Here is a 101,001-nt window from a genome sequence, read left to right as displayed (position 1 = left end):
CGGGGCGCGCACTCAGCAGCGGGCCGAGGGTTTCGAGAACCTCGTGCACCGCCTGGTGGAATTCGCTCTCGCCCTGATTGCGGCGCAGCACCTCGCCGTACAGGCGGCCGATGGCATGGGTTGCGGTGACGCTGTTCACGTGGGGCTCCTGGGTGTAGGCGTGCCGGAACAGTGGTGGCACGGCGGGTGGGGGCGGGTTGCCCCGGTGCGCGTCAAGGGGCCGCGTCAGCGGGGGAGTTCGGGGGCCGTGGCGGCCCGCGGTTCACTCCCGGGGGCAGCTTCGCGCGGCGGCTTCGGGAGGGTCGGAGAAGAGGCCGACGAAGTAGAGGCGCTCGCGGGCCAGGCCCGTGGTGAGGTTGAGGGTGGCGGTGGTGTCGATGGCACGTTTGGCGGCGCGCAGCGCGTGCGGGGGAGCCTGGGAGAGTCGTGTGGCCCAAGCGAGTGCGGCCGGGTAGAGCTCGGCGGCGGGTACGACCTCGTCGACCAGTCCGATGCGGCGGGCCTCGGTGGCGCGGACGTGGCGGCCGGTGTAGATGAGGTCTTTGGCGAGGGCGGGACCGACGAGGGCGGTAAGGCGTTGGGTGCCGCCCGCACCGGGAATGAGGCCGTGGCGGATTTCCGGCTGGCCCAGGACGGCGTTGTGGGCGGCGATGCGGTGATCGGCGCACAGGGCGAGTTCGCACCCGGCGCCCAGGGCGTATCCGCCGACGGCCGCCACGATGGGCTGGGGGAGGCGGGCGACGGCGGTCAGGGCTGCCTGGAGGTCGCAGATGTGGCGCAGCAGGTCGGCCGGGCCGAGGCGGAGCAGTTCGTCGATGTCCGCCCCCGCCGACAGGTGCCGGTCGCCGCGCACGACGACGGTATGAATGTCCTCGCGGCGGGCGAGGTGGTCGGTGTGGTCCCGGAGTTGGTCGTGGTGGTTGCGGTCGAGGATGTTGTGCGGGGGATGGTCCAGCCGCAGGATCGCGACCCGGCCGTGCACGTCGAGGCACACCGTCATGGTGAGTCCGGTCCCTCCTCGCGGATCGAGTGGACGGGGCGGAAGGCGACGACGGCGTTCTGCCCGCCGAAGCCGAAGGAGTTGCTCAGGGCGAGGCCGATCGGCAGGGAGCGCGCGGCTCCGGTGACCGGGCGCACGCCCAGTGCGGGGTCGGGAGTGTGGAGGCCTGCGGTGGGGGGCACGGTCTGGCGGTGTACGGACAGGGCGGTGCAGGCCGCTTCCACTGCTCCGGCGGCACCGATGAGGTGGCCGAGGGTGCCCTTGACGGAGGTCACGGCGGTGCGGGCGGGGAACAGCCGGTGCAGCAGGCGGCCTTCGGCGAGGTCGCCGAGCGGGGTGCTGGTGGCGTGCGCGTTGACGTGGTCGACCTCGTCGTGGGTGGCACCGGCATCGGCGAGGGCCGCCTGGACGGCACGGGCCGCGCCGTCTCCGTACGGGTGGGGGGTGACGGGGTCGTGGGCGTCGCAGGAGGCGCCGTACCCGGCGAGCAGGGCGTAGCCTTCCCGGCCGCGGGCTCGGGCGTGTTCTGCGCGTTCGAGGACGAGGACGGCGGCGCCCTCGCCCATGACGAAGCCGTCCCGGCGGGTGTCGAAGGGGCGGGAGGCGGTGACCGGGTCGGGATTGGCGGTCAGCGCACCGGCCGCGGCCAGGGAGGTGACGGTGAGCGGAGTGATCATGGCTTCGGTGCCGCCCGCTACGGCGATGTCGCAGGTGCCGCTGCGCAGGAGCTGGAGGGCGGTGCCCAGGGCGGTGGTGCCCGAAGCGCAGGCGGTGGCGGTGACGAGGCTGGGACCTGCTGCGTTCAGCTCGATGGACAGCTGGGCGGCGACCATGTTCGCCAGGAAGAGGGGCAGCAGCAGGGGCGAGACGCGAGCATGGGCGCCGTCGAGTTTGCGGTGCTGGGTCTCGTAGCTCGTGAGGCCCCCTGAGCAGTTCCCGATGACGACGGCGACGCGGGCGGACGGCCAGGTGCCGCAGTCGAGCCGGGCGTCGGCGACGGCTTCGCGTGCGGCGGTGAGGGCGAACTGGGCGAAGGGGTCGAGTCGTTGGGGGACGCGCCGGGGCCGGTGCGCGCGGGGATCGTAGTCGGGTACGCGGCAGCTGAGGGGGATGGGCGTGTCGGCGAGAGCGGGGTCGGGCGCGGCGGTGGGGGTGCCGGAGAGCACCCGCTGCCAGGTGATCTCCCGGCCGATCCCGGCCGGAGTGACCATGCCGATGCCCGTGACGGCGACCGCCGGCCGGGCGGCAGCCGTGGTCATGGCCGCTCCGGGTGGTGGGGGGTGTGGCGGCTGGCTTCGACGAGCGCGGCGACCGGGTCCGCCGCGGCCAGCGGGGCGGTGGTACGGGCACGGGGCGGGGCGAGGAGCTCGACGAGGTCGGGGATGCAGGGGTGGACCGCGTCCAGTGCGGCGTCCAGGTCGCCGCGCAGCCGGTCGGCGTCGGCCGCGGTGAGGGTGCCGTGCTCCAGGTGCCAGCCCACGTGCCGTTCCAGGTGGGTGAGCGCGTAGAGACGGCGCAGGGCGCGCAGCGCGCGGGCCTGGGCGCTGCGGTCGGTGGACGGCAGGGGGAGCTGGTCGCGGCACGTGCGCAGCATCAGGACGCTGGTGTGGCAGCGGGCCAGGACGACGAGTCGGGGCAGTACCGGGTCCCAGGCGTCCAGGGCGGGAGTTCCGGGGCCGCAGGGGCGTGGGGCGCGGCTGAGGGTGTCGTGGGTGAGGACGCGCAGGCGGTACGTCTCGTGCCGCAGGACGGCCGGCAGGTCCCACGAGGGCAGCGCGGCGGGAACGGGACCCGGGCGCAGGGCGGCGCGGGAGGCCTGGACGCGGGCCCGGTCGGTGAGGAGCTTTCCCGCGTCCAGCTGGATGAGCAGGTTGTCGCCCGCAGCGGACTGGAAGATGTGGGCGAGCGTCTCGCATCCGGCGAGGTGGTTGACGGCCAGCAGGCCCTGTGCACCGCTGCGGCGGCGGGCGGTGGCACTGACCTGTTCGAGGGTCTCGGTGGCGTGGGCCTTGATCAGGGCGAGGTCGAGGTGGACGCCGCTCCACGGGGCCCAGGTGACGGTCGCCTGGTGAGCCTGTTCCTCGCTTCCTTCGGGGGTGTGCTCGCGCGGCGTGGCGGACAGGTGCAGGTCCCGGAGCAGTTGCTGGGCGTGCCGGGTGGCCAGGGTCAGGGCGTGGCTCTCGGCGAGTGCCGTGTACAGGGCCTGTCGCTGGGTGCGGTAGGCCAGGACGTTCTCGCCCGGGGCGAGCCGGCCGGTCGTGGTGCGGGTGGTGGCGTAGCGCAGGGCGCTGGTGGCGGCGGCGCGGGCGGCGGCGGCCTGGGCGACGACTGCTCCGGCGGAGGCGTGCGAGGAGATCGCCAGCGAATGAAGGAGGCGGCGGTCGGGGGTGAGGGGATCGGTCAGGGTGCCGTCGGGGGCGAGGGAGGCGCTGTCGTGCAGCCAGGCGTCGTACGGCAGGACGGTGCCCTCGAAGCGCACCAGGGCGTTGTCCAGCGGCCAGGCCGGGTTGGGCGGCAGGGGGTCGATGCGCACGTCCGTCAACGGGTGGGCGGGGTGGTGCAGGGGCAGGACGAACGGGTGCGGTCCGTGGTCCTGTCCGCCGCTCAGGAGCCGCGCGAAGAGCAGGGCCGTCCGGGGGACGCCGGGGTGGGCGACGTTGGACATGAACTTCAGGGCGCCGTCGTGCGGCGTGGTCAGGGTGAAGGTGCGGGCCTCGGGGTCGTAGCGGGCCTCGGTCTCGGGGGACAAGTGGCTGCCGCCGCGGCCCAGTTCGGTGATGAGGATCGCGCCGATGCTCTCCCCCTGCCGCATCTCGGCCAGCAGTCCTGCGGCGTACGGGTTGGTCGCGGACGCGGGCAGCAGGCCCTGGAGGCAGACGGCGTAGTGCACATGGGCGGCGAGGGTGAGGGCCGGGTCGTGGGCGGCCGTCCACTCCAGGATCGTGTGGATGGTGGTGGGGTCCTCGCCGAGCTGGTCCAGGTCGCCGGCGGCGGCGTTGATCGCGCGCAGCCGCGCGTAGGTGCGCAGGGGGTCGTCGGCCGAGGTGGCGGCAGGGGTGCGGAACAGGGGGGTGTCCAGCAGCCGGTCCAGCCGCTCCAGCCGTTGCGAGGCACCGTGGCCGTGCAGGATCCGGCGGTGGCGTTCGGCGGGCGGCACGGTGCTCGACGGGGAGGCGGGCGGGGGAGGCCCGGTGAGTGCGGAGGTCATGTCAGCCTTCCCGTGACCGCCTGCTCGTGCAGGAGACGCAGCGTGGTGACGGCCTGATGGCTCTCCACGTCGAATACGTGCTCGGGGTAGAAGGCGTGCAGATGAAGCGTCAGGCGGGAGCAGACGCGGCCCGCCTGGTGGACGGTGACGTCCGCGCGGAGCGGGATCTTCTCCGGCTCGGGCGGGCCGGTCGGCGTGAAGGTCGCGGTGAGCTGGGCGGGTACGGGAAAGACGAAGCGCCGGAAGGAGAAGTCGCACCCGTGCATCACCCCGTAGCGGGAGGGCAGGTGCGGCGGCGCCGGCTGGTGATGTGTCACGGCCCAGGTGACCAGTTGAATGGCGGCCTCGATCAGCACCATTCCCGGTACGTGCTGCTGGTCGGCGGTGTGGTCCAGCAGCAGTTCGGTCTGGTTGGGCACCACCAGTTCGGCGCCGAAGCCGTTCCGGTCGAAGTGGGCGTCCGCGATGACGACGTTGGCGGGGTTCTGCTTGAGGACGAGATGACGGGCGACGGGGCGTGGGGGCTCGCCCTCCAGACGTACCGGATGACCGGCTTTGGCCACCTCCTCGCCCAACTGCTCCCAGGTACTGACGTCGACGCCCAGCCCGGGGCGCAGACGCAGGGGGCTGTCGGCCGGGGGCGGTGCGGAGCGCAGGGTCGCCATGAGGGAGGCGAGCGTCAGGAGTTCGGGGTTGCACGCGGCCCGGTGGAAGCTCTCACCGATCAGCCAGTGCACGGATGAGGGGTTGGGGCCCGCGCCGGGGCCGGTGGCCGCCGGGATCGGTCGGGCTGGGTGCGCGAGAGGCATGTGGTCTCCTCGGGAGGGTGGTTCGTCCGGTGGGGCAGGCGGGGGCTAGAGGGCCTGCAAGTGGGGCAGCCGGGCGGGCGCCAGGCGCACCGAAGAGGCCCCGGTCCATTCGAGGAGGGCGGTGCCCCAGGTGACGCCGCCGCCGAAGGCGACGGCGAGAACCAGATCGCCCTCGTGGAGGCGGCCTTGACCGGCCGCGGTGGCCAGTGCGTACGGAATGCTGCCGGCGCCGATGTTGCCGACCTCGTCGCCCACGATGACGAGTTGGGCGTCGGTGATGCCCGCGTTGTGGGCCACGTTGGTCAGCAGGACGGGATTGGGCTGGTGCGTCACGATGGTGGTCAGGTCGCTCAGGGCGATGCGATTGCGGGACAGGGACTCGTCGACGATCCGGGGGAAGACGTCTTCGATGAACTTGCGTACTCCGGGGCCGTTCATGCTGATCTTCTGGCGGCGGTCCGCGGGGGCGCCGGGGCCGTTCGGCAGCCGACTGCCGCCTTGGGGGATCAACGCGTAGTCGGCGAACCGTCCGTCCGATCCCAGGGCGAAGTCCAGGAAGCCGCCGCGTTCCGTGGGGCCGAAGATCGTGGCGGCGGCGCCGTCGGCGAACAGTGAGGCGGTGGCGCGGTCGGTGGTGTCGAGGAACTTGGAGTACGCCTCCACTCCGACGACTGCCGCATAGCGGGCCTGCGGCGTGCAGACGAGCCAGTCGTGTGCGACTTTGGCCGCGAAGAGCCAGCCGGAACAGGCGGCGGTCACATCGAGGGCCACCGCGTGCCGGGCTCCGGTGCGTTCCTGTACGCGGCAGGCGGTCGCGGGACCGAGCTCGTCGGGGGTGGAGGTGGCCACGATGATCACGTCGAGCTGGTCGAGGTCGATGCCGGCCGCCGCACAGGCCGCCTTCACCGCGGCGGCGGCGAGGTCGGAAGCGGCTTCTTCCGGCGACGCGATGTGCCGTGAGTGCACGCCGGTGCGCCGCAGGATCCATTCCGCGCTGACGCCTGCCGAGGTGGCCACCGTCTCGTTGTCACGGCGTTGACTGGGGAGGTAGGAGCCCACCCCGATCACACCGAAGGGAGTGTGGGCGAAGCGGTTGCGGGGGGTGGGGGACATGGGGGCACCTTCCAACTGGCTGAGGGGGGACGGGAGTCCGCGGGAGGAGCTCTGTCGGAGGGGGCGCTCGCGGGACCGGGCCGGCGGCGCGGTCGTTCTGTCTGCCGTACGGGGCAGGGAGCGAGCGGATGTGACGGACCGTGGGAGTGGACGACGCTGCCCGACGGGAGGTCGTCCGTACGGTGCCGGCGGATCACCCCCACTGTTCTGGCACACATCCCGAGGGCATGCGAGGGCGCTGGGGCAGCAGTGCGGCGCACAGCGCAGGACGCCGTGCACCAGGAACGCGCGCCCCACCCCGCTCCCGCGCCCGGCGCGTCGTCCGGGTGCGCCGGATGCGCCGCAGTGCGCCGCCGACCCCCTTTACAGGGCGTCACGGACGAGCGCTTAGTTGATGGAGTCGGACAGAGCCGGATGAAGGCGAACGGACCCCAACAGGTGCGAACGCCGTCGAAGACCGCTGTGTCTCCCGCAGTTCCGCGGACGGTCCCCAGCCGGGCACCGCGGCATCGGGCCGGACCTCATGAGGCACCGCGGCATCGGACCGGCCCTCATGCGGCACCGCTGGAGCAGCCTCCGCGTACGCGGTCCCGCTGACCGCTCCTGCGGTTCCGGCCGCCCGGCCACCCCCGCTGACACACCACACACCACGTGAAGGAGCACTGCCATGTCGATCGAAGGCACCATCAAGGGCATCCTCGTCGAGGACCTCAACGTCGACCACGCCCCCCAGGACATCACCGGGACGCTCAGCATCCGTGACGACCTGGGCGTGGACTCCCTGGGGTTCGAGGAACTGCGCGCACGCTGCGAGGAGGAGTTCAAGGTGAACATCTCCGAGGAGGACTACGGATCGGACGCGTTCGCCACGGTCCAGGCGCTCACCGCCCTCATCCTGCGACTCACCAGCACCGCCGCCGCCTCCGGAGGGCAGGCGTGATGGCCGACACCGAGCCCCGGCAGATGGGCTTCACCGAGATCAAGGAATGGGTCCGCCACCGCTACCCGGTCAACTACCTCGACCGCATCACCGACTGGACCCCCGGCGAGTCACTGACCGCGCTCTTCAACGTCTCCGGGTCGTTGCCCTGCCTCGTCGGGCACTTCCCCGAACGCGCGATCCTTCCCAGTTCGTCCACCATGATGGCCTTCGCGCAGTGCGGGATCGTCCTCTACCAGCTCAGTACGCGCAAACTGCGGGACGACGAGATCACGCTGATGGGCAACAGCACCATCAGCTCCCGCCGGATCCTCGTCCCCGGCGACCAGCTCACCCTGCACATCTCCTGCGACCGGCTGCGCGACAACTACCTGCGCTTCACCGGTACCGCCTACGTGGACGGGGAGGTGGCGAGCCGCGTCCGTACGTCCCTCATCCGCAAGAAGGTCGCCGACCTGGGGCCACAGCTGTGGTGAGCCCCCGCCCCGTGGCCCCCACCCATGCCTGCGTGACAGGCATGGCCTGGTCCACGGCCCTGGGCGACGACCTGACCGGCACCTGGAGCGCGCTGCGCGCGGGACGGGACGGCTTCCGCGAAGTGCCCTTCGACCGGCCGCTGCGCAACCGGCTGGCCGCCGACATCCCGGGCCTCCCGCACACCCTGACCGCAGCCCGGCGTATGCACCTGCTGACCGTGCGCACCGTGGAGGCGTCCCTCAAGGACGCCGGGGCGGCGGCGGCCGACTGCCGCCTCGTCGCGGGCACCAGCTTCGGCGCCCTCCTCGACACCTCCGACGACGGAGACCCGGCTCACCCCGGCGCCGAAGGTTCCGGCGACATCGCCACGGGCGGCGTCGGTCCGGGCCCCGTTGACCCGGTCCCCGTCGACCCGGGCGGCGGCCCGCCACCGTACACCTGGCCGCGGTCCGTGGCGGAGGAACTGGGCCTGCGCACCCCCGTGCTACCGGTCAGCAGCGCCTGTTCGACCGCCTCCGACGCACTCTCCGCCGCCCTGACCCTGCTGGCCCGAGACCCCGACACCCCCGTCGTGTGCGGCGCGGCCGACGTGCTCACCCCGGCGAAACGGCTCGGCCACACCGCGCTCGCCACCATGAGCCCGGACCATATCCGCCCCTTCGACCGACGCCGCGACGGCATGCTCCTGGGCGAAGGAGCGGGTTTCCTCGTCCTGGAGTCCCCCCAAGCGGCACGCCGCCGCTCCGCCCGCGTCCACGGCCGGTTGCTCGGGGCCGGGGCGAGCAACGACGGAGCCGGTCTGACCACCCCCGACACCACGGGCGCGGGAGTGGCCCGCGCCATCCGCGCCGCACTGCGGGAGGCCGGCGTCACGCCCGACGAGGTGGGTGCGGTCGCCGCCCACGGCACCGGCACCGCCCTCAACGACCTCACGGAAGCACGCGCCCTGAACGACGTGTTCGACGGCGTGAGCGGGCCTCCCGTCGTCTTCGCGCTCAAGAGCCAGCTCGGCCACACCCTGGGCGCGACCGGAGTCCTCCAGACGATCGCCCTGCTGCTGGCCCTGCGGGACCGGGCAGCGCCACCCGTCGCCCACCTCACCGAGCCCGATCCCGCACTGCACCTCCCGTTGGCGCTGTCCGGCTCCGACGCCTCCCCCCTTCCCGGCGGGGAGAAGCCCTGCGGTCTCGTCCTCACGCTCGGCTTCGGCGGGTTCAACACCTGCCTGGTCGTGGACAGCCGCAGCACGTGACCCGGCACGGACGCGCTCGCCCCCCGGCGCGATCCGCCCCCGCTCTCTCCCACTGGAAGCCGCCATGTCCCCACCGGAATCCGCCACGAGCCGCGCCCCACGCCCCGCCGGCCCGACAGCGCCCCTCTTCACCTTCCGCGACCCGACCCGCACCACGGAAGGAGTCCGCATCCCTCCGGCCGCCGAAGTGCTGGAGCAGAACAACACCCCCCGCCTGTACGGGGATCCGGCCGCCTGGGCCGTGGTCCAGGGGATCCGCCGCACCCTGCCGGGCTGGTTCGAGAGGGACGTCGCCGACGCCCCGCTCACCGAGACAGGTGTACTGGTCTGCAGTGCGACGACAACGCGGCCCACCCGTCGGGCGGTTGCCGCCCAAGGCGGCCAAGGGCGCATCCGGCCACGCCACTTCGCTGCCTCGGGGCCCGGCCTGCTCGCCGGTCTCCCCTGCATCGTGCTGGGCTTCCGCGGGCCCACCCTCACCCTGACCGCGCCGTACGCCGACATCGCCGCGGACGCCGACGCCCTCGCACGGACCTGGCTGACCCGGGTGAACTGCCGCGCCGTGCTCCTGGTCGAGCACGCGCAACCGGCCGACCACCTCCACACCGTGCGCTGTCACCTGCTCACCCCCGACGAGAACGCTTTCGCCGGGGCCGTCGGGGCCGTCGGGGCCGCCGATTCGGCCGCGACCGCCAGGGCCGACTGACCGCGCTCGGCCGGACACTTCGGGCGCTCGGCTCCACCCCCGGGCCGCTCGGTACCACGGGCCCGCGCGGGCCAGCGCCGCCACGGGCCCGCCCGGGCCGCTCGGTACCACGGGCCCGCCCGGGCCAGCGCCGCCACGGGCCCGCCCGGGCCGCTCGGTACCACGGGCCCGCCCGGACCAGCGCCGCCACGGCCCGCGCGCCCCCTCCGGCGGCCCCCGGCCCGCGCGGCCCCGCCGCTCTCCGGCCGACCCCCACCTCCCACCGCACGCGAAGGACCGCCATGGTCACCGCAGAAACCCTGCCCGACGTCCCCTCCGCCGCGTACGCCGCCCACCACCTGAACCACCTCACGACCTCCGACCTCGCCCCCGGTCACACCCGGCGTCCCACCTTCGACGAAGCCCGGAAGATCCTCGACCACAGCGGCATCAGGGACCGCGGACGCCTGGTCGTCATCGCCGTGCCCGACGCCGTCACCCAGCTGACCCTCTTCCTCGCGGCGCACCACCAAGGGCTGGTGCCCGTCCTGCTGCCGCGCGCCAGCAGCATCCGCCGCACCCGGCTCATCGCCGACAGCCTCGGTGCCGCCGCGCTGGTCGTTCCCACCCCGCACGACGCCGACACCCGCAGCCCCGGCCTCCCCAGGGCGGTCGCCCACCACCCCCCGTACCCTCAGCACTATCCCCCCGACCACGCCATCGTGATGACCTCGGGCACCTCCGGACTGGCCAGCGGATGCCTGCACCGGATCTCCTCGCTGTACGCCAACGCCCGGCGGCACGCGCAAGCCGTCGGGCTGCGCGAGGACGACACGGTCTTCGTGAACATGCCCCTGCACTTCTCCTACGCCCTGGTCGCCCAGGCACTGGCCGCCCTCATCACCGGAGCCCGTCTGGTCCTGGGCGGACCGCCCTTCACCCCGACGCGCTACATCGACTCGCTGCGCCGGCACGACGTCACGGTCTCCTCCCTGTCCCCTTCACTGGTCCGTACGTTCCTGGCAGGCGACCACCAACTCCCCTCCGTACTAAGGGTGTTGACCGTGGGCGGCGACGCACTGGAAGAGGTGCACACCCGCTCGCTCCTGCAACGCCAGCCCGCCACCGAGCTCTATCTCACCTACGGCCTGACCGAAGCGGGACCCAGGGTCGCGACCCTGGCCGCCCACCGGGAACCCGACCCCCGTCTGCGCTCGGTCGGCCTGCCGCTGCCCGGCGTACACGTCGGCATCCGCCCGCAGGACCCCGCCCCCGGCCGCGCCCCGGACCGTACGGTGGGCGAACTCGTCGTCACCACCCCCACCGCTCTCGTACGCCATGTCGGCCCGCACGCCGACGCGCGGCGCGGACTGATCGCGCCGCGCACCATCGCCACCGGCGACATCTTCGCCGTCGAGGACGGATACCTCTACTTCCGCGGCCGGGCACGCGACTTCATCATCGTGAACGGCGACAAACTCTCGCTGCGCTGGATCCGCGAGCTCGTCGGAGCGCTCCCCGGCGTCCTGCACGTGCGCACGACCCCGCGCCCCGGGCCCGGCACGGACAGCGGTCAGCGGTACGACCTCGACATCACCGCCTCCGAAACGACGCCCCAGCTCAAGCATCAGGTCCACCGCGCGCTCAAGGAGATCCTGCTGCGCGCCGAGTGGCCCGAGACGATCCGCTACGCCGAGTCCTCCACCTCAGGGTTCACCAAATGACGCACCAGCCCCGCCCCGAGTCCTCCGCCGCCGCGACTGCCCGCTCCGCGGCGGCCGTCCCCCGGCCGCTCGCCGGAAAGACGGCCCTCGTCGTCGGCGGCACCAGCGGAATGGGGGCGGCCACCGCACGCGCCCTGGCCGCTGCCGGCGCCACCGTCACCGTCGCGGGCCGCCGCGTGCACACCGGCCGCGACGTCGCCGACCGCATCACCGCGTCCGGCGGCACGGCCCACGCCCTGACGGTGGACGTCACCGACGAAATCTCCGTACGCCACATGTTCGACCAACTGGACACCCTCTACGAGCATCTCGACATCGCCGTCAACTGCGCGGGCACCATCGGATCAGGACCCACCCCACTGCACCGCATCGGGGAACCCGCCTGGCACACCCTCATCGGCACCAACCTCACCGGCTGCTGGCGCGTCCTGTCCCACGAAGCCCGCCGCATGCTGCGCCGACGCAGCGGCTCCATCGTCAACTTCTCGTCCGTGCTGGGCCTCACCGACGGAGGGGCCTATCCCGGCATGGCGGCGTACGCCGCCGCGAAACACGGCATCGTCGGCCTCACGAAGGCGGCCGCGGCCGAGTACGGAGCACGCGGCCTGCGCGTCAACGCCGTCTGCCCCTCCTTCGTACGCAGCGACATGCTCGATTCCCTCGTCACCGCCGACCAGGCGGAACAGGTCGCGCGCAGCTACCCCCTGCGCCGGATCGGAGAGCCCGAGGAGATCGCGGCGACCGTGGTCTTCCTCGCGTCCGACGCAGCCGCGTACCTCACCGGACAGGCCATCGCCGTCGACGGCGGCTACACCGTCCGCTGACCTGCACGCCCCATCCAGCCGTCCGCTGACCTGCACGCCCCATCCAGCCGTCCGCTGACCCGCAGGGCCCCACCCAGCCCTCACCACCTCACCGCACAAGGAGACCCGCCATGAGCCTGCTCACCGGCAAGCGCATCGTCATTTCCGGGCTGCTCGACGAGCAGTCCATCGCCCACGCCGTCGCCGCTTCCGTACAGCGGCACGGTGCCGACGTCATCCTGACCAACGTTCCCGGGCACCGGTTCGCGATGATGCGGCGCGCCGCCAAGAGCCTGCCCGCCCCGCCCGTCGCCATGATCCCCGCGGACTTCGGCTCCGCAGCCGACCTCGACAGGTTCAGTACGGACGTGGCCGGGCACTGGGACCACGTCGACGGCGTCCTGCACTCCGTGGCCCATGCGCCACGGGGCGCCCTGGACTCGTTCCTCGACACCAGCTGGGACGACGCGGCACGCGCCCTGCACGTCTCGGCGTTCTCCCTGAAGGACCTCGTCCGCGCCCTGCACCCGCTCCTCACCCGCGCCCCCGGCGGCGCCTCCGTCGTCTCCCTCGACTTCGACGGCACGCAGGCCTGGCCGGGATACAACTGGATGGGCGTCTCCAAGTCGGCCCTCGAAGCCATCTCCCGCTACCTGGCCCGCGAGCTCGGCCCCGACAACATCCGCGTCAACACGGTTGCCGCGGGTCCCGTACACAGCCGCGCCGCCGGTGGCGTGCCCAGCTTCACCGACTTCGAACGCGAGTGGTCGGCCCGCGCACCCCTGTCCTGGGACGCCGACGACGCCGACGCCGTCGCAGGCCCCGTCACCTTCCTCTTCTCCGTCCTCGCCCAGGCCGTCACCGGCACGGTCCTGCATGCCGACGGCGGCTTCCACGCCATGGGCATGGCGGGTCCCCAACCTCTGGAGGCCGTGGCCGAGAACGCCGTGCAGGCCGTCGCGGAAGGACAGGGTGCCGCCGTCGTCGTGCACTAGCGGATACGTGTCGCGGGCCGGGCCACGCTTCTCCGGGAGGGGGACGGGGCCCGTCCCCCTGCGGCAGATGTGTGGAGACTCGCCCTGCCCCCGATCGCGGTGTCGACCGGGGGCAGGGCGCTTCTGCTGCGGATGCGCGGGCCGAGCTCCGCCACCCGCCCGGCGGCAGGGGCGCCGACGAGGTCCGTGACGTGCTCGCCCACGCATTCGGTGGCCCTGCGGCCGGCTCTGACCGCCCAAGTGGCGTCGACGGCGAGCGGGTCGGCCGTCGCGCGGGGCACGCTGGGGGCGGGATCCGGGCGTGCGGCAATGAGCGGTGGCTCAACTGGCGTACGGGCTCGGGCGCGAGGTGGCGTTCGGGTTCTGCCGTGAGAGTGGCCCGCAGGGGCGCTGAATCCTCCGGTTGCTGGGGGTGCCGGACCAGCGGCGACGATCCGCCGCGGCACCCCGCCGTCCCCGGGGCGGGCCATCACCGTGCTCGCCGACCTCCGTCACGGACCGGCCCGGCCGAGAGCCGTCGAACGGGGCAACTGTGCCGACCCCGGCCGCGCCATGACCGAGGCCATCGCCCGAGCAGTCCGCTCAGGCGATGGCCTCGGTCGCGGGAGGGTCAGGCCGCAGCGAAGGGGGACGGCGGTTTCGGGTGTCCCGACAGACCTACGTCGTTGGTCGACAGCCCACCGTCGATCATGAGCGTGTGACCGGTCACGAAGGAGGCCGCGGGGGAAGCCAGATAGACCACGCTGGGCGCGACCTCGGCGGCCTCCGCCCACCGTCCCATCGGTACGTGCGCTGTCAGCCAGTCGGAGACGGCGGGCACGGTGTGGACCTCGGCTGTCATGTCGGTGCGTACCCAGCCCGGGCACACCGCGTTGACCCGCACTCCTTCACGCGCCCACGCGACGGCCAGGCTCCGCGTGAGGGAGATCTGCGCCGCCTTGGTCATGGCGTAGAAGTCCATGCCGGGTGCGGCGACCGATCCGGCAGCGGAGGACACCAGGATCAGGCTCGCGCGGGCTGAACGGGCCAGGTGCGGATGGGCCGCGCGGCACAGGGCGACCGTGGCATCGAGGTTGACGGTTCGTACGCGAGTCCAGTCCTCGGGCGGTGCGACGGAGAAGGGAAGCACCTTGGTGCGGCCCTGCTCGTCCGTGGGCACGACCCCGGCACAGTGCACCACGGTGTCCAACCCGCCGAGCATCTCGGCCGCCTCGTCGACGATCCGGGCTGCCTCCTCGGGCTGGGAGAAGTCGGCGGCCAGCAGGGCGGATTTGCCCCCCAGGCCGGCGATCTCCTGTGCCGTGGCGTCGAGGGCGGCGGTGGTACGAGCGCTCAGGGCGACTTCGGCGCCGGCTGCGGCACAGGCGACTGCGATCGCGCGGCCGATGCCGCGCGAGGCCCCGGTCACGAGGACCCGATGGCCGGCAAGGGTGAAGGGAGGGGTGGCGTTTGCGGTGAATGCGGTCACGGCGACTCTCCTTGGCGCGGATGCGGAAGGTGCTGGAGGGAGGGGCACGGCGGGGCAGGCGGGCAGTGGGCCGGTCGGTCGGGTTGCTCCACGGCGAGTGCCGCAGGCGTCCGGCCGGAGACTGCCGGAGGGCGCTCGACAGCGCCTGCCGGGGCGGGAAGCGTGAGGGCGCGCTGGTCGTTCCGTCCGCGTCCCGTACCGGCCGTCCTCGACGCCCCCGGCCGGGTTTCGAGCCCTCCTGGGCCCGTGTCCTCCTTTGTCGCATACCGCCTGCCCCAACGCACCTCCTGACAAGGCGCGTTGGGGCAGGTGTGAACCCAGCGCATGCGCTACCGGCGCGCACCGGCGCGTGCTGACCGCGCGTCAGGGGCCGCGCTGTGCCATCCCTCTTTGGGGGGACGCCAAGTTCTCGGTGATTGACCCACGGGCACTCTCCAGTCGTTACCAAGATCGGATCATTGCGGTGCAAAAATCCGCAAGAAGGGAAACATCGTGTTAAGCAACGATCTTCCGTACGGGGTCTCGACCGTCTGCGCGAGGGGCCCTCGCGACAAGGGTTCGGCAGCAAGCGGACCCCACCCCCCCAAGAGGGATGCCGCCTCTCTCCGGCGGAAGCGGCATGAGCGCGGACGGGCTTCGACGAGATCACATACGCGGTTCGTCGGGGTACTGAAGGCGCTGAGCGGAAGCCGACTGGCCACGCGGAAGCCGACGGGCCACGCGGAAGCCGACGGGCCACGCGGAAGCCGACGGGCCACGGGGAAGCCGACGGGCCACGGGGAAGCCGACGGGCCACGGGGAAGCCGACGGGCCACGCGGAAGCCGACGGGCCACGCCGTGCCGTGCCGAACGTGCCTGTGACAAGGCCGACCGCTTCTCCCTGATGAAGCTGACCGCGTAACCGTGCGGAGGTATGCGGGGACGGCCCCGCCGCCCGCCCAGGGCATCCGCCTCCAGGCACGTGCGCAGCGCCGATCCGTACGAACCGGGGGCACCAACCAGCCCGCCGGACCGCTCTGCCGCAAGGCCGGCACCCGTGCACCGTCCCTCGCCGGTCCGGCCCAACTGCGCTGCCCCACCCCCACCGACTCCGTCCTGCCACCGCAGGCCGCGCGCCGGCCGATCCAGCGTGGTCCGGGCCTCATCCCCACCCCTCGTCACCGAACGGCAGGAGTCCCCATGCACATGCCCGCCGCAGCCACCCGGCCGCTGACCGCGGCCCACGCCGCCCGCTACCTGGCCACGCGCGTCACCAGCACGATGCGCGCCGGCTCGGTTCCGGTCACCTACGAATCCGCCCACGAGGCACTGGAACAGAGCAAGCTTCCCGCCGGATCGGTCGTCGTGATCTCCGTGTCCAGTCCCACGGCCCAACTGAACCTCTTCTGGGCCGCCCACCACCTTGGCCTCGTCCCCGTCCTGACTCCCCGCAGCAGCGCGCGCCACCGCATCCGGGAGACCGCCAACGCGCTGGGCGCCGCCGCGCTCGTCACCCTGACCCCCGGCGCCGCACCGCTCCACGGGTCGCCCCTCGCCGTCACCCGCTGGCACCCGGCATCCCCTCAACGCCACCACCGCGGCACCGTGATCCTCATGACGTCCGGAACCTCCGGGCCCCCGTCCGGATGCCTGCACCACATCGATTCCCTCTACACCAACGCACGCCTGCACGCCCGGGCCATCGGACTGCGGTCCACCGACACCATGCTGATCAATCTCCCGCTGCACTACTCCTTCACCCTCGTCTCCCAGGCCCTGGCCGCCATGGCATGCGACGCCCAACTGGTTCTGAGCGAGCAGGCGTTCACTCCCGAGGGGTACCGCAGCACACTTCAACGCCACCACATCACCGTCTCCTCGCTCCTGCCCACCCTCGCCCGCAGCCTCTTGTACGACGACGGCCGCCTGCCCGGCAGCCTGCGTACGCTCACCGTCGGCGGTGATGCCCTCGAAGCGGTCCACGTCCGTGAGCTGCTGCGCCGCCACCCCCAGGGCGAGCTCTACCTCACCTACGGACTCACCGAGGCCGGGCCCCGGGTGGCGACGCTTGCCGCCCATCAGGAACCGTCCGAGAGACACACCTCTGCCGGGAAACCGCTGCCCGGCATCACCACCCGCATCGGCGGCACCTCCGGACCCGGAATCCGGCAGGGAGCGGGCGAACTCATCGTCACCACTCCCACGGCGATACTCCGCCGGATCGGGGAACCCACGGGCCGGTGCCCGGGACAAGTCGCACCGAACACCGTCGCCACCGGAGACATCTTCGAGACCGATGGCGAGGGGTACCTCTACTTCCGCGGCCGCCAGTCCGACTTCCTCCGGCTCAACGGAGAGGAAGTCTCGCTGCGTTGGGTGCGCGAGGTGGTCGGTTCCCTCCCCGGTGTCCTGCACGTACGCGCCGAGACCTTCAGCACCTCACCGGCCCGCGCAGCCGTCCCCGTCCGGCACTACCGGCTGCATGTCCGTGCCGTCGAAGCCACCTACGAACTCCGCGCACAGATCGAACGGCGGCTGCGGGAAGTTCTCATGCGTACCGAATGCCCCCGTGAACTGGTACTGACCGATTAACCCGGACGAAGCCAGCACACGCGCGGCCCGCCGCACCCCGCATGAGCCCTTGTCACCGCGTTGTCGCCGCATTTCTCCAGCGCGCCACCCCGGCGTTGCCTACGTCTGCGGCCCAGCCCCGTTCGTCGCGAGGCCGAAGAATTCTCTGGTGCAGCCTGCCCCCCCCCACGTCGGCCGGGGACCAGACGAGGAAGCGCCGGTGCACCGTCGACTCCGACGCGCCGAAGCACGGCGGTAAGGCCCGCCACGCGCAGCCGCCGACCAGCGCATCTACGACGGCAGCAAACACGGCTTCGTCATCGCTCCCCACGAGCCCGCCGCCCTGCGGGCGTACCCGTACAGGCGGCAGCAACGGCTTCGCCACTGATCGTCATCCCGACGTTCCTGACCAACCTGGCCCAGGCGGTCCGGGGCGGCCACGGCCGGAGAATCTCCGGCTCACCTGGCCGTTCCTCCTGGCCGCCACCGTGTTCACCCTGTCGGGGGCCCTGACGCTGAGATACTTCCGGGCGAAGGTGATGTCCGCCCTGCTCGGCGTCGGGCTCGCCGTCTACGGAATTCTCGGCCCTTTCCGACTGCGGCTGAACATCGGGGGAAATGGTGGAATCCTCCGGCCGACGTCCTTCTCGGAGTGATCAACGGATTCCTTACCGGAATGACCGGATCGTCGGCCGTACCGGGTGTTTTCTTCCTCCAGTCGATCGGTCTGCTGCGGGACCAACTGATTCAGAGCATGCGGATCCTGTTCGCACTGTCGGCGACTTCCCTGGCGTGGTCGCTGCGCACCCAGGACCTCCTGGAAGTGAACCTCCTCCTCATGTCGGCGGCGGCCCCGGTACCGGCATTTCTGGGAATGTCGCTCGGAAACAACATCCGCCACAACATTCCCGAGGAAAATTCCACACGGTACTCTGTACCGCTCTGGTGTTGCTGGGCCTCTGCATCACGGTCCAGAATCCTGCCACATGACACCGGACCAGTTCATTGACGAGGAGACACACATCATGGAACAGGCCTTCACCGAGTTACTGCGCGAGCTGGAGGAATTCGGCGAGGCCAACGACTCGTCCACGGACGAGCGCAGTCGGAAGATGCTCAACATCACGCACGACACCGGCGCGTTCCTCGCGGTGCTCATCAAGGCGTGCAAGGCGCGCAACGTCCTGGAGATCGGCACCTCCAACGGCTACTCGACGCTCTGGCTCGCCGACGCCGTGGGCGAGGGCGGCACGGTCACCACGGTCGAACTGGCCGAGGAAAAGGCCGAGATGGCCGGAGACAACTTCAGGCGCGCCGGACTCGATTCCCGCATCCGGCAGATCACCGACGACGCGGGCCGTTTCATCGCCGGGCGCGACGCCGGCGAGTACGACTTCCTCTTCCTGGACAGCAACCGCGCGCAGTACGTCGGCTGGTGGGACTCGCTGCGGCGGATCCTCGCGGACGGCTGCCTGCTCGTGATCGACAACGCCATCTCGCACGCCCACCAGCTGGAGGAGTTCAACAAGCTGGTCGAGGCGTCGGACGACTTCTCCGGAGTCCTGGTGCCCGTGGGCAAGGGCGAACTGGTGCTCCTCAAGGAGTCCGGGGACGCGAACTAGCCGTACTCGTACCCGATTTCGTATCGGGCCGGTATCCGCAGCCTCATCCGTACCCGGATTCGTACTCAGGAGTACCCGCCTTGGACGTCATGACGGCCAATCTGACGCGCCGCAGCATCCACGAACTCGCCGGTCCGGCACCCTGCGACCAGGAGTTCGCCTACCTGCTCAAGGGGGCTGTCGCCGCCCCCGACCGCAGCGGACTGCGCCCGTGGCGCTGGATCCTGCTCCGGGACGCGGAACTCGCGGCGGTGGGCGACCGGCTCGGCGCCGACGCGGAGTACTGCGGGGACTCGGCGGAAGGAGCCCCGGCCGGGGAGGAGTTCGTACGGGCACCCCTGAAGCCGGTGCTCGCCTTCTCGCCGAGTGCGGGGTGCGGGGTGCGGGGTGCGGGGTGCCCGAGTGGGAGCAGCTCGCCGCGGCGAGCAACGTCGCCTACGGCCTGATGCTGCTGCACGCCCGCGGCTTCGGCAGCGTCTGGCGCAACGGGCGGTGGTGCCGGAGCGAGCGGAGAGCCGGGAGCTGCCGGGCATCGGCCCGGACGAACGGCTGCTGGGCTCCCAGGCCATCGGGACGCCCGGTGTCCGGGTGCGGCCTGACCACCGGAGAGTCGAGGACGTCACGGACCGTATGTGCGTCCTGCGCACCTGACGCCTGGGCGTCCCGCTTCCGTGCCACCGGGACGGGGGGGGGGGGGGGGGGGGGGCCCGCGCCCCCCCCCCCCCCCCCCCCGCCCCGTCCCGGTCACTCCTCTTCCTCCTTCCGCGGCGGCCTCGGCCGACGTGCTCCTCCTGGGGTCCGGCCGCATGGCGACGACCAGCTTCTTCAGGTGGGGCGACCTGGTCCTCCTCCTTCCGGACGGACACCTCCCCTGGTCACGGTGCCTGCGGCCTCGCCTCACACGCCGTAACCACCGTCTCGGCCGATACCCCTCCGCCGTCATGCCCAAGGGCCATCACCGACTACGCGTGGTCGCTGGGCCGGAGGTGTACTTCGGGGAGCACTGCCAGTGCTCCGCCGTCCACAGGCAGGCAGACTCCGTTGACGTACGAGGACGAGGGCCCTGCGAGGAAGGCGACCACCTCGGCCACCTCCTGGGGGGAGCACAGGCGCTCCAGCGGATAGGCGGCCTGGATCCGTGCCTGTTCCTCGGGGTCCCGCCAGCGGTGGGCATTGCGTTCCACGGCGACGAAGCCCGGTTCGACCACGTTGGTACGTACGCCCAGGTGCCCCCATTCGGTTGCCGCGGCGCGGGCCAGCGCACCGAGGCCTGCCTTGGCCACGGCGTACGGGGCGAAACCGGGGGCGGCTGCGTGGGCGTGCACCGAGCCGATCAGGACGACGGAGGCGGGCCGGCCCGCGGGATGGCGGCGGACGAGTGCGGCTGCTGCCTGCCACGCTGAAACGAGCCCGACATCGAGGACGCGGTGCCAGTGTTCCGGTGCCAAGTCCTGCAGCGGGGCGCGGTGTTCGCTCAGCAGTGCGTGCACGAGGATCGAGGGGGGCTCGGGTGCGGCGTCCACAGCGCGGGCGAGTAGGCCCGTGTCGGTGGCGTCGCCGTCGAACGCAGCGGTCACCCCCGGTAGTTGGTGCACGATCGGATCCTGGTCGAGGGCGATGACGGCAGTGCCCTCGGCGAGCAGACGGGCGACCACGGCCCGGCCGATCCCTCCTGCGGCGCCGAGAACGAGTGCATTGCTCACAACGGTCACCTTTCGGTGGTACGAGGGTTGGTCGAGGGCGCCCGAGCCCTGCCGCCGCCGAGCACGGAAGGGCCTCGGACCGGACGCGTGCGAGGCCACGGACGGGCTGTGCCGAGCAGACCCGGGGACGGGTCACCGGCTCGCCACTCGCCTACTCCCGGCCGCTGTTGATTTCCTCAAGCTCCTTGCCCGTGGTGGCGAGGAAGGGGGAGAGGGCCACGACAGCCGCAGCGAGCACGTAGGCGGACGCGTACAGGGCGACGGATCGCAGTCCGAACCGTTCCAGGAGGTGCGGTGCCAGGACCACGTTCAGCGCGATCATGAGACGGGTGACGGCCTGCGCGACACCGCTTCCGATCCCGCGCAGGTGCGTCGGGAACGCCTCCGACGACCACACCCAGGACAGCACGCCGGGCCCGAACCAGGTGAGCAGTGAGTAGAGGACGAAGAAGGCCAGCAGGAGCGCCGGGGCCTTCGGGCCGAGGAAGGCGATTCCCAGGCCTGCGACGAAGACGCCGACGCAGGTCCAGATGCCCAGCGTTCTGCGGTTGACCCGGTCGATCAGCTGGGCACCGGCGACAACGGCGCACAGGCCCGCGACGAACCCGGCCAACGAGAACCACAGCGAGTGCTGCGCGCCGATACCACTGGCCGCCATGACGAGGGGGCCCGCGATGGTGGCGACCGCGCCGCCGAAGGCCTGGATGGCGAAGAAGCCGGTGACCGCCGCGAGGCGCAGCCCTGCCCCGGCGGCGAAGAGTTCACGTACCCGCCGCTTCCTCCCGGCGGATTCGACAGGGGCGGACGGCGGCTCCTCGACACCCAGGATCGCGAAGACCTCCCTGGCCTCTTCGTGGCGCCCCTGCGCCCGCAGCCAGCGGGGCGACTCCGGCAGGAACTGCCGGGCGACCAGTACGGCGAGCGCGGGGATCGCGGCGAGCCCGAACAGCCAGCGCCAGGTGTTCTCCCCCGCCACGTCGCGCAGCGCGAGCGCGACGAGCACACTGGTGATCGCACCGCCCAGCCACATCATGTTGGGCAGCGATCCGGCGACCCGGCCGCGCCTCGCTCGTGGCGCGATCTCTGTGAGGAAGGCGTGCGAGGTCGGGATGTCCATCCCGACGGCGACGCCGATGAAGAACCGGGCCAGCATGAGTTGCCACACCTCGGTCACGAACGCGGCGACGAGGGAGGCGACGACGAAGAAGACCAGGTTGATGACGAAGATGACCTTGCGCCCGAACCGGTCGGACAGGTCACCGAATACGACGAGGCCGACTGCCGCGCCGATGAACGCGATGGCGCCGAGCCAGCCCACTTGGGTGGGCGTGAGGTCGAAGGCCGGTTTGAGGAAGAGCAGCGCCGACCCCATGACGAGCAGGTCGTAGCCGTCGATGAATTCACCGAAGGCGACCAGACGCGGTGTCCACCGCTTGGTGAAGCGCGCCCTTGCCGGGCTGAGTCGCCCGGTGGCTGGGGTGGTCGTACGGGGCGGGGCGGCCATGGGGGGTGTCAGGTCCCTTCGCGAGGACGGACGACAAGGTGGTGGGCGTGGCTCCACACTGGTGCACGAGTGACACCTGCGGTAGATGTCCACTACACGTTGCCCACTACTCGCCCTTGCCTGGCCGAAACGGAACGGCACGGAAGTCACGTTCGCATGTCTGCTCTTGGGTGTCCGCACCGCGATGCGGACTCGATCGCCGCACCGCTGCCCGCGAGATCCTGCCGCTTCGATGAAGCCGACCCCACCGCCGCACCCGCCTTCCGCAAGGAGCCAACTGGAGGACTGTCACGCAGCCCCAGGCCGTCGATGATCGGCTGGGACCCGCCGGTCAGTCGAACTCACGACGCGCGTTCTCGATGTGCCCGAGGTAGGTGTGGGTCCACGCGCACATGGCGTCGACGGTCGCCCGCAGGGCCCGGCCGGGTTCGGTGAGGGTGTACTCGACCCGCGGCGGCACGGTCGGGAACACCTTCCGCTCGACCAAACCGTTGCGTTCCATCATGCGCAGGTTCTGGGTGAGCATCTTGTGGCTGATGCCCTCGACCTCGTTCCGCAACTCCGTGAAGCGCAGGGTGCTTTCGCCGATCGCCTCGATGATCAGGAGCGCCCACTTGTTGGCGACGTCCGAGAAGATCTCCCGCGCCAGCGAGTCCGCGCGCCGGAGATCCGCCTCGTCGGCCGAGCCGTTGAGCTGCTTGGTCACCATGGGGTTCCTCCGTCACCGAAAAGTGCGTTCTTCCACGTCGCCGGGCACTCTTCTACGGTTTCCCAGTAACCACAAGAGAGCACGGTGTGCGGCTGCTGGGCAGCCGTGCAACAGGCATGAGGAAGAGGCGGACAGCGCATGGCCATCACGTTGGTGAATCCCCCCGGACTGCCGGAGACCGATGTCTACCGGCAGGTGTCGATCGCGTCCGGGTCGAAGCTGGTGTTCGTCGCGGGGCAGGTCGCCTGGGACGCCGACGGGGACACCGTCGGAGTCGGAGACCTCGCCGCCCAGGTCGAGCGGTGCTACCTCAATATCGCCACCGCGCTCGCGGGCATCGGCGGCTCCTTCGACGACGTGGCGAAGCTGACCGTCTACGTCGTCGACTGGACCCCCGACAAGATGCCCCTGTTCCTGGAGGGCGTCGCCAGGGCTGCCGAGAAGCTGGGGAAGACCCCAGTGCCGCCGGGGACTCTCCTGGGTGTCGCGGCACTGGACGTACCCGAGCATCTGGTCGAAGTCGAGGCCACGGCCGTTGTCGACTGAACCGGGTTCACAGCCGAGGGCGTCCCGAGACGGTGCGGCAGTACGACGTTCGCGTCGCCGGTGACGTCCAGGACGGCAGCACCGCGGCACTGGCACGGTCCAGCCATGGAGATCGCCCACGGTGGCCAGCGGCGGGCGCGCCACGGCCGGGTGGGCGAGCGGGGCCGGTGCCGCGTTCGACACCAGTGGCTGGGCGGGCGGTGCACCGCGGTCCAGGTCCAAGGCGGACCTCGGCGCCGTGCGGTGGGCGTCGGGCAGGTGTGCAAGCCCGTACAGAAGCGGGTGGAGCAACGGGTGGAGGCTCGCGGAAGCCGACCATGCTCTCGAACTCGACTACGGCGGCGCGCGGGCCCCGTACGCCTGTGCCGTGGGCGTGCCGGCCGGCTGCCCGACGGAATCCGCGGGTAGCGGCCCCTCGTTGCCGATGTGCGCCCCTCTCGCGGAGGTGAGTGGGTGGGATTCGGCGAGGTACGGGGCTTCCTGCTGCACCGTCACCCGTGGACACCTCTGTGCCAGTACGGTCGCGTAGCGCCCGTGTGTGGTGGCCAGGGCGTCCAGCCCGTCGGGGGCCGACAGCACGAGGCCGAGATCGCGTCGGCATCCTCGAAGAGCACGGCCGGTTGCCGGTGCAAGGCCTTTCGGGGCCGTACCCGCCGTTCAGGGCGAAGGCCGCCGACGGTCGCTGGTCGCTGGAGCGGCGTCGGGTCACGTGCCGTTCCGGGCGGAGGGAACGTCAGCGCCCCAACTGGGCGTCCAGCCAGGTGCGGACCTCGGGCGTGACGGGGTCGGTGATGTCGGCGAACTCCCCGTGCTGGGTGAGGAACTTGGCGACGTAGGGGCAGACAGGCACGATCCGCTTCCCGGAGGCACGGACGTGGGTGAGGGCCTGCTCCACGAGGATCGCGGCGAGTCCCCGGCCGGCGTGGGCGTCGCCGATCTCGGTGTGGAAGAAGACCCGCTGGTCGTCGCGGTCGCGGTAGGCGGTCAGACCCGCGCGGTGGCCGTCGACGAGGATCTCGTAGCGGTGGCGGTCGTCGACCTGGCGGACGACGGGGGCGGTGGTGGTCTGCTCGCTCATGGCGGAGGTCCCTTCGGGGTGGTGACGGGTGGGGTTCTTGCGGGGTGCGATGACGCTGGTCGGGAGGGCGGGGCGGGTGGTCGTTCGCCGGAGCAGCCGTCGACGGGGCCGAAGCGGTCGGAGGCGCGTTTCTGTTCCTGGCGTGCCTCAACGATGTCCTGGTGGCGGCTGATGACGTTCCGCCACGTCACGATCTCCTCCTCGGAGCGCGGACCGACCCGGAGGGGAGCCTCCGGGCCGGGCGGGCGGAATCGTTGGTGAGGGAGCGGGCGAGGGTGAGGCCGGTGCGGCCGGGGTCGGCGTACCCGAGTTCCGTGGGACACAGGGCAGTTCCGCCGAGGCGGGCCTCGCCCTCGTCGACGAGCAGTCCGTGTTCGTCGGCGAAGCGAAGCACCGGGCCCCGGTGAGCGTGCGGACTCGCTGGGGCGGGGTGCGCCGTACGGACGTCGTGCACGCTCCGCCCAGGCGGACGTCCCGTACGGTGAGGACCTCGGCCTCGGTCCCGATCCCCGTGTGATCCATCTCCCGGCCCCTCCCTCACCAAAGTAGTTTCGCTTTCAACAACTATGGGTGATCATAGTCCCGAAGACAACCCCCGACGACAAGCGAAGGAGTGCAGGGTGATCGATACGGCGCAGGGTACGGAAGCCCACCGGACCCGCAGGCGGATCTACCTCGACAAGCAGAGCCCCGCCGCCTATCAGGCCCTGGTCAAGACCGCCGACGCCGTCCGCGCGACGGCCTCCGAGGCGGGACTCGACCGCATCCTGGTCGAGTTGGTCAACCTCCGCGTGTCCCAGCTCAACGGCTGCGCCTCCTGCCTCGACGTCCACACCCGGGCCGCCCTGCGCGCCGGGGAGACGGCCCGCCGCCTCGGCGTGCTCGCGGCCTGGCGGGACACCGAACTCTTCACCGCCCGCGAACGCGCCGCCCTCGCCCTGGCCGAGGCCACCACCCACCCCGCCGACGCCCTCGCCCAGGACCGGGCGTACACGGAGGCGAGGCAGGTGCTGGACGACGACGAGCTCTCCGCCGTGATCTGGGTGGCGATCACCATCAACGCCTTCAATCGGGTCTCGATCCTGAGTAAACACCCGGTACGGGAGACTCCCGCCCGCTGAACCCCCACGGTGCCGCCACTCGGCCCCCGCCAGGGACCGAGAGCCAACGTGCCCGAGGTGAGCTGTGCCGGTGCGCGGTGAGCCGGGGGCCGTTGCCCTGTGCGCAACCGCACCCCGGACGGGCGTTGCGCCCCACGCCGGGCACGAGGCCTGGAACACGCCTCGGGATCGCCGATCATGGCCGGTCCCGGGCGGGGTGGCTGAAATGGGCGTCGGGGCGGGCGGTCCAACTGAGACCAACGGCCGACCGCGCCCGCAGGCCGACGACACTCAGGCCGGGACCGGCTGCGTCACCGACGAACGAGTCCGATGCACCTTCACCGCCCTGCCCTCCGGGAGTCCGACGCACCCGAGGGACACGCCCTGCCCGACGCGCCCGTCTCCGGCCCCTATCCCCCCTCACCGGCATCGTCCTCCCGGGCACGCTGACCAACAAAGGCCGACCGCCCCTACAGGAAGCCCCGTTCCTGACGGGCCGGCACCCGGGGCGCACGAAGGGCCCGGCCCCGGAACACCTCCGCGACCGGGCCTCGTCGTCCGGCCGGTCAGGGTCCCTCCCGTGACCACCGGCTCAAGGACCTCAGCCGAGATGCGCCTTGACCTCTTCGTAGACCTTCGGGTCGGCGAGCAGTCCGCTGTGGTCCAGACAGCCTGTGGTGTGGTTGGCGGCCCCGGCCAGGGTGACGCTGTCCTGCGGGTTGATCACGTAGTCGCACGGAGAGGACCAGGTGGCGTACCGGACGGAACCCGGCGTCTCGTCGCCGGAGTTGAGAGCCGCCAGGAACGTGGAGCCGGGTCGCATCTCCACGCAGGAGGCGCCTCCGCACCAGTGCGCGGTCGCGGTCCCGTGGTTGGGGCCGGCGAGGGAGACCCAGGCGTCCACCTTCCCGGCGCCCTCGAGGTTCTTCAGGTAGTAACGGGAGGAGAGGCTTCCCATGGAGTGGGCGACGATGTCCACCTTGGTGGCGCCGGTGCGGTCCAGGACGCGCTGAACCTCCGTGGCGAGCTGTGCGGCGGTCACGGCGTTGGACTGGGTGGTGTCGTACGTCCAGGCGTCGAGGCGGTCGGCGGGCCGGCCGTCGGCCGCGAACCGCCCTGCCATGGTCTGCCAGGTCGAGCCGTCGGAGTTCCAGCCGTGGACAAAGACGACCGGATCCGGCTGTGCGGGCACGGCAGCGGAGGCGGGGGCGGGGAGGAGAGGGGCGAGCGCGAGGAGAAGCAGACAGGCGCCCCTCGAAAGGTTGCTGATCATCCAGGATGTGTAGCGCGCACACACGGAGAGTGACAGGCCCCGACCGGCTCATTCACCCGTACGCCGGAGGGAATTCATCAGGGAGCGTGCCGTCCGGCGGGCCTCGGGGGCTGCTCCGGTCACGGGACTTCCCGTGACCGGTGAGGCCGTATTCGGCGCGAATGGGGGTAGCCGGTGCGTGGACCGGCACCGGCCTCCCCCCGGGGGCGACCGACACATGGCGCCGGGCGACCGAAGCAGGGAGCACGACATGACGACCTCCGACCCGGCGGACCGGCTGCGCACCGCCGCCCGCGAGACGTTCGGCTGGGACGCGCTGCGTCCCGCGCAACTGACCGCGATGACCTCCGTGATGGAGGGCCGCGACACGCTCGTGGTGATGCCGACCGGAGCCGGCAAGTCGGCCGTCTACCAGGTCCCCGGCGTCCTGCAGCAAGGCCCCACCGTGGTGGTTTCCCCCCTCATCGCCCTGCAGCGCGACCAGGTGGAGGGGCTGCTCGGCCGAGGGGGCCCGGCCGCCGCCGCGGTCAACTCCTCCCAGCGCGCGGCCGAGAACCGCAACGCGTGGGACCGGGTGAGCACCGGAGGGATCGATTTCCTGTTCCTCGCCCCCGAACAGCTCGCGCGCGAGGAGACCCTGGAGCAACTGGCCGAGGCGCGGCCCGCCCTGCTCGTCGTGGACGAGGCGCAGTGCGTCTCCTCCTGGGGCCACGACTTCCGCCCCGAATACCTGCGCATACGTCACGCGCTCGACCGGCTGGGCCGGCCCCCGGTACTCGCCCTCACGGCGAACGCCGCCGCGCCCGTACGGGCGGACATCGTCGAGCAGCTGGGCATGAAGGACGTGCGCGAGATCGTCGCGGGCTTCGACCGGCCCAACATCTCTCTGGAGGCGACCACCTTCCAGGACGAGACCGTGAAGCGCCGCGCGGTGGTCGAGCGGGCGGCCGCAGAACCCAAGCCGGGCATCGTGTACGCCGCGACCCGCAAGGACGCCGACGCCTACGCCGCCGACCTCGCCGGACTCGGCCTCGACTGCGCCGCGTACCACGCGGGACTGTCCGGCGACGACCGGACGGCGGTCCACGACCGCTTCCGCGCGGGAGATCTCGACGTCGTCGTCGCCACGTCCGCGTTCGGCATGGGCATCGACAAGGCCGACATCCGCTTTGTGCTGCACGCGTCGGTCCCGGGCTCCTTGGACGCGTACTACCAGGAGATGGGCAGGGCCGGCCGGGACGGTGAGCCCGCCCGGGCGATCCTGGCCTACCGTCCGCAGGACCTGGGCCTCCAGCGTTTCCTGGCCTCGGGCCGGCCGGATCCCGACACGCTCGTCCAGGTCCTGCGCGCGCTGCGCCGTCGGCGCAGGCCCGTCGGCGCGGGCGAACTGCGCGAACTGACCGGGCTCTCGGCCAGTCGGCTCAGCGCGGTACTCAACCTCCTGGAGAGCTGCGGCGCCGTCAGCACGAGTACGGACGGCGCCTCGCAGGCGGTGCGGGGAGTGACCGAGCGGAAGATGGTCGACTCCGCCATGCGGCTGGGGGACTCGCAGCAGCAACTGGAGCAGTCCCGGGTCGAGATGATGCGCGGATACGCGGAGACCACCTCCTGCCGACGCCAGTTCCTGCTCGGCTACTTCGGGGACCGGCCCGAGGAGCCGTGCGGGAACTGCGACGTCTGCGCTGCCGCCGCACTGCACCGGGAGGGCGGCGAGGAGCGCGGCGTGCCCGTCCTCGCCGGCACGGGACCGGACCTCGGCGAGGAGCCGGACGAGCCCCGGACCCACCCGTTCCCGGCGGGCACACGCGTGCGGCACGGCACGTGGGGAGAGGGCGAGGCCATGAGCGAGGAGGCAGGGAAGCTGACCGTGCTCTTCGACTCCGTGGGCTACCGGACGCTCTCCCTGCCCACGGTGCTGGAGGGAGAACTGCTGGAGCCCATCGCGTGACATCCCGCGGACGAGGAGCTCCACCGGGCACCGTACAGCCCCCGCTGTGGGCCGAGACCTGACATGCCCATGAGTCCGAGGAACTGCAGTCCGGCGAACCCGCCCACCCTCAGGGCCTCCAGCACGATCCAGCCCGGGCCCTACTGATCACAGGGCACTCACTGCCCAACCGCGCTGTACCACGCAACTATGCAGCCATCGAACTGAGTTGGGTCAGCAGCACGCTGTGGTGCGGAGCAATGGAAGCCCTGATCAGCAGATGGTCGTCGTCAGCTGGACGACAGCCGCCACCCGTGCCCGCAGCAGGAGCTCTTCACCTCCGGCTCCAGCGAGCCGCAGGTGGCTCACGAGCGTCACCCCTCGGACGCCGCCGGAACTCGGTTCTGGCACAGAAAGTGGGGAGCCGTCGCGGAGCGTGACGGATCTGTTCGATCGCATTCCGCAGGGCTCGAATGAGGCTGCGTACGCCTTGCGGTGGGTTCGACCACGTGCTCAGTGAAGAAGGTGTCAGCAAAGACGACGTTCATCGGAGGACGAAGGCCGGCAGTTGCCGCTCCTCCACGTCGCAGGGCAAGGAGAGACCGAACCGGGCCTCAAGAAGCGTCAGCGTGTCACGTTCGGCGTCGCGGAAGGGCTCGTTGTCGGGGCGGGCGTTGGTGCCGTCCGGGAAGAGCACGCCGTTCTGCACCAGTTCGTTCAGGAGGAAGTCCGGCAGCCGGCCCCATCGCCAGGCCTCTTCACCGATACCGAAGGAACAGACCTCCACCCCGTCCCTGGCATAGGCGAACTGCTTCGGAGGATGGTCCGGCTGAGGGTCCAGATGGACGACCTCCACGCTGTCCCGCGCGATCTCCGCCAGTCGGTCCACCCCCGTGGGGAACCCGTACTTCAGAGCAAAAGACCATCCCCCGCTCACGCCGACACGGACCACATGCTCATCATCCGTGTCGAAGTCCGTGGCCAGGTCCCATGCCTCCATGCCCGTGATCGGCGACAGGACAGAATCCGGCACACCGCCCATGCGCAGGGCGAGTTCTTCCGGCGTGATGCCACGGGCGAAGAGAACGCTGTACGCCCAGTCATCGCGTCCTATCAGCCACTGAATACTGCCACCCACGATGCACACCGATCCCTTGAGCGCAGATCATGATCTCCCGCGCATGTCAGTGGTCACCCTAGACAGAGGCACTGACAACCAACCTGGATCTGGAAGAGCGTGGTCACGAGATTCGGCAAAGCCGGTCATACTCCTCCGACACAACTCATCAGTGGTCAAACTCGCTTGGGGTCGATCAAAGGCCAACGGGACGAGTCAGTGGCGGTGACGGTACTGCTCATGCAGGCCGACGTATCGTTCTGGGAATCGAGCGGGAGCCGGAACGGGGCCAAGTGCACCGAAGCCCTGCGTGCGGCGGCCAGCGATACGCCGAACGCACCGCACGCACCGCACGTCCTGCAATTCCCGGCGAAGCGCTCGGGCTACCTCCACCACCGGGTCGGCGGGATCGCGGCGGCCTTGGCTCACAGCGGACAACGGGTGCTGCCCCTTGAGGAAGCCGAGGACTGCTGGCACTGGACCATGCGGCCCGGCACCCGATTCTGCACGTGGTGCAGCGTGACCGCAGCGGGCAGCCGGTGCACAACTCGCGGAAGAACGCCTTGCGTTGCAGGTAGTGCCCGGCTGGGTTGCCGAGCGGACAGAGCAGCCGCCCCAGCAGGTCCTGGGCGGTGGCGGTGTCGATGGGACGGCACACGGAATTTTCGTACAAGACAGGACTCCCGAAGTCGGCGACGGTGGAGGCATGCGCAGACAAGAAGTGGGAGCCACCTCCACGGATCGCGATGCCGAGGGCGGATGGGAGGTCGCCCGCCCCCTCGGCGGCACATCCCTCGACGGCGTCCGGATGGCCGGGTTCCGTGACCGCATCACCGCCGGGCTGGATATGCGAGTGTTCCCCCAGCCTTCCGTGATCGTCATCATCGGGCTCGGAGGCGACCCGCTCACGGTGGAGAGTGCCACGGGGCACCGGTCCATGAGCAGCTTCGTGGCCGCGTTGTCGCACGGCCCGGCGCGCGTCCGTAGCGAGCGCTTCGAAGGCGTCGAAGTGTGCTTGTCGCCCCGGGCCGCCTATGGGCTGCTGGGCGTCTCTCCGTGCGAACTGGACGGCGCTGTCATCGGACTTGATGACCTGTGGGGGCGGCACGAAAGCCGTCTTCGGCAGCAGTTGACCGACACCACGGCGTGGCAGAAGCGTCTCGCGCTGACGGACGAGTTCCTCACGAAGCGGGCTGTGGAGGGACCGTCGATGTCGCCCGAGGTCGCCGCCACCTGGGACACCATCGTGGCCCGTCGAGGCCGGACAAGGGTCGGTGACCTCGCCGAGTCCTGCGGATGGAGCCGCAAGCGGCTGTGGTCCAGGTTCAGTGCCCAGGTCGGCCTCACGCCCAAGCGTGCCGCCATGCTGGTCCGTTTCGACCATGCCGTCCGAGCACTCTGCGCGGGCGAGAGTGCCGGCAACGTCGCCCTGGCGTGCGGATACGCCGACCAGTCCCATCTCCATCGCGACGTGCTGGCCCTCGCCGGGTGTACGCCGGGCGCTCTGGCCGGCCGGGCGACGTCGGCCGACTGACCCTTGCCCACACCGAAGCGATCGACCACGCACACGAGAGCCCGCGCCGGTTCATGCACGTACCACCACACGAAGACACGTACCACCACACGAAGACACCTACCACCACGCGAAGATGGGAAGGCACCTGTGACGAACACCGATGTCCGAGTAGCAGCAGGCACGGCCGACCGCGATCTGATCGTCCGGCTCGCGTTCGGGAGCATGGCCGCGCAAACCCTGCGCGCGGCGGTCCGGTTGAGGGTGGTGGAGCTGGTGGGTGGTACGTCCCGACGGGCCGCCGATGTGGCTGTCGACGCCGGAGCCGAACCCCAGCCCATGACGCGGCTACTGCGCGCCCTGACCGGTCTCGGCCTGATGCGAGAAGACACCCCCGATTCCTTCTCGGTGACCCCGGCGGGCGCCCTCCTGGACCCCGGCCGCCCCGACTCGCTCACGTCGTTCGTGGGGATGTTCACCGAGCCGGTGGTATTACGCGCCTGGGAACATCTGGACGACAGTGTCCGTACCGGCGAGGTCGCGTTCGACACCGTCTTCGGCACGGACTTCTTCCACCACCTCGCCCAACACCCGGAATTGTCGGCCGAGTTCAACGTCGCGATGAGCCAAGCGGTCTCGGAGGCCGCTGCCGCGCTGCCGTACGCCTTCGACTTCGGCCGGTTCACCAGGGTCACGGACGTCGGCGGGGGCGGGGGAACCCTTCTGGCCGGTGTGCTCGCTGCGCATCCGGGCCTCACCGGGGTGGTCTTCGACACGGTGGAGGGGCTGGCCGGGACGCCGAGGACGATGGAGCGGCACGGACTGGAGGAACGCTGCTCGCTGATCGCCGGGGACTTCTTCCGTTCGGTTCCCGGGGGCTCGGACCTCTATCTGATGAAGAGCGTCCTGCACGACTGGACGGACGACCAGGCGGTCACGATCCTGAGCCACTGCCGCGAGGTGCTGCCACCCGGCGGCCTCGTCCTGATCGTGGAACCCGTGCTTCCCGAAATCGTCGACACCGACACCGACACCGACGCGGAAGCCGACGCCACCGACGGCGGAGTCACCTACCTGAGCGACCTCAACATGCTGGTGAACGTGGGCGGCAGGGAACGCACCCGAAGGGAGTTCGAGGAAGTCTGCCGCCGTGCGGGCCTGTCCCTCAGCTCGGTCACTCCGCTCACGGAAGCCGCACCGTACTCCCTCATCGAGGCCGTGGCCGGCGAGACCGGCTGACGGCAGGCCATGTGCCGTGGGGTTACTTGGAGATGGGCAAGGTGAGCTCGCCGGGGGGCCTCCAGCCCGGCTCGGCCCCGGTGCAGCGTGGCTCGGTCCCCCTGATGACCCAGGAGTTCCGGGCCGCCCTCGCCCACACCGGCACCTGAGCGGATTCCCCGACCCAAGGATCCCGAGTGCGGTGTCGGGGCGGCACGCAGTACATGGCTGCTCGGCTGCGGTGAGCGCCACCGGTGTCCGGGCGAGAGTGAGGACGGCCTACGTCTCCAGGACCTTCAGCCGTTCGACGTCCGACGTCCGACGTCCGACGTCCGCCGTCCGACGGCAGATCGTCCCCGCCCGGTACCTGCTGCCGCAGTCCTGCCACGCCGCCTCTGCGAGATCGGCCGCGAGGGCGGGGGCCGCAGCAGGCAGGTGCTGGGAGCGGGCGTCGGCGAGGTTGCCCGCGTAGACGGACCTCCCGTGCGGGTGGGTGTTCACGTCGACGGACAGCTCCATGATCCGGACCCGGAGCGCGGCGACCTCTTTGATCTGCTTGTCGGTCCAGCCGGGGAGGCGGGGAGGACATGGTGGTGCAGTTCCCCGGTTTCGCGGCCAATGATGCGGTGCTGGCTGGTGTGTCCGTCCGCCGGTTTCACGGACCAGGGGAGTACGTCGTACAGGTCGGCGAGTGCTGCGTGCGCCTGGTGGAGCTGCCGCCGTGCAGTGAACACATGTGACTGGTCGCCGTAGTTGTCACCAGCCCCGTTTGGTCGCGCTGATGGTCACCGGCCAAGGCAGAGAACTGGCTGCTCAGAGCGAATGCGCTCGCTCGGGTGTGACTGAGCTCTTCGTCTGGCGGGCCCCGCCAGACGAAGAGCTCATGGAGGGCATGCCAGGTACAAGCCGGCTTCCGGGAAGCTCCCAACTCTGCGGCAGCACACGGCATTTGGATACCGGCAGCGAACATCTCTGCGGCCTGCATCCGCACCCGTTCCCACCGATCTCGCTGCTTCGGCATCACGACAGCGGTCGTGCAATGCGGTCTTGCCGCAGTCGTGATCATCCACTCAGAATGGTGCCGGCCGGAGATGATCACTCCGGCCCAACGTGTTTATCAGGAGGGCCATTTCGCTATGAAGACCTTGTACGCCAACGCCGACGGCGGCGGCCGGACCCCGATGCCGCACCTCGGCTACGACCCGGGGAAGCACGATCTGATCGTCGCCGCGGTGCACTCGAAGCTGAACATGTTCACCCGCGACGAGGGCGACTCGTTAAAGATCTGGGGCTGGGACGCGAAAGCCCTTGGCGACGAGGAGCGTTTCCGAATAGAGCAGTTGATCAAGGTGTTCCTCTACCAGGAGGGCCGGATCCTCAGCGCGCTCCGGCGGCTGGACGGGGAAACCGAGGCGATCATCAACGCCGACCAGGAGGCCGCCGCCGCCAAGCCGGCCCCCGCCAAGGGCGGCTCGTCCGAGGACGAGGATGAGGACGACGCCGGCGGATGGTCCCGCCTGCCCCCCGGCCGTATCGGCGACTTCCTCCACACGTTGAACGTCCGCGCCGCCCGCCCTGTCCTCGACGCCTGGCTGTCCGCACAAGCCGCCCTCATCGAGAAGCAGCTCGGCCGCTCCCTGACCGACGAGGAACAGGCGGAGATCGCCGAGAGCGCGGCGCAGTCGTGGGAGCGCACCAGGGAGTCCCCGCCCTCGGTGGACGAGGCGCTCACCTGGTACGTCGTCGCGAAGATGATCGAGGCGGGCAAGGAGCTCGCCCTCGACGACGACGGCTTCGGCGAGGGCTCCCTGCCGGTGAACCTCCCCTCCCGGCGGGACGAACGCAGCCGTACCCCCTTGAGCCTGATCGACTTCACCGACCCCGACGTCGCCCGGAACATCGGCACGGTCCGCTCCCTGTCCCAGGCCGGCATCACCTTCTCCGGCGAACACTGGCGCCTGGAGGACAAGGCATACGGCCCCGACGTCGTACCGGACGCCGAGGTCCGCGACCTGGTCGATCTCGTCCTCGCCGTGCAGGCCGAGTTCCAGCTCCAGGCGCTGCTGCTGGACCGCGAGTTCACGCGGGTCATCGACACCCGCGGCCAGGAGTTCGAGTACCTGAAGGCGGTGGCCGCCGCCGAGGCCGCGAAGGAGAAGGAGGGCGGCTTCTGGGGGATCCTCGGCGACGTCCTGGGCATCATCTCGGCCGTGTCGGGTGTGCTCGCGCTGATTCCGGTGCTCACCCCGATCATGGGGCCGATCGCGATGATCTCCTCCGTCGCCGCACTCGGTGCGCACACCGTGGACGCGGCCCTCAAGGGCGACTGGGACGTGACGACCTTCGCCGAACTCGGTGCGGACGCCCTCGGTGCGCTGCCCTTCGTCGGCGCGGTCGCCAAGGGCGTACGCGCCGGAACGACGGCGATGAAGACGGTGGGCAAGGCCGGCGCCGCGATGCGGGCCGGAAGCAAGGCGTTCATGGCCGCGGCAGGCGGAGTCGCCGCCTCCCACGCCTCCGCTCCGTTCAAGTACCTGGGTTCCCAGGGTGCCAAGCTGGTGGGCACCACGACGAAGTCCGGCAGGGTCGCGGGCAAGGTGATCCAGGGCGCGGTGGAGCTGACCACGCAGGTGCCGACGGTGATCGAGTTGGCCGCGGGCGCCGACATGGACACCTCGAAGAAGGTCGGGACGGCGGGTGAAATCCTCACCGGCAGCGCCAACGCCGGCGGTGCCCGCGTCGGGGAATGGATCGAGGTGGGCCTCCGGGCCCGGAGGGGCGGAACCACCTCCCTGGCCCGCTTCGCGCGCGCCTGGGCCTGATCTCCGCCCACCTCCCCGCCCCAACCGCCGCCGCTTTCAAGGGAGTTCCGCCGTCATGCCCGAAGCCACCATCGACCTGCCGCTCAGCTTCCAGGTGCCCGAGGTGTTCCGCGACATCAACCTGGGCATCTCCGCCGAGGAGAACACCAACAAGCTCATCGACGACCTGAAGACCCTCACCCCCAGGCCGTCCGACGAGGACATAGCCCGCGCCGCCGTCTCCCAGCAGTCCATGTACGAGATGCTGAGCGCGGCCGGAGCCGTCTACGCCGGCATCCTGCTGACCGGACCTTCCCAGGACGCGCCCGAGCAGACGCTCAGCTCGCTGCTGCTGACGGTCACCGCGCGCCCGAGCGAGCTGTCCAACGACCGCACCGTCCACCGCCTGGCCCGCACCATGGGCGCCATCTACCCGGAGGCGGAGGTCGGCGTGGTCAATCTCCACACCGGCCCGGCCGTCGTCCTCACCGAGGAGACCAAGGTGGAGCGCCCGGTGAACCTGCTCGCGGACGACACCAGCCCGACGTTCGTCCGCCAGATGCACATCTTCGTTCCCGTTCCCGGACGCACCGCCATGGCCGACTTCTCCATCGCCACCGAGAACATCGCGGCATGGGACGACTACGTGGACATCATCGGCGGCGTCTGCAAGACGATCACCTTCACGAACTGACGCCCCGGCTGTCGCCGACCCGGTCGCACTCGGCGAGCGGGCCGGCGACAGCGGAGACGCATGCGTGGGTGGCGCCCGCCCCCCCCCGAGATTCCGAACCCTGGCCGCGGGGGTGCGCGATCCGGCCAGGACGAGCGCATCGTCTACAGAAGGGGCATCTCCATGACACCCGGGTCTCACCGACCGCCCCGGTCTCGCCGGACTCCGCGAACGTCTCGATCCGCCGCTCGCACGGCGCTGCTCAAGGCGGGCGTCGCAGGTGTGGGCGCGGGCTTCTTCGTCATTGCCGTCGCCCTTGATGCGACGTGGGCGTACGCCGTCGGCGCCCTGGTCGTTGGGGCTTCGGTCCTCGTCGGTCGCCGGAACGGGCAGGGCTCACGCCGGGCAGGCAACAGCCCGCGGGGGAAAGGTGGCGGCTGAAGTTTCCCCGTGGTGGAACAACGGAGCCAGCTCGCACGCGGACTCGCGTAGCAACTTCATGAACATTGGCATGAACGGCTCGTACACGCTGGGAGGCATCAAGAAGGCGAACTTCTGGGTCCGGATCGACGCCTGGCCGGGTGGCGGGGTCAGCCTGCGGAACGGTCGTTGATCGGTGATCCTGCCGGAAGCCGTCGTTCTCGGCAGCGATGGGCAAGGGGCGTTTCTAGGCGGCCTTGGTGAAGTTCACTGCGGCTTGGGGCCGCCTGACGGGAACTCGCCGCGCTGCGTTCCCCGCTGGCTGGACGGAGGAGAACTGGCCCGGGATTTCAAGCCGGTAGGCCGAGCCCGGAATCGTTCTCGAAGCAAGTGGGTACGGCGTGCGTGCGCTGTGACCGGGGCGGGTGCCCTCCGACGTACGGGCGGCGTTCGGGTGAAGTAGGACGGCTCATGCCCCGGTCACGGGCGTGGCGCGGCCGCAGGCGGCAGACTGCGGCCGTCCCGCGTTCCCCTTCTGTTGAGACGAGCCCCGTCATGCGACGAACCCTCCTTTTCGGCCTGACCACCGCCTTGCTCGGCGTGGTCGGCGCATCCGCGAGCTACGCGGCCCCCGCTCTGCCGCTCAGCGCGCCCACGGGCGCATCGGCCGAACGGCACTGTGGTGGCACCACCAAGTTCCCGGGCATCGAGGGGGCCAAGGCCAACGTCAACTCCTGTGTCCGGACCAACGGTCAGTTCATGACGGTCTCCGCCCCCGCTGACTGCTTCTTGCCCGTCATCGGCGGCTACACCAAGCAGAAAATCTGTTCCACTTACGGTTCGTGGAAGATGTACCGGAACGGCAACGAGGTGGCGACCGGAGAGATCGACACCCCGGTGCCGTACGTCGGACCCGGCACCTACAAAGTGATCAGCTCGGTCACTGCCGTGGGCAGTGGCGACCACATCGGCAACAGCACACAGGCCGGTACGACCGAGAAGACCTTCACCCTCACCACCGCCCGCGTCCGGATGCCGTTCAGCGTCGCCCTCACCCCCGGCCACCTGACACCCGGACAGGACACCGACCTCACCGTCACCGTGACCCGAGCCCAGGGCAGCACCATCGACAGGGCCCAGTTGCAACTCTTCACCGGCGCCGCTCGCACGAAGGACCCTCGCTGCAAGCGATTCAACGTCTACGGCGGGACCTACGTCACGGCCTGCGACGTGAGGATCGGCCCGGGCGAGTCCACCGGGTTCAAGTTCACCGTGGAGCGAAGTCTGCAGGGATGCGAGCCGTTCGAGTGGCGTCTGAAGTGGGGCAGCACGGAGCTGCGCAGCACCGTCCCCTGCCCGAAGTCCGCGAGCTGAACTCCCGACGAGCGCCTGCCCAACACAACCAACTTCACCCGGGCCGCTAGTAGGACTCCGTTAGGTCTTCTCGTTCGTGCTGTTCGTGCTGTTCGGGAGCATGTTGGATGGGTGGACATGCGGTGAGTGGATGATCTGCGATGTGAGTTGGCGGAGTTCGTGGCTGACGTCTTCTCCTCGGTGCCCCGTCGGGATCAGCGGGGCAAAGGTGACTGCTATCTGCGTGGGCTGATGCTGGACGGGCGCCGGAAGTCGATCCAGGCCATGGCGGGGGGCTGGCGGACGGCAACGAGCAGAACTTGCAGCAGTTCGTGAACCAGTCGCCGTGGGACCCGTTGCCGGTGCAGCACCGGCTCGCCGTACGCATGTCGGAACTGATTGGGCCCGCTGCCTGAGCGATCGACGACGTGTCGTTCCCCAAGGACGGCCGGATGTCGGTCGCAGTCGCGCCGCAGTACTGTGGCGCGCTGGGCAAGCGGGCCAACTGCCAGGTGGCGGTCAGCGTCCACACCGTCACCGATGCTGCTTCCTGCCTGTTGCAGTGGCGGCTGTTCCTGGCTGCGGTATGGGCACACGATGACAGGCGAAGGGCAAAAACACAGGTGCCGGCAGGAGTCGGCCACCGGGAGAAGTGGCTGCTGGCCCTGGACATCCTCGACGAACTCGCCGGGTGGGGCCTCTGGGCCCGCAGGTCGTCGTCGCCGATGCCGCCTACGGCACCAACGCCCGCTTCCGCTCCGCACTCACCGCACGGGGCCTGCACTATGTGCTGGCGATCCGCTCCGACGTGACAGCCCACGCCTTCGACACCCTGCCCCTGACACCACCCCGCAAGGGAACAATCGGGTGCTGGCCGCAGCCCCGCTACCGGCAACCCGCGCTCTCCGCGGCCACACTCGCCACAGGGCAGGGACGCCCAGCATTTGCCGAGGTGACCTGGCGGCAGGGCTCCCGCGGCCCGTTGCGCTCGAAGTTCGCGGCCTTGCGAGTCCGCCCGGCCGGCAAGGCCGTCGAGCGCCCCATCCAGGCGCGGGCCTCCTCCGAACAGGGCTGGTGGGAAGGCGTACTGCCGGATCTGTGGCTGCTGGCCGAGTGGCCCGACGGAGCAGAAGCACCCACCGAGTACTGGCTCTCCAACCTCCCCGCCGACAATCCCGTCACGGACCTGGTGCGCTGGGCGAAACGACGCTGGCGCATCGAGAACGACTACCGCGAGCTCAAGCACGGCCTGGGCCTGGACCACTTCGAGGGACGCTCCTGGCCCGGATGGCACCACCACGTCACCCTCGTCACTGCAGCCCACGCCTTCCTCACCGAACAACGGCTCCGCCCAAAAGCAGCCGGGCCGGACTCACTCTCTCTACCAAATCCTTGACACCATCCAGGACTTACTGAGGTGCTGGACCGGCATCTGCACCACCTACCACGCGCATTGCCGTTGTCCCCGGGCAGGAGCCTCGTCTACGAGTACTCGACGAGCAGACCCGGCCGGTACTCATCGCGGTAACGGTCGAGCTGAAGCTGAAGCTCTCGGCCACCCTCCGGAACCTGGTCCAGCAGCTCGGACCAGCCGGTGAAGCGCAGATGGTCGGGAACTCTGACCAGACCGGTGATGGCATCCCAGAACGCGCTCCAGTTCCTGCCGCAGAAGTTCGGGAAACCGAGCTCCTGCTTCAGCAGGTCATGCAACTCCCTCTCCGTGGAGACGGAGGAAACATCGATCGTCACCATGATCCGACATCGTACGGAGGCCATCCATCGAGCCAAGATCCGCAAACCTAACGGAGTCCTACTCGTACACGTCGTACTTGGGAATGGTCGAGCTGCGACCGTGGGCCCGTTACCGTGCACCTCGACCACCACAGGCGTGACCCTTGTACGACCGGGCACATACGCTGTCGCCACGGAACACGGAGCCAAAGGATGGAGGCGGCATGTCGTTGACGTGGCTGGATACGGAGGGCGGCCCCTTCATTGTGGTTCCGCGCACTGCACTGCCGCACTGGTCGGGACCGGAGGACGACTACGACCGGGCCTGCGAGGTGATGGATTTCGTCGGGGTCCTCGAACTGCCTGACGGAGCTGAGGCACTCGTCCTCGGGGACGAACCCCTCTCCACCTCCTACCTTCCCGAGCATCGCGTGCTCGTCCGCTGGCATTACGCGGAGAGCGAGGAAGGTGTCGTCGACATCATCCGGACTGGTCTTTCCACCGCCGAGTGGAAGGAAGGCCCCGTACTCAGCACCACTGGCGAGCTTGTCATGTTCGACGCCGCCTACTTTGGCACCGAGGTCGGGACTCTTACAGGCAGCACCTCCCTCGACCTGGCCGCCGGCCGCTACCGAGTGGATTCGGCAAGCATCGAACCGAACAGCCTGACGTCTTTTCGCGTCCATCGTTTTGTCGAGCTGGACTGATACGACGTTCGTAAAGATCCTGGGGAGTTGCTGCCGAGCGTCACTGAAGCAGGATCATTTTGCGTAGGAGTTCGAATCCGGCTCGACCGTAGAGCTGTCTCTTGATCTTTTTGATGCGGGTCACGGCGCCCTCGATGCTGCCCGGTTCACCGGCCGCCAGTGCGTGCCCCTGGAGACTGCGGTAGGGGAGGGATTCCCAGAGCGCTTCGGCCAGTTCGGGGTTGCGGTCGCGAGTTCGGCGGTGACGTGATGCCCAGGCCGGGCCAGGCGATCTCGATGTTCCGTGGAGCCGAGGTCTCGGACGAGGTCTTCTCCCGTTACGTGCTGACGCAGGTGCAGGTGCACACGTGGGTGCGCATGCGTGCGTACGTGTGCCGAAGTGCTGTGTGGGGACGTGTCGCGTGAGGAAGGCGTGGCCGGCGACGCCGAAGCGAGAGTGAGGGCCGGGAATGCCTGCGGGCCGCCCCGGGGTCGGCGGCTGTGGAGCGGTCCTTCGTAGGCTCGTACAGTCTCCGCGGCGCTCAGCTGAGTGACCGTCAGTAATCAGGTGCGAAGCGCCCCGTGCTCCTGTCCCGGCGAGCCTGCGAAGTGATCGCGCACGGCGTCGGTCTGCTTCTCCTGCCCCAGCCGGAGGTCCCACTGGGCGTCCGCGTCCTCGTGAAGGCGCGCGACCGATTCGCCCTGCGGGCCGAGCAGGGTGTCCTGCCGCTCGACCACGGTGACGGCGGTGCCAGCGGAGTGGAACACGTGGGCCGGCTCGGCGGTGAGAGGTGTTCGGTCCCCCGTTCCGTGACCACCGTCAGCTCCCGCTCGCCCGTGAAGCACGCCCGTCCCCGCAGGACGGTGACCCAGTCGCTGTCGCGGCGTCCTTGACCTCCGGCGCGGGTGTCGGCGTCGAGCCGCCCGAAGAGCCGTTCCCGCGCCTGCGGCCAGTCGATGACCCCGAGGCGGGCCGCAACGTCGTGGCGGTCGCTCTCCCGTACGGCGTCGGCCACCTCGGCGGTGACGGCGAGCATCTTGCTCGGGATGCGGCCCACGGGCTTTGCCGGTGCCCGCGCCGAGACCGACAAGATCGTAGTGCGTGATGAACCACGGGTGGCCCGCGCGGCCGTTCTCACTCCCTCCTTCCTCCACCCGGGCGCACGGCGAACGGGGGCCGGGCACGACCCCCTGCCTCCGCCGGGTCCGGGCCGCCCGTGGCAGGGCGTGCGGGTCTCATGCCGCCCGCCCCCACTGGTGGGTGCCCGGTCGGCCCGCGCGGCGACCGTTCACGGACGGTGTGGCCGCGTGCGCGGGAGTGGCGAACCGCGCGCGGCCCCCGTGCTTGCCCTCGTACATCGCCGCGTCGGCGGCCCTCTGCAGGGCTGACAGGTCACGGGTGCCCATGGTGTCCGCGGTCGCTGCGCCCACGGAGGCCGAGACGTCGACCGTACGGCCGTCGTCCAGACGTACCGGCATGCACAGCATGCGCACCAACTGCTCCAGGCGCTGATGCCGACGGGCGGCGGCCAGCGGAAGGACGACGGCGAACTCGTCGCCCCCGAGCCTGCCCGCCGAGGCGTGCGGGCCCGCCCACGCGGTGATCCGGGCCCCGAAGGCGGCGAGCACGGTGTCCCCGCCGTTGTGTCCGAAACGGTCGTTGACGGCCTTGAAGTGGTCGGCGTCGATCAGGACCACTGCGGTGTCGTCGCCGTGACGGCGCAGGATCCGGTGGGCGCGGGCGGTGTAGGCGTCACGGCGCAGCAGTCCCGTGAGCGGGTCGCGCTGACAGGAGACGAGCCGCCTGTGCAGTACGACGGCGTGCACGGTCCAGCCGGTCAACGGCACGGCCGCGGTGGTCAGCAGGAGGGCGCGCTGCCCAAGGGGGCTCAGCGGGCGCAGAGTTGAGGCCATGGTGGTCCTCCGTAGTGGTGTTCGTACGGGATGGCTGCCCGCATCGGCCGACGGTTCTCGGCCGGGTACGGCCTTCCGGGCGAACGCGGAGTTCCTGGCTCTCGTGCCCCGTGTCCCTTGTGGTCAAGAGCGCTGGGGAGCCGCGTGCCGTCCTGCCGTACTTCGGCGTGTATGCGGCCCGGCTCCCGAGGGAGACAGGCCACCGCAGGCGTTCACCAGGTCGTACAGGAGGCGGCCGTAGCAGTCCAGTTCGGCGGGCCGGACGGTCCGGGGCCGGCGGGGCCGTGCCGCGGAGGAGCGACCGTCGTTCCGGCGGGAGCGGGAGTCGGGGGTCACCCGCCAGGAATGCATCACGTGCGGGCCTGCGTCAGCGCCCTCACCCCCTCACGGGTCGCGGTACCGCTCTGCCGGACCCCTCCAGCGGAGCACCCAGGGCACCCACGCTTCAAGGAGAGTCCCGGAGCGGGATCGACGCAGGTCACCTCTCCTCGGCGGGCCCCGGCAGACTCCGGAAGGAACTGGCTCCCCTCAGTCGCGGAAGTGTTCCGGGCGACCCCCGAAAGAGGCGGGTCGGGTGCGGGGGAGACCCGCGGCACCTGCCCCGAAGCGGCCCGACGAGGGCTTCCACGTCCTCTCGGGCACCGTGCTTCACCGTGGGGGAGACGGACCACGACGCTTCCCGCAGCAGGTTCCTGCGGACACCGCCCGGCACTCCGCGCTTGCGCGCACGTGACCGACGGACCCGCCACTGGCCGGGCCTGACGCCGACGCGTCTCGGCCCGGCCCCGGCCGGATCTCTCATGAGCGGCTCCGGCCTGGGCAGACGCAGGAACAGGGGGCTCTGTCCGAGTCACCGCGACACATCTGACCGGAGGGAGAGCTCATGCTCGAAGTGGAGAACATCCGCGACTGGCTGGGACACGACGTCGTCGACAGCGAAGGCAGCAAGATCGGTGTCCTGGAGTCCGTGTACGTCGACACCGCCACCGACCTGCCTGCCTTCGCCGCGCTCACAGTGGGGCTGCCCACCCGCAAACGCATCACCTTCGTGCCGCTGACGGGCGCCTCCGTCTCCCCCTCGCACCTGCGCGTGGCCTGGCCGAAGCAGGTGGTGAAGGACGCCCCTTCCATCGACACCGACGGCGAGCTGGCGGCCGACGAGGAGCTCCCGCTGTTCGCCCACTACAAGCTCGACTACGGAACGGGCGGCGCACGGCGCCTGGCCCGGCGCTGACCGGAACCGGGCCGGGCCTTCGGCGCAGCGTCCGGGACCCGGGCCCCGCTGCGCCGGGCCCCGCTGCGCCGGGCCCGGCGCGGCTCCCCTCAGGTGTAGAGCCCCCAACGCGCCTTCACCGTACGGAAGTCGGTGAACAACAGCCGCGTGGAACAGCGGGTGGAGCGGTAGGTGCAGGAGGCCGGCCTGGCGGGGTCGCCGCCGATGATCACGCCCGCCGCCAGGACCTGGCTGCCGTCCCCGGTCAGGGTGAACACGGGGCCGCCGCTGTCGCCGCTGCCGGAGGCCAGGAGCTTCTGGAGCTGGTCGCCGGTGGACACTCCCCGGGACGTGTGGGTGCCCCAGTCGAGGGTGCTGTTGGTCTTGGTGATCTTGATGTCGCAGTGCACACCGCTGAACGCTCCCGAGGTGCACACCAGCGAACCGTTGCGGGGCGCGGACGTGCCCGCGATGACCTTCGTGTACTCGGTGCCGTCCTCGACCCCGCCGTCCCACATGCGGTTGGTGACGTCGCCGTTGTCGACCGCGATCAGCGCGGTGTCCAGCCCGTCGTCCACGGCCTGGACCGTCCCGATCACCTGGGACGGGCCGCCCGGGACATTGGTGCGCACCTGGTCGCCGGGGCGGAAGCAGTGCGCCGCGCTGATGAGCTTGCGCGTGATGCGGCCGTCGTCCTCCCGCGCGTACCCAGGGAAGGCGACGCTGCAGCTGTTGATCTGGATGCCTGCCTCCCAGGGCGCGTCACCTCCCCAACGGCTTGCGTAGGGCGTGGGCATGGCCTCCGTCTCGGTCCGCACCACCAGCGGGTCCGCGGGCTGCGGTACCGCCGTCCGCTTCCCCTGTCCGGCGACGACGCCCACTTCGATGCCGGTGCCGTCGGGCAGCGGGGTGACCCGGTGTACGGATCCGCCGACGCCCACTCCGTGGGTACGCAGGACGGACCGGGCGTGCTGGTCGAGTTCGGCGGCGGAGTGCTTCGCCGGGTGTGTGCGCACCCGGAACCCGGCATGCCGCTTCCCGGCCTCGCGCGCCACCGCCGCGGGCGGTGTTCCCTTCCAGTACAGGTCGACGAAACCGCCGGGAACGTCCAGGGTGATGCCCGCGAAACCGGCTGCCCCACTGTGCTCCCCGGCCCGCTCCAGTGCGTCGGCCACGGCCAGCATGGGAGCCTGCGCACGGGCGAGCCGGGCGTCCCCGCCAGAGGCCGCGGAGCTGTTCTGGCTCTCCGCGACCGCGACCGACGGGCAGGACGCGGCGAGTGCGGCGCCGATCAGGGCGGGCGCCAGGACGCGCACCCGCAGTGACCTCGGTGTCCTGGTCCCGGCCCTTCCTTCGTGCCGTGGTGCCGTCGAGGCGATGCCGGTCCGTCCCAGGCTGCTCGTCGTTCTTGATCGATCCATCGTGTGCTGCCTTCCCCCGTGATGGTGTGACGGCCGCTCGGGTCCGCCGGTCGTCGGTGCCGCGGCGGCCGGAACGGACCCCGGTCTACGCGCGGTGACGACGTGCGGTCACGCTAGCGGCGGTAGGCGGGATTCCGGTGGTCGTGACGGACCGCGGACGAATTGCGGGCCGTGCTGTGACACCGCTCGGTACTGGACGGGACTGCCGGGGCACGTGTTGCGCCGGTGTCGTCTGCCCGGCTCAACCGCCAGTGTCGCGGCGCAGTGCGACAGGTACGCGGCGGACGCGTTGGACTGATGCGGGGCCTCCGAAAATCGCGTGAGGACGAACCCCGCGCCGAGCTGTCCGCCGCTCTGGCCGGTGAGGACGAGTTCTGCGCCGCTCTGGCCGGTGGGGGTGTGGCCGTATTCCGGCGCGGCGTCCGCGCCGACCCTCGCGGCGCGTTCCTCCGCGGAGTACCGCGTGACGTCTTTGCAGGGCGAGGCGTGTGTGACGGTCAACCCGCGTCGTGCCGTCCGCATCCGATGGCACCCAGCTCTGTGACGTCGGCGGCCAGGCCGTCCAGCTCAACGGGATGAGCACCCACGGCACCCAGTGGTCGCCCACACCCTCCCGGGCCGTGACAGCCGGTGCAGCTGGGTGACCCCGGCCGTCGGCACCGGCACGCCACGGCTCACGGTGACGGGCGGCTCCTCGTCGAGCGCGGTGCGCTGAGCGGGACACCTCTCCCACCGCCGCGTCCGGGCAGTGGGAGAGGGGGCACCGTCAGCCGCGCCCCGGGGTCGGCGGCGGCCCCGCGGTGGTGACCGGGCGGGCCGACACGGTGACGTGGTCGACCCGCATCGCGTGGCCCGGCCTGGTTGTCGCACCGGGCGACACCCCGTCCTGGCGCGGGAGTTCACCGCCGATCGCCACGTTGAGGATCAGGAAGAGACCGTGGTCCACGGCCCGCTGCCACGTCCCGGAGTCCATCCGGCGGGCCGGCACCCGGTGGTAAACCCGCCCGTCCAGATACCAGCGCACCTCCTCGGCGCCGGCGCTGCGGTCGATCTCCACGGCGTACGAGTGGAACGCCGTACGGCATCCGGCGCACTTCTGCGGGGCCGAGCTCAGACCCGCCGGCTCCCCGCACGGGCCGCCTCGCAGGACCCCGCAGTGCATCGTGCCGAAGACGGTGTCCTGGCCGTTGACCGACTCCATGACGTCCAGCTCGCCGACGCCCGGCCAGCCGGTGTACCCGTCGCGCAGCGGTGCGCCCAGGGTCCAGAACGCGGGCCAGTAGCCCGCCGCAGCAGGCCCCGTCACGTCCGGCAGGGCGATCGACGCCTCGATGCGCAGCGCCCCGCCGGGCGGGGCGGCGAAGTCGGAGCGCCGGGTTTCGATCCGGCCCGACGTCCACCGTCCGTCCTTGCGCAGGGGGACGATCTCCAACGCCCCCTTGCCGTCGAGGCGGACGTTGTCGGTCGAGTCCGTCATCGTCTCGATCTCGCCGGTGCCCCACCGCGGGGCGGGACAGCCGGGGTAGCAGGTACCCACGTCATGCATCCAGTGGGCGGCCGACGGGGGGCTTCCCGCGGGGCCGTCGAAGTCGTCGCGCAGCAGCCGCACCCAGCCGCCGGTCGCCGACGGCCGCCCCGTGCCGTTCCCGTCCGCACCTGCGGCGGGCAGCGCGCCCGCCTGTGTGAGCAGGCGCTCCAGCCGGGCGGCGAGGACCACGGCCGCGGCGTTCGTCAGGTGGGCGTCGTCGCGGTAGAGCAGCACCCGGTCCAGCACGGCCGGGCAGGTCGGCCCGTCCTCCGGGCAGAGCACCTCGTTCACACCGATGCTGCGTACGCCGGGCAGCGCGCCCGACGCGATCCTGTGCGCCAGCGGATCGGGCCGCCACGACTCGCGGCGGTCGAACGCGCAGGCGTCCGGCGACTGAAGGTGACCCGACACGCAGGCCGGGACGTCCGTGCCGGGCACCGGGGTGTCCTCGACGTAGACGATGGGCACCCCCAACTCCCGCAGTGGGGCGAGGGTTTCCTCCCATCCCTTCAGCAGCAGCTTCTCGTCGGCGGTGTACCGGTTCAGCGAGGAGATCACCACCAGGCGCGGCCTCGGCTGCTGCCGGAGCCGGTCCAGGGCGTGCGACCGCCAGGTGTCGCACTCCCGGTAGGCGCGGCCGAGCTGGGGGCTGTGCACCGTGATCCGCGGCAGTGGGCATCCCTGCTTGACGAGTTCCTGGAGTGCCCAGCCGCGTTCGGCGGCGATGCCGAGCAGCGGTGAGAACCACTGCCCGGCGTGCGAGTCGCCGAGCAGCACGATCCGGTCGGGACTGGCCACCGCGCCGAACAGGCAGTCCGGGCTGCGGGTCGCGGCCGGGGAGACCTGGCACGCGCCGTCCGGCGGGAAGTCGCCCCGTGCCTGGGCGGGGGCGGGCAGTACCGGCCCGTCGGCGGGGGGCACACCGGGCTGACGGAGCAGCAGATGCGGACCCGAAGCGGCTCCCGCGGGCAGTCCCTTCGGGTCGGGCGGAGCGGTGTCGCCCAGCAGGTGGAGCGTGGTCGTGCCGATCGTCAGGGCGAGGGCGACCGGCAGGACGATCGCCGTGACGCCCACCGAGAGACCGCGCCGGGTGTGCGCGGACACGGTGCGGCTGCGGCGCAGGGGGCGCTCCACCCCGTACGCCGTGGCGAGGGCGGGCAGGACGGCGGCCAGCGTCAGCGCGCTCTTCGCGGGCCAGTCGAGCGTCCCGAGCCGGGCCTCGGCGAGCACCAGGACCGGCCAGTGCCACAGGTACAGCGTGTACGACAGCCTCCCCACCGCCCGCGGAGCCCGCATCGCCAGCAACCGGCCCACCCCGTGGGCACCTTGTGCGTCGCGCTCGCCGCGGCCCGGTATCGCCGCCAGGATGACGGCTGCGGTCGCCAGGGTCGGCACGAGGGCCGCGTAACCGGGGTACGGCGTGGTGTGGTCGTACGCGAGGACGCACCAACCGATGGCCGCCGCCCCCGCCCACCCGCACAGCAGCCGCAACGGGCGGGGCCCGCGCATCAGGTGCCACGGCAGCAGCGCGAGCAGCGCCCCCGCCCCGAACTGCCAGACCCGCGCAGGTGTGGCGAGGTAGGCGAGCGAGGCCGACTCCTGCGTCCAGTACAAGGACAGTGCGAAGGAGGCGAGGACGAGCGGGACCACGGCGACGGCCACGGCCGCGCGCACCGCGCGTCCCCTGCGCACCGCGCGCGCGACGCACAGTCCGGCGATCGCCAGCAGCGGTGCCCAGAAGAAGTAGAACTGTTCCTCGACGGCCAGGGACCAGAAGTGCAGCAGCGCGCTCTGGTCGTGACCGGCGGCGAGGTAGTCGGTCTGCTGGGCGGTGAACCGCCAGTTGGCGACGGACAGCGCCGCCGCGAGGACGTCGTGCTCCAGGCCCGCACGCCGCAGCGGTACGGTCAGCCAGGCGCCCACCGCCGCCACCGCGACCAGCACCACGGCGGCGGACGGCAGCAGACGGCGCGCCCGGCGGGAGAAGAAGTCCCCGAGCCGGATGCGGCCGGTGGTGATGGCCTCGCGCACCAGGAGGCCGGTGATCAGGTAGCCGGAGATGACGAAGAAGACGTCCACGCCGACGAAGCCGCCCTGGAGGCCGGGGACTTGGGCATGGAAGGCGAGGACCGCGAGCACGGCGACGGCGCGCAGCCCCTCGATGTCGGGCCGGAAGGCCGAGCGGTGCGGACTGGGCCCCGACTCGGAGTCCGGGGTGGTGGAGGGTGGCACGGGCGGAGAAGCGGTGGACCGCTGCCCGCGGGGTGTGACGGAGGCGGCGGACGGCCGGTGGGCGGGGGCCGCGGAGGACGACATGGCAGGAGGGCCTTTCGGATCGTTCAACTCGCCCAGGGGAGCATCGGGTTGACCCACCCGGATGCCACCAGGCCGATGAGCAGCAGGAGGGCGGTGGCGGCCAGGGTCTCGGGCCAGCGGCGGGGCAGCATGGCGGCGCGCGACGCGGGCAGCGCCCGGCGGGCACGCCCCAGCAGGGTTCGTACGCGGCCGGCCGGGACGTTCCCGGTGCTCGTGGGCCCGGGGCCGGCCGGGCGCAGTTCCCCGTACAGGTGTCGTATCAGCGGCACATGGAGCTGGCACTGCACCGTGACGTACAGGAGCAGCCCCCAGCCCTGTGTCCAGCCGTTGCGCGCCACGACCAGCGCCAGCCCCGCGACGGCCGCCGCATGCGAGACGAGCAGCCAGCCGAGCGAGACGGCCACCACCCGCCGTGCCATGCCGCCCGACGCGGCCGGGCCCTTGGCGCCGGTGGGCACCCAGGCGGCGCTACGACCGCGCAGCGTGTGCCAGAAGGCCACCGCCGCGGCCACGCTGGTCAGCACGTTCGCGCGGATCACCTCCACCCGCCATCGGGTGCGGCTGACCCGGGGGAGCAGCACGTGCCACAGCCACAGCGGGGCCAGCAGCGGCAGGACGTGCCAGGGGCGCACGTCGTCGGGGTAGCAGAACATCATCACCAGCGGTGGCAGTGGTGCGACGAAGGTGTTCACCGCGGTCGTGAGGTAGCCGACGATGCCCTCGGCGAAGCACAGCCGCATCCGCCAGGGCGCCCCCATCTCCGTGAGGACGGGCGTGCTCAGCAGGTGGAGGTTGCCCATGGCCCAGCGGTACTGCTGGTTGACGAAGGAGGTGACCGACTCGGGGGACGTGCCCTTGGCGACGAGCACCGGCACGTAGAGGGTGCGGAAGCCCCGTGCGTGGAGGGCGAGTCCGGTGTAGAGGTCCTCGCTGTGGTCGAGCCGGGCGAACCCGCCGGCCAGGTCGAGGGCGCTGCGCCGGTAGACGGCGTTGCTGCCGCAGCAGATGGCGGCGTCGCTCACGTCGCGCGAGGGCTGTATCCAGCGGAAGAACCACTCCTGGGCAGATCCGGCGGCGCGCTGGATCCAGTCCATGGACGCGTCCGTGTCGAACCACTGGGGGCTCTGCACGATGCCGACCGCCGGATCGGCCAGATACGGGATGAGGTGCCGCAGGAAGTCGGGCCGGGGCGCGAAGTCGGCGTCCAGGATGGCGACGACCTCGGCGCTGCTGAGGGTCAGGGCGTGGTTGAGGTTCCCGGCCTTCTTCAGGTGTCCGCGGTCGGGCCGTACGACGTACTCGTAGCCGTACGAGGCGGCGAGCGCGGCGACTTCGGGCCGGTCGCCGTCGTCCAGGACCCAGACGGTCAGCCGGCCGGGCCAGTCCAGTGCGGAGACCGCGCGGTAGGCGTTGGTCAGGACGGCGAGCGGCTCGCCGCAGGTGGGCAGGTAGAGGTCGACGGACGGGGGTTGGGCGGGTTGCCAGGCGTGCACGAGCAGTTCGTGCGACCGGCGGGTGAGCCTGCGGCGGCGCAGGCTGTTGACGCAGGAGAGGGCGAGGGCCACGACGTTGAGTCCGAGGACCGCGAGGAAGGCCCAGAGGGCGGGAGTGCGCAGGGCGAAGGCGAACATGGTGGCGGCCGTGCACACGAAGGCGAGCGACGTGCTGACCAGCACCCAGCGGTGCTGCGGACCGAAGTACGCGTAGAGCTCGTCGTCGGAAGGTGGTTGCGGAAGGTGATGCACAGTCATAAAGCCCCCCACGGCTGTGTATGTGCGTGTTTCTGTCGTGCACCTTGGCATCAGAGGTGTAGACCAATTGCGTTCGATGACTCAATGCCCTTATTCGGAACGGGGATTGGTGCGACTCAATTGGTCCAGACCTCTGACCCGTCCCATCCGACAGGCCACGCACCCCGGGTCGGGGAAGCTGCTGGTCACGCGCCGGTGAACAGCCCCGTAACTCTTCACTCCCACCGAGCCGACGCCTACCGGGCGTGCTCCCGCAGGAACGGCAGGACCGCGTCGACGAAGGCCGCGTTGCGCTCACCGGCCATCGTGTGACCGGCGCCGGCCACCTCCACGCTCCGCGCGCGGGGGACTCGCGCGCAGAAGTCCGCAGCGGCCTCCTCGCTCACGACGTCACTGAGTTGCCCCCGCGCCACCAGCACCGGAACGTCGGACCGGCACGCCGCGCCCAGCAGGCGTTCCGTCATGCCGGGCGGATCCATGCGGTGCTCGAAGCTCTCCAGCAACCGGGGGTCCCAGGTCTCCCCGTGCGGGAGCCGGCGCATCGTCTCTACGATCCGGCGCAGCCCTCGCGGGTCGGGGCGGTGCGCCACGTCGACCAGCACCAGGGCGCGCACGGCCGCCCGGGGCTCCTCCCCGGCGGCGAGCAGCGCGCTCAGGCCGCCGAGCGAAGCCCCGACGACCACCGGGAGCCCGTCGAGTGCGGAGACGAGCGCCCGGACGTCGTTGGCGAACAGGTCCAGCCCGTAGCCTCCGCTGCCCGTCGGCCGCCCGCTGGCGCCGTGCCCGCGCAGGTCCGGCGCGACGACGTGGTGCCCGAGTGCCGCCAACCGGCCGCCGGCAACCTGCCAGGCCCGACGGGTCTGACACCCGGCGTGCAGCAGGAGCAGGGGTGGCGCGCCCCCCTCTTCCCACACGTCCGCCACGAGCGGGATCCCGCCGTACCCCGTGAAGTGCCGGACCCGGGGCTCGGCTCCGGCGTTCACGGCGCGCTCCGCGCGGGTGGAGCAGCTCCGGCCCCTGTTGTGTGCGCGCACATGTGCATGCCCCCTCCGGAACGGTGAAAACGGTGCGGCTCCCAGCTTCGGCACTCTCCCCGAACCCGCAAGGGCACCGCACCCCGCACGGCGGCATCCGGCCACCGCCGCGGCACGCCGATGGGCCGTTGGCGGAGAAGTGCTGGTAGTCGGGGTGGTTCCAGCGGCCGCCCCGGCACCGGCCGGCGCGTGCCGTGGCGGTGGTGACGGCGTGGCCGCGTCGCGTGATTCCCTTGGCGGGGCGGGGCGGGGCGGTTGCGGCGCAGGCAGCGGTGTCCGGCGGCGGGGTGGACTGTGCCGAAGGCGTCGCCGTAAGAGCTTTCGACGGTGTTGAAGTCGAGGGCGTCGCCGTAGGAGTGGCGGGAGAGTTTTGCGGGGTTGCCAGTGATGCGGCGGCAGTTGTAGGCGGAGGCGTTGTCGTCGGCCATGGTGGCTTCGTCGTTGCCGCGGTATTCGGCCATCACCCGCATGGTGCGGAGGGGGTAGCGGGCGTTGACCATCGGACCGAAGGCGTGGGTGACGTCCCGGACGGAGCGCGGCGGCAAAGCCTGCCATGCACACCCGCTGACCAGCACATTGACGATCGCCGCGAACAACGTCTCATCAGGGATGTCCTGCGTCCCGCCACCCTGCGGCCGCACCCTCGACTGCGGGATGAGAGGCCCCGCGATCTCCCACAGCCCGTCCGGAACAGTCCAACTCCACGTGCCCTGACCCATGCTGGACTGCCCTACCCAGCCTCACCGCATAACACCGTCTTACGGCCGTGTCGGCCAGATCAGCGCCTGGGCGACGATGACGTTCTCGCCGTTGAAGGTGACGGCGGGGCCTTCGTACAGTGCATAGCCAAGACCAATCGCCTCGCTCACCCGGTGGCAGAACGTGGCGTCGTCCGGTCCGGTCAAGACTCGGTAGACGGGCAACCCGTCCGGTGGTGTGCTCATGAGTGAAGGATCTCAGGCCAGCTCCAAGCGCCCATGAGCGCCCCCGGCTCCAGCGCTCCCAGTGCCGTGGGCGGTTCCGGTGAAGTTCTTTGCTGATCCTCGGACGCGGATTGTTGGTGGTTCGGCACCCGGTCCACGGCGGTGGCTTCGATGCTGGTGCGGTGGAGGCGTTGTCCAGCACGACCGTGCATGAGTGCTGGGGCCCAACTCAGGCGATTGGGCTTCAGGTTGTTCCGCCGCGGGATGTTGGAGCCGAACGCGGAAGCGGGGTATGCAGTACTTCGGCATAGAGGCTCTCGAAGCTGCTCCAGGAGTTCTCCAGGAGTTACGGTCGGGGAACTGTACGCCCCGAGCTTCAAGGCCATTGCTCAGCCGACGGCGCGCACGACGGGGAGGTCCTTGCCGTCCAGGTGAGGAGTCGCTTCGCGTTGTGATCTTGCGTCAGCAGAACCGGCTCCCGGCCAACGGCAGGCTGGTGGTAGGCCCGCGCGTCGCCGCACCTGGAAATCCTGACCGGCTTCTGCGGCACGACGGCGGCGAGGATGGCGTCCGCCCCGAACCCTGCAACACCCCGCCGCCGCGCTTCGACCGCGCACACGGCAGCCAAGGCACGCAGCGCCCCGTACGCATCGCCGTGCTCGACCCCGCCCTCGGCAAGGAAGCGGGCGTTCTCCCGCGTCCGCTCCCGCACCAGCATGTGACGCCGATCCCGATCCCGATCCCGTCCAGCAGCGCATACGACCGCACCCCACGCTGCTTCCGTACGGCGGTCGCGTCGCCCTGGATCCGCCGACTGCCCTGATCTTGCCGCCGGGCGTACAACTCGTTGTCAGCGACACCGGGTGCGCGAGCAGCTCGTGTCGCCCGCGCCGCGTGATTGCCGACTGCGGCCCGTAGTCCGCGTACAGCCGTATCAGCCGCTCCCGGTAGGCGTCCACGAACTCCTCCAGCCGTACCGGGAACGCCGCCTGCTCCGCCTCGGGGATCACGGACCAGAGAACGGGCAGGACCTCCTCGGTCATGCCGTCGTCGAAGCGGACATGGACCGCGAACGCGGCGTACGACCGCACCGCAACCGCCAGCACCCACATGTCGCCCTGCGGCCGCTGGCGGGTTCGAGTCCGGCGGGGACAGTCAGGTCACCGTCCGGGCCCATGTCAGGCACACCTCCTGGGCCACCGGCACCACCCGCCCTGACGGCCACGCCGTCGTCCAGCAGGGCGGCCCCCGCTCCCTGATCACAGAGAGCAGCCAGGGGGCCGGCGGGGAGGCGGACGCCGGGCCGGCAGCCGTTCCGGTTCCGCTGGGTCGTGTCGGGGTGGTGGTGGGGGGTAGCTGGTCGGCATGAGGCCGGTGACGAAGTACGCGCTTATTGCCTTGGGGGTGTGGGTGGCCGCGGCGGCCGTCTTGTTGTGGAGGGGCAACATGCCGTGGTGGATGGCTGTCGTGGTTGCTGGTGCGCCCGCCTCTGGGGTGATCAGTCTCAGCTTGCTTCGGCGTCAGTGGGATCAGGCTGCGCAGGACTGGAAAAACCGCCCTCGCGGGTGAGAAGGCGCTCTACGCACACGCTCGTTTCCAGTGGGACGAGCAGATCTCCTTCTGGCGGATGGATGGGTGAAGCAGGTGTCGTGCTACACGAGAGGGGTCGGGAAAGTGCGGGGCGAGTGATACGCGCCGTGTCTCTTTCACCGAGTGGGCGTCAGGAGGTTGCACTGCTGTCGGGCCCTCGCGGACGGTGTTGATGAGGGTGCGGGTGTCGCCGGGGTGGTGAAGTTTGCTGTCCACGACCATCAGGTCAAACGGCCCCATTCCGAGCGCGTGCGCCTTCCGGACGGACGGCCGTGGTCGCGGTGGCGTATGTCGAGAACACGGTCACCGGCTCGTCGTCCCCCACCCACGACAGCAGCTCCGCCTCGTCAGTGGTGCACGGCATCCCGCTCGGCGCCGCGACCTTCGCCTCACACGCCCCCACCATCGCCCCCGCCCGCCCGCCCGGCCCGACGCCACTCCGCGGCCATCTGCGTCAGCAGATCCGTCGTCGGCACCAACACACCAACACCCGCCGCGCGTTGAGCCGCTGAGCGGCCACCGCAGCGATCCGCGTCTTCCCCGATGCCGTCGCCGCGATCACCTGGCACCGCAGACGCTCCTCTGGAACCGGGGAGCGGGCCGGGAGCTGGAGATATCGAAGCACGGCGTCGACCGCCTCAATCTGATGTGCGCGAAGCCCGTTCTGCGACATTCAGGTTTCCCCTCTGGGGTGGTTGGTCGCGCCTCGACATGCCGCTCACAGGGCTCCACTTGGGGTGATCGCCGTATCCTCGCCTTCACGGATGCGGGCGTACAAGGTGATCACCCAGCCCTATCCGGGCCGGCGGGGAGCAACTGCTGCCGCGATGTGGCCGGCGCCGAGAACGCCCTCCGGGCCCGCGGGACTCGTACGGCCAAGCAGCCACCCTCAGGGCAGCAGACATACTGATCAGTCATGGACAGACACAGCACACGGCGGTCGACACTCGTGGTCGACGGGGAGACGTTCGACATCGCCGAGCGCCCTGACGAGTTGGGCACGTACGACTTCACCTGGCTATCAGGCCCCAACCCCGGATACGGCTTCACCTCCGCCGTACAGCCGGCCAGAGTATTGAGCGAGGCGGAACTGCAAGTACTAGCACGGGACTTCTTGAAGCAGGTGGACCCAACCACCGGACACATTGAGTAACTCTCCTCGACAGCCACCGCAAGGCGCGGTAGGCACTCAAGACCGCCGACGGCCAGTACGACGCGGGCAAGGGGCAGGTGGTGGTTGGCGTGATCACCGCGTACTGCCAGGGCTTCACGAAGCGCCCAAACTGGGTGAATGAGTGAGCTGATGCACCACGAGGGCGACGAGGTTGCCGAACTGCAGGCGGAAACAGCAGACCTTCTGCTCGGGCACGTCTACGCACCGCTGCTGGACGACCAGCACGTACGGGGCGTGATGCCCGGCCCGTCGGGAACACCGGACATCCGCGTCGCCCTCGGCCCCCGAGGCGAAAGCACCCCGAGCGAGCTGACCGCATACGAGATTCCCCTCTACACGGGCGAGGAACTCCGCACATCCCACGACATCGTCGCCCTCCTGCGCTCCGCACACACCGGAACCCACAGCTACCCCGAGGACGCGGTCTCCTCCGTCATGGGGATCGACCTCTACCGGCTCACCCCGTCATCGCTCAAAGAGGCTCCCTTCACCACCGACGACTGGACCTCCACCCTGCTGCGCGTACTGGCCCGCCCAGTCCAGGAACACCACCGCACCAGCCTGCGCGGATTCCTCTTCCTCGAAAACGGACTGCTCCGCCTGTACGCAAGCACCGGTCACACACCTGACGTCATCGGCATCGAGGTACGCCCCGGCGGATCCCTTCCGGCCCTCCACGCGATGATTCCCCTCATGCTCGAACCAGAGGAAGCCTGGCGTGCGCTGGACGACGTCCAGGACCCGCACTGCCGGTACGTAGTGGACCTCACCGAGGCTCTGCCGAAGCCGTGGGAAGGCGGTGTCCGCCTGACAGAGGAGGAATACTCCGCCGCCGTGCGGATGCGGGCATGGGTCCTGCATGAGCAAGAGATCGACGACGACCTGCGCTGGGCGACGCAGCAACGGATGACCGTTCGGGAGCGGGAGCAGAGAGAGGCCGGTTACGCACCCGCACGCGGTACCACCACCCCCCCGACGGCCAGGTGCTGTGTGCTGCACTGCGCGATGACGGCAGGATCGCCCTCAACAGCAACATACTCACCGCCGAAGTGGCGGACCGGTTACGGCGGCAGATGCCCGTGTTCGCCGAACTCATCACCTGCTACCAGGGAAGCCAGGAGGTGGGCAACGGGCTGCAGGGCGCGCCCATCGACCGCACGCCCCTGCCGGGCCCCGCGAGCCCCTGCCCCCAGCCCGCCGTACCGGACGCAACACCGAGTACGGCACAGCCCGACCGCCCTGACGGCGCACTTCGGCGCACGGCAGCCTCCCGAAGGCGCTGGGTGTTCCGACGCCGCCGTCCGGACTGACACGGTCGGAGAGGTTCCCCACCGCCCCTGCCGAGGCCGCACCGGTCCCCGACCGGAGCGGTACCGGTGCCGGTGCCGGCACCAGTGAAGTCGGCCAGGGGCAGGGCGCCCCTTCTGGTTCTTGCGCCGGGGCACGAGTGTGCGCTGCTGCGCTGCACGCACTCGCCGTGGGGATGGGTCCCGGGCCCTCTGGGGCCTGCGACAAGTGCTCTGGAATGATGCTGCGGTGCCTCATACCCCCGAGCGACCGTCACTGTCGCCCAGCGCGCCGACTCCTGAGCCGCAACGTCTCCTCATCCTCGCGGGGGCTCGTCCCCACTTCACCTCCGTGGACGGGTGCGCTCGGGTGGGCCGTGTGCCGGAGGCGGGCCCTTTCAGGGGTGCAGCCGTTCGTGGTACCTGGTGTCCCCGGCGGCACGATGATCTGCCGCGTCAAGACGGCGCGGCAAGGCCAGCCAGTTCCGGGGTATCGCCTTGGGTCGTGCAGGACAGTGAGGTGTCTTGAATGGGGGCACGAGCGGGCCGGTGAGGGGTGTGAGGGGGCAGCTGAAACTGCGACCGGGCTACCGCAGGACGAATCCCGTGCCGAGGTCGTCGTCGGGGTCGAGCGTGAAGACGTGCATGCCGGTCCGGTGGGCGATGCCGGTGACCGAGGGAACGACGGCCCGGCGGCCGTGGGCCTCGGTCTCCGCTGCCACCCGGGCCGTGAACCGGCTGCCGACGATCGACTCGTGCACCAGGGTCTGCCCCGGCCCCAGGACGCCGTTCGCGGCGAGGACGGCGATCCGCGAGCAGGTGCCGGAACCGCACGGGGAGCGGTCGACCTGGCCGTCGGCGAACACGGTGACATTGCGTTGGCGCGCACTGCCGTCCGCGTCGGTGCCGAGGTCGTCGTACAGGATGGTGCCGTAGATCCCGCTCAGGCGGTCGTCGGCGGGGTGGCGGGCGTGTGCGGTGCCGTTCAGAGCCCACTTCACCTCGCGTCCGACGGCGATGAGGTCGCTGTAGTGCTCGGGCGACACGGACAGACCGACGGCGGACGCGTCAAGATGGGCGTAGAGCGCGCCCCCGTACGCGATGTCGACCGTGACGTCGCCGCGCGAAGTGCTCACGGCGACCGATGAGGCGACGCGGTAGCTGGGCACATTGACGAAATCGATGCCGGTGATCCTGCCGCCGTCGCCGCGCACCCGCAGCGTGACACGCCCGGAAGGCACGTCGATGACGACGGTAGTGGTGCCGGAGGGGTCGGGTGCGACGAGGCCGGTGTGAACCGCCCACGCCGCGAGGGCCATGGAGCCGTGGCCGCACGCCGTGGAGAAGCCGTCCTTGTGCCAGAACAGCACGCCGAAGTGGGCCCCCTCGTCGTCGGGCGGCGTGAGGAAACCCCCGTACATGTCGGCGTGTCCACGGGGTTCGCAGCACAACAGTTGGCGCAGACGGTTGACCGCGGGGTCGTTCATGGCGAAGACGCGGCGCTCGGCGACGGTCGCCCCCTCCAGGGGCACGGGCAGGTCGACGACGATACGGAAGGGCTCCCCGGCGGTGTGGTAGTCGACGGTGCTGATGCTGAGGGCGTGCGGCGGTCCGTAGATCACGACGGCTCCTTCGGCCAGTAAGGTGTTACATATTACCGACGACGATGCGGAGCCCTTCATGCAGTCCGTCACCCTCGACGCGGACGGGGTACGCGCCGCCGTCTCCATGCGCGAAGCCATCGACGCGGTACGCAGAGGATTCGTCGACCTGGCGGCGGGCGAGTTCGAGATGCCCACCCGCACTGTCATGCGCGACGGCCAGTTCCTGGTGATGAACGCCCATCACCGGGCGACCTCCACGGCCATCATCAAGACGCTGAGCGTGAACTTCGACCGCACCCCGGCCATCGCCGGAACGGTGGTGTGGGCCGAGACCGGACGCACGGACACCCTGATCGCGGACGCCGGAGCCGTCACCACTCTGCGCACCGGCGCGGCCGTGGGCGTCGCCACCGACCTCCTCGCACCGGCCGACGCCGGGCGGCTCACCCTCATCGGGGCGGGCGGTCAGGCCGCCGACCAGGTCCGCGCCGTCCACGCGGTACGCCCCCTGCGCGAGTTGACCGTCGTCAACACCGACCCCCGGCGCGCGGCCGCACTCCTGGAAACGCTCGCACCCGAACTGGACGGGGTCCGCACGCGCACCGCGGCCGACCCCGAGGCGGCGGTCGCCGACGCCGACATCGTCTGCTGCGCCACCCCCGCGACCAGTCCGCTCTTCACCGCGGCCGCCCTGCCTGCCCGCGTGCACGTCAACGCCATCGGGGCCTTCCGCCCCACCATGCGCGAGCTGCCCGACGAACTCCTCGCGGACAGCGCGGTGTTCATCGACGAGCGCGAGGCGATCCTCCAGGAGTCCGGCGAGATCCTGCACGCCCTGAAGGCGGGGGCCCTCGCGGAGCACGACCTCACGGAACTCGGTACCGCCCTGACCGCGGCCGACGTACCGCGCGGCAGCCGGACGGTCTTCAAGAGCGTCGGCGTCGCCATGCAGGACTGGGCCGTGGCCCGGCTGCTCGCCGAGAAGTTCCTGGGCGACCGGCTTCCGTAGCCGCGCGCGCCGCCCGTCACGCCCTGCGTGCGTACACGATGAGGTTGTCCACCGGGTGGCCCTGCGCGTCGAACGCGCCGTCGCAGGTGATCAGCCGCAGCGCCCGGTCCCGCGTGGCCCCGTACACCCGCTCGGTGGGAAACGCGTTCTTGCGTACTGTCTCGCGGCCCGTGACCTCGAAGTGCACCACCGTGCCGCGTTCGTCGCGGACGGCGATGTCGGCGCCCTGGGCGATCCGCTTCAGGCCGTGGAACACGGCGCGCCCCTCGCGGGTCGCGTTGTGGCCGATCAGTACGGCGGGTCCCGGGGCGCCCGGGACCGGGCCGCCGGAGTACCAGCCGGTGGTCATGCCCTTGTCGGCGGGCGGCACTTCGACCGTCCCGTCCGCGTTGAGGCCCAGCCGCATGATCTCGCTGCGCACGCCGAGGGACGGGATGGACAGGTGCACCGGAGGCCGGGAATGCGCACCGGTGTCGGGCGTCGCCGGTGACGCGGGGCTCGCCCCCGGGACGGCTTCGGCGGCGCTCGCCGGGCGGTCGCCGGTGTGCGGGGCATCGCGCTGCGCGGCACATCCGGACACGGTGGCGGACGTGGCCAGGAACAGGCAGGCGAGAGCGGTCAGCGCGCGGGGGCGGTGAGTCGGGAACGTACGGAACACGGTGGGTGGCTCCTCCAGCGGCGATGAGGACGGGAACGGCGGAGGCCGACGGCCGGTGGGGCGGGCGTTCCTGACGGGACGTCGCTTCCACCGACCGTCGGCCGAAGGCGGGTCAGCCGTTGTTCCGTACGGTGGACCTGCGGCGCAGCACCACCGTTGCGGCGCCCGCGACGAGCAGTGCGGCACCGGCGGCCGACCCGGCGGCGGTCGTACCGTCTGCGGGCTCGGTGGCGGGCTGCTCACCGGCGGCCACCCCGCCGCGCGGCGCCTTCACGGCGGGCGCCGAACGGTCGGGAGCCGGTGCGCTGCTGGGGCTCTGGTCCGCGGGCGATGCAGAGGGGGCGGGAGTCGCGGTCGCCGGGGCCGACACCGAAGGTGCGGGCGACGGCGTCGTGGTGGCGAAGGCCGGGGCGGCCGGAAGGCAGACCGCGCCCACCGCGACGGCGGTGAGGACAACGCGGCGCAGCGGCTTGCTGAGGTGAAGCGACGACATGGATGAGGCTCCGTTCCTGATCGGCCTCGACGGCGGGGCGGGTACGGACGCGTACCGCACCGCGAGGCGTGCCGCCAGGCTGGCGCGGAGTTGTGAGGAACCTGTCAGGACGCTGTCGTCATCGGATCAAGCCGTCGGCAGTCACGGGGCGAGACGGGCTGCCCGGGGCCGGCGGGGGAACCGGACCGCCCGGGCCGGTGCGGGAGACCGGCAGCCGGAGAGTGAACACCGAGCCCTCGCCGGGAGTGCTCACCGCGGACACTGTCCCTCCGTGCGCCTCCGTCAGTTTCCGTACGATCGCGAGACCGAGCCCGCTGCCGCCCGTGCGGCGGCTGCGGGACTTCTCCGCACGCCAGAAGCGCTCGAAGACGTGCGGCAGGTCCTCGGCCGGGATGCCGGTCCCGGCGTCGGCGACCTCCAGCAGGACCGCGTCACCTGGTTCCGGACACCGGGCGCGCAGGGTGACGTGCCCGCCGCCGGGGGTGTGCCGCACCGCGTTGGAGACGAGGTTGCCGACTGCCTGGCGCAGCCGTACGGGGTCGGCCGCGAGGACGGGCACGGGGAGGTCCTCGGCCGGTGGGTCCACGCGCAGCGCGACCCCGGCCGTCTCCGCGAGGGCCTGGTGCGCGGCGGCGACCTGTGCGAGCAGTTCACCGGTCCGCACCGGTTCGAGGCGCAGCCGCAGCGCCCCCGCGTCCGCCTGGGCGAGGTCCTGAAGATCGTCGATGATGTGCTGGAGCTGCACGGCCTCCTCGTGCAGCGAGGCGATGAACGCCGCGTCGGGGTCGGCCACCCCGTCCTGGGCGGCCTCCAGCCAGCCCCGGATGTTGCTCAGGGGGGTGCGCAGCTCGTGTGCGACGTCGCTGACCATGGCCTTGCGCTGGGCCTCCAGCCGGGCGCGGTGCGCGGCCATGTCGTTGAACGCGGCAGCCAGGCGGCCGAGTTCGTCGTCGGCGGCGACCCGTACCGGAGCGGACTCCGCGCCCTCACGCATCCGCTGGGCGGCGCCCGTCAGCGCCTGCAGCGGCCGTACGAGCCGCACGCCCGCGAGCACCGAAGCGCCGACGGTCAGGGCCAGCACGAGGGCGGTGACACCGGCGATCTTGGCGGTGTTCGCCGGGGAGAGGTCGAAACCCGGCACGGTGGCGGTGCCGCTGTCACCGATGAACAGCAGCGCGGGCGGGGCGACGTACGCGCCGAGCTGCTCGCGGCGGGCGGTTCCGACGCAGGAGGCGACGGCCCGGTCGCTGTCGGCGTCGTGCGGGGCTTTGACGGCCGGGGAGGCCGACGGTTCGGTGCGGGGCGGGAGCGAGGCGGAGGGCGGGGTCGAGGGCACCGGGGCCGGAGGGATCGCCACCGTGTCGGGGGACGGCCCCTGGCCCCAGGTCAGGTCTCGGTTGAGGGGTACGGCGGGGCGGCCCTGGCGTTTCAGACAGGCGTCGGAGAGCTGGTTGAGGGCGGCGAGTGCTGTGCGCTCGGTCGAGGTGGGGGCGTTGAGGGCTCCGGAAGAACAGCGGGAGCCCTCCAGGCGGCCGGGATCGCTGCCGACGAGCCGGACCCCGGGCCTGCCGCCCGGGTCCGCCACGACGTCGGAGGCGATCCCGGCGGAGCTCAGGCAGGACACCACGCGATCGGCGAGGCGGCGCAGCTCCCGCAGCTCCGCCGGTGGCAGCCGGAACGGGCCGACGGCCCGCGGATCGATGCGGTCCGCCGAGCCGCCCGCCCGCGCCGGGTCCTGCTCGTCCCGCGCCGCGAGCGCGGTGTCCACGGAGAGCGGGTCGACGACGGCCGACGCCTGGGCGGGCAGGGCGAGCCGTGCGCGCGCGTCCGACGAGTCGGCGAGCGGCGTCCTGTGCTCGGTGGTCAGCGCGATCCGGCGGCCGGACCGCGCCGCGAGGTCGCGCACGGTTCCCTCGACGCCGTCCCACGTGGTGTGGGTGGCCGCGTACCCCAGGAGGCTGTGGTGGATGCGGGCGTCGGCGGCGAGGTTCTGCCCCTGTTCCTGGCGGATGGCACCCGACGTCGTCTGTACGGCGAGCCAGGCGGTGGCCGCCACCGAGCAGGCCGCCACCAGCGCCGAGACGGCCAACAGCCGCCCCAGCAGGCTCTTGCGCAACGGCAGCCGGTTGCGCGGGGCCGCGTCCGTTTCCGTCGCCCGCCTCCTACGAAAGCGCACGGCCCGCGTCCTTCTGAGGGTCCGTCAGCTTGTAGCCGACGCCGAACACGGTGAGCAGCCGGGCGGGACGTCTCGGTGCGGGCTCTATCTTCTTCCGCAGGTTCATGACGTGCATGTCGACGGTGCGGACGCTGATGTACCGGTCGAACCCGTGCAGTTCGGCCAGGAGCTGCTGCCGTGAGAAGACCCGGTCGGGTGCGGCGGCGAGCGCGCCGAGCACCCGGAATTCGCCGGGCGTGCAGTCCACCGTACGGCCGTCCACCGACACCGTGTGCCGGGCGGTGTCGACCACGAGGGAGCCCACCCGGAGCACGTCCTCGTCGGGGGCCTCGGAAACCGGACGGCGGGTGCGGCGGAGCAGGGTGCGTACCCTGGCCATCAGCTCGCGTGGGCTGTAGGGCTTGGTGACGTAGTCGTCCGCACCGAGGTCGAGGCCGATCAGCAGGTCGTCCTCGGTGGAACGGGCCGTCAGCATCAGTACGGGCAGCTCCCGCTGCTCGGCCCGCAGTACGCGGACCACGTCCAGCCCGTCGGCCCGGGGCATCATCACGTCCAGCACGAGCAGGTCGGGCTCACCCTGCCGGACGGCCTCCAGGGCGGCGAGACCGTCGGCGACTGCGGTGACCCGATGCCCCTCGCGTTCCAGGTAGCGGTACAGGAGCTCGGCCTGCTTCTCGTCGTCCTCGGCGATGATCACATGAGCGCACACGGGGCCGATCGTAGTCGGGCCCGGCCGCCGCCCCGCCTCGAGGGCACACCTGTCACGGGTGCCCCGGCCCGGTGCGTTCGGGATCGTGGTGCCTTCCACCGTCCGGTGGCTCGGTCACCGGTCGGCGGGCGGCCGGGACGCAGGACGACGTAGCCGCCGCGCTCGCACACCACGATCCGGTCGAGCACCTCGCGTTCCCCGGCGGCGCCGAGGAAGAAGTCGCCGAGCGGTGACTTCATCGCCCGATACTCCTCGTAGTGCACCGGCATCACCCAGCGAGGGGCAACTGTGCGGCGAAGGAGGCGCCTTGGGTGCCGTCCATCCACAGGCGTCCAGGTCTCGGCAGCGCCGGGCGACGGAGCCGACGACCGGCGGCAGCGACAGGGTGTCGCCCGAGAGGTACAGGCTGAGCTCAGCCGGACCGTCGGCCGGGCCGAACTCCAGCAGGCTGCCCATGATCGGAGGCATCAGCGCCCGCAGCGCGCCGCCCGCATGCCGTCCGGGCAGCGCCGTCACCTTCACCCGGCACTCGCGCCCGGAGACGGTGCGGCTGTGCCAGGTCGGCATCTCCTCGGCCCCGCCGAACCCCTGCCACCGGCGCAGACGGCGTGCCGCGTGCGGTGTGGTGAGCACCGGCAGCGATCGGTCGTGGCCACGCCGTGCGACCTGGTTCCCGTGGTCGCTGTGCAGGTGGGACGGGCCCACTGCGTCCATGTCGGCGGGCAGTTGGCCGACCGTCACGATGGCCCGTCGCGCCGACAGTTCGCCCGGCCGCCATCCGTGACGTCCTGCTGGGAGGCCTGTACGTACAGGCCCTAGGCGGAATCCGCCACGTGCGGAAGGCGCGTCTCCAGTACGGCGGTGAGGGCGGCGACGGCGGCATCCTGCTGTGCCAGCGTCGCGAGGAGCACGACTTCCGAGCGGACGGCCTCGCGTTGCGCGCGATGGCGCTCCGAGTCGGCCCGGGCGGCGGCGGCCTGTGCGGTGTGATAGCGGGACCGGGCGTCGTCAAGGGCGTGTTCGACTTCCTGGCAGCGCGAAGTCGCCTGGCGCAGAGCCTCTTCATGTGCGGACATGTCAGGTCAACGCTCCTCTCCACCGCCTGGCACGGGCGCCCCTGCCCAACCGCCGAAACCATGGGCCAGCCTTCGCCCGGGTATGGCCCCTGACCAGTGCGAACTGATTTCAAACGGGTGGAACGCCTCCTTATTCGGCTGAATCGCGGAACCCTCGCACGGAAACGCTGCCGCTGCGTCGCGCGCCGTCGGTTCCGGCACCGTAAAGATTGGCCTAGACCTATTGTGCGGGCCTGGGCAAGGCGGATAAGTTCGTCCCGGTTGCGCAGCCGGTACTTCCCGCACACTCCGCACGATTGTGGACAGCACGCATCGTCACGTACTTCGCCGGGGCGACCCGGCGTTCCAGGAGGAGATGCCATGTACCGCCGCTTCGCAGCCGCCGCAGCCACCATCCTCGCCGGGGCACTGCTCACTCTCGGTTTCTCCGGCACTGCCGAAGCTGCCCCGCCCGGCTTCTATCAGCGCAGCCACCACGCCTCGCTCGCCGAGTGCGACGCGGCGGGCAAGGCGGGCCGCCACATCTGGGGCGCGCTCTACTTCTGCGAGCCTTTCAGCCCGTCGCGGCCCGATGTGTACGTCCTGTGGGTCCGGTACTGAGCGAGCGCGACCGGGAGCGGTGCCACGTGGCGTGTTCTCGCGGCACGCTCCTCGCCCCGCGCTCCTGACCGGCGCGGAGGGCAGCGGTGCGGCCCGGTCGAGGTCCGCGCCGCATTCCCCAACGCCGAAGCCGCCCCGGGCGTCATGGCCGTGACAGCCACTCCGCCGGGGCCTGTTGCGCGCCCGGAGGGCGCCCAGTTCGCCGGAGGCGGCTGCCACTACCGGCCCGTCCGCAACGGGGTACGGGAGATCGTCGACCGAAATGACGAACGCCCCCGTCAAGGACAGGTCCTGGTACTTCACCGAGCGCCACACACCTTCGATCCGGTTCAGCTCCGGCGATCTGGGCGGTAGATCGAACAATTGGACTCCGATGGCCGCCAGTTCCTTGCGGCGGCCCTGAAAGACGTCGCCGCGGTGGATGGAAGCGTTGTCCAGCACGAGGGTGCAGGGCCGGTGCCGCGTGAAGCCGCACAGTGGCTGGGCCAGGCGGTCGGCGCCGCCGGGCAGACGGGCGATGCGGGTGCAGACGAACACGTTGACCCGTCGGTACTTGGTGTCCTCGCGCTTCACCACGACCCGGGTCCCGGTACGGGCCCATGTGTATCCGGTCGGCCGGGTCGGGGAAACCCACACTCGCCCAGGTAGTACAAATCCTCGACACCGGCTTCGGACCGCAGCCGCAGACTCTCCAGCCGCCTCCCTGCGGCGGCTGGGAGGTCCGGGTCGGCCTGGTCGAACGCTGTCACGAGTTCGTTTCCAGCGAAATTTGTCCCGATGCAGCAGCACTGACAACCAGGACGAGTGAAGCCTGACTCCGCGCTCACGGTGCAGCCACTCAGCCAGCGCCGGCAGCGTCCAAGTGATACCCGAGCCGCGGAGTCGACCAGCATCTCTTCCAACGCGTCCAGGTCTTCGCGCGTCCAGCGCGGCGGGCTCCCCGGACGCGGCGCATCCGCCAGAGCTTCGAACCCTCCGCTGAGGAATCGGTGCAGGGCCTTGCGCACCGTGACCACGTGCCTTTCCACAAGGGACGCGATCGCGGGCGAGGTCCGGCCCCGGGCCGCGAGCCGCACGCACTCCAGCCACATCCGCTCATTGGGCACGAGATCCCGGTGCCTCAACCGCCGCCATAACTCACCAAGATTGCTTAGAGCTCCTGGTGCGGGCAGCAGAGCCAGCTCTCGCGGCTCTGGAAACAGGTCGGAACAGGGGCGCCTTGTGGCAGCCGGGGATGGTCTGCGCAGGGTGCCCCGGTCTCACGCATGAGATCCGTCAGGGGCCTGCTGTCACGCGCAGCGCTCGGATCTCGGCCTCCTTCTCTGTGTCATGGCGCGGGGTGTCTGTTGCCGTCCGAGGTGCAGCGATGTGGTCATGTGTGAGCGGGTTGTGTCTCGCGGGTCATGAACATCGCCGTGGTGGGCACGCGCATCGCAGCAGGCTCGGAGGCTCCCCCTCCGGATGGGTTCCGTCTGGTGTTCCTGCCGGGCGGAAGGCGATGAGGAAGGATGATGTGGCTGTGTCGAAGGTCGAGGAGTCCGTCGAGGTCGATGTGCCGGTGCGTACCGTGTATGACCAGTGGACGCAGTTCGAGTCGTTCCCGAAGTTCATGGACGGTGTGGAGCGGATCGAGCAGCGCTCGGCGAAGCTGACGCACTGGGTGACGAAGATCGGTGGAGTGAGCCGGGAGTTCGACGCGGAGGTCACCGAGCAGATCCCCGATGAACGGGTGGCGTGGAAGTCGCTGGGGGATGAGGTGAAGCAGGCGGGTGTGGTCACCTTCCACCGCCTGGACGACAAACGCACGAAGGTCATGCTCCAGCTCGACTACGACCCCGAGGGGCTCGCGGAGAACGTCGGCGACAAGCTCGGCGTCGTGAAACGGCAGATCACCGGAGACCTGAAGCGGTTCAAGACGTTCATCGAGGACCGCGGACAGGAGACCGGTGCCTGGCGCGGCCAGATCTGAGGCCACCGGTGAGACCACACCCCAACACCACACCACCCACCCGCAACCGCAGACAACCCGGCGCAGCCCCCGCACCCACCAGCGCGGGGGCTGCGCCATGCGCCAACCTGCCACACCACCCCTGTCCTGCTGCGACGAAGCAGGACAGGCGAGACGCATGAAACCCAGCAGCAGGGCAACTCAGAAGCAGGACACCGTGTTTCTTCCCCCCGGTACCCTGTCCCCCCTGCGCGCGAAAGGCAGCCTGTCATGATCACCCCCACCTCCCAGGTCCTGCGCCCGCTACTCGCCCGCTACGCACAGGCCCGCGTCGCGGTTGAGCAGCAGCCGGACGCAGCGGCTCTCCGCGCTCTGGAGGATGTGTCGTACACGCTGTGCGTGCTGACCGGCACCGCCCGCGTCGAGGACGCTCTGGCGGCGGCGGACCAGATTCTTGAACGGCACACCGGCCCGGCCGCGGGGAAGGACTCGTCCGCACTGGCAGCCTGACCCGGCACGCCGTTGAGCAGAGCCGACCCTCCACGCAGGGACTGCGGAGCACTGTCGGACACGGGCCTGGTGGTCCTCGCAGACCGAGAGCCGCATCAGAGAACGTTCGCCCTGTAACACCGCTGGGAAACTCGTCAAAATGGTGCCCTCGCCGGAGCCCTGAAAGGGCTCGTCCTGGCTTCTGACGGGTGGTTGAGCGGACGCTGGGCCCGGGCTGGAGTGGGGTTGCTCGCCGGTGTCCTCCGGGCTCGCAGCAGCCCATTTCAGTCGTCGCCATATGGCGCCTGACCTGGTCTTTTATCATCCTCGCTCCTATGGTCGACCACGATCGAAAGGGGGCCGGATGGACCGGACCGTACGCACTGTCGAGGATGTTCTCGCGCTCTTGGACGGGCTCTTCGCATCTGAATCCGAGGCCGACCGTTTGGCCACGGGCGACGGCAAGGACTTCTGGGACCGCTTCTACACCGACCGGTCAAGGCCGGTCCCCTTCTTCGTGTCGAAGCCGGACGAGAACGTGGCCGCCTACCTCGACCAGGGGCTGATCGCTCCCGGCCGGGCCCTGGACCTGGGGTGCGGGGCCGGCCGCAATGCCCTGTACCTCGCCTCGCGCGGATTCGAGGTGGACGCCGTCGACCTCTCCCCGGTGGCCGTCGCCTGGGGCGAGGACCGGGCTCGCGCGGCTGAGGTCGACGTCCACTTCCTGTGCGGTGACGCTTTTGCCCTCCCTGCCGCGGAGTTGAGCGGTCCGTACGACCTGGTCGTCGACTCAGGGTGCTTCCACCACCTGCCGCCCCACCGCCGGGTCAGCTACCTGGCCCTTCTCGACCGCGTCCTGGCCCCCGGCGGCCATCTCGCGCTCACCAGCTTCGCCGCGGGCGAGCAGGGCATGGGGTCGGATCTCGCCGACGCGGACCTCTACCGCCAGCATGATCTGCAGGGTGGCCTGGCCTACACGCCCGAATCACTGCGCTGGATCTTCTCCGACCTGGTGGAGGTGCAACTGCGCCGTATGCGGGAGGAGCCTCCCGATTCAGCGTTGTTCGGCGTGACTTTCCTGTGGACCGCATTGTTCCGTCGGGGTGCGGCTGCCTCAGGCGACGTTCGCCCTGTTCACGACTTCGTGTAGTCCCTCGTCGTAGGCGGCGAACAAGTGCCGGACACCGCACAGGCGGGTATGGGTCGCACGCGTCGGGGCCGTGGCTCGCGACCAGGGCACTTGTGCTCGCCACCGCGCTCGGCCCACTGGCGTCCGGGGTGGGGCTGGAGGTTGAGCGGGCCGAACTCGTCCCTGCAGAAGATGACTTCGGGCTCGCCTTACTCCGGGACGGCCTCGCCGTCGGCGATCGCTTAGAGGTGCTCGACTCGGGCCTTCTTCGGGGCGTAATCGGGTCGTTCGAGAGCTTTCAGGTCTTCACGCGTTGAAAGGAGACGCCCTCCTCGCGGACCAGGACCCCAAAGCCCTCGTGGCTGATGTCGTCGACCACCCCCGACCAAATGGCTGCGATCGGATGCGGCTCAGGCTGGGGAGCAGCGGTGCCCGGCGTCGATCAGACGATGCGTGCGGCTCGTTCGGGGCGGCCGAGCAAGGATTTTCCGTACGTCTCGTGGGCGACCGCGGGGGAGGCGTTCACGTGCCGGGCGGCCATGTTCACGTCGCGCCAGATCCGCTGGAAGGGGCTGGAGTCGGCGAAGCCGCCGGATCCATGGGCGGTGGCCAGGAGCGCGATGGCGTCCACGACTTCCGTGACGGCGCGGCAGACCAGTGCCCGTGCCCTGGCCCGGTCCGCGAAGGCGAGAGGGGTGCCGCTCTCGGTCGCCGCGTCGAGTTCGTCGGCGACCCGCAGGGCGAGGGCCTCTGCGGTTTCGATCTTCACGGCGGCCTCGGCCACGTGCAGCTGGAAGGCAACCGATTCCGCCTGCGTGTCGTAGTACGTGCCCGCGACAGGTTTCTCCGACGCGTGGGCCAGGACGTGAGCGAGCGCGGCTCGGCCCATACCGAGCTGCGGGCTGAGGAGCGCCAGCAGCAGGACGGGCGCGACCGGCGCCCCGGCATCCTGGTCGAGCGGCCCGAACAGCTCCTGCATGCGAACCACTCGGCTTTCGGGGACGAACAGGTCCGTTGCCGTCGCTGTGCTGCTCGCGGTGGCGCGCATGCCCAGTACGTGCCAGGTGTCCTCGAACGTGAGGTCGCCTGCGGGGATCGCGCACAGCGCCTGCCCGGCGGTCCGGCCGGCGTCGTCGGTGAGCAAACAGCCGAGCATGACGTGCGTGGACAGGGAACCGCCCGAGTTGTAGGGCCAGCGCCCGGTGACGCGCCACCCGCCGGGAACCGGCCGGGCCTGGGCACTTGGTGCGAGGACCCCGGTGATCCTGACGTCCGGGCATCCCAGGAGCTCGCTGCGCGCGGGTTCGGGGAACCGTGCTGCCATCCAGGTACCGGCAGCCATGTGCGAGGTCAGCCAGGCTGCTGACCCGTCTCCTTCGGCGAGCGCGGCCACCACCTCGACCAGTACGCGTGCTCCGGCCTGTGTCCCGCCGTAGCGGGCGGGCAGCCAGAGCTTGAACATGCCCGCCTCGGCCAGCGCCGCAACGACGGGCTCGGTGAGCCGGCGCTCGGCCTCGCAGTCGGGGGCGTGTGTGCGCAGCAACGGGCTCAGGGAGCGGGCCTTCTGCAGTGCCTCGGCGCTCTTGATCACGGCGGTGGTTGTGGAAACGCTGGCGGTCATCCGCCCACGATGCGCCCCGTCATGATCGACGTCAATTGTGCATGGAGCCTGCCCCACGAGGACTCTCCAGGACCGGCCCCGCCCGGTGGACGTTGCCCGGGTTCCCCCGGCAACGGCGGAAGGAGGACAGCGGGCAGGCAGCGAGTCGAAGGCCCGCAGGGTCGCGGTACGCCGCCGCCCTCCGTCGCCCGCGGCCTCCAGGCGGGCGGAGTGCCCGGCCAGGGCCGCGACCAGGGCGCGCAGGCCCGCCTGGGCGACCGGCGTCCCGATGCAGGAGTCCCGATGTAGGAGCGCGGCCCATCACCCGTAGCCGAGGAGACGGTTCGGGGAGCGGTCGAGCACCAGGTCGTCCGGCCACGCGAAGGCGGCCGGGGCGCGGTTGGCCGCCGCGAACAAGGCGATGCCCCTCTGCCCCGCCTCGATGTCGATGCCGCCGATTCGCCAGTCCCGCACGGCGGTGGGCGTGGTGTCCTGCACAAGGCCGTCGAATTGACGTTCCTACAACACCCTGAAGTCGTATCGGTGTGTGGCCAACCGGTGGCCTGAGCAGCACGGATGCTCTGGAGTGGCGTCCAGCACCCACCAGACCCCGGTCGCGGTCTCTGACGACGAGGAACGCCGGGCGGCGATCGAGAATCCGAGGGTCTGGCTCGTAAGACCCGGTTCGCAGGCGTCCGAGCGGTGGGCCGGGGTAGACGACTGACCGGTCCGCCCATCGGCGCGGCCGAAACCCGGGAGAGGACACGATCAGCGTGAGCGACGCCGAGCACCAGAAGCAGAACCCCGACGGAGCGGCCGAACTCCTGGTGCGCTGCCTGGAGAACGAGGGCGTCGAGGTGGTGTTCGGCATACCCGGCGAGGAGAACATCCGTTTCACCAACGCCCTCGCCCGCTCGGAGAAGATCCGCTACATCCTCACCCGGCACGAGCAGGCCGCGTCCTTCATGGCGGAGATGCACGGCCGGCTCACCGGCTCGGCGGGCGTGATGTCCGCGACGTTGGGGCCCGGCGCGATCAACCTGATGCTGGGCGTCGCCGACGCCATGACGAACAGCACGCCCGTCGTCGCGATCACCGCGCAGGTCGGCAAGGAGCGCAACTACAAGGAGTCCCACCAGTTCGTGGACCTGGTGAGCATGTTCGCGCCGGTCACGAAGTGGTCGGCGAACGTCCCGGCCACCCGGGCCATCCCGGAGATGGTGCGGCGCGCGTTCAAGACCGCGGAGTCCGAGCGGCCCGGTGCCGTCTACCTCGCCGTGCCCGAGGACGTCGACGAGGCGACGGACGGCTCGGACCTGCGCCCGCTGCGCAGGAACGTCGTGCAGCCCGAGGCGCCGTCCCCGGAGCAGATCAAGCGGGCGGCGGAGCTGCTGCGTCAGGCCCGCCGGCCGGTGATCCTCGCCGGACACGGCGCGGCGCGCGGCGGCGCCGAGGAGTCGCTGGCGGCGTTCGCCACCGCACTCGACGTGTCGACGGCGACCACCTTCCACGGCAAGGGCGTCCTGCCCGACGACCACCCGTGCGCGACCGGCACGTTCGGCTTCATGCGGCGCGACTACACCAACTTCGGGTTCGAGGAGGCCGACGTCATCATCGCCGTCGGCTACGAGCTGCAGGAGTTCGACCCGTCCCGGATAAACCCGGACGGCGACAAGAAGATCATCCACATCCACCGCTTCCCGGCGGAGGTGGACGACAGCTATTCGGTCGATGTCGGCATCATCGGCGACATCTCCGCCTCCCTCGACGCCCTCGCCACCGCACTCGACGGCCTGCGCTGGACCGTCGACGACGAGGACGCCACGGCCACCCGCGCGCTGCTGGCCAAGGAACTCGAGCAGGGCGCCGCGGACGAGCGCTACCCGCTCGCCCCGCAGCGCATCATTGCCGACACCCGCGCCGCGCTCGGTCGCGACGACATCGTGCTGGTCGACACCGGCGCGCTGAAGATGTGGATGGCCCGGCTCTACCCGACGTACGCGCCGAACACCTGCCTCATCTCCAACGGCTTGTCCACCATGGGCTTCGCGCTGCCCGGCGCGCTCGCGGTCCAGCTCGCCAGGCCGCAGACGAAGGTGCTGGCGGCGGTCGGCGACGGCTCGTTCCTCATGCACTCCCAGGAGATCGAGACGGCTGTCCGCGAGAACATCCCGCTGACCGTGCTGATCTGGGAGGACAACGGCTACGGGCTCATCAAGTGGAAGATGGACCTGGAGGTCGGGGAGAACTCCAACACCGACTTCGGCAACCCGGACATCGTCCAGTACGCCCGCAGCTTCGGCGCGAAGGGCTACCACATCGAGTCCGCCGGGGACCTGCTGCCGACGCTCCGTGAGGCACTGGCGGACCCGGGCGTGTCGATCATCAACTGCCCGGTGGATTACGCCGAGAACATGAACCTCATCGAGCACCTCGGGCACCTCGACTCGGCGCTCTGACCCGCCCGCGCGGCGCGGCCCGACTTCCGTTCGGGCCGCGCCGCCCGGGCCGCTGTCTCGCCTCGCGCGCAGCGTCCCGCCCCGAGGACCGCGCCGGGCAGGACTGCGCGAACTCGTGCCGTCGCGTGCTGATCAGGCCTCAGTCGTATCTCCGCATACCGGACGGGGGGGGAAGGACGTGTTCAGGCGGTGAGCAGCTCGGTGATCTCATCGGCGAGCTTGGGGCCGAGCGAGCCCCAGCCGTCCTTGTAGCCGTAGACGCTCGCCAGGGTGCGGGCGTCGTAGTCGCCGTTGAGGATGTCGATGTCGGTGGGGGTGATGAGCGAGGGATGGGCGACGCCGACGGCGCCCGAGACCCTCATCAACTCCCTGCGCAGGGTGCGCAGGTAGCCCGCGGCCCGGACGGCCTTCGAGGGTGCGTCGATGCCGCGCGTCAGCCACGGGTTCTGGGTGGCGATGCCGGTGGGGCACGCGTCGGTGTGGCACTTCTGCGCCTGGATGCAGCCGATGGACAGCATCGCCTCACGGGCCACGTTGACCATGTCGACGCCGAGGGCGAACGCGACGACGGCGTTCTCGGGCAGGCCGAGCTTGCCGGAGCCGATGAAGGTGATGTCGTCGGTCAGCCCGCGCTCGGCGAACACGCTGTAGACGCGGGAGAAGCCCATGCGGAACGGCAGGGACACCGAGTCGGCGAAGATCAGGGGAGCAGCCCCGGTGCCGCCCTCGCCTCCGTCGACGGTCACGAAGTCGACCCCTCGATCACCTCGCTCCATCAGGGTGGCGAGTTCCTCCCAGAAGCCCATTTCCCCGACGGCACTCTTGATCCCGACGGGCAGTCCGGTCTCCGTGGCGAGCAGTTCCACGAAGTCAAGCATCGAGTCCACGTCGTGGAACGCGGTGTGCCGCGACGGCGACGCGCAGTCCTTGCCCGCGGGGATGTCGCGGATCCCGGCGATCTCGTCAGTCACCTTCGCACCCGGCAGCATGCCGCCGAGCCCCGGCTTCGCACCCTGCGAGAGCTTGATCTCGATCGCCTTCACGGGCCCGCTCGCGACCACGGACTTGAGTTTGTCGAGGTTGAACGTCCCGTCCTCGTTTCGGCAGCCGAAGTAAGCCGTACCGATCTGGAGGACGAGTTCCCCACCGTTGAGGTGGTAGGGCGACAGGCCGCCCTCGCCGGTGTTGTGCATCGTCCCGGCCAGCGCCGCACCCTTGTTGAGTGCCGTGACGGCCGCGCCGGACAGCGAGCCGAAGCTCATCGCCGAGATGTTGACGACACTCGCCGGACGGAACGCCTTCGCGCGGCCTCGTGGTCCGCCGAGCACCTTTGCCGAGGGCAACGGCGCCTGCGCGTCGTGCAGATCGGGCAGCCGACCGGCGAACGTGCGCTGCTTCACGTACGCGTGACCCTGCTCATGCTCGACGTCGTTGTCGGTGCCGAACCCGAAGTAGTTGTTCTCCTCCTTCGCCGACGCGTAGATCCAGCTGCGCTGGTCACGGCTGAAGGGCCGTTCCTCGTCGTTGGACGTCACGACGTACTGCCGCAGCTCGGGGCCGATCTTCTCCAGCAGGTACCTGGCGTGCCCCAGTACGGGGAAGTTCCTCAGCAGTGCGTGCTTCTTCTGCACGAGGTCGCGGGCGGCCACCAGCGCCAACGCCGTGGCGGCTGACGCGCCTATGTTCCGAGCACGCATGAAAGACGTTCCTCTCCTCGACTGGCTGAACCTCACCACGACCGGCTACCCCACGTCAGCGAAATGCCACGGGAGGGCGGCGACGGCTCTCCTCTTGTGCGCGGTCGGGGAAGCGGTCGGGGAAGCGGGCGGCGCGAGCAGTTCGCGCCGCCCGTGCTCCCACAGCCGCTTGCGCACGGTGGGCGACGACGCTTCGGCGGCGTCCTTGATCGGGTCGTCCACCACGGCCAGGTGGGTGCCCTTGCCAGTGAGACCCCCTCCGACACCGGCCATAACGGCTTCCCCCTCCGTCCCGGCGAGGTCGAAGCGGTTCGCGGCCGAGGAGCTGGGGCGCAGGCTGATGCCGAGCTGAGGGCTGTAGTTGAGGATCGCTTCCCTGATCAACCGGCCGTGGTCGTCGGCCACTTCAGAGGAGTACGAGGCGATCATCACCTGGCGCTCCGGACGCCGCCGCAGGTACCGGAGCGGCGCCCAACGGGCGGCCCTGCGGCTCTTGCCGTGCCGCGGGGGCATCCTCAGCAGGAGCTTCGTCGGCTTCCCGGCGGCGACCCGCCCGAACGCGGCGTCGATCTCCGCGAGGTGCGGGGGCCTGCATCTCCCCGCCCTCGGCGAGAATCGACGCCATCGCCCCGGGAGAGCGGTCCATCGCCAGCTCGCGCTCGATGCGGACGAGCTGGGCGCGGAGTGCGGGGGTGGACGCTGCGGCTATCTGACGGTGTTGGTGCACGGGAAGCGACCGGTGCAGGGCGAGGACCGCAGCCTCATCAGCCTTCGGCATCCCCGCTCTCGGCGGTCCCGGTCAGGGCGATCAGGCGTTCCAGCTCGGCCAGGCCCACAGTCCCGACCTGCACCGCACCGCCCTCCGGCCCGGGCAGCTCCGTACGGACCGGCCGGTCGAGTCCCAGGAGACGACTGCTGCGCTCGATGATCCGTACCGCACGGTCCACCGCCTGGTAATTCCCGGAGCGGATCGCCGCCCGGTAGACCGTGAAGAACAGCCGCTCCCATCGCACGCCGGGGGACGTAGGCGGTCGATCAACGCCCGGGAACTGGGAGGGGTGCTCCTTTCGTCGCGCGGAAGTCAGGAAGGTCGGGTGGTCAGGAACACTGCGCATGAACTTAGTTGAGTGCAGGCTTGTCAACTTTCTACGTGGTGAGCTATATAAGAGGGCGTAGGGCATCGCACCGTACACAGAAGAGGAGTGATCCGTGATGCTCATGCGTACCGACGCATTCCGTGAACTGGACCGGCTGACCCAGCAGGTGTGGGGGACCGCCCAGCACCCGGCAGTCATGCCGATGGATGCGTACCGGGCGGGCGAGGAATTCGTCGTCCACTTCGACATCCCCGGCGCAGTCCCCGAATCGATCGACCTCGACATCGAACGCAACGTGTTGACGGTGCGGGTCGAGCGTCGCTCCACCGCGCCCGACGGTGCCGAGATGATCGCCTCCGAGCGTGCCTCGGGAACCCACACACGGCAGTTGATCCTTGGCGACACCCTCGACACCGAGCGGATCGACGCCCGCTACGACGCAGGCGTCCTCACGCTGCGAATCCCGGTCTCTGAGAAGGCCAAGCCGCGCAAGATCTCGATCAGCGGGACCGGTGAAAAGCCCCGCCAGATCCCCGCATGAGCGCCACCGCCGCCCCGGAGCGCCGTCGCTCCGCCGATGACGCGCGCCGGCCGAACAGCTGCATACAAGGCGTGCGCCGGCAGGCGGGAGAGACGAGGGAAGGGGGCTTCGGGGAACTCGTGGGCCGCGTGCAGGCCGAAGGCCTCTACCCCTCCCCGGGCCATGCCGAGAGGGTCACGCTCGCTGTGCTGGCAGGCCTGGGCGCCCAGATCGGGGGTGACGAGTACGGGGAACTCGCGGCCCTGCTGCCCCGTGAGGCAGCTGCGGCCTTCAGCTCTCGGCCTCCGGCGCCGCGGCCGGTGACGGGGTACGGGTTCGTCCAAGAGCTGGCTGCCCGCAGGGGCACCGGGCACGGGCCCGCCCGATGGGACGCGGGATCCGTCCTGCAGCAGATCGCACGCCTGGCGGGGCCAGACCTTGTGCGGCGGATCCTGGACGGCCTCCCCGACGGATATGCCCTCCTGTTCGGCATCGCCCAGCTCACCCCCCGCGGCTGAGCCAGAGCGTGCCCGCTCCAGAACACACTGGGAGCGGGCACGTTCGTATTCCCGGCAGGTCAGAGCGCGGCGGGGAACCTTTCCCGGACCCGGTGCTGGGAGAGCAGTCCCGTGATCTCCTCCCGTACCGCCGGGCCGGACCCGCCCAGCACCACGCCCGGTGCGAGTTCCGACACTTCGGACGCCTCCAGCACCGGTGCCGCTCCCGCCCGGCCGCCGATCGCCTTGCCGTGCCGGTACGCCTCCGAGACGAGGAGCAGGACGTGCGGATCGGTCGGGCCGCCCGCCCGCTCGTCGGCCTTCGCGTCCCGCACGCCGTACGCGTCCGCCCCGGGCAGGGGCGTACCCGCCAGCAGGACCGCGTCGAACCGGCGGAGACCTCGAACTGGCGGAGACCTCGAACCGGCGGAGACCTCGGACCGGCCCACGCCGGGCCCCCGGGCGGCGACACCGGTGAACTCGCCGATGTGCGCGGCCCACCGGCGCCCCCACAGTGGCTGCTGCCAGTGAAGAACGGCGGCACCACGCGGGCCCGGACCCGTGGGACGACGGGTTCCGGTCCCCGGCCCGGCGTGGTCGCGCCCTCGACGAGAGGACCCCCATGCAGCAGCACCTCCACCCCGGTGGAACCTCCCCGCACCGCCACCGCCGGTCCCTGACGCTCTCCCGCACCGTCACGAGCATGTACGTCGGCGTGTTCGCGGGCGCGGCCCTGGTGGCCGCGACGATCCCCGGCGCGCAGGCGGCGGAGAACCCGTACGAGCGGGGGCCGGCGCCCACACAGTCGAGCATCGAAGCGAACAGGGGCTCGTTCGCCACCACGCAGACGTCCGTCTCCCGGCTGAGCGTCAGCGGATTCGGCGGCGGCACCATCTACTACCCGACCTCCACCGCCGAGGGCACGTTCGGCGCGGTCGCGATCTCCCCGGGTTTCACCGCGACCCAGTCGTCCATCGCCTGGCTCGGCCCACGGCTCGCCTCGCAGGGGTTCGTCGTCTTCACCATCGACACCAACACCACCGCCGACCAGCCCGCCAGCCGCGGACGCCAACTGCTCGCAGCACTGGACTACTTGACGCAGCAGAGCACGGTGCGCGGCCGGATCGACACCTCCCGGCTGGGGGTGATGGGGCACTCCATGGGCGGCGGCGGCACCCTGGAGGCCGCGAAGAGCCGCACCTCGCTGAAGGCCGCGATCCCGCTGACCGGCTGGAACACCGACAAGACCTGGACCGAACTGCGCACCCCCACCCTGGTCGTCGGCGCGGACGGCGACACGATCGCACCCGTGGCGACGCACTCGGAGCCGTTCTACGGTTCGCTGCCCGGCTCGCTCGACAAGGCGTACCTGGAACTGCGCGGCGCCACGCACTTCACTCCGAACACCTCCAACACCACCATCGCCAAGTACAGCATTTCCTGGCTGAAGAGGTTCATCGACGACGACACCCGCTACGAGCAGTTCCTGTGCCCGCTGCCGCAGCCGAGCCTGGCGATCGCCGAGTACCGGGGGAACTGCCCGCACACCTCGTGACGGGCGGCGGGACACGGAGGGGCCGGAGCAGTACGGCTCCGGCCCCTCACCCGCCGGTCGGTCCCGCCGCGTGGCCCTGGACCGGGGTGTCGCGCGCAGAACCGCGTTCCCCTCGCGCGGGTCCGGACTGTGCCGCCGCACAGCCGGGACCCACCCGCGTTGGGACGGTGCCCCGATCTCCGCCGCGTGGGCGGACGGGAGTCTTCCGCAGTTCTTTACGCGGAAGTAACGTGACGGCGTGACCCCCTCCACGACCGCGCGCGCACCGCTCCGGCTGTTCGGCCGAAGCCATGAACTCGCCGTACTGGAAAGCCTGTTGGTCCGCGGCGGCGCCGGGCGCGGGGGTGCCCTGGTGGTGGCCGCCCCGCCCGGCCAGGGCCGTACGGCACTCCTGCGCCAGGCCCTCGCCGACCACGCCGAACACCGCCCGGGAACGGTCCTGGAGGCCACCGGAGCGCCCTGTGAGCGGCTGCTGCCGCGCAGTGGGCTGCACGCGCTGCTCTGTTCCGCACCAGGGCCGCTGCCGATCGCGCCCGAGCAGGTACTGCGGTCCGGCTTCACCGCCACCGCCCTGCTCGCCCTGCTGCGTGAACTCGCCCGTACACAACCGCTGGTGGTCTGTGTCGACGACGCCCACTGCTGGGACCGCGACTCGCGCACCGCACTCGCCTTCGCCGCCAGACGGCTCGGCGCGGACAGCCGTATCGTCCTGGTGGTCAGCACCGCCGACGAAACGGAGTTCGCCGGGCTGTCCGTCCTGCGCCCCGGCCCCCTCGACGACGACGCGGCCTCGGCCCTCCTGGACCGGCTCACCGACGGCACGGACGGCGTGGACCCCTGTGTGCGGGCCGAGCTGATGAGGCAGGCCGCGGGCAATCCGCGCCTGCTCGCCGGTCTCACCGCGTGCCTCACCCCGGGCCAGCTGGCCGGGTGCGACCCGCTCCCGCATCCTCTGCCCGGCGGCGAGAGTGTGCTGGAGGCCCATGCCGCTCTTCTGGACGGGCTGTCACCGCAGACGAGAACACTGCTCCTGCTGACGGCCGCCGCGGCCGAGCACGAACCCGACGGCACCGGAACCGACGTGATGCTCCTCCTGCGCGCGGGGGCCGGTGCCGGGCTCGGCGCCGACCTCGTGGAGCAGACGCTGACCTCTCCCGGCGCGACGGCCGGTGCCCTCCGCCGCGCGGGGGACCGGGTGCACTTCCGCCACCCGCTGCTGCGCCGTGCGGTGTTGAACAGCGCACTCCCGGCACACCGCCGGGCAGCCCACGCCCTGTTCGTCGCGCTGCTCTCGGGGCCCGGATCACCGCCTCTGCCCCGGCTGGTCCAGCGGGCCTGCGCGGCCTCCGGGTCCGACGACGTACTCGCCGGGCAACTCGCGAGGTACGCCGGAGAGCCGGGCCCGCACGCCGAGCGCGCGGCAGCACTCGTCCACGCCGCGGACCTCACCACCGATGCCGCACTGCGTGCCGCACGCTTCGCCGAGGCCGCCGAGCAGACCCGCCTCGCCGGCGACCCGGGCCGCTCCCGCGCCCTCCTGGCGCGACTGGGCCCGCCTGCCGTACCCGCAGCGCCCCTGCAGCATGCCGGGCCCTTCAACCGTGACGACAGTACGGCGTCCGGTCGTGGCGCGGGTTCGGCCGAGGGCGGGGTTTCGGGCCAGGGTCAGGCGTCCGTTCACCGCACGGCTTCCGGTGAGGGCGGGGCTTCGAGGCGTGACGAGGGACATGACGCGGCCCGCGACCACGACGCCCGTGTACGCGCTGCCCACCACGTACGCGTCGCGCACGGTGCGGCACAGTGCGTACGAGGCCTGCTCCTGCTGCGCGACGGACCGGCCGCCGACGCACGCGAAGCCCTCCTCACCGCAGCCGACCTGCTCCTCGCGCACGATCCGCGCCGCGCCCGGGAGGCCCTGCTCGGCGCGGCCGAAGCAGCGTGGGCCACGGGCGAGGCCCCTGCCTTCCTCGACGCCATGCAACGCATCCCACCGGCCACGGACGACCCTGCGCTCGCGTACTACGGGGCGGGCATGTGCGCGGTCCTCGACGGGCGTACCGCCGAAGGGCACACCCAGCTCCAGCGCCATCTCGACACGGCCAAGGGCCCTCGTTCGCCCGAGGAACTGTTGCGTGCTGTCGTCGCGGCGCTGGTGCTCGGCGACATCGACGCGGCCTGCCGGACCGGCGCGCGGGCCCTCGCCGCCGTACGGTCGACAGGTTCCCAGGTTCTGTTGCCGAAGGCCTTCGAGCATCTGGCCCACGCCGAGCTGCGGGCCGGCCGGCACGCCCGGGCGCGGGCCCATGCGACGGAGGGGATGCGGGCCGCCCGCCGTACGGGACAGTCGAACACGGCCGCCCACCTGCACGCTGTGCTCGCGCTCGTCGCGTCGGTGGAGGGAGACGCCACGGTCTGCGCCACGCACTGCGACGCGGCCCTGGCCGGCGCCGCTCCGCACGGTCTCGTCCAGGCGGCCACTCTCGCCACCTGGGCGCTGGCCCGGGCGGAACTGTCCCACGGTCGCCCTGCCGAGGCGCTCGCCCGGCTCGCCCCGCTGGTACAACCAAAACCACACCGCGGCCACTTCGCCGTCCGGATGCTCGCCGTGCCGTGTTACGTGGAGGCGGCCGTGCTCTCCGGGCGCGCGGAGTCCGGACCGGTCGGGGCCTCGCACGAGCCGGCCGACTGCGCTCCCGGTGCTCGCGCCGCGTGCGCCGCCTCGGCGGCTGTGGCGGAGTTCGCCCAGTGGGCCGAGCGCACCGCGGACCCGCAGGCCCCCGCGCAACTGGCGCGCTGCCGAGCCCTGTTGGCACCCCCGGAAGAGGTGTGCGTGCGGTACGAGGAGGCACTGGCCCTTCACGACCGTGCGGGCGGCGACTTCGAACGCGGCCGCACCCAACTGCTGTACGGCCAGTGGCTGCGCCGTCGTCGGCGCACCCGGGACGCCCGCGGCCCGCTGAGGGACGCCCTGGTCTCGTTCGAGCGCTGCTCCGCCCGCGTCTGGGCGGAGCGCGCCTCGGGGGAGCTGCGCGCCGCCGGGGAGGCGGTCGGCACCTGCAAGACACCATTGGCCGTGCTGACCCCGCAGCAGGATCGGATCGCCCGGTATGTGGCGGAGGGCGCCACCAACCGCGAGGTGGCGGTCCGCCTCTCGGTGAGCCCCCGGACGGTCGACCACCACCTGCGCAACGTGTTCGCCGCGCTGGGCGTCCGGTCACGCACGGAACTCGCACGGCTGATGGGACGGCAGGCCTGAAGCACGGTGAGAAGCCGGGCGCGGATCGGGTATCGGATACATGACGTACACCGTCATGAGCCTGCTCTGCACGTTGCTCGTGCTGGTCGCGGTCCTCGCCCACCAAGGGCTGATCTCCGGGTGATTCCGCCCTGGAGTATGGAGGTGCGGGCACGGGCACCCGGCGGGCCGGGCCAGCCGACTGTGCTGGGCGGCGCGGCCGGAGCGGGGGGTGTGAGGTCGAGGAGGGCCCAGCGTCGTAGGCTGTTGGCGGCGGCTTCGGTGCCGCGGCCCGCTTGGCACCCAGCTGGAGCGGCTGCTGACGTTGACCGGCGTCGCGCCGTTCCTGACCTTGCTCCCTGATCTCGCCGTGGCCCGCGCTGCGGCCGCGCACGCTCCGGGTCCCTGATGGACAGCGCGCACCAGGAGTCCGGGCGGTGCGGGCCGCGACGCCCCACCCCCGACGGGACCTTGATGGTGCAGGGAATCTGCCGTCCGGGAAGGTGATGTGAATATTCGGCACTGATGGGCGCATGCGTGCAGCGTGAGCTCAAGTTCAAGCCGGCGGAGGCAGCTGCCCTCCCACGTTCCGCAGCATGCGCTGCAGCACCTTCAGGGTGACCAGGTACTCCTCGTCCGAGACATCCCGGTGGACCAGCGCCCGGCTGGCCCGCTGGGTCTCGCCCGCGCGCTGGTGCAGTGCCCGGCCCTCGTCGGTGATCCGGAGTCGGCCGGTCTCGTCCTCCACGAGCAGCTTCCGCTCCACCAGGAGGTCGATGTCGGGGGCCAGCCCGGCGCCGACGTCCAGGTTGGCCTGCTGGGCGGTGATCACCTCGTCGCGCGTCGCGCCGGTTGCGCTGTGCAATACCTGGTGCAGCACCCACCACTGGGGCTGGGTGATCCCGATCGCCGCGAGACGCCCTCGGACGTATGCCGTGAGCGTCTTGTTCGCTGCCCAGGTCCAGTACCCGATCGGCTGGTTCACCAGTTGCTCGTCGTCGTGCGAGTACGCCATGACGTCCGCCTCCTCGGCAGTGCGCTGCGGGAACTTCATGATCGCCAGCCTCCCGGAGCATCGGCAGGAAGTCCAAGAACGAGCTCCTCTCGCGACCATCACCGCGCTGTATGGAGGAACCGGCGCGCGAGTTCTGAGGCAGCAGGCGTGGGGCAGGTCGACCCCGCCAACGGCTGCCCCGTCTCACCGAGCCAGAACATCGCAGGCTCCACATCGTCCACGCCCTCCACCAGCACCCGCCGGCGCTCCGCAGGTCCCGGCTCCCGCAGCCTCACCCTCCGCACCCCGCCCCGCCGGACACCCGCACCCACTGTGTGTCCGAGGGGTCCTCGATGACCAGCGGCCGCCGCCACGCCCGGTAACGCCCGGCCGTCCGAGCATCCGCGACCACCTTGGCCCGATCCACTTCCGTATACGCCGCAAGATCACCGGCCGCACTGTGGGGAACGTAGACCCACCGGGCCGAGAACCCCTTGGCAATCGCACCCGGCAGCCAGAACCGCTCATAGCCACCCGCCCCCGCCCGGGCCGGTACTTCCAGCACAGCGAGCTGTGCCTGCTCCGACAGCCGCATCCCCGTACGGACCATCAGATCCACGAACACCGCGTTGCGGGCCGCCCACCGCCCACCGCCCCCTGAACCCGCCCCGCGGCAGCCCGTCGTGGCCGTACCCGCGCACCCCCACATCCCGCCACCGCCGGTACGCCGCCGGCGCTAGCCACTCCACCCGCTGCCCGCCCACATCATGCGTGTACCTCGCCGGGACCGAATCACCTCGCCCCCGACGCCCGCACCGCCCCCCCCACGCCCCGCCCCGGCGCGAACGCTGCGGAATGGGCACCGGCCCCACCTGCCGCTGCTGCACCGCCCACTGGAAAAACTGATGGACGTGCGCGACTTCCTGACTCCACGTACTGCCCGCCACCCGAGGCCCCGCCGGATCCCGACGCCGCCGCCAGCCGAAGAGATGGGTGGTGGAGCGGAGCATCTCGTGGCTGATGCGATCTCGCCGGAACTGCCGCGACTACGAGAAACTGCCGTCGCACGCCGAAGCCCATCTGGCCTGGACCGTCATGACCCTGATGACCCTGATGACCCGACGGTTGACCAAGCCCGTCGCTCGCTGGCGTGTACCCAAGGCCCCGCCGCCCCCGCCACCGAGACCGTTGCGGATCAGGCTGCACCTCTGGACTGTCCGCCTCGCTCCCGCAGCTCTGTGACCGGAAGAATCACATGGCTGGAGCCGTTGGCACAGGTCCGGCCTCGGCATGGGTAGGCGTCGTTGATCACGTAGTTGGTGTTCGGCTGCTCTTAGTCGTAGATGGGAACGGGTGTCATGGTGCGTGGTCGCGTCCGTCCCGTGGCGCGAAGGCGGCGAGGGCGTCGGCATCGGTCGCGCGAGCGTGCAGGAAGTAGTCGGCCCATGCGTTGATGTCGGGGTAGGACGAGTCCTGGCTGAGCTGGGTAGCTGCGGCTTGGAGGTCGAAGTGTGTGGTGCGGAGATCGACGCCCGGGCCTAACAGTGCCCAGTGTGCTCCGGTTCGTCCGTAGGGCATGCCGATGCTGCCGGGGTTGATCACGAGTCGGCTGTGGACGAGGCGGACGAACGGCATGTGGGTGTGGCCGCAGACGACGGTGCGAATATCGGCATCGAGTCCGTCGAAGACTTACCCCCAGCGGTCGAGGCGGGAGTCGACGAGGACGACTTCCTCGTCGTCGCGAGGGGTGGCGTGGCAGAACAGCACCTTTCCCAGGCCTTTCACGGACAGGGATAGTGATCGTGGCAACGAGCTGAGAAGGTCGAGATGGTCCTCGCGGAGCTGTTCGGCTGCCCAGGGGGCGATCGGATCGGGGATCGTTTCGCGTTGATCCCGGCGGTATTCGAGGAGTTCGCGGTCCGCATTGCCGCTGATCCAGACGGCGCGGTCGCCGAGGCTGATCAACAGGTCGAGGACCTGGGTCGGTTGAGGGCCTGCGGTGATGTCGCCGGTGAGCACGATGTGGTCGGCGGTGCTGACGTCTGGTTCGGCGAGAACTGCTTCCAGGGCTGGCAGGACTCCATGAATGTCGGACAGGACGGCTACTCGGTTCAGCATGGTCACCACAGTGGGGTGGAGACGGCCGCGTGGTGTGGTCGTTCGCCCGGCGCGTAGTTCCCGAGGCGGAGACAACCGATTCCTTCGAGGCGTCAGCCGAGTCACAGCGCGTCACGGATCGAGGAGAAGCGGGACGGCTTCTGGGCCGATTCCCCTACCCGAGAATGGCGAGCGCGGTGTCGGGGCGGCACGCAGCACGTGCCTCCAGCCCGTCGGCGAGTGCGCGGCGGGCGGCCATCGGTGGTGACCGGCGTGCCGTGGGCGGCGAAGCAGGTCCCAACGAGTTGATCGCCGCAGACCCCGCTATGACCACCGGCGAGATAGCCGACATGTTCGGCGTGCACCGGGCTGCCGCCACCAAACTCCCTGCGCCCCTGCGCGCCTCGTCCTCACGCCGCGTGGGGCCCGCAGCGTCGTTTCTGCCGGGGGCGCCGTGCGCCCGGTCAGCTATGCGCGGGTGTCCTTGGCGTCGGGCCGGGGAGCGGAGCTGGTGGCGGGGGTGTGAGGTCGAGGAGTGCCCACCGGCGGCGGCCGTCCTCGGCCGCTTCCGTCCCGCAGTCTGCCACTCCTTGGGCGGCGAGGGCATGCAGGAGGGAGCCGTCGTCGGGGCGGCCGGTGTGGGGTCCGCTGCTGAGGACGAGCACCAGGGCGTGCTGTTGGTGGTCGGCGAGGTGCACGCCCAGGTGGGTTCCGCCGTCGTCCACGGCCGCCGTCACGAGAAGCTCGACCACCGCCCGGGCGGTGTCCTCGTCGAAGCGCGCGTAGCCCCACTCGTGCAGCGCCTGCACCATGCGTCGGCTCGCGCCGCGTGGTGTCCAGGGCTGGGATTCCAGGGGCCAGTTCCGGCAGCGCCGGTCAGCGATCCGGGTCTGCATCCACGACTGCGACGGCTGCGGCTGTTTCGGTGGCGGTTCGGGGGGAGGCAGCGGCCGTTTGGGCGGCGGTTCGGTCCTGGGCGGATAGGTGGGCCGGTGGGATGGTGCTTCCACAAGTGCCTCCCGCGCGTACGGACTTCGGCCTGCGCTCAGAGTAGACCCGCTCGGATACCGGCGGGTTCACTTCCCGTACGGGAGCGGTGATGCGCCGGGAGAGCACGTTGAGCCCCTCGGGAAGCTGCGGAGGACGGGCCTGCCACGAAATTCTGATTCTCCTGGCACCCCGTCCCCGCGAGGTCTCGGCCGCCCGTGGCGGGGGCGACCCCGGTCATGGGACCACCAAAGCCGGCACGCCCGACGTCGGCACCGGCCGCCGTGCATCGTGGCATCGGGAACCGCCGCGCCTGATTCCCTGCGCGGGGGCAGACTGAACCTGCCCGCTGCCCGGCGACTGATCGCACCTCTCGCACTGCACGGGAAGACCAGCCCCGGCGGCCAGGCAGCGCTCGCCAGGGCCCAGCTCGCCCGGCGCAGGGCCGAGGTCCCCTGCCTTGCCTTCACTGCCACGGCACGGTCTGGCGGCGTCCCGTTCCGTCAGACGTCCGCCCCGTCCGCCCGCACGATGATCTTGCCCTGGTTCTCGCCCCGTAGCATCCCCAGGAACCCGTCCACAATGCTGCCGAATCCGTCGACCACGGTCTCGTCGAGCGCGACCCGTCCACTCTTCAGGTGCGGCACCACGAACTCGTACAACTCCTCCTGCACGTCCCGATAGTTGCTGACGAGGAACCCCTCCATGCGCAGGCTCTTCTCGACGATGTCGGGAAGGTTGCGCAGGGCGTAGGGCGTGCCGGTGCTGTTGTACTGGGCGATCGTGCCGATCCGTACGATCCGTCCGTACTCGCGCAGCGAGGAGATCGCCGCTTCGAGGGGTTCGCCGCCGACGTTGTCCATGTACAGGTCGATGCCGTCGGGCGCCGCCTTGGCGAGCAGCTCGGCCGCCGGGCCCGAGCGGTAGTCGAAGGCCTCGTCGTAGCCGACGTGCTCGGTCAGGTAGGCGGCCTTCGCCGCCGTGCCCACGCTGCCGACGAGCCGTCCCGCACCCATCAGTCGGGCGAGTCGCCCGGTGGCCGTCCCCACGCCACCGGCCGCCGCGGAGACGAACACGTCCTGCCCCTCGCGGAGCTCCGCGATGCGGGTGAGCCCGACGTAGGCGGTCAGACCGGTGCCGCCGAGGATGCTCAGGTGCGCGGAAAGCGGTACTCCGTCGAAGCGCGGGACGGCACGGACCTCTGCGGGAGTGACGACGGTGTGGGTGCGCCAGCCCTGCCGGTGGAAGACGATGTCGCCCTCGCGGAGCGCCGGCTCCCGGGAGTCCACGACCCGGCCGAGGGTGCGGCCCTCCAGCGGGGCGTTCAGCGCGAAGTCCCCGTCCATCATCTCGCGGTGGTAGGGGTCCACCGACCAGTACAGGTTCTCCACCAGCGCCGTTCCCGGGCCGGGCTCCGGCACCGCGGACTCGACGAAGGCGAAGTGGCCGGGGGTGGGGAAGCCGTGGGGGCGGGCGGTCTGGTGCACGGCAAGCATGGTTTCGGTCATGCCGACGACCGTAGGGAGGAATGCCGAGGCCGGGGAGAGGGTTGCGCTCATGGTACGGCCCGACCCATGAAGAGTCCTCATATCAGCAGGTGGGACCTCCTATGACAGCCGCAGAACACAGATCCGCAGCCGCCACGGCGGCCGCCGCCACCGACCTCGCCCCGCACGAGCTGCGCATCCTGGTGGCCGTCGACCGCGAACGCGGGTTCTCGGCGGCCGCCAAGGCTCTCGGGCTGACCCAGTCCGCGGTCTCGCATTCCGTCCGCGGCACGGAACGCAAGATCGGAGCGATTCTCTTCGAACGGGGCCGCAAGGGTGCGACACCCACCCCGGCCGGTGCCGCCGCCGCTGCCCACGCCCGCCAGGTCCTGCGGCTCCTGGACACCCTGGCCGTGGAAGCCCGCGGTGCGGAGCGGGGCGCGATCACCGGCCCGCTGCGCATCGCCGCCTTCCGCAGCGCCGTCCTCCACCTGCTGCCACCCGTCCTGGGGCGCCTCACCACCCGCCACCCCGGCATCGCACCGGAGGTGTACGTCGTCCGCGAACTGGGCGCGGGCACCGCGGGCGAGGTCGCCGAAGGGCGCGCGGACGTGGGTATCGGGACGATCAGCTCCACCTTGCCCGTGCCCGCCGGGCTCATCGGCGACGTACTCGTCGAGGAGCCCTATTCGTTGGTGCACCCGGTCGGCCATCCCGCCCCGCGGTCACTGCCGTTGGTGGACTGGCACGAGAACTGCGGTTCCTCCACCCGCAGGTGGTGGGCCGGGCAGGACTGGATTCCGAAGGCGACCGTCCTGACCGAGGACGACGGGGCGGTGCTCTCCCTGGTGAGCAGAGGTCTCGGCATGGCGATCATGCCTGCACTCTCGCTGAGCGAGGCACCCGACGGCGTCGAGATCACCGACCTCGGCCCCGACCGGCCCACCCGGTCCGTGGGGTACATCACCACCCCTGAACTGGCTTCCAGCGCCGCTGTCCGCGCCCTGATTCGCGAGCTCAGAGCAGCCCGCCGGTGAAGGCCGGGCGAACGGACCGCCTCCCGGGTGCCCATGGCCCCACGAGAAGACCGCCATGCGCTGTGCGGACTCCGTACCCGCCCGGCTGGAACAGGCCGCCGAACAGACCTGTCCCTACGCGGCATTGCCAAGGCGGGCGCCGACAGCTTCACTTGAGCGATGCCGACCTTTGCCACCACGCTGACGGGCTTCTGGCCGTCGCGTCGTGATGATCTCTACGACGGGCTCTGTTGCCAGGGGATGTGACCGCGCCGCCACGGGACCGGGCGTTCCGGAGCCGTGGATACCCCCCACCCTGCCGTCCCTTCGGCATCAACGGAACCGAGGTCCGTCATGTCCGTGACCGATGAGCTGCTGGCCAACAACGCCCACTACGCCGAGACCTTCACCGGGCCTCTGCCTCTGCCTCCGTCCAAGCAACTCGCCGTCGTGGCATGCATGGACGCCCGCCTGAACGTGTACGAAGCGCTCGGTCTCCAGGAGGGCGAGGCTCACGTCATCCGCAACGCCGGGGGAGTGGTCACCGCGGACACGCTCCGCTCCCTCGCCATCAGCCAACGCCTCCTGGGCACCGAGGAGATCATCCTCATTCACCACACCGACTGCGGAATGCTGACGTTCACCGACGACGGGTTCAAGGACACGGTCCACAAGGACACCGGTCTGCGCCCGCCGTGGGCGGCGGAAGCCTTCGACGATCTGGATGCCGACGTCGCGCAGTCGATCGCCCGGATCAAGGCCGACGCGTTCGTCGTGCACAAGGACAGCATCCGGGGGTTCGTCTTTGACGTGGCCACCGGCCGGCTCACCGAAGTCCGTTGACGGGGAGGGACGTTCACACGCCGACGGCCAGGCCCGTACGGTCGTGAGACCGTCTGCTCACGCCGTCGCCCTGCACGCCCGAGCGGCACATGCTGGTGGGTGCCCCGTGCTGCGGAGCCTCTCGGATGTTGTGGGGGTGGGGAGCCGTCGCGGGGTGCGCCCGGCCCGCAATTGTTGTCTGGCTTGCGCGCTGAGTGGTGAGCGGTACGTCCCCGACGACGGACGCGCGGGGGGCCGTCGCCGACTATGCGTGGTCGCTGCGGCGGAGGTGTACTTCGGGGAGCACTGCCAGTGCACCACGGCACTGCCCCGTCCTCGTTTCCTCTCGGCACAGGCTGGCCGTGGCCTCGCACGCATACGACCCGGCGCCCTTCCGTGCTCGGCGACGCCAGCACTCGGGCGCCCTCGACCAACCCTCGTACCACCCAAACCCTCGTACCACCGAAGGTGGACTCCAGCGGCAGGGGTTGGTGGGCCCCGTCGTTGAGGACGTACCGGATGCCCTGCGAACAGACCCCGCCCTGCACCGGTCTCGGGCCCGAAGGTCGCTCCGGCCAGGGTGGCAGGGGAGGTTCGAGCAGCGCCCCGGGCGGCGTCGATCGAACGCCGCTTCGGACGGCCGTGGCGGCGGGAAGTTCGGCGGAAGTGGACAGGCTCTGGCGAGCACCTGCCAAGGGCGTCCAGTCGTCACCACGGCGGGCAGTTCATCGCGCGCACAGAGCCTGCCGGCTTGATCACGGACCGTGTCGGCTGAGGCCGGGCAAGTCCCGCAGCAGCGCGCTTTCGCTCGCGCCCACCGGATCGGTGGCCCGACTCGTGCGGTGGTCAGTGACCGGCGGAAGCGATTTCGTCGAGAACGGCGGCGAGATCGACGGGTGCGGACAGGAAGGGGCAGTGGTGAGTGTCGAGCCGTTCCGCCCGTGCGGTCCGAACGGACATCTGCTCCTGCCGTGTTGGAGGGAGGGCCTGATCCTGTGCACACAGAAGATACGTGGACGGGACCGTGCGCCAGGCGGCCCGAGTCACCGGTTGCTGGAACGCCCTCAGGCTCTGCTCCACGAGCATGTCGACGGTCTGCCGGGCGAGTGCGTCCGGCACGTCCCCGAAGAGGGACGAGCGAGGATCGTCGAAGATCACGGGGGCGGTCCCGGTCAGGTCCTCCTCCCCACCCGGCACGTGCGCATCCTGGCCGTGCATGCTGTTGAGGCTCTCGCCCTCCGCGGGCACGTAGGCCGCGAGATACACGATGTGGGCGACGCCCGATCGGCCAACGACAGCCTGAGTGACGGGAATTCCGGCATAGGAATGCGCGACGACGACGATCGGTCCGGGCGTTCGCCGTATCTCCGCAGTGATCGCGTCGGCGTCGTCGTACATGCCCGCGGTAGGTGTCCGCTGCGGACCGATGCTCGGCAGGGCCACCGTCCGCGACCTCAACCCTCTTTGAGTGAGCGCCTGTTGAAGCGGAACCCAGCAGGTGGGTCGCAGCCATGAGCCGTGAACGAGGAGGAATGAGGGCGGTCCGGAGGGCAGAGACATGCGGTAACCCTAACGAGACGCAACAGCAATGCCCCGAACATCGGCACCACGCTCGCACCCTCCCGAGTGGGGAGCTGCTCGGCATCGTCGCACGCGGTCAGGAACTACGGAACCGACTGTCGCGGCGGGGTCATCTCGGCGTGCACGTGAACATTGCCGGGGGAGCATTCGGAGACGGAGCGCACCCGGCGCGCAGCGCTGGTGACCGCCTGCCTCGCCATCAGGCATGAACCGCTACGCGATCATCGGCTGACTTCCCCACGCTTTTCGAGGAGGGCGGATCCACGGTGGGGCGAGAGGGACCATGGGGGGACGCGTGGAGCGGTGCGTGCGGGGCAGGTTCGCATCGATCCCTGACTCTTGTTTGTCCCCTATACGAACGGCACCTGATGACGACCTCCTGGAGCGCACTCGACATCCCCCGCCTCGGGGGCACGTCCGCCGTTGTGACCGGGGCGAACAGCGGAATCGGCGCGGAAGTCGCGCTCTACCTCGTCCGAGCGGGTGCACGCACCGTTCTGGCATGCCGCAGCCGGGAACGGGGGGTCCTGGTGCGGGAGCGGATCCGGGCGGCCGCCCCTGGTGCGGACGTCCGGCTGGTCGTTCTCGACCTGGCCGATCTGAAGTCCGTACGGGAGGCAGCGGTCCGTATCGGCGGCGAAGTCGACGGGCACCTGGACCTTCTCGTGAACAACGCCGGGGTGATGGCGCTCCCGCTGCGGCACACCGTGGACGGTTTCGAAATGCAGTTCGGCACCAACCATCTCGGCCACTTCGCCCTCACCGGACATCTGGGCGGGCTGCTGGGCGCGGGTCCCTCGCGCGTGGTGACCGTCTCTTCCCTCGGGCACCGCCTCGGCCGGATCGAGCCGGGGAATCTGAACTCCGAGCGCGGTTACGACAAGTGGCGGGCGTACGGCCGCTCGAAGCTCGCCAACCTCCTGTTCACCGCCGAACTCGACCGGCGGGCCCGGGCAGCCGGGCGGCCACTGGCCGCCGTAGCCGCCCATCCGGGGCTGTCCTCCACCGAACTGGGCCAGGCGGGGCCGAAGATGTCCGGCCGGGCCTGGGCGGCGAAACTGGAACGCGTCTCCCGGCTGTACACCCAGCCCGCGTCGGCCGGTGCCCTTCCGGTGCTGCGCGCCGCCACCGACCCGGCGGTGACCGGCGGGGAGTACTTCGGCCCGAGCAGGCTGGGGGAGACCCGCGGTGCCCCGGCTCCGGCGGCGCGCTCGGCCCGCGCCCGCGACCCGGAGAGTGCCCTGGCGCTGTGGGAGGCGTCGGTGGAACTGACCGGCGTCGACCCGGACCCGGCGACATGGGAGGCACCGGCATCCTGAGCAGCGAAATCCGTCACGGCGGACGGACCTCCCGGGCCCTGTCCGTGGGGAGCCCGGTCCCGATTCCGTGCTGGGACGAGCGCCTGATGGCTGGCGAGCAGGCCGACCGCCCGGCGGCTGAAGCCCGACGTGAGGCAAGGGCACCGCGCCCCTTCACCGCCGCCCCGGCCGTGTCCGGCGCCCGCTGGGTCCTGCCCCGCCGCGTTGCCGACGCCTGCTATGCCACTTGTACGCGATCCGGGCTCCTTCGCCACCCCTCCTTTCACCGGCTGCGCCCCAATCTGGCGCCCGAGAGCCTGTGACTGGTCGAGACAGCTGTCACCTGCTTCGGGCTGTCCGCCCAGCGGACGGCACGTTTCCACTGCGCGAAGAAGTTCTGCCGGACGGTCAGTAGCTCCAGCTGTAGAGGCCACCGCCAGTGTGTACGGCAGACACCGCGAGCCCGGCAATTCCCTGCAGTACCCCGAGCAGATCGTCGGCGGTCATGTCGTCCCCGTCCTCATGCTTGAGCCTCGTGGCCCAGCGATCGGCAAGTTCCTCCAGCTCGGTGCGGGGAGCGTTGGCCAGCGCCCGGATCAATCGCTGCGGCAGGGCGAACACCTCAATGCCGTCGTTCAAGGGGGGCGTCACCCACCTCGGCCACGGCCGCCACCGAAGGAGCCGGTCAAACGGCGGGATTTCGGCCGAGGGACTTCTGAAGTACATGTCCCACTCGGCGATGGCACTGTCCGGCTCAAAGAAATGGCAGGTCACAGACGGGAAGCTCTCACCGGGTCCCCGTAGACGTGTCGCAGCGGCAGTCTTGTCGTCGGGAGCGAGGAAGAACACTATGTCGTGGGCCATCTCGGCATGATGGCAGCCCGCCCACTGATGCCGGTGACATCTATTCACCGGCCGCTGCGACTTCCTGTGCCGGTTGCAGCGCATCTCAGCCGAACCGGCGACCCTGCACCCACCGCCTCAGGTCGTTCGTCCTGGACGAGGACCTCGTCGGTCTTTGTCAGCCGAAGGGTGTAGGCCCAGGTGCGGAACGCCGGGCGGTGGCATCAGGTGACTCATAGGGCGCCGTGTCAGCTGATGGTCGCGGCGGTGTTGTTTGCTGAGGGTGAGGACACGTGATGGATGCACGCGGGAGTGGCTGGCGCCGCAGAGCGGCCGTACTTTTCTCCTCCGGGCTGCTGGTGCTGGGGACCGGGGCGCGTGCTGCGGGTGTGGTTCCGGAAGCGGCGGGGCCACCGGCGGGGGCTGCCGGGGTGGCTGGTGTTCCGCTGGAGGTGGCCACGATCGGAGGTGTTCCCCGGCTCGTCGCCACAGTGGTGATCGGTGGAGCGCGGCTGAGGGTGCTGGTGGACACGGGCTCGACGGGGCTGCGCGTGGTGGCGGGCAAGATTCCCCGCACTGCGGTGACGGTGCTGGGTGATGCGGCTCCGTACGGGTACGGCAGCGGAACCCGGCTGCACGGCAAGCGCGCCACTGCTGACGTGATGTTGGGCGGATTCACCGCACGGAAGGCTCCCGTGCACCTGGTGACGTCCACGACGTGCGCTGCGCGCAAGCCGAACTGCCCGGCCGCGGGTGGGAGGAAGCCAGTGATGTTCGGCCGTGCCCTGGACGGCATTCTCGGTGTGAGCACGGCCGATGCGGTCGGCCTGGCGAACCCGCTGTGGTATCTGCACAACGCCAGACATCAGCCGGTCGGACGTCAGTACGCGATCCACTACGACCCCGAGGGCCAGAGCCGTCTGCTGTTGGGCGTGCCCGCCACCGGCTACCGGACGGTCGCGTTGCCGGACAAGGGCGACGCGGACGACCCGTCGGGTCCGCCTTCCTGGGATTCCCGCCAGATGCATGCCTGTTTCGCCTCGCCGGACCTGACGGGTGGGAAGGTGTGCGGTCCGACTCTGCTGGACACCGGAACCCCGGGCCTGCGCATCCTCGACCCCGGCAGTACCGCTGGTCCGGTGCCCGATGACGTCGACATTGACCTGAGCGTGCCCACGGCCGGTTGGAAGCGGACGCTCACCACAGGAGACGACACGCATGCCCGCGTCCATGGCACCCAGCCCTCGCTGGCGGGCCTCATCGCCTACGTGGGAACCAATGTGCGCTACGACCTGACCTCCGGGACGATCGGCTTCGCGCCCTTCCCGGTAGCCACCACCGGTACCCCTTGAAGATCCTGAGCGCAGTCCCCCGGGCGCCTCGCCAGCGCGAGCACCCGCGATGAAGCCTGGGCAGAGCGCCATGAGATTGGCGAACTCCATCTGACGGTGCCAGTGCCGCACGACGGCCGCCGATTTGTTGAACCACTCCTCCCCGCCCCGCCACTGCGCTCGGGCGCCACTCCTGGGGGGGGCGGTGCAGGCTGGTGGTTGCCTCCCTTTGCGTGAACGTGCGTGGACTCCCGTCGTGGGTGCGGCGGGGCAGCGGGCGAGGCGGGGTGGAGGGGGCATGGTTTCGATCATGCAAGATCCCTTTGATCGTGTTCTGTTCGCCCCGGTTGTGCCGTCTGCTGTCCGGGACATTTGTGCTGCCGCGGTGCCCCGTGCTGGTGGCGGGGCGCTGCCGGACGTGTCAGTGGTGGGCGGCACGGGTCAGGAGCCGGGCTGTGGGGAGGTGGCGGCGGTGGGGGTGCAGCAGGCGGCGCATGTTCTGGATCTTTCGTTGTACGAGGGCGGAGTGCAGGGTGGGGCAGTCGTGCAGGAAGGTTTCCCAGTGCTCGAGGGCGGCGTCGAGGTGTCCCTGGGCGAGGAGGATTTCTGCGAGGCGGGCGCGGGTGAGGGCGGTGGCGTGGCGTTCGGGCGGGGTGCGCAGGCGCAGTGAGGTCGTGAGTGCGCTGATGGCGCCGGAGGCGTCGCCGAGGGTGTTGAGGGCTTGGGCGCGCTGATAGTGCAGGGCTCCGGCGGGGTAGTGGGTGAAGGGGCCGGGGGCGGTGGTGGTGGCTTGTTCGTGGAGGCGTTCTGAGGTGGCCATGTCGGCCAGGGCCGCGTGCTTGTCGTGGCTGGCCTGAACGACGGCCAGGTGGGCGTGGGCGTAGGCGCGGACCACGGGTGGTGCGCTGCGGCTGCTGTGGGCGGCGTGTTCGGCCAGGTGCAGGACGGCTGTGGTGTGGTGGCCGAGGTCGTGGGCGTGGGCGGACATGGTCCGCAGGGTGATGGCGTACGTGGCGGCGTCACCGGCATCGCGGGCGAGTCGGGCGGCGGTCAGGTGGTATTGCTGGGCGTGGGCGTCGCCTCCGTCGCCGGCGCAGATATTGCCCAGGAGCAGGGTCAGTTGGGCCGCGGCGGACAGGAGCTGCTCGTGGATGCCGGGGGCGGCGGGGCGGTGGAGATAGCCGGCGACGTCGTGGCGCAGGTAGGCGGCGAGCGTCGTGCGCAGGTGAGCTGAGCCGTGGGCCTGGGAGCTCTGCGCGAAGTTGTGGATCATGGTGTGCATCTGTCCCAGTTCCGCCGGCCCGGCCCGGCGGTTCATCCCCGGGTGGGGGGCGGGCGGATGCGGGGGGTCGAGGAGGGGATGCCACAAGGCGGGCGCCGCGAGGGCGGCCACACTGTAGATGCCGGTGCCCAGTATGTGACGGCGGGTGGGATCGAGTTCGGCGGCGGTGAGGTGGGACAGCCGGTGCAAGGGATCAGCCTCCCCGGACAGGTCGACCAGCGTGGACGGGGCCTGGCTGAGCCCCGCCTCCACCGAGGTTACGGGGCGCGCGAGACGCCGTGACAGTGCCTCCAGCAGCAGCGTCGGTGCAGGTGGGCGGGGAGTGGTGCCGGAGAGCCAGCGGGAGACCGTCGAACGGTCGTATGCGGCGCAGTGTCCGGACTCGGCGGCCACGCGCCGAAGGGCTGAGGCGAGTTGCGTCCCGTTCCATCCTGCTTCTGTGAGCAGGCTCTTCAGGCGGGTATTGGGTGTTTTCGGCATATCCCTGCCTCCCGGGTCCGGTCGCGGAGACCACCGCCCGCGCCGCGTTTCACAAAGGCGCAATGTTGCAGCGGTTGCAGCACCTCCACCGCCCTCGCGTTCTGTGCGGCCCGCACGCAAGACGCTGTACTGAATGAAGTACCCGGACGGGGCGATTCCAACGGCCAGTCCCGCCCGTGCACCGCACACCCCCCTGTCTGCCCTCGGCGAAGGAGAGAGTGCCCCTGATGCGTGCTGCGACCGACCGGCGGGCCAACGCCCTCTGACGCCCTGGCCCGCGACACCGTCCACCAGGCTGCCCCCAGTGCCTGCCACCGGCCGCGTCGCGCAGTGCGCGACCCCGCGCAGGCCGGCGGTTCCTCGTGCGCCGACTCCTCCCGATCGCCGTCATGGACTGCGTCGGCGCCGGCCCCGGGCCGAGGAACGCGCGCGGCCGCCCTCAACGACCGGGCTCAAGTCCTCGTCCGCCATAAGGCCGCACGCACCGTCCACCCCGGACTGTCGGAGCCCTCCCGGCCCAGGAGCTGCGGCTGACCCACCGCAACGGAAGGCGAAACCTCATGACCTCCCTTTCCGTTCACACCCAGAGCATCGATTTCGCAGCCGTACGAGCCCGCGTCGACAAGACCCTCGACGACTTTCTCGATGCCAAGCATGACGACGCCACAGCCCGTTCCATGCCCGTGGACGTGACAGAAGCACTGGGGGAATTTTTCGCCTCGGGCGGGAAACGGCTGCGTCCATTGCTGTGTGTCCTGGGCTGGCACGCCGCCGGAGGACACGGCGATGACGAAGAGGTCGTCCGCACGGCAGCAGCAGTGGAAATGTTCCACGCCTTCTGCCTCATCCACGACGACATCATGGACAGCAGCTCAACCCGCCGGGGCCGCCCCACCGTGCACTGCGCCATGGCTCACCGGTACGACCATGACCACATCGGCACCAGCGCCGCGATCCTGATCGGCGACATGGCCCTCGCCTGGTCCGACGAACTTCTCAACTCACCCCACCGCGCACCCCATCGGCAGGCCGCACTGCACCGCGTCATCGACGCCATGCGCCAAGAGGTCATCTACGGCCAGTACCTGGACCTCATGGCCCCCTTCACGCCCCTCACCGACCACCGCGCGGCCCTGCAAGTCATCCGTTTCAAGACCGCCAAATACACTATCGAACGGCCCCTGCACGCCGGTGCAGTCCTCGCCGGCGCCGACCCGGAACTCCTTGCCGCACTCTCGCGCTACGCCCTGCCCCTTGGCGAAGCCTTCCAGCTGCGCGACGACATCCTCGGCGTCTATGGCCAGCCACAGGAAACCGGCAAACCCGTCCTGGACGACCTGCGCGAAGGCAAGCACACCGTCCTGATCGCACTCGCGGCCCAACAAGCCACCCCCGCCCAACACCACCTGCTGCACAACCTGCTCGGCGACCCCGCACTCGACGAGGACGGCGCCGCCCAGATCCGACGCGTACTCCAGACAACCGGAGCACGCGACCAGGTAGAGCACATGATCACCACCCGGTACGCACAGGCCCTCACCGCCCTCCAGGACGCCCCCTGCCCGCCCGCAGCCACCGCCGCCCTGCAACGGATCGCCACCCAGGCCGTGCAACGCACCTCATAGAACACGCCGAGCACCGGCACCGCCCTTCGGGCGGATGCTGCTGCGGAGCAATCGTCGGCACTCCCTTCGTCCCCTCAAAACGGTCGGCAGACGACCGAGCAAGAGGCCCCCCACAGAAGCCGAATGGAGCCTGAGATGACCACGATCTCGAAAAACGAACCCGCACAGACACCGCCAGTCGACAAAGCAGCCACTGACCGGACACTCCCGGAAGAACTGGCGGGAACGTACGGATATATCTGGGCAGACTGGCTCTACGGCAAGAAGAAGAACGCCTTCATGGTGTCGGTCTACAACGACTGCCACGCCATCGAACAGTGCCGCAGCCCCGCCCAGAAGGCCGACCTGCTGAAGTCGCTGCGCGGCAAGGTCAGCGGCAGCAGTGAACCCTGGGTCGAAGGAATCGAAGACTTCCTCGACTTTGAAACGTCCTACCTCGCCCAGGGCACGGCACCCGTTGAGGTGCTGGCCGACAGCGACGAGTACCGGGCCCTGGGCGTGCTGGAAGCGGCCTACCGGCACGGCGCATTCCGGGGCCTGTGCAGGACCGACAGCGGAGCCGAGTGGATCGGCCTGCTCGGCGAATTCTGCGCTGCCGCAGTACACCAGGGCTTCAAGTGGGTTCGCACGAGCGGCGGTGTGGACGAGTGGGAGCTTCCCGCCATGAGCGAAGCCTGGTGCAAGGGCGCGGCCCTATGGGGTCTCGTGTGCACCCATCTGGCTGTGGACGAGGCGGGCCCGCATCCGGCGAACGACGCCGCTCTGGAGCGCATCCACGACGTCATCGCGCCCCACCACATGGCCGGAGCCTTGTGGACGCACTACCGGGGCACACACCCGCACCAGACCTGGAGCCCGCAGGTCCGCGGCAGGGCCCCTGGCGAGGCCGCTATCCGCACGTTCGGCGACGCACACAAGTGGCCTGCCGAAATGATCGACATTCTGGTGCGCGGAGCCGATCACGTGAACACCTGGGTCAACCCTCCAGCCCCAGCGTCAGCGCACATGGACCGTACGCGCGACCTGCTCATCTCCGACCACACACCCCGGCTCAAAGGCAGGGTCATGCAGATGTGTGACGAACTGCAACGTGCCGTGGGCGACATGAATGAGACCGAAGTCGCCGAACTCCGATGGCGTGGCGCGGCCTGGATGTCCACCCTGACGACCAACTGGCGGGGTCGCGGCAGTCAGCATGACCGGGTGATCGAAGTATCGTTCGTCGGTGCGCTGACAGGTGTACTGCGCGAATCACGGCCGCACATCACGGCAGCTCACGCAGATCGCATCTTCGAATGGTGCGCGCAGAGGGCCAGCCACCTTCCTCCCGAGGAGCGCGACCCACTGCTCAAGGCCTCACGGTCCACCCTGGAAATCAGGGGACGGGTGCCCGGGATTCTCAAGGGCTACGGTAGCGCGGGAACTGGTCACACCAGGTGGGTTGACGGCGTGTGGGAACTGGCCACGATGGCTGGCTGCTTGGTGGGCAGCGGCATGGAGGACGCCGTCCCGGAGAACGCACGCGAACTGGCCTGCCGATTCTTCAACGCCTCACAGGGCAAGCGGCGCAAAGTAGGGATCGACGTCGGCCCCGACGACGACAGCGGCGGGTGCCTTGTCTGCGTCGGCGACGAACTGTTTCGTCACCTGGTGGGAAACCGGCCGTCCACCGGCGTCTTGCAATGCTCCATCTGGGGCGTATTCCACTACGGCAACGGCGGGCTAGGCGAGGTAGCGGACACATCGCTAGGGACCCGAGGGACCTGAGCATCACTGGTCCACCGGACTCTCCTCAGGCTCTCGGCACCCAGGCTGTACGCGGGGACGGGCGGAGGCCGGCGTGGCAGGAGGGCATGCGGCATGTGCAGAGCAGCAGCCCACCGGTGAGCGCCCCGCAAGGCCCTTCGCCCCGTGCAACCACCGTCCTTCATCTCCCACCCGTCACAGCGCTGACTGGGCATCCGGACTGCGCAGTGAAGCACCCCAACCTCGATCGGACACTCTGACCAAAGGAGAGCAGAGATGCGCATCCATGAATACCGCAGCCCGCTCCGCGCCGGGAGCGCAGCGATGGACACACCTCCACTGCCCTATCCGCAGGGCTGGTTCTGCGTGGGGTTCGTCAGCGACTTCAAACCTGGCACCGTGACGACCAGCCTGTTCATGGGCGAAGAGATCGTCATCTACCGAACCCGGCGCGGCACGATCAAGGTCACCCGCCCCTACTGCCCACACCTGGGCGCACATCTCGGGGCCGGCGGACGCGTCGACGGCGAACTCCTGGTCTGCCCGTTCCACCATTTCGCCTTCGGCCCGGACGGCACGTGCGAGCGCACTCCCTACGGAAGCCCGCCCCGCGCCCGCCTGTCGCTGCTGCCCACCCGGGAAGCCTTCGGAATTACCTGGGTCTGGCACTCCCACGACAACCAACCTCCCACCTGGGAGCTGCCCGACCTGCCTACCAGCGGCCGAATCCCCGCCCACCACGCGACGGACATGTCCGGCCACCCCCAGGACATCGTGGAGAACGTCATCGACTACGGCCACCTGCCTGTCGTGCACGGCATCGAACCTACGGTGCTCGCCGAGCCCGTGGCCAAGGAGCAGACCTACCACCTGACGTACGAACTGGCACGTCCCATGCCCCCGCTGGGCACCGTGATCAATACGATCAATTTCACGTTCATCGGCCTTGCGGGAACGCATGCGAAAATCCAGGTCGCCGATGGGCTGCTGACTGCCGACGCCTGGGTACTGGTCACCCCGATCGGACCCTGGCGCGTCCGCATTTGGTACGCCTCGTCCGCAACCATCGGCTTCGACCAGCTCCCGGCGCCGTGGCACCGCCTTCCACGACGGCCCCTCGAACAGACGGTCACCTCACTGATGAACCACTGGCTCGTCCGTGACGGTCGGACTGACTTCCCCATCTACCACCACAAGACCTACCTCCCCCACCCCAAGCTCAACAAGGGCGACGGGCCGATCGGCGCCCTCCGCAAATGGGCTCGCCAGTTCTACCCGGGGGGCCCGATCACCAGCCCCGGCCAGCAGCAAATGCCGACCGCGAGCCTGGCCACCGGCACCGATTCGCAGGCTGCGACTGCTGATGCCGCCGGCCAGAAGAACTGAGGAGTTGTCCCTGCGTCCGCTCCACCGGTCGCTCGACCTCACCGGCCGGTCGAGCCCCAACGCGTCCTCCAGCAGCCGCTGCTGTGCCGGTTGAGGCGCGTCAACAGGGTGCCCAGTAGACCGTCCTGCAACAGTTCGGGTTTGGATTTCACAAGGGGGCGGCAAGTCCAGTAGACGGACGCATGACTGTCTCCGACAGGGTGCCGGAGGTAGGGGGACCATGGCTCAGTGGAATGAAATTCCCGAAGACATCGATCCTCAGCTGACGGAGTTCGTGAACCAACTGCGCCGACTTGTTGATCGCAGTGGCTTGAGCATCTGCGAAGCCGCAGAGAGGACGGGGCCGGCCCTCAGACTCGGCGTTGCAGGACAGCGGTGGTCCGCAGGGCTGCTGCCGGAGTGCGGGAGCAGGAGGTGAGGGTCAGGGTGGAGGCATGAGCGTGATCATTGTGCACCGGCTGGTAGACGATGCCCGTCGGGTCACCGTCCAGCAGGGCGGCGTGACTGCTGATCTCGGGCGGGTCTACAACGACACCGACCTCGAAGAGGCACTGCGCCGGGTGGGCATGGAGGAGGCGTCGGAGGTGCTCGACGATCCTTCGACGGTGAGCTGGGAAGGTGAGGGCCCGCATGTGTGGGGGAGCGGGCAGCCGCGGCCGCCGGGCATACACCCGGGCCACTGAAGGCGGCCGTGCTGCCGCAGAACGCGCCGAAGTCGGCACAGCCGGCTCCGGCGCGCGTGGCCCGTGGGAGCCGCCCGGCCGACAGCGGAGAGGAAGCCGGGGGCGTTCCAGGAGGAGTCCGGTCCCGGCGACCTCATCGTCCAGGCCGCTCTGTCCGAGCACGGCGGTGGCGTCGAGGAAGCCACTGCGGCGCTGATCAAGCGGGCGATCCCGGACGCGATGGCGCTGCTGGACGAGACCCGCAAGGGCTGCCGGTACGACGTTGTCGCGCACCCGGTTTTGCCGAAGATCCTGCGCAAGCAGACCTCCTAGGGCGCCGACCAGGTCTGGGAAGCCCGCCCCAAGTGGACCCGCAGCGTGTTGCCCGAGGGTTGTCGGTGTACGGACGAACGTGCTCGGCGAGATGACAGGCTGTTCGCTCGGCTCCAGCGGGTTCATGGCACGATGAGTCTGTGGAGAGTCCTGGTCCTTCAGCGCGTCGTCGCATGCTGGTCGAGGCGGTCGTCGTGGTCGCGTCGCCTGCTTCTGCTCAGGTGGCTTGGCTGGATCAGAAGCCGTTGTCGTACCGAATGTGATCGTTGAGTTCCCGCTGGTCAGGCATGGTCTCGCTGTCGTCTGTGCAGGGTCGGGACGATCGGTTGGTC

89 protein-coding genes and 8 pseudogenes are annotated in these 101,001 nt (G+C 70.6%); 48 read left to right on the top strand and 49 right to left on the bottom strand.

Going from position 1 to position 101,001, the window contains the following annotated elements; translation table 11 throughout:
* From ACIO3O_RS39410 to ACIO3O_RS39385, 6 genes and pseudogenes are all read right to left on the bottom strand, one after another.
* A pseudogene (locus ACIO3O_RS39410) lies at nt 1-139 on the bottom strand (glutamate dehydrogenase); the annotation flags it as partial.
* 123 nt (nt 140-262) lie between these two features.
* Nucleotides 263-1,000, bottom strand: a complete 738-nt coding sequence (locus ACIO3O_RS39405; protein WP_401754674.1) for an enoyl-CoA hydratase/isomerase family protein — start codon at nt 998-1,000, stop codon at nt 263-265.
* Entirely contained in the window at nt 997-2,259 is a 1,263-nt protein-coding gene (locus ACIO3O_RS39400) for a beta-ketoacyl-[acyl-carrier-protein] synthase family protein (protein WP_401754672.1), read from the bottom strand. The genes ACIO3O_RS39405 and ACIO3O_RS39400 overlap by 4 nt, the downstream gene beginning before the upstream one ends.
* Complete coding sequence (locus tag ACIO3O_RS39395) at nt 2,256-4,208, bottom strand: acyl-CoA dehydrogenase (protein ID WP_401754669.1); 1,953 nt, start codon at nt 4,206-4,208, stop codon at nt 2,256-2,258. The genes ACIO3O_RS39400 and ACIO3O_RS39395 overlap by 4 nt, the downstream gene beginning before the upstream one ends.
* The gene (locus ACIO3O_RS39390; RefSeq protein ID WP_401754666.1) at nt 4,205-5,017 is read right to left on the bottom strand and encodes an AfsA-related hotdog domain-containing protein; all 813 of its coding nucleotides are present in this window, start codon (nt 5,015-5,017) and stop codon (nt 4,205-4,207) included. Before ACIO3O_RS39390 ends, ACIO3O_RS39395 begins: the two co-directional genes overlap by 4 nt.
* Nucleotides 5,018-5,062: 45 nt before the next feature.
* Nucleotides 5,063-6,130 carry a 3-oxoacyl-ACP synthase III family protein gene (locus tag ACIO3O_RS39385; RefSeq protein ID WP_401754663.1) on the bottom strand — a complete coding sequence of 356 codons (1,068 nt, stop codon included), beginning with the start codon at nt 6,128-6,130 and terminating at the stop codon, nt 5,063-5,065.
* A gap of 667 nt (nt 6,131-6,797) precedes the next feature.
* On the opposite strand from ACIO3O_RS39385, the gene ACIO3O_RS39380 reads away from it, so the two are divergent.
* The 7 genes from ACIO3O_RS39380 (at nt 6,798) to ACIO3O_RS39350 (ending at nt 13,006) form a co-directional block, all read left to right on the top strand.
* Nucleotides 6,798-7,070: an acyl carrier protein gene (locus ACIO3O_RS39380; RefSeq protein ID WP_401754660.1), complete on the top strand. Its 273-nt coding sequence runs from the start codon at nt 6,798-6,800 to the stop codon at nt 7,068-7,070.
* Nucleotides 7,070-7,546 carry a 3-hydroxyacyl-ACP dehydratase FabZ family protein gene (locus ACIO3O_RS39375; RefSeq protein WP_401754658.1) on the top strand — a complete coding sequence of 159 codons (477 nt, stop codon included), beginning with the start codon at nt 7,070-7,072 and terminating at the stop codon, nt 7,544-7,546. The genes ACIO3O_RS39380 and ACIO3O_RS39375 overlap by 1 nt, the downstream gene beginning before the upstream one ends.
* 41 nt (nt 7,547-7,587) lie before the next feature.
* Nucleotides 7,588-8,799 carry a beta-ketoacyl synthase N-terminal-like domain-containing protein gene (locus ACIO3O_RS39370; RefSeq protein ID WP_401754655.1) on the top strand — a complete coding sequence of 404 codons (1,212 nt, stop codon included), beginning with the start codon at nt 7,588-7,590 and terminating at the stop codon, nt 8,797-8,799.
* Between the two features lie 64 nt (nt 8,800-8,863).
* Nucleotides 8,864-9,505 carry a hypothetical protein gene (locus tag ACIO3O_RS39365; RefSeq protein ID WP_401754652.1) on the top strand — a complete coding sequence of 214 codons (642 nt, stop codon included), beginning with the start codon at nt 8,864-8,866 and terminating at the stop codon, nt 9,503-9,505.
* A gap of 281 nt (nt 9,506-9,786) precedes the next feature.
* On the top strand, nt 9,787-11,208 hold the full coding sequence (locus ACIO3O_RS39360) for a class I adenylate-forming enzyme family protein (RefSeq protein WP_401754649.1): 1,422 nt from the start codon (nt 9,787-9,789) through the stop codon (nt 11,206-11,208).
* Nucleotides 11,205-12,032 (top strand): SDR family NAD(P)-dependent oxidoreductase, encoded by an 828-nt coding sequence (locus tag ACIO3O_RS39355; protein ID WP_401754646.1) that lies wholly within the window; start codon nt 11,205-11,207, stop codon nt 12,030-12,032. Before ACIO3O_RS39360 ends, ACIO3O_RS39355 begins: the two co-directional genes overlap by 4 nt.
* A gap of 110 nt (nt 12,033-12,142) precedes the next feature.
* Nucleotides 12,143-13,006, top strand: coding sequence for an enoyl-ACP reductase (locus ACIO3O_RS39350; RefSeq protein ID WP_401754643.1), 864 nt, complete (start codon nt 12,143-12,145; stop codon nt 13,004-13,006).
* Between the two features lie 610 nt (nt 13,007-13,616).
* Here the strand turns inward: ACIO3O_RS39350 and ACIO3O_RS39345 are convergent.
* On the bottom strand, nt 13,617-14,474 hold the full coding sequence (locus ACIO3O_RS39345) for an SDR family NAD(P)-dependent oxidoreductase (protein WP_401754640.1): 858 nt from the start codon (nt 14,472-14,474) through the stop codon (nt 13,617-13,619).
* 1,185 nt (nt 14,475-15,659) lie between these two features.
* Between ACIO3O_RS39345 and ACIO3O_RS39340 the strand changes: the two genes are divergently transcribed.
* Nucleotides 15,660-17,045, top strand: a complete 1,386-nt coding sequence (locus tag ACIO3O_RS39340) for a class I adenylate-forming enzyme family protein (protein WP_401754637.1) — start codon at nt 15,660-15,662, stop codon at nt 17,043-17,045.
* Nucleotides 17,046-17,160: 115 nt separating this feature from the next.
* On the opposite strand, the pseudogene ACIO3O_RS39335 reads toward ACIO3O_RS39340, so the two are convergent.
* A pseudogene (locus ACIO3O_RS39335) lies at nt 17,161-17,409 on the bottom strand (transposase); the annotation flags it as partial.
* Nucleotides 17,410-17,676: 267 nt separating this feature from the next.
* On the opposite strand from ACIO3O_RS39335, the gene ACIO3O_RS39330 reads away from it, so the two are divergent.
* The 4 genes from ACIO3O_RS39330 (at nt 17,677) to ACIO3O_RS39315 (ending at nt 19,297) form a co-directional block, all read left to right on the top strand.
* Nucleotides 17,677-18,033 carry a hypothetical protein gene (locus ACIO3O_RS39330; RefSeq protein ID WP_401754634.1) on the top strand — a complete coding sequence of 119 codons (357 nt, stop codon included), beginning with the start codon at nt 17,677-17,679 and terminating at the stop codon, nt 18,031-18,033.
* Nucleotides 18,011-18,646, top strand: coding sequence for an O-methyltransferase (locus ACIO3O_RS39325; RefSeq protein WP_401754631.1), 636 nt, complete (start codon nt 18,011-18,013; stop codon nt 18,644-18,646). The genes ACIO3O_RS39330 and ACIO3O_RS39325 overlap by 23 nt, the downstream gene beginning before the upstream one ends.
* 80 nt (nt 18,647-18,726) lie before the next feature.
* Nucleotides 18,727-19,092: a hypothetical protein gene (locus tag ACIO3O_RS39320; protein ID WP_401754628.1), complete on the top strand. Its 366-nt coding sequence runs from the start codon at nt 18,727-18,729 to the stop codon at nt 19,090-19,092.
* Nucleotides 19,093-19,141: 49 nt separating this feature from the next.
* Entirely contained in the window at nt 19,142-19,297 is a 156-nt protein-coding gene (locus tag ACIO3O_RS39315) for a hypothetical protein (RefSeq protein WP_401754625.1), read from the top strand.
* Between the two features lie 311 nt (nt 19,298-19,608).
* Here ACIO3O_RS39315 and ACIO3O_RS39310 read toward each other — a convergent pair whose 3' ends face one another.
* The 3 genes from ACIO3O_RS39310 to ACIO3O_RS39300 form a co-directional block, all read right to left on the bottom strand.
* A complete protein-coding gene (locus ACIO3O_RS39310) occupies nt 19,609-20,349 on the bottom strand; it encodes an SDR family NAD(P)-dependent oxidoreductase (protein ID WP_401754623.1) in 741 nt (246 codons plus the stop codon).
* Nucleotides 20,350-20,500: 151 nt separating this feature from the next.
* Nucleotides 20,501-21,853: an MFS transporter gene (locus tag ACIO3O_RS39305; RefSeq protein WP_401754620.1), complete on the bottom strand. Its 1,353-nt coding sequence runs from the start codon at nt 21,851-21,853 to the stop codon at nt 20,501-20,503.
* 331 nt (nt 21,854-22,184) lie between these two features.
* A complete protein-coding gene (locus tag ACIO3O_RS39300; protein WP_401754617.1) occupies nt 22,185-22,562 on the bottom strand; it encodes a winged helix-turn-helix transcriptional regulator in 378 nt (125 codons plus the stop codon).
* A 138-nt stretch (nt 22,563-22,700) separates the two neighbouring features.
* Between ACIO3O_RS39300 and ACIO3O_RS39295 the strand changes: the two genes are divergently transcribed.
* A complete protein-coding gene (locus ACIO3O_RS39295; RefSeq protein ID WP_401754614.1) occupies nt 22,701-23,108 on the top strand; it encodes a RidA family protein in 408 nt (135 codons plus the stop codon).
* Nucleotides 23,109-23,841: 733 nt separating this feature from the next.
* Here ACIO3O_RS39295 and ACIO3O_RS39290 read toward each other — a convergent pair.
* A complete protein-coding gene (locus ACIO3O_RS39290; protein ID WP_401754612.1) occupies nt 23,842-24,186 on the bottom strand; it encodes a GNAT family N-acetyltransferase in 345 nt (114 codons plus the stop codon).
* Nucleotides 24,187-24,373: 187 nt separating this feature from the next.
* Nucleotides 24,374-24,580 (bottom strand): hypothetical protein, encoded by a 207-nt coding sequence (locus ACIO3O_RS39285; RefSeq protein WP_401754610.1) that lies wholly within the window; start codon nt 24,578-24,580, stop codon nt 24,374-24,376.
* Nucleotides 24,581-24,806: 226 nt separating this feature from the next.
* Here ACIO3O_RS39285 and ACIO3O_RS39280 point away from each other — a divergent pair, with 226 nt between their 5' ends.
* A complete protein-coding gene (locus tag ACIO3O_RS39280) occupies nt 24,807-25,307 on the top strand; it encodes a carboxymuconolactone decarboxylase family protein (RefSeq protein WP_401754608.1) in 501 nt (166 codons plus the stop codon).
* Between the two features lie 580 nt (nt 25,308-25,887).
* Here ACIO3O_RS39280 and ACIO3O_RS39275 read toward each other — a convergent pair.
* Nucleotides 25,888-26,559, bottom strand: coding sequence for an esterase/lipase family protein (locus tag ACIO3O_RS39275; RefSeq protein WP_401754605.1), 672 nt, complete (start codon nt 26,557-26,559; stop codon nt 25,888-25,890).
* Between the two features lie 250 nt (nt 26,560-26,809).
* On the opposite strand from ACIO3O_RS39275, the gene ACIO3O_RS39270 reads away from it, so the two are divergent.
* On the top strand, nt 26,810-28,507 hold the full coding sequence (locus ACIO3O_RS39270; protein ID WP_401754602.1) for a RecQ family ATP-dependent DNA helicase: 1,698 nt from the start codon (nt 26,810-26,812) through the stop codon (nt 28,505-28,507).
* Between the two features lie 523 nt (nt 28,508-29,030).
* Here the strand turns inward: ACIO3O_RS39270 and ACIO3O_RS39265 are convergent.
* Complete coding sequence (locus tag ACIO3O_RS39265; protein WP_401754599.1) at nt 29,031-29,624, bottom strand: DUF6461 domain-containing protein; 594 nt, start codon at nt 29,622-29,624, stop codon at nt 29,031-29,033.
* 685 nt (nt 29,625-30,309) lie between these two features.
* Between ACIO3O_RS39265 and ACIO3O_RS39260 the strand changes: the two genes are divergently transcribed.
* Together ACIO3O_RS39260 and ACIO3O_RS39255 are read left to right on the top strand one after the other, a co-directional pair.
* Nucleotides 30,310-31,137, top strand: coding sequence for a helix-turn-helix domain-containing protein (locus ACIO3O_RS39260; protein ID WP_401754596.1), 828 nt, complete (start codon nt 30,310-30,312; stop codon nt 31,135-31,137).
* Nucleotides 31,138-31,266: 129 nt separating this feature from the next.
* Nucleotides 31,267-32,355, top strand: coding sequence for a methyltransferase (locus ACIO3O_RS39255; RefSeq protein ID WP_401754594.1), 1,089 nt, complete (start codon nt 31,267-31,269; stop codon nt 32,353-32,355).
* 258 nt (nt 32,356-32,613) lie between these two features.
* On the opposite strand, the gene ACIO3O_RS39250 is transcribed toward ACIO3O_RS39255, so the two are convergent.
* Nucleotides 32,614-32,853, bottom strand: a complete 240-nt coding sequence (locus ACIO3O_RS39250) for a hypothetical protein (RefSeq protein WP_401754592.1) — start codon at nt 32,851-32,853, stop codon at nt 32,614-32,616.
* Between the two features lie 68 nt (nt 32,854-32,921).
* Between ACIO3O_RS39250 and ACIO3O_RS39245 the strand changes: the two genes are divergently transcribed.
* The 5 genes and pseudogenes from ACIO3O_RS39245 (at nt 32,922) to ACIO3O_RS39225 (ending at nt 38,997) form a co-directional block, all read left to right on the top strand.
* The gene (locus ACIO3O_RS39245; protein ID WP_401754589.1) at nt 32,922-33,074 is read left to right on the top strand and encodes a hypothetical protein; all 153 of its coding nucleotides are present in this window, start codon (nt 32,922-32,924) and stop codon (nt 33,072-33,074) included.
* Nucleotides 33,075-33,470: 396 nt separating this feature from the next.
* Complete coding sequence (locus tag ACIO3O_RS39240; protein ID WP_401754587.1) at nt 33,471-35,156, top strand: hypothetical protein; 1,686 nt, start codon at nt 33,471-33,473, stop codon at nt 35,154-35,156.
* Between the two features lie 55 nt (nt 35,157-35,211).
* Nucleotides 35,212-35,829: a hypothetical protein gene (locus ACIO3O_RS39235; protein WP_401754585.1), complete on the top strand. Its 618-nt coding sequence runs from the start codon at nt 35,212-35,214 to the stop codon at nt 35,827-35,829.
* Between the two features lie 954 nt (nt 35,830-36,783).
* Complete coding sequence (locus ACIO3O_RS39230) at nt 36,784-37,602, top strand: hypothetical protein (RefSeq protein WP_401754583.1); 819 nt, start codon at nt 36,784-36,786, stop codon at nt 37,600-37,602.
* Nucleotides 37,603-37,728: 126 nt separating this feature from the next.
* Nucleotides 37,729-38,997 (top strand): annotated as a pseudogene (locus tag ACIO3O_RS39225) (IS701 family transposase).
* A gap of 66 nt (nt 38,998-39,063) precedes the next feature.
* Here ACIO3O_RS39225 and ACIO3O_RS39220 read toward each other — a convergent pair.
* Nucleotides 39,064-39,333 (bottom strand): barstar family protein, encoded by a 270-nt coding sequence (locus tag ACIO3O_RS39220; protein WP_401754580.1) that lies wholly within the window; start codon nt 39,331-39,333, stop codon nt 39,064-39,066.
* A 203-nt stretch (nt 39,334-39,536) separates the two neighbouring features.
* Here ACIO3O_RS39220 and ACIO3O_RS39215 point away from each other — a divergent pair, with 203 nt between their 5' ends.
* Nucleotides 39,537-40,019, top strand: coding sequence for an Imm21 family immunity protein (locus tag ACIO3O_RS39215; RefSeq protein WP_401754578.1), 483 nt, complete (start codon nt 39,537-39,539; stop codon nt 40,017-40,019).
* Nucleotides 40,020-40,562: 543 nt separating this feature from the next.
* Here the strand turns inward: ACIO3O_RS39215 and ACIO3O_RS39210 are convergent.
* Together ACIO3O_RS39210 and ACIO3O_RS39205 are read right to left on the bottom strand one after the other, a co-directional pair.
* Nucleotides 40,563-40,766, bottom strand: coding sequence for a hypothetical protein (locus ACIO3O_RS39210; protein WP_401754689.1), 204 nt, complete (start codon nt 40,764-40,766; stop codon nt 40,563-40,565).
* Nucleotides 40,767-41,234: 468 nt separating this feature from the next.
* Nucleotides 41,235-41,912 carry a GGDEF domain-containing protein gene (locus ACIO3O_RS39205; protein ID WP_401754576.1) on the bottom strand — a complete coding sequence of 226 codons (678 nt, stop codon included), beginning with the start codon at nt 41,910-41,912 and terminating at the stop codon, nt 41,235-41,237.
* An 883-nt stretch (nt 41,913-42,795) separates the two neighbouring features.
* Here ACIO3O_RS39205 and ACIO3O_RS39200 point away from each other — a divergent pair.
* Nucleotides 42,796-43,146 (top strand): PRC-barrel domain-containing protein, encoded by a 351-nt coding sequence (locus ACIO3O_RS39200; protein ID WP_401754573.1) that lies wholly within the window; start codon nt 42,796-42,798, stop codon nt 43,144-43,146.
* Nucleotides 43,147-43,235: 89 nt separating this feature from the next.
* Here the strand turns inward: ACIO3O_RS39200 and ACIO3O_RS39195 are convergent, their stop codons facing one another.
* From ACIO3O_RS39195 to ACIO3O_RS39170, 6 genes and pseudogenes are all read right to left on the bottom strand, one after another.
* On the bottom strand, nt 43,236-44,441 hold the full coding sequence (locus tag ACIO3O_RS39195) for a S1 family peptidase (protein ID WP_401754570.1): 1,206 nt from the start codon (nt 44,439-44,441) through the stop codon (nt 43,236-43,238).
* A gap of 871 nt (nt 44,442-45,312) precedes the next feature.
* Nucleotides 45,313-48,390: an acyltransferase family protein gene (locus tag ACIO3O_RS39190; RefSeq protein ID WP_401754567.1), complete on the bottom strand. Its 3,078-nt coding sequence runs from the start codon at nt 48,388-48,390 to the stop codon at nt 45,313-45,315.
* Nucleotides 48,391-48,413: 23 nt separating this feature from the next.
* Nucleotides 48,414-50,141, bottom strand: a complete 1,728-nt coding sequence (locus tag ACIO3O_RS39185) for a glycosyltransferase (protein ID WP_401754564.1) — start codon at nt 50,139-50,141, stop codon at nt 48,414-48,416.
* A gap of 236 nt (nt 50,142-50,377) precedes the next feature.
* On the bottom strand, nt 50,378-51,124 hold the full coding sequence (locus ACIO3O_RS39180; protein WP_401754561.1) for an alpha/beta fold hydrolase: 747 nt from the start codon (nt 51,122-51,124) through the stop codon (nt 50,378-50,380).
* Between the two features lie 587 nt (nt 51,125-51,711).
* Nucleotides 51,712-51,894, bottom strand: a pseudogene (locus tag ACIO3O_RS39175) (transposase); the annotation flags it as partial.
* Between the two features lie 39 nt (nt 51,895-51,933).
* Complete coding sequence (locus ACIO3O_RS39170) at nt 51,934-52,119, bottom strand: DUF1737 domain-containing protein (protein ID WP_401754558.1); 186 nt, start codon at nt 52,117-52,119, stop codon at nt 51,934-51,936.
* A gap of 430 nt (nt 52,120-52,549) precedes the next feature.
* Here ACIO3O_RS39170 and ACIO3O_RS39165 point away from each other — a divergent pair, with 430 nt between their 5' ends.
* Both ACIO3O_RS39165 and ACIO3O_RS39160 read left to right on the top strand, forming a co-directional pair.
* Nucleotides 52,550-52,921, top strand: coding sequence for a hypothetical protein (locus tag ACIO3O_RS39165; RefSeq protein ID WP_401754555.1), 372 nt, complete (start codon nt 52,550-52,552; stop codon nt 52,919-52,921).
* A 1,048-nt stretch (nt 52,922-53,969) separates the two neighbouring features.
* Entirely contained in the window at nt 53,970-54,200 is a 231-nt protein-coding gene (locus tag ACIO3O_RS39160; protein WP_401754686.1) for a hypothetical protein, read from the top strand.
* On the opposite strand, the gene ACIO3O_RS39155 is transcribed toward ACIO3O_RS39160, so the two are convergent.
* Nucleotides 54,143-54,361: a DEAD/DEAH box helicase family protein gene (locus ACIO3O_RS39155; protein WP_401754552.1), complete on the bottom strand. Its 219-nt coding sequence runs from the start codon at nt 54,359-54,361 to the stop codon at nt 54,143-54,145. The genes ACIO3O_RS39160 and ACIO3O_RS39155 overlap by 58 nt on opposite strands.
* 243 nt (nt 54,362-54,604) lie before the next feature.
* On the opposite strand from ACIO3O_RS39155, the gene ACIO3O_RS39150 reads away from it, so the two are divergent.
* Complete coding sequence (locus ACIO3O_RS39150; RefSeq protein WP_401754550.1) at nt 54,605-54,841, top strand: hypothetical protein; 237 nt, start codon at nt 54,605-54,607, stop codon at nt 54,839-54,841.
* 138 nt (nt 54,842-54,979) lie between these two features.
* Complete coding sequence (locus tag ACIO3O_RS39145; RefSeq protein WP_401754547.1) at nt 54,980-56,260, top strand: hypothetical protein; 1,281 nt, start codon at nt 54,980-54,982, stop codon at nt 56,258-56,260.
* 475 nt (nt 56,261-56,735) lie between these two features.
* Here ACIO3O_RS39145 and ACIO3O_RS39140 read toward each other — a convergent pair whose 3' ends face one another.
* The gene (locus tag ACIO3O_RS39140) at nt 56,736-57,830 is read right to left on the bottom strand and encodes a proline racemase family protein (RefSeq protein ID WP_401754544.1); all 1,095 of its coding nucleotides are present in this window, start codon (nt 57,828-57,830) and stop codon (nt 56,736-56,738) included.
* Between ACIO3O_RS39140 and ACIO3O_RS39135 the strand changes: the two genes are divergently transcribed.
* Nucleotides 57,829-58,761, top strand: coding sequence for an ornithine cyclodeaminase family protein (locus ACIO3O_RS39135; RefSeq protein ID WP_401754541.1), 933 nt, complete (start codon nt 57,829-57,831; stop codon nt 58,759-58,761). The two genes, ACIO3O_RS39140 and ACIO3O_RS39135, sit on opposite strands and share 2 nt — an antisense overlap.
* Nucleotides 58,762-58,777: 16 nt before the next feature.
* Here the strand turns inward: ACIO3O_RS39135 and ACIO3O_RS39130 are convergent, their stop codons facing one another.
* From ACIO3O_RS39130 to ACIO3O_RS39110, 5 genes are all read right to left on the bottom strand, one after another.
* A complete protein-coding gene (locus ACIO3O_RS39130) occupies nt 58,778-59,419 on the bottom strand; it encodes a class F sortase (RefSeq protein WP_401754538.1) in 642 nt (213 codons plus the stop codon).
* 112 nt (nt 59,420-59,531) lie between these two features.
* Nucleotides 59,532-59,912 carry a sortase-dependent protein gene (locus tag ACIO3O_RS39125; protein WP_401754535.1) on the bottom strand — a complete coding sequence of 127 codons (381 nt, stop codon included), beginning with the start codon at nt 59,910-59,912 and terminating at the stop codon, nt 59,532-59,534.
* A gap of 118 nt (nt 59,913-60,030) precedes the next feature.
* Nucleotides 60,031-62,088, bottom strand: coding sequence for a sensor histidine kinase (locus ACIO3O_RS39120; RefSeq protein WP_401754532.1), 2,058 nt, complete (start codon nt 62,086-62,088; stop codon nt 60,031-60,033).
* Nucleotides 62,075-62,797 carry a response regulator transcription factor gene (locus ACIO3O_RS39115; RefSeq protein WP_401754530.1) on the bottom strand — a complete coding sequence of 241 codons (723 nt, stop codon included), beginning with the start codon at nt 62,795-62,797 and terminating at the stop codon, nt 62,075-62,077. The genes ACIO3O_RS39120 and ACIO3O_RS39115 overlap by 14 nt, the downstream gene beginning before the upstream one ends.
* Before the next feature lie 815 nt (nt 62,798-63,612).
* Nucleotides 63,613-63,873 carry a hypothetical protein gene (locus ACIO3O_RS39110; protein ID WP_401754527.1) on the bottom strand — a complete coding sequence of 87 codons (261 nt, stop codon included), beginning with the start codon at nt 63,871-63,873 and terminating at the stop codon, nt 63,613-63,615.
* A gap of 360 nt (nt 63,874-64,233) precedes the next feature.
* Between ACIO3O_RS39110 and ACIO3O_RS39105 the strand changes: the two genes are divergently transcribed.
* A complete protein-coding gene (locus ACIO3O_RS39105) occupies nt 64,234-64,473 on the top strand; it encodes a hypothetical protein (RefSeq protein ID WP_401754520.1) in 240 nt (79 codons plus the stop codon).
* 303 nt (nt 64,474-64,776) lie between these two features.
* On the opposite strand, the pseudogene ACIO3O_RS39100 reads toward ACIO3O_RS39105, so the two are convergent.
* Both ACIO3O_RS39100 and ACIO3O_RS39095 read right to left on the bottom strand, forming a co-directional pair.
* A pseudogene (locus tag ACIO3O_RS39100) lies at nt 64,777-65,328 on the bottom strand (transposase); the annotation flags it as partial.
* A pseudogene (locus ACIO3O_RS39095) lies at nt 65,307-65,564 on the bottom strand (helix-turn-helix domain-containing protein); the annotation flags it as partial. The pseudogenes ACIO3O_RS39095 and ACIO3O_RS39100, both read right to left, overlap by 22 nt.
* A 428-nt stretch (nt 65,565-65,992) precedes the next feature.
* Here ACIO3O_RS39095 and ACIO3O_RS39090 point away from each other — a divergent pair.
* The 3 genes from ACIO3O_RS39090 (at nt 65,993) to ACIO3O_RS39080 (ending at nt 68,060) form a co-directional block, all read left to right on the top strand.
* A complete protein-coding gene (locus ACIO3O_RS39090) occupies nt 65,993-66,442 on the top strand; it encodes an SRPBCC family protein (RefSeq protein ID WP_401754683.1) in 450 nt (149 codons plus the stop codon).
* Nucleotides 66,443-66,691: 249 nt separating this feature from the next.
* Nucleotides 66,692-66,931, top strand: a complete 240-nt coding sequence (locus ACIO3O_RS39085; RefSeq protein ID WP_401754517.1) for a DUF5133 domain-containing protein — start codon at nt 66,692-66,694, stop codon at nt 66,929-66,931.
* Between the two features lie 343 nt (nt 66,932-67,274).
* Nucleotides 67,275-68,060, top strand: a complete 786-nt coding sequence (locus tag ACIO3O_RS39080) for a class I SAM-dependent methyltransferase (RefSeq protein ID WP_401754514.1) — start codon at nt 67,275-67,277, stop codon at nt 68,058-68,060.
* Nucleotides 68,061-68,066: 6 nt separating this feature from the next.
* Here ACIO3O_RS39080 and ACIO3O_RS39075 read toward each other — a convergent pair.
* The 3 genes and pseudogenes from ACIO3O_RS39075 to ACIO3O_RS39065 form a co-directional block, all read right to left on the bottom strand.
* Nucleotides 68,067-68,439 (bottom strand): annotated as a pseudogene (locus ACIO3O_RS39075) (IS630 family transposase); the annotation flags it as partial.
* Nucleotides 68,440-68,481: 42 nt separating this feature from the next.
* Complete coding sequence (locus ACIO3O_RS39070) at nt 68,482-69,660, bottom strand: acyl-CoA dehydrogenase family protein (RefSeq protein WP_401754511.1); 1,179 nt, start codon at nt 69,658-69,660, stop codon at nt 68,482-68,484.
* 300 nt (nt 69,661-69,960) lie between these two features.
* On the bottom strand, nt 69,961-70,137 hold the full coding sequence (locus ACIO3O_RS39065) for a hypothetical protein (protein ID WP_401754508.1): 177 nt from the start codon (nt 70,135-70,137) through the stop codon (nt 69,961-69,963).
* A gap of 275 nt (nt 70,138-70,412) precedes the next feature.
* Here ACIO3O_RS39065 and ACIO3O_RS39060 point away from each other — a divergent pair, with 275 nt between their 5' ends.
* Nucleotides 70,413-72,098, top strand: coding sequence for an acetolactate synthase large subunit (locus tag ACIO3O_RS39060; protein WP_401754505.1), 1,686 nt, complete (start codon nt 70,413-70,415; stop codon nt 72,096-72,098).
* A gap of 182 nt (nt 72,099-72,280) precedes the next feature.
* Here ACIO3O_RS39060 and ACIO3O_RS39055 read toward each other — a convergent pair whose 3' ends face one another.
* From ACIO3O_RS39055 to ACIO3O_RS39045, 3 genes are all read right to left on the bottom strand, one after another.
* Complete coding sequence (locus tag ACIO3O_RS39055) at nt 72,281-73,795, bottom strand: FMN-binding glutamate synthase family protein (RefSeq protein WP_401754502.1); 1,515 nt, start codon at nt 73,793-73,795, stop codon at nt 72,281-72,283.
* A 45-nt stretch (nt 73,796-73,840) separates the two neighbouring features.
* Nucleotides 73,841-74,308 (bottom strand): terminase large subunit domain-containing protein, encoded by a 468-nt coding sequence (locus tag ACIO3O_RS39050; RefSeq protein WP_401754500.1) that lies wholly within the window; start codon nt 74,306-74,308, stop codon nt 73,841-73,843.
* 251 nt (nt 74,309-74,559) lie between these two features.
* A complete protein-coding gene (locus ACIO3O_RS39045) occupies nt 74,560-74,808 on the bottom strand; it encodes a hypothetical protein (RefSeq protein WP_401754498.1) in 249 nt (82 codons plus the stop codon).
* Nucleotides 74,809-75,007: 199 nt separating this feature from the next.
* Here ACIO3O_RS39045 and ACIO3O_RS39040 point away from each other — a divergent pair, with 199 nt between their 5' ends.
* Nucleotides 75,008-75,433 (top strand): Hsp20/alpha crystallin family protein, encoded by a 426-nt coding sequence (locus tag ACIO3O_RS39040; RefSeq protein WP_401754680.1) that lies wholly within the window; start codon nt 75,008-75,010, stop codon nt 75,431-75,433.
* 119 nt (nt 75,434-75,552) lie between these two features.
* The gene (locus ACIO3O_RS39035; protein WP_401754495.1) at nt 75,553-75,930 is read left to right on the top strand and encodes a DUF2267 domain-containing protein; all 378 of its coding nucleotides are present in this window, start codon (nt 75,553-75,555) and stop codon (nt 75,928-75,930) included.
* A 59-nt stretch (nt 75,931-75,989) separates the two neighbouring features.
* Here the strand turns inward: ACIO3O_RS39035 and ACIO3O_RS39030 are convergent, their stop codons facing one another.
* A complete protein-coding gene (locus tag ACIO3O_RS39030; RefSeq protein ID WP_401754492.1) occupies nt 75,990-76,358 on the bottom strand; it encodes a hypothetical protein in 369 nt (122 codons plus the stop codon).
* Between the two features lie 173 nt (nt 76,359-76,531).
* Here ACIO3O_RS39030 and ACIO3O_RS39025 point away from each other — a divergent pair, with 173 nt between their 5' ends.
* Both ACIO3O_RS39025 and ACIO3O_RS39020 read left to right on the top strand, forming a co-directional pair.
* Complete coding sequence (locus ACIO3O_RS39025) at nt 76,532-77,464, top strand: alpha/beta hydrolase family protein (protein WP_401754489.1); 933 nt, start codon at nt 76,532-76,534, stop codon at nt 77,462-77,464.
* Between the two features lie 238 nt (nt 77,465-77,702).
* Entirely contained in the window at nt 77,703-80,720 is a 3,018-nt protein-coding gene (locus ACIO3O_RS39020; RefSeq protein ID WP_401754486.1) for a LuxR C-terminal-related transcriptional regulator, read from the top strand.
* Nucleotides 80,721-81,255: 535 nt separating this feature from the next.
* On the opposite strand, the gene ACIO3O_RS39015 is transcribed toward ACIO3O_RS39020, so the two are convergent.
* The 5 genes and pseudogenes from ACIO3O_RS39015 to ACIO3O_RS38995 all read right to left on the bottom strand — a co-directional run bounded on the left by ACIO3O_RS39015 (nt 81,256) and on the right by ACIO3O_RS38995 (nt 86,285).
* Nucleotides 81,256-81,753 carry a MarR family winged helix-turn-helix transcriptional regulator gene (locus ACIO3O_RS39015; protein WP_401754483.1) on the bottom strand — a complete coding sequence of 166 codons (498 nt, stop codon included), beginning with the start codon at nt 81,751-81,753 and terminating at the stop codon, nt 81,256-81,258.
* Between the two features lie 232 nt (nt 81,754-81,985).
* Nucleotides 81,986-82,312: a hypothetical protein gene (locus ACIO3O_RS39010; protein WP_401754480.1), complete on the bottom strand. Its 327-nt coding sequence runs from the start codon at nt 82,310-82,312 to the stop codon at nt 81,986-81,988.
* A 737-nt stretch (nt 82,313-83,049) separates the two neighbouring features.
* A pseudogene (locus ACIO3O_RS39005) lies at nt 83,050-83,811 on the bottom strand (metallophosphoesterase family protein).
* Between the two features lie 443 nt (nt 83,812-84,254).
* Nucleotides 84,255-84,602 (bottom strand): hypothetical protein, encoded by a 348-nt coding sequence (locus tag ACIO3O_RS39000; protein ID WP_401754477.1) that lies wholly within the window; start codon nt 84,600-84,602, stop codon nt 84,255-84,257.
* 678 nt (nt 84,603-85,280) lie between these two features.
* Entirely contained in the window at nt 85,281-86,285 is a 1,005-nt protein-coding gene (locus ACIO3O_RS38995; RefSeq protein ID WP_401754474.1) for an NADP-dependent oxidoreductase, read from the bottom strand.
* Nucleotides 86,286-86,386: 101 nt separating this feature from the next.
* Here ACIO3O_RS38995 and ACIO3O_RS38990 point away from each other — a divergent pair, with 101 nt between their 5' ends.
* Complete coding sequence (locus tag ACIO3O_RS38990; protein ID WP_401754472.1) at nt 86,387-87,301, top strand: LysR family transcriptional regulator; 915 nt, start codon at nt 86,387-86,389, stop codon at nt 87,299-87,301.
* Between the two features lie 333 nt (nt 87,302-87,634).
* Nucleotides 87,635-88,123, top strand: coding sequence for a beta-class carbonic anhydrase (locus ACIO3O_RS38985; RefSeq protein WP_401754470.1), 489 nt, complete (start codon nt 87,635-87,637; stop codon nt 88,121-88,123).
* A gap of 825 nt (nt 88,124-88,948) precedes the next feature.
* Here the strand turns inward: ACIO3O_RS38985 and ACIO3O_RS38980 are convergent.
* The gene (locus tag ACIO3O_RS38980; RefSeq protein WP_401754467.1) at nt 88,949-89,662 is read right to left on the bottom strand and encodes an alpha/beta hydrolase; all 714 of its coding nucleotides are present in this window, start codon (nt 89,660-89,662) and stop codon (nt 88,949-88,951) included.
* Between the two features lie 389 nt (nt 89,663-90,051).
* Here ACIO3O_RS38980 and ACIO3O_RS38975 point away from each other — a divergent pair, with 389 nt between their 5' ends.
* Together ACIO3O_RS38975 and ACIO3O_RS38970 are read left to right on the top strand one after the other, a co-directional pair.
* On the top strand, nt 90,052-91,002 hold the full coding sequence (locus tag ACIO3O_RS38975) for an oxidoreductase (protein WP_401754464.1): 951 nt from the start codon (nt 90,052-90,054) through the stop codon (nt 91,000-91,002).
* Nucleotides 90,981-91,304: a hypothetical protein gene (locus tag ACIO3O_RS38970; protein WP_401754462.1), complete on the top strand. Its 324-nt coding sequence runs from the start codon at nt 90,981-90,983 to the stop codon at nt 91,302-91,304. Before ACIO3O_RS38975 ends, ACIO3O_RS38970 begins: the two co-directional genes overlap by 22 nt.
* A gap of 85 nt (nt 91,305-91,389) precedes the next feature.
* Here the strand turns inward: ACIO3O_RS38970 and ACIO3O_RS38965 are convergent, their stop codons facing one another.
* Entirely contained in the window at nt 91,390-91,845 is a 456-nt protein-coding gene (locus ACIO3O_RS38965; protein WP_401754460.1) for a hypothetical protein, read from the bottom strand.
* A gap of 275 nt (nt 91,846-92,120) precedes the next feature.
* Here ACIO3O_RS38965 and ACIO3O_RS38960 point away from each other — a divergent pair, with 275 nt between their 5' ends.
* Nucleotides 92,121-93,176: a DUF3443 family protein gene (locus ACIO3O_RS38960; RefSeq protein ID WP_401754677.1), complete on the top strand. Its 1,056-nt coding sequence runs from the start codon at nt 92,121-92,123 to the stop codon at nt 93,174-93,176.
* A 400-nt stretch (nt 93,177-93,576) separates the two neighbouring features.
* Here the strand turns inward: ACIO3O_RS38960 and ACIO3O_RS38955 are convergent, their stop codons facing one another.
* Nucleotides 93,577-94,830 (bottom strand): hypothetical protein, encoded by a 1,254-nt coding sequence (locus tag ACIO3O_RS38955; RefSeq protein ID WP_401754457.1) that lies wholly within the window; start codon nt 94,828-94,830, stop codon nt 93,577-93,579.
* 647 nt (nt 94,831-95,477) lie between these two features.
* Between ACIO3O_RS38955 and ACIO3O_RS38950 the strand changes: the two genes are divergently transcribed.
* The 5 genes from ACIO3O_RS38950 (at nt 95,478) to ACIO3O_RS38930 (ending at nt 100,669) form a co-directional block, all read left to right on the top strand.
* Nucleotides 95,478-96,542, top strand: coding sequence for a polyprenyl synthetase family protein (locus ACIO3O_RS38950; RefSeq protein WP_401754454.1), 1,065 nt, complete (start codon nt 95,478-95,480; stop codon nt 96,540-96,542).
* A gap of 135 nt (nt 96,543-96,677) precedes the next feature.
* Complete coding sequence (locus ACIO3O_RS38945; RefSeq protein ID WP_401754451.1) at nt 96,678-98,309, top strand: hypothetical protein; 1,632 nt, start codon at nt 96,678-96,680, stop codon at nt 98,307-98,309.
* Between the two features lie 255 nt (nt 98,310-98,564).
* The gene (locus ACIO3O_RS38940) at nt 98,565-99,674 is read left to right on the top strand and encodes a Rieske 2Fe-2S domain-containing protein (protein ID WP_401754448.1); all 1,110 of its coding nucleotides are present in this window, start codon (nt 98,565-98,567) and stop codon (nt 99,672-99,674) included.
* Nucleotides 99,675-100,108: 434 nt separating this feature from the next.
* The gene (locus ACIO3O_RS38935) at nt 100,109-100,357 is read left to right on the top strand and encodes a hypothetical protein (protein ID WP_401754445.1); all 249 of its coding nucleotides are present in this window, start codon (nt 100,109-100,111) and stop codon (nt 100,355-100,357) included.
* Nucleotides 100,358-100,420: 63 nt separating this feature from the next.
* Nucleotides 100,421-100,669 carry a hypothetical protein gene (locus tag ACIO3O_RS38930; protein ID WP_401754442.1) on the top strand — a complete coding sequence of 83 codons (249 nt, stop codon included), beginning with the start codon at nt 100,421-100,423 and terminating at the stop codon, nt 100,667-100,669.
* Nucleotides 100,670-101,001 lie beyond the last annotated feature (332 nt).

Origin of the sequence: Streptomyces sp. NPDC087440 (genome assembly GCF_044744005.1) — a bacterium.
In the GTDB taxonomy this organism is placed as follows: Bacteria; Actinomycetota; Actinomycetes; order Streptomycetales; family Streptomycetaceae; genus Streptomyces.
The sequence above is the reverse complement of the archived record's forward strand: the minus strand, read 5'-3'. Positions and strand labels throughout refer to the sequence as shown.

Coding starts and splice junctions, on each gene's coding strand:
- ACIO3O_RS39355 (WP_401754646.1), top strand. CDS start 11,205: ATGACGCACCAGCCCCGCCCCGAGTCCTCCGCCGCCGCGACTGCCCGC.
- ACIO3O_RS39240 (WP_401754587.1), top strand. CDS start 33,471: ATGAAGACCTTGTACGCCAACGCCGACGGCGGCGGCCGGACCCCGATG.
- ACIO3O_RS39270 (WP_401754602.1), top strand. CDS start 26,810: ATGACGACCTCCGACCCGGCGGACCGGCTGCGCACCGCCGCCCGCGAG.
- ACIO3O_RS39040 (WP_401754680.1), top strand. CDS start 75,008: ATGCTCATGCGTACCGACGCATTCCGTGAACTGGACCGGCTGACCCAG.
- ACIO3O_RS39205 (WP_401754576.1), bottom strand. CDS start 41,912: ATGGCCTCAACTCTGCGCCCGCTGAGCCCCCTTGGGCAGCGCGCCCTC.
- ACIO3O_RS39125 (WP_401754535.1), bottom strand. CDS start 59,912: ATGTCGTCGCTTCACCTCAGCAAGCCGCTGCGCCGCGTTGTCCTCACC.
- ACIO3O_RS38940 (WP_401754448.1), top strand. CDS start 98,565: ATGCGCATCCATGAATACCGCAGCCCGCTCCGCGCCGGGAGCGCAGCG.
- ACIO3O_RS39395 (WP_401754669.1), bottom strand. CDS start 4,208: ATGACCTCCGCACTCACCGGGCCTCCCCCGCCCGCCTCCCCGTCGAGC.
- ACIO3O_RS38985 (WP_401754470.1), top strand. CDS start 87,635: ATGTCCGTGACCGATGAGCTGCTGGCCAACAACGCCCACTACGCCGAG.
- ACIO3O_RS39055 (WP_401754502.1), bottom strand. CDS start 73,795: ATGCGTGCTCGGAACATAGGCGCGTCAGCCGCCACGGCGTTGGCGCTG.
- ACIO3O_RS39260 (WP_401754596.1), top strand. CDS start 30,310: ATGCGCAGACAAGAAGTGGGAGCCACCTCCACGGATCGCGATGCCGAG.
- ACIO3O_RS39150 (WP_401754550.1), top strand. CDS start 54,605: ATGGACAGACACAGCACACGGCGGTCGACACTCGTGGTCGACGGGGAG.
- ACIO3O_RS39390 (WP_401754666.1), bottom strand. CDS start 5,017: ATGCCTCTCGCGCACCCAGCCCGACCGATCCCGGCGGCCACCGGCCCC.
- ACIO3O_RS39025 (WP_401754489.1), top strand. CDS start 76,532: ATGCAGCAGCACCTCCACCCCGGTGGAACCTCCCCGCACCGCCACCGC.
- ACIO3O_RS38960 (WP_401754677.1), top strand. CDS start 92,121: ATGGATGCACGCGGGAGTGGCTGGCGCCGCAGAGCGGCCGTACTTTTC.
- ACIO3O_RS38990 (WP_401754472.1), top strand. CDS start 86,387: ATGACAGCCGCAGAACACAGATCCGCAGCCGCCACGGCGGCCGCCGCC.
- ACIO3O_RS39145 (WP_401754547.1), top strand. CDS start 54,980: ATGAGTGAGCTGATGCACCACGAGGGCGACGAGGTTGCCGAACTGCAG.
- ACIO3O_RS39295 (WP_401754614.1), top strand. CDS start 22,701: ATGGCCATCACGTTGGTGAATCCCCCCGGACTGCCGGAGACCGATGTC.
- ACIO3O_RS39250 (WP_401754592.1), bottom strand. CDS start 32,853: ATGGAGCTGTCCGTCGACGTGAACACCCACCCGCACGGGAGGTCCGTC.
- ACIO3O_RS38980 (WP_401754467.1), bottom strand. CDS start 89,662: ATGTCTCTGCCCTCCGGACCGCCCTCATTCCTCCTCGTTCACGGCTCA.
- ACIO3O_RS39085 (WP_401754517.1), top strand. CDS start 66,692: ATGATCACCCCCACCTCCCAGGTCCTGCGCCCGCTACTCGCCCGCTAC.
- ACIO3O_RS39370 (WP_401754655.1), top strand. CDS start 7,588: ATGGCCTGGTCCACGGCCCTGGGCGACGACCTGACCGGCACCTGGAGC.
- ACIO3O_RS38950 (WP_401754454.1), top strand. CDS start 95,478: ATGACCTCCCTTTCCGTTCACACCCAGAGCATCGATTTCGCAGCCGTA.
- ACIO3O_RS39360 (WP_401754649.1), top strand. CDS start 9,787: ATGGTCACCGCAGAAACCCTGCCCGACGTCCCCTCCGCCGCGTACGCC.
- ACIO3O_RS38975 (WP_401754464.1), top strand. CDS start 90,052: ATGACGACCTCCTGGAGCGCACTCGACATCCCCCGCCTCGGGGGCACG.
- ACIO3O_RS39350 (WP_401754643.1), top strand. CDS start 12,143: ATGAGCCTGCTCACCGGCAAGCGCATCGTCATTTCCGGGCTGCTCGAC.
- ACIO3O_RS39050 (WP_401754500.1), bottom strand. CDS start 74,308: ATGCCCCCGCGGCACGGCAAGAGCCGCAGGGCCGCCCGTTGGGCGCCG.
- ACIO3O_RS39110 (WP_401754527.1), bottom strand. CDS start 63,873: ATGTCCGCACATGAAGAGGCTCTGCGCCAGGCGACTTCGCGCTGCCAG.
- ACIO3O_RS39220 (WP_401754580.1), bottom strand. CDS start 39,333: ATGGTGACGATCGATGTTTCCTCCGTCTCCACGGAGAGGGAGTTGCAT.
- ACIO3O_RS39365 (WP_401754652.1), top strand. CDS start 8,864: ATGTCCCCACCGGAATCCGCCACGAGCCGCGCCCCACGCCCCGCCGGC.
- ACIO3O_RS39375 (WP_401754658.1), top strand. CDS start 7,070: ATGGCCGACACCGAGCCCCGGCAGATGGGCTTCACCGAGATCAAGGAA.
- ACIO3O_RS39235 (WP_401754585.1), top strand. CDS start 35,212: ATGCCCGAAGCCACCATCGACCTGCCGCTCAGCTTCCAGGTGCCCGAG.
- ACIO3O_RS38965 (WP_401754460.1), bottom strand. CDS start 91,845: ATGGCCCACGACATAGTGTTCTTCCTCGCTCCCGACGACAAGACTGCC.
- ACIO3O_RS39140 (WP_401754544.1), bottom strand. CDS start 57,830: ATGAAGGGCTCCGCATCGTCGTCGGTAATATGTAACACCTTACTGGCC.
- ACIO3O_RS39080 (WP_401754514.1), top strand. CDS start 67,275: ATGGACCGGACCGTACGCACTGTCGAGGATGTTCTCGCGCTCTTGGAC.
- ACIO3O_RS39015 (WP_401754483.1), bottom strand. CDS start 81,753: ATGAAGTTCCCGCAGCGCACTGCCGAGGAGGCGGACGTCATGGCGTAC.
- ACIO3O_RS39325 (WP_401754631.1), top strand. CDS start 18,011: ATGACACCGGACCAGTTCATTGACGAGGAGACACACATCATGGAACAG.
- ACIO3O_RS39170 (WP_401754558.1), bottom strand. CDS start 52,119: ATGAGCACACCACCGGACGGGTTGCCCGTCTACCGAGTCTTGACCGGA.
- ACIO3O_RS39340 (WP_401754637.1), top strand. CDS start 15,660: ATGCCCGCCGCAGCCACCCGGCCGCTGACCGCGGCCCACGCCGCCCGC.
- ACIO3O_RS38995 (WP_401754474.1), bottom strand. CDS start 86,285: ATGACCGAAACCATGCTTGCCGTGCACCAGACCGCCCGCCCCCACGGC.
- ACIO3O_RS39305 (WP_401754620.1), bottom strand. CDS start 21,853: ATGGCCGCCCCGCCCCGTACGACCACCCCAGCCACCGGGCGACTCAGC.
- ACIO3O_RS39185 (WP_401754564.1), bottom strand. CDS start 50,141: ATGACTGTGCATCACCTTCCGCAACCACCTTCCGACGACGAGCTCTAC.
- ACIO3O_RS39300 (WP_401754617.1), bottom strand. CDS start 22,562: ATGGTGACCAAGCAGCTCAACGGCTCGGCCGACGAGGCGGATCTCCGG.
- ACIO3O_RS39135 (WP_401754541.1), top strand. CDS start 57,829: ATGCAGTCCGTCACCCTCGACGCGGACGGGGTACGCGCCGCCGTCTCC.
- ACIO3O_RS39155 (WP_401754552.1), bottom strand. CDS start 54,361: ATGTCGCAGAACGGGCTTCGCGCACATCAGATTGAGGCGGTCGACGCC.
- ACIO3O_RS39215 (WP_401754578.1), top strand. CDS start 39,537: ATGTCGTTGACGTGGCTGGATACGGAGGGCGGCCCCTTCATTGTGGTT.
- ACIO3O_RS39190 (WP_401754567.1), bottom strand. CDS start 48,390: ATGTCGTCCTCCGCGGCCCCCGCCCACCGGCCGTCCGCCGCCTCCGTC.
- ACIO3O_RS39200 (WP_401754573.1), top strand. CDS start 42,796: ATGCTCGAAGTGGAGAACATCCGCGACTGGCTGGGACACGACGTCGTC.
- ACIO3O_RS39385 (WP_401754663.1), bottom strand. CDS start 6,130: ATGTCCCCCACCCCCCGCAACCGCTTCGCCCACACTCCCTTCGGTGTG.
- ACIO3O_RS39290 (WP_401754612.1), bottom strand. CDS start 24,186: ATGAGCGAGCAGACCACCACCGCCCCCGTCGTCCGCCAGGTCGACGAC.
- ACIO3O_RS39070 (WP_401754511.1), bottom strand. CDS start 69,660: ATGACCGCCAGCGTTTCCACAACCACCGCCGTGATCAAGAGCGCCGAG.
- ACIO3O_RS39400 (WP_401754672.1), bottom strand. CDS start 2,259: ATGACCACGGCTGCCGCCCGGCCGGCGGTCGCCGTCACGGGCATCGGC.
- ACIO3O_RS39000 (WP_401754477.1), bottom strand. CDS start 84,602: ATGGTGCAGGCGCTGCACGAGTGGGGCTACGCGCGCTTCGACGAGGAC.
- ACIO3O_RS39405 (WP_401754674.1), bottom strand. CDS start 1,000: ATGACGGTGTGCCTCGACGTGCACGGCCGGGTCGCGATCCTGCGGCTG.
- ACIO3O_RS38935 (WP_401754445.1), top strand. CDS start 100,109: ATGAGCGTGATCATTGTGCACCGGCTGGTAGACGATGCCCGTCGGGTC.
- ACIO3O_RS39275 (WP_401754605.1), bottom strand. CDS start 26,559: ATGATCAGCAACCTTTCGAGGGGCGCCTGTCTGCTTCTCCTCGCGCTC.
- ACIO3O_RS39230 (WP_401754583.1), top strand. CDS start 36,784: ATGCGACGAACCCTCCTTTTCGGCCTGACCACCGCCTTGCTCGGCGTG.
- ACIO3O_RS39105 (WP_401754520.1), top strand. CDS start 64,234: ATGTACCGCCGCTTCGCAGCCGCCGCAGCCACCATCCTCGCCGGGGCA.
- ACIO3O_RS39380 (WP_401754660.1), top strand. CDS start 6,798: ATGTCGATCGAAGGCACCATCAAGGGCATCCTCGTCGAGGACCTCAAC.
- ACIO3O_RS38945 (WP_401754451.1), top strand. CDS start 96,678: ATGACCACGATCTCGAAAAACGAACCCGCACAGACACCGCCAGTCGAC.
- ACIO3O_RS38970 (WP_401754462.1), top strand. CDS start 90,981: ATGGGAGGCACCGGCATCCTGAGCAGCGAAATCCGTCACGGCGGACGG.
- ACIO3O_RS39245 (WP_401754589.1), top strand. CDS start 32,922: ATGGTGGTGCAGTTCCCCGGTTTCGCGGCCAATGATGCGGTGCTGGCT.